At 69.8% G+C, this 109,249-nt stretch carries 113 protein-coding genes, 1 tRNA gene, 1 other RNA gene and 2 riboswitches (2 of these 117 running past the window's edge); of the genes, 45 read left to right on the top strand and 70 right to left on the bottom strand.

Going from position 1 to position 109,249, the window contains the following annotated elements:
- From PQI07_RS16365 to PQI07_RS16390, 6 genes are all read left to right on the top strand, one after another.
- Window positions 1-233 carry the final stretch of a YeiH family protein gene (locus tag PQI07_RS16365; protein WP_029358182.1) on the top strand. It extends 829 nt beyond the left edge of the window, so the window shows 233 of its 1,062 coding nt (coding positions 830-1,062); the start codon falls outside the window, past its left edge; the stop codon is at window positions 231-233.
- A gap of 101 nt (window positions 234-334) precedes the next feature.
- Window positions 335-1,474, top strand: coding sequence for an adenylate/guanylate cyclase domain-containing protein (locus PQI07_RS16370; RefSeq protein ID WP_012322163.1), 1,140 nt, complete (start codon window positions 335-337; stop codon window positions 1,472-1,474).
- Between the two features lie 196 nt (window positions 1,475-1,670).
- A complete protein-coding gene (locus tag PQI07_RS16375; RefSeq protein ID WP_012322162.1) occupies window positions 1,671-2,894 on the top strand; it encodes a molybdopterin-dependent oxidoreductase in 1,224 nt (407 codons plus the stop codon).
- Window positions 2,895-2,905: 11 nt separating this feature from the next.
- Window positions 2,906-3,244: a c-type cytochrome gene (locus tag PQI07_RS16380; RefSeq protein ID WP_012322161.1), complete on the top strand. Its 339-nt coding sequence runs from the start codon at window positions 2,906-2,908 to the stop codon at window positions 3,242-3,244.
- 184 nt (window positions 3,245-3,428) lie between these two features.
- Window positions 3,429-4,412 (top strand): beta-propeller fold lactonase family protein, encoded by a 984-nt coding sequence (locus PQI07_RS16385; protein ID WP_012322160.1) that lies wholly within the window; start codon window positions 3,429-3,431, stop codon window positions 4,410-4,412.
- A gap of 79 nt (window positions 4,413-4,491) precedes the next feature.
- On the top strand, window positions 4,492-5,577 hold the full coding sequence (locus tag PQI07_RS16390; RefSeq protein ID WP_274926992.1) for a molybdopterin-dependent oxidoreductase: 1,086 nt from the start codon (window positions 4,492-4,494) through the stop codon (window positions 5,575-5,577).
- A 6-nt stretch (window positions 5,578-5,583) separates the two neighbouring features.
- Here the strand turns inward: PQI07_RS16390 and PQI07_RS16395 are convergent, their stop codons facing one another.
- From PQI07_RS16395 to PQI07_RS16415, 5 genes are all read right to left on the bottom strand, one after another.
- Complete coding sequence (locus tag PQI07_RS16395) at window positions 5,584-5,784, bottom strand: hypothetical protein (RefSeq protein ID WP_274926993.1); 201 nt, start codon at window positions 5,782-5,784, stop codon at window positions 5,584-5,586.
- Between the two features lie 101 nt (window positions 5,785-5,885).
- Window positions 5,886-6,776 (bottom strand): LysR family transcriptional regulator, encoded by an 891-nt coding sequence (locus PQI07_RS16400; RefSeq protein ID WP_012322157.1) that lies wholly within the window; start codon window positions 6,774-6,776, stop codon window positions 5,886-5,888.
- Window positions 6,773-7,579 carry an anti-sigma factor family protein gene (locus PQI07_RS16405; protein ID WP_029358180.1) on the bottom strand — a complete coding sequence of 269 codons (807 nt, stop codon included), beginning with the start codon at window positions 7,577-7,579 and terminating at the stop codon, window positions 6,773-6,775. Before PQI07_RS16405 ends, PQI07_RS16400 begins: the two co-directional genes overlap by 4 nt.
- A complete protein-coding gene (locus PQI07_RS16410) occupies window positions 7,576-8,085 on the bottom strand; it encodes an RNA polymerase sigma factor (RefSeq protein WP_012322155.1) in 510 nt (169 codons plus the stop codon). The genes PQI07_RS16405 and PQI07_RS16410 overlap by 4 nt, the downstream gene beginning before the upstream one ends.
- 43 nt (window positions 8,086-8,128) lie before the next feature.
- On the bottom strand, window positions 8,129-8,512 hold the full coding sequence (locus tag PQI07_RS16415; RefSeq protein ID WP_012322154.1) for a COG4315 family predicted lipoprotein: 384 nt from the start codon (window positions 8,510-8,512) through the stop codon (window positions 8,129-8,131).
- A gap of 181 nt (window positions 8,513-8,693) precedes the next feature.
- Here PQI07_RS16415 and copM point away from each other — a divergent pair, with 181 nt between their 5' ends.
- Together copM and PQI07_RS16425 are read left to right on the top strand one after the other, a co-directional pair.
- Window positions 8,694-9,146, top strand: a complete 453-nt coding sequence (copM, locus tag PQI07_RS16420; protein WP_012322153.1) for a CopM family metallochaperone — start codon at window positions 8,694-8,696, stop codon at window positions 9,144-9,146.
- Window positions 9,143-10,579 carry a YncE family protein gene (locus PQI07_RS16425; RefSeq protein WP_274926994.1) on the top strand — a complete coding sequence of 479 codons (1,437 nt, stop codon included), beginning with the start codon at window positions 9,143-9,145 and terminating at the stop codon, window positions 10,577-10,579. The genes copM and PQI07_RS16425 overlap by 4 nt, the downstream gene beginning before the upstream one ends.
- 426 nt (window positions 10,580-11,005) lie before the next feature.
- Here the strand turns inward: PQI07_RS16425 and PQI07_RS16430 are convergent, their stop codons facing one another.
- Both PQI07_RS16430 and PQI07_RS16435 read right to left on the bottom strand, forming a co-directional pair.
- The gene (locus tag PQI07_RS16430) at window positions 11,006-11,704 is read right to left on the bottom strand and encodes a MarR family winged helix-turn-helix transcriptional regulator (RefSeq protein ID WP_274926995.1); all 699 of its coding nucleotides are present in this window, start codon (window positions 11,702-11,704) and stop codon (window positions 11,006-11,008) included.
- 603 nt (window positions 11,705-12,307) lie between these two features.
- Window positions 12,308-12,649 carry a hypothetical protein gene (locus tag PQI07_RS16435; protein WP_274926996.1) on the bottom strand — a complete coding sequence of 114 codons (342 nt, stop codon included), beginning with the start codon at window positions 12,647-12,649 and terminating at the stop codon, window positions 12,308-12,310.
- 486 nt (window positions 12,650-13,135) lie between these two features.
- On the opposite strand from PQI07_RS16435, the gene PQI07_RS16440 reads away from it, so the two are divergent.
- A complete protein-coding gene (locus tag PQI07_RS16440) occupies window positions 13,136-13,393 on the top strand; it encodes a hypothetical protein (RefSeq protein WP_274926997.1) in 258 nt (85 codons plus the stop codon).
- A gap of 168 nt (window positions 13,394-13,561) precedes the next feature.
- Here PQI07_RS16440 and PQI07_RS16445 read toward each other — a convergent pair whose 3' ends face one another.
- Complete coding sequence (locus PQI07_RS16445; protein WP_274926998.1) at window positions 13,562-15,784, bottom strand: helix-turn-helix domain-containing protein; 2,223 nt, start codon at window positions 15,782-15,784, stop codon at window positions 13,562-13,564.
- Between the two features lie 462 nt (window positions 15,785-16,246).
- Between PQI07_RS16445 and PQI07_RS16450 the strand changes: the two genes are divergently transcribed.
- Both PQI07_RS16450 and PQI07_RS16455 read left to right on the top strand, forming a co-directional pair.
- Window positions 16,247-16,441 (top strand): hypothetical protein, encoded by a 195-nt coding sequence (locus PQI07_RS16450; protein ID WP_274926999.1) that lies wholly within the window; start codon window positions 16,247-16,249, stop codon window positions 16,439-16,441.
- A 244-nt stretch (window positions 16,442-16,685) separates the two neighbouring features.
- Window positions 16,686-16,880, top strand: coding sequence for a hypothetical protein (locus tag PQI07_RS16455; protein ID WP_274927000.1), 195 nt, complete (start codon window positions 16,686-16,688; stop codon window positions 16,878-16,880).
- On the opposite strand, the gene PQI07_RS16460 is transcribed toward PQI07_RS16455, so the two are convergent.
- The 7 genes from PQI07_RS16460 to PQI07_RS16490 all read right to left on the bottom strand — a co-directional run bounded on the left by PQI07_RS16460 (window position 16,877) and on the right by PQI07_RS16490 (window position 20,976).
- Window positions 16,877-17,245 (bottom strand): hypothetical protein, encoded by a 369-nt coding sequence (locus tag PQI07_RS16460; protein ID WP_274927001.1) that lies wholly within the window; start codon window positions 17,243-17,245, stop codon window positions 16,877-16,879. The genes PQI07_RS16455 and PQI07_RS16460 overlap by 4 nt on opposite strands.
- 214 nt (window positions 17,246-17,459) lie before the next feature.
- Window positions 17,460-17,861: a DUF6634 family protein gene (locus tag PQI07_RS16465; protein ID WP_274927002.1), complete on the bottom strand. Its 402-nt coding sequence runs from the start codon at window positions 17,859-17,861 to the stop codon at window positions 17,460-17,462.
- Between the two features lie 11 nt (window positions 17,862-17,872).
- A complete protein-coding gene (locus PQI07_RS16470; protein ID WP_274927003.1) occupies window positions 17,873-18,178 on the bottom strand; it encodes a hypothetical protein in 306 nt (101 codons plus the stop codon).
- Window positions 18,169-18,543, bottom strand: a complete 375-nt coding sequence (locus tag PQI07_RS16475) for a hypothetical protein (protein WP_274927004.1) — start codon at window positions 18,541-18,543, stop codon at window positions 18,169-18,171. Before PQI07_RS16475 ends, PQI07_RS16470 begins: the two co-directional genes overlap by 10 nt.
- Window positions 18,540-18,791: a hypothetical protein gene (locus PQI07_RS16480; RefSeq protein ID WP_274927005.1), complete on the bottom strand. Its 252-nt coding sequence runs from the start codon at window positions 18,789-18,791 to the stop codon at window positions 18,540-18,542. Before PQI07_RS16480 ends, PQI07_RS16475 begins: the two co-directional genes overlap by 4 nt.
- 11 nt (window positions 18,792-18,802) lie before the next feature.
- On the bottom strand, window positions 18,803-20,395 hold the full coding sequence (locus tag PQI07_RS16485; RefSeq protein WP_274927006.1) for a hypothetical protein: 1,593 nt from the start codon (window positions 20,393-20,395) through the stop codon (window positions 18,803-18,805).
- An 80-nt stretch (window positions 20,396-20,475) separates the two neighbouring features.
- The gene (locus PQI07_RS16490) at window positions 20,476-20,976 is read right to left on the bottom strand and encodes a hypothetical protein (RefSeq protein WP_274927007.1); all 501 of its coding nucleotides are present in this window, start codon (window positions 20,974-20,976) and stop codon (window positions 20,476-20,478) included.
- A gap of 642 nt (window positions 20,977-21,618) precedes the next feature.
- On the opposite strand from PQI07_RS16490, the gene PQI07_RS16495 reads away from it, so the two are divergent.
- The 4 genes from PQI07_RS16495 to PQI07_RS16510 all read left to right on the top strand — a co-directional run bounded on the left by PQI07_RS16495 (window position 21,619) and on the right by PQI07_RS16510 (window position 23,994).
- Window positions 21,619-21,807, top strand: coding sequence for an RNA ligase (locus PQI07_RS16495; protein ID WP_274927736.1), 189 nt, complete (start codon window positions 21,619-21,621; stop codon window positions 21,805-21,807).
- A 33-nt stretch (window positions 21,808-21,840) separates the two neighbouring features.
- Window positions 21,841-22,560 carry a hypothetical protein gene (locus PQI07_RS16500; protein WP_274927008.1) on the top strand — a complete coding sequence of 240 codons (720 nt, stop codon included), beginning with the start codon at window positions 21,841-21,843 and terminating at the stop codon, window positions 22,558-22,560.
- 2 nt (window positions 22,561-22,562) lie between these two features.
- Window positions 22,563-22,775, top strand: coding sequence for a hypothetical protein (locus PQI07_RS16505; RefSeq protein WP_274927009.1), 213 nt, complete (start codon window positions 22,563-22,565; stop codon window positions 22,773-22,775).
- 184 nt (window positions 22,776-22,959) lie between these two features.
- A complete protein-coding gene (locus tag PQI07_RS16510) occupies window positions 22,960-23,994 on the top strand; it encodes a hypothetical protein (RefSeq protein ID WP_274927010.1) in 1,035 nt (344 codons plus the stop codon).
- Window positions 23,995-24,664: 670 nt separating this feature from the next.
- Here PQI07_RS16510 and PQI07_RS16515 read toward each other — a convergent pair.
- The 3 genes from PQI07_RS16515 to thiC form a co-directional block, all read right to left on the bottom strand.
- Window positions 24,665-24,739: transfer RNA gene (locus tag PQI07_RS16515), tRNA-Gly, on the bottom strand.
- A 529-nt stretch (window positions 24,740-25,268) separates the two neighbouring features.
- Window positions 25,269-25,607, bottom strand: coding sequence for a FlaG family protein (locus PQI07_RS16520; protein ID WP_111473804.1), 339 nt, complete (start codon window positions 25,605-25,607; stop codon window positions 25,269-25,271).
- Window positions 25,608-26,371: 764 nt separating this feature from the next.
- Window positions 26,372-28,258 carry a phosphomethylpyrimidine synthase ThiC gene (gene thiC, locus PQI07_RS16525; protein WP_043352437.1) on the bottom strand — a complete coding sequence of 629 codons (1,887 nt, stop codon included), beginning with the start codon at window positions 28,256-28,258 and terminating at the stop codon, window positions 26,372-26,374.
- A 71-nt stretch (window positions 28,259-28,329) separates the two neighbouring features.
- Window positions 28,330-28,435: riboswitch (TPP riboswitch) on the bottom strand.
- A 119-nt stretch (window positions 28,436-28,554) separates the two neighbouring features.
- Between thiC and PQI07_RS16530 the strand changes: the two genes are divergently transcribed.
- The 3 genes from PQI07_RS16530 (at window position 28,555) to PQI07_RS16540 (ending at window position 30,951) form a co-directional block, all read left to right on the top strand.
- Entirely contained in the window at window positions 28,555-29,385 is an 831-nt protein-coding gene (locus PQI07_RS16530; protein WP_274927011.1) for an alpha/beta hydrolase, read from the top strand.
- A 13-nt stretch (window positions 29,386-29,398) separates the two neighbouring features.
- Window positions 29,399-29,767: an HNH endonuclease family protein gene (locus PQI07_RS16535; protein WP_274927012.1), complete on the top strand. Its 369-nt coding sequence runs from the start codon at window positions 29,399-29,401 to the stop codon at window positions 29,765-29,767.
- Window positions 29,768-29,880: 113 nt separating this feature from the next.
- Entirely contained in the window at window positions 29,881-30,951 is a 1,071-nt protein-coding gene (locus PQI07_RS16540) for an acyltransferase family protein (RefSeq protein ID WP_274927013.1), read from the top strand.
- Between the two features lie 11 nt (window positions 30,952-30,962).
- On the opposite strand, the gene PQI07_RS16545 is transcribed toward PQI07_RS16540, so the two are convergent.
- Window positions 30,963-31,208 carry a hypothetical protein gene (locus PQI07_RS16545; protein ID WP_043352457.1) on the bottom strand — a complete coding sequence of 82 codons (246 nt, stop codon included), beginning with the start codon at window positions 31,206-31,208 and terminating at the stop codon, window positions 30,963-30,965.
- 115 nt (window positions 31,209-31,323) lie between these two features.
- A complete protein-coding gene (locus PQI07_RS16550) occupies window positions 31,324-31,788 on the bottom strand; it encodes a hypothetical protein (RefSeq protein ID WP_274927014.1) in 465 nt (154 codons plus the stop codon).
- Window positions 31,789-31,972: 184 nt separating this feature from the next.
- Between PQI07_RS16550 and PQI07_RS16555 the strand changes: the two genes are divergently transcribed.
- The 3 genes from PQI07_RS16555 (at window position 31,973) to PQI07_RS16565 (ending at window position 36,492) form a co-directional block, all read left to right on the top strand.
- Entirely contained in the window at window positions 31,973-32,356 is a 384-nt protein-coding gene (locus PQI07_RS16555) for a hypothetical protein (RefSeq protein WP_043378674.1), read from the top strand.
- A 140-nt stretch (window positions 32,357-32,496) separates the two neighbouring features.
- Window positions 32,497-34,689, top strand: coding sequence for a transglycosylase domain-containing protein (locus PQI07_RS16560; protein WP_043352424.1), 2,193 nt, complete (start codon window positions 32,497-32,499; stop codon window positions 34,687-34,689).
- A gap of 252 nt (window positions 34,690-34,941) precedes the next feature.
- Entirely contained in the window at window positions 34,942-36,492 is a 1,551-nt protein-coding gene (locus tag PQI07_RS16565; RefSeq protein WP_274927015.1) for a sensor domain-containing diguanylate cyclase, read from the top strand.
- A gap of 13 nt (window positions 36,493-36,505) precedes the next feature.
- Here PQI07_RS16565 and PQI07_RS16570 read toward each other — a convergent pair whose 3' ends face one another.
- Window positions 36,506-37,345, bottom strand: a complete 840-nt coding sequence (locus PQI07_RS16570; RefSeq protein ID WP_274927016.1) for an aldo/keto reductase — start codon at window positions 37,343-37,345, stop codon at window positions 36,506-36,508.
- A gap of 281 nt (window positions 37,346-37,626) precedes the next feature.
- Between PQI07_RS16570 and PQI07_RS16575 the strand changes: the two genes are divergently transcribed.
- The 3 genes from PQI07_RS16575 to PQI07_RS16585 are packed head-to-tail and all read left to right on the top strand — an operon-like array spanning window position 37,627 to window position 39,406.
- On the top strand, window positions 37,627-38,700 hold the full coding sequence (locus PQI07_RS16575) for an adenylate/guanylate cyclase domain-containing protein (RefSeq protein ID WP_043378663.1): 1,074 nt from the start codon (window positions 37,627-37,629) through the stop codon (window positions 38,698-38,700).
- Window positions 38,700-38,903 carry a hypothetical protein gene (locus PQI07_RS16580; protein ID WP_043378658.1) on the top strand — a complete coding sequence of 68 codons (204 nt, stop codon included), beginning with the start codon at window positions 38,700-38,702 and terminating at the stop codon, window positions 38,901-38,903. Before PQI07_RS16575 ends, PQI07_RS16580 begins: the two co-directional genes overlap by 1 nt.
- Complete coding sequence (locus PQI07_RS16585; protein ID WP_043354907.1) at window positions 38,900-39,406, top strand: YaiI/YqxD family protein; 507 nt, start codon at window positions 38,900-38,902, stop codon at window positions 39,404-39,406. Before PQI07_RS16580 ends, PQI07_RS16585 begins: the two co-directional genes overlap by 4 nt.
- Before the next feature lie 31 nt (window positions 39,407-39,437).
- Here the strand turns inward: PQI07_RS16585 and PQI07_RS16590 are convergent, their stop codons facing one another.
- The 7 genes from PQI07_RS16590 to PQI07_RS16620 form a co-directional block, all read right to left on the bottom strand.
- The gene (locus PQI07_RS16590; protein ID WP_043378655.1) at window positions 39,438-39,698 is read right to left on the bottom strand and encodes a BrnA antitoxin family protein; all 261 of its coding nucleotides are present in this window, start codon (window positions 39,696-39,698) and stop codon (window positions 39,438-39,440) included.
- A 6-nt stretch (window positions 39,699-39,704) separates the two neighbouring features.
- Window positions 39,705-40,034, bottom strand: a complete 330-nt coding sequence (locus PQI07_RS16595) for a hypothetical protein (protein ID WP_052083634.1) — start codon at window positions 40,032-40,034, stop codon at window positions 39,705-39,707.
- Between the two features lie 299 nt (window positions 40,035-40,333).
- Complete coding sequence (locus PQI07_RS16600; RefSeq protein ID WP_043354908.1) at window positions 40,334-41,329, bottom strand: energy transducer TonB family protein; 996 nt, start codon at window positions 41,327-41,329, stop codon at window positions 40,334-40,336.
- A gap of 4 nt (window positions 41,330-41,333) precedes the next feature.
- Entirely contained in the window at window positions 41,334-41,816 is a 483-nt protein-coding gene (locus PQI07_RS16605) for an ExbD/TolR family protein (RefSeq protein ID WP_043354910.1), read from the bottom strand.
- A gap of 53 nt (window positions 41,817-41,869) precedes the next feature.
- Window positions 41,870-42,559 carry a MotA/TolQ/ExbB proton channel family protein gene (locus PQI07_RS16610; protein WP_043354911.1) on the bottom strand — a complete coding sequence of 230 codons (690 nt, stop codon included), beginning with the start codon at window positions 42,557-42,559 and terminating at the stop codon, window positions 41,870-41,872.
- Between the two features lie 132 nt (window positions 42,560-42,691).
- Window positions 42,692-43,165, bottom strand: a complete 474-nt coding sequence (locus tag PQI07_RS16615; RefSeq protein WP_274927737.1) for a Tat pathway signal protein — start codon at window positions 43,163-43,165, stop codon at window positions 42,692-42,694.
- Between the two features lie 73 nt (window positions 43,166-43,238).
- Window positions 43,239-43,730: a hypothetical protein gene (locus tag PQI07_RS16620; RefSeq protein ID WP_170861845.1), complete on the bottom strand. Its 492-nt coding sequence runs from the start codon at window positions 43,728-43,730 to the stop codon at window positions 43,239-43,241.
- A gap of 407 nt (window positions 43,731-44,137) precedes the next feature.
- Between PQI07_RS16620 and PQI07_RS16625 the strand changes: the two genes are divergently transcribed.
- On the top strand, window positions 44,138-44,566 hold the full coding sequence (locus tag PQI07_RS16625; protein ID WP_012320108.1) for an Hsp20 family protein: 429 nt from the start codon (window positions 44,138-44,140) through the stop codon (window positions 44,564-44,566).
- A gap of 98 nt (window positions 44,567-44,664) precedes the next feature.
- Entirely contained in the window at window positions 44,665-44,949 is a 285-nt protein-coding gene (locus tag PQI07_RS16630) for a BQ00720 family protein (RefSeq protein ID WP_043354930.1), read from the top strand.
- Window positions 44,950-44,970: 21 nt separating this feature from the next.
- Here PQI07_RS16630 and PQI07_RS16635 read toward each other — a convergent pair whose 3' ends face one another.
- A complete protein-coding gene (locus tag PQI07_RS16635; RefSeq protein WP_274927017.1) occupies window positions 44,971-45,738 on the bottom strand; it encodes an alpha/beta hydrolase in 768 nt (255 codons plus the stop codon).
- A gap of 107 nt (window positions 45,739-45,845) precedes the next feature.
- On the opposite strand from PQI07_RS16635, the gene PQI07_RS16640 reads away from it, so the two are divergent.
- From PQI07_RS16640 to PQI07_RS16650, 3 genes are all read left to right on the top strand, one after another.
- Window positions 45,846-47,132, top strand: a complete 1,287-nt coding sequence (locus PQI07_RS16640; RefSeq protein ID WP_274927018.1) for a glycosyltransferase family 4 protein — start codon at window positions 45,846-45,848, stop codon at window positions 47,130-47,132.
- A gap of 208 nt (window positions 47,133-47,340) precedes the next feature.
- Window positions 47,341-47,862 carry a translation initiation factor IF-3 gene (infC, locus tag PQI07_RS16645; RefSeq protein ID WP_020092802.1) on the top strand — a complete coding sequence of 174 codons (522 nt, stop codon included), beginning with the start codon at window positions 47,341-47,343 and terminating at the stop codon, window positions 47,860-47,862.
- 103 nt (window positions 47,863-47,965) lie between these two features.
- The gene (locus PQI07_RS16650; protein ID WP_043356462.1) at window positions 47,966-48,751 is read left to right on the top strand and encodes a HesA/MoeB/ThiF family protein; all 786 of its coding nucleotides are present in this window, start codon (window positions 47,966-47,968) and stop codon (window positions 48,749-48,751) included.
- On the opposite strand, the gene PQI07_RS16655 is transcribed toward PQI07_RS16650, so the two are convergent.
- The 5 genes from PQI07_RS16655 to rpmI all read right to left on the bottom strand — a co-directional run bounded on the left by PQI07_RS16655 (window position 48,740) and on the right by rpmI (window position 54,021).
- Window positions 48,740-49,621, bottom strand: coding sequence for a DUF1186 domain-containing protein (locus PQI07_RS16655; protein WP_274927019.1), 882 nt, complete (start codon window positions 49,619-49,621; stop codon window positions 48,740-48,742). The two genes, PQI07_RS16650 and PQI07_RS16655, sit on opposite strands and share 12 nt — an antisense overlap.
- Before the next feature lie 9 nt (window positions 49,622-49,630).
- On the bottom strand, window positions 49,631-52,051 hold the full coding sequence (gene pheT / locus PQI07_RS16660; RefSeq protein WP_274927020.1) for a phenylalanine--tRNA ligase subunit beta: 2,421 nt from the start codon (window positions 52,049-52,051) through the stop codon (window positions 49,631-49,633).
- 98 nt (window positions 52,052-52,149) lie between these two features.
- Complete coding sequence (gene pheS / locus PQI07_RS16665) at window positions 52,150-53,232, bottom strand: phenylalanine--tRNA ligase subunit alpha (protein WP_043355813.1); 1,083 nt, start codon at window positions 53,230-53,232, stop codon at window positions 52,150-52,152.
- A gap of 156 nt (window positions 53,233-53,388) precedes the next feature.
- Window positions 53,389-53,766, bottom strand: a complete 378-nt coding sequence (rplT, locus tag PQI07_RS16670; protein WP_043355811.1) for a 50S ribosomal protein L20 — start codon at window positions 53,764-53,766, stop codon at window positions 53,389-53,391.
- A 51-nt stretch (window positions 53,767-53,817) separates the two neighbouring features.
- Window positions 53,818-54,021, bottom strand: coding sequence for a 50S ribosomal protein L35 (rpmI, locus tag PQI07_RS16675; protein WP_007561407.1), 204 nt, complete (start codon window positions 54,019-54,021; stop codon window positions 53,818-53,820).
- A gap of 647 nt (window positions 54,022-54,668) precedes the next feature.
- Between rpmI and PQI07_RS16680 the strand changes: the two genes are divergently transcribed.
- From PQI07_RS16680 to dapE, 3 genes are all read left to right on the top strand, one after another.
- Window positions 54,669-55,799, top strand: a complete 1,131-nt coding sequence (locus tag PQI07_RS16680) for a glycosyltransferase family 4 protein (protein WP_182591706.1) — start codon at window positions 54,669-54,671, stop codon at window positions 55,797-55,799.
- 148 nt (window positions 55,800-55,947) lie between these two features.
- Window positions 55,948-58,293 carry an amylo-alpha-1,6-glucosidase gene (locus PQI07_RS16685; protein WP_043378625.1) on the top strand — a complete coding sequence of 782 codons (2,346 nt, stop codon included), beginning with the start codon at window positions 55,948-55,950 and terminating at the stop codon, window positions 58,291-58,293.
- 82 nt (window positions 58,294-58,375) lie between these two features.
- Window positions 58,376-59,554: a succinyl-diaminopimelate desuccinylase gene (dapE, locus tag PQI07_RS16690; RefSeq protein ID WP_053611456.1), complete on the top strand. Its 1,179-nt coding sequence runs from the start codon at window positions 58,376-58,378 to the stop codon at window positions 59,552-59,554.
- On the opposite strand, the gene truA is transcribed toward dapE, so the two are convergent.
- From truA to recR, 4 genes are all read right to left on the bottom strand, one after another.
- Entirely contained in the window at window positions 59,536-60,297 is a 762-nt protein-coding gene (truA, locus tag PQI07_RS16695) for a tRNA pseudouridine(38-40) synthase TruA (protein WP_043758419.1), read from the bottom strand. The genes dapE and truA overlap by 19 nt on opposite strands.
- The gene (gene fmt, locus PQI07_RS16700; protein ID WP_274927021.1) at window positions 60,297-61,226 is read right to left on the bottom strand and encodes a methionyl-tRNA formyltransferase; all 930 of its coding nucleotides are present in this window, start codon (window positions 61,224-61,226) and stop codon (window positions 60,297-60,299) included. The genes truA and fmt overlap by 1 nt, the downstream gene beginning before the upstream one ends.
- 7 nt (window positions 61,227-61,233) lie before the next feature.
- Window positions 61,234-61,749 (bottom strand): peptide deformylase, encoded by a 516-nt coding sequence (gene def, locus PQI07_RS16705; RefSeq protein WP_043347596.1) that lies wholly within the window; start codon window positions 61,747-61,749, stop codon window positions 61,234-61,236.
- Between the two features lie 104 nt (window positions 61,750-61,853).
- The gene (gene recR, locus PQI07_RS16710; RefSeq protein ID WP_053611458.1) at window positions 61,854-62,459 is read right to left on the bottom strand and encodes a recombination mediator RecR; all 606 of its coding nucleotides are present in this window, start codon (window positions 62,457-62,459) and stop codon (window positions 61,854-61,856) included.
- A 403-nt stretch (window positions 62,460-62,862) separates the two neighbouring features.
- Here recR and PQI07_RS16715 point away from each other — a divergent pair, with 403 nt between their 5' ends.
- Window positions 62,863-64,482 (top strand): phosphoenolpyruvate carboxykinase, encoded by a 1,620-nt coding sequence (locus PQI07_RS16715; RefSeq protein ID WP_043758414.1) that lies wholly within the window; start codon window positions 62,863-62,865, stop codon window positions 64,480-64,482.
- 214 nt (window positions 64,483-64,696) lie between these two features.
- Here the strand turns inward: PQI07_RS16715 and PQI07_RS16720 are convergent, their stop codons facing one another.
- The 4 genes from PQI07_RS16720 to PQI07_RS16735 form a co-directional block, all read right to left on the bottom strand.
- The gene (locus tag PQI07_RS16720; protein ID WP_043347589.1) at window positions 64,697-65,020 is read right to left on the bottom strand and encodes a YbaB/EbfC family nucleoid-associated protein; all 324 of its coding nucleotides are present in this window, start codon (window positions 65,018-65,020) and stop codon (window positions 64,697-64,699) included.
- Window positions 65,021-65,093: 73 nt separating this feature from the next.
- Window positions 65,094-66,959: a DNA polymerase III subunit gamma/tau gene (locus PQI07_RS16725; RefSeq protein ID WP_053611459.1), complete on the bottom strand. Its 1,866-nt coding sequence runs from the start codon at window positions 66,957-66,959 to the stop codon at window positions 65,094-65,096.
- A 35-nt stretch (window positions 66,960-66,994) separates the two neighbouring features.
- Window positions 66,995-67,093, bottom strand: an RNA gene (gene ffs / locus PQI07_RS16730) — signal recognition particle sRNA small type.
- Between the two features lie 41 nt (window positions 67,094-67,134).
- Window positions 67,135-67,395, bottom strand: a complete 261-nt coding sequence (locus PQI07_RS16735; RefSeq protein WP_043347585.1) for a PepSY domain-containing protein — start codon at window positions 67,393-67,395, stop codon at window positions 67,135-67,137.
- Between the two features lie 146 nt (window positions 67,396-67,541).
- Here PQI07_RS16735 and PQI07_RS16740 point away from each other — a divergent pair, with 146 nt between their 5' ends.
- A complete protein-coding gene (locus PQI07_RS16740) occupies window positions 67,542-69,080 on the top strand; it encodes a YifB family Mg chelatase-like AAA ATPase (RefSeq protein ID WP_274927022.1) in 1,539 nt (512 codons plus the stop codon).
- Window positions 69,077-70,834 carry a bifunctional protein-serine/threonine kinase/phosphatase gene (locus tag PQI07_RS16745; RefSeq protein WP_274927023.1) on the top strand — a complete coding sequence of 586 codons (1,758 nt, stop codon included), beginning with the start codon at window positions 69,077-69,079 and terminating at the stop codon, window positions 70,832-70,834. The genes PQI07_RS16740 and PQI07_RS16745 overlap by 4 nt, the downstream gene beginning before the upstream one ends.
- Window positions 70,835-70,844: 10 nt before the next feature.
- Here PQI07_RS16745 and PQI07_RS16750 read toward each other — a convergent pair whose 3' ends face one another.
- The 5 genes from PQI07_RS16750 to PQI07_RS16770 all read right to left on the bottom strand — a co-directional run bounded on the left by PQI07_RS16750 (window position 70,845) and on the right by PQI07_RS16770 (window position 75,608).
- Window positions 70,845-71,564 carry a glutathione S-transferase gene (locus tag PQI07_RS16750; protein ID WP_274927024.1) on the bottom strand — a complete coding sequence of 240 codons (720 nt, stop codon included), beginning with the start codon at window positions 71,562-71,564 and terminating at the stop codon, window positions 70,845-70,847.
- A gap of 47 nt (window positions 71,565-71,611) precedes the next feature.
- On the bottom strand, window positions 71,612-72,061 hold the full coding sequence (locus tag PQI07_RS16755; protein ID WP_043347577.1) for a hypothetical protein: 450 nt from the start codon (window positions 72,059-72,061) through the stop codon (window positions 71,612-71,614).
- 135 nt (window positions 72,062-72,196) lie between these two features.
- Window positions 72,197-72,571, bottom strand: a complete 375-nt coding sequence (locus tag PQI07_RS16760) for a hypothetical protein (RefSeq protein ID WP_043378588.1) — start codon at window positions 72,569-72,571, stop codon at window positions 72,197-72,199.
- Window positions 72,572-72,611: 40 nt separating this feature from the next.
- The gene (locus PQI07_RS16765) at window positions 72,612-74,501 is read right to left on the bottom strand and encodes a methylmalonyl-CoA mutase family protein (protein WP_274927025.1); all 1,890 of its coding nucleotides are present in this window, start codon (window positions 74,499-74,501) and stop codon (window positions 72,612-72,614) included.
- Window positions 74,502-74,804: 303 nt separating this feature from the next.
- The gene (locus PQI07_RS16770; protein WP_274927026.1) at window positions 74,805-75,608 is read right to left on the bottom strand and encodes an undecaprenyl-diphosphate phosphatase; all 804 of its coding nucleotides are present in this window, start codon (window positions 75,606-75,608) and stop codon (window positions 74,805-74,807) included.
- Window positions 75,609-75,861: 253 nt separating this feature from the next.
- On the opposite strand from PQI07_RS16770, the gene PQI07_RS16775 reads away from it, so the two are divergent.
- Genes PQI07_RS16775 through PQI07_RS16785 form a run of 3 tightly spaced genes read left to right on the top strand, consistent with a single transcriptional unit; the run spans window position 75,862 to window position 78,589 of the window.
- On the top strand, window positions 75,862-76,554 hold the full coding sequence (locus tag PQI07_RS16775; protein ID WP_043347569.1) for a glutathione S-transferase family protein: 693 nt from the start codon (window positions 75,862-75,864) through the stop codon (window positions 76,552-76,554).
- Window positions 76,551-77,729 carry a tRNA epoxyqueuosine(34) reductase QueG gene (queG, locus tag PQI07_RS16780; RefSeq protein WP_078947412.1) on the top strand — a complete coding sequence of 393 codons (1,179 nt, stop codon included), beginning with the start codon at window positions 76,551-76,553 and terminating at the stop codon, window positions 77,727-77,729. Before PQI07_RS16775 ends, queG begins: the two co-directional genes overlap by 4 nt.
- On the top strand, window positions 77,726-78,589 hold the full coding sequence (locus tag PQI07_RS16785; protein ID WP_274927027.1) for an SDR family oxidoreductase: 864 nt from the start codon (window positions 77,726-77,728) through the stop codon (window positions 78,587-78,589). Before queG ends, PQI07_RS16785 begins: the two co-directional genes overlap by 4 nt.
- Here PQI07_RS16785 and PQI07_RS16790 read toward each other — a convergent pair whose 3' ends face one another.
- The 3 genes from PQI07_RS16790 to PQI07_RS16800 are packed head-to-tail and all read right to left on the bottom strand — an operon-like array spanning window position 78,590 to window position 80,393.
- The gene (locus tag PQI07_RS16790; protein ID WP_051044682.1) at window positions 78,590-79,414 is read right to left on the bottom strand and encodes a metal ABC transporter permease; all 825 of its coding nucleotides are present in this window, start codon (window positions 79,412-79,414) and stop codon (window positions 78,590-78,592) included.
- A 47-nt stretch (window positions 79,415-79,461) separates the two neighbouring features.
- Window positions 79,462-80,262 carry a metal ABC transporter ATP-binding protein gene (locus tag PQI07_RS16795; RefSeq protein WP_043378579.1) on the bottom strand — a complete coding sequence of 267 codons (801 nt, stop codon included), beginning with the start codon at window positions 80,260-80,262 and terminating at the stop codon, window positions 79,462-79,464.
- Complete coding sequence (locus tag PQI07_RS16800) at window positions 80,259-80,393, bottom strand: hypothetical protein (RefSeq protein WP_257787422.1); 135 nt, start codon at window positions 80,391-80,393, stop codon at window positions 80,259-80,261. The genes PQI07_RS16795 and PQI07_RS16800 overlap by 4 nt, the downstream gene beginning before the upstream one ends.
- Window positions 80,394-80,517: 124 nt before the next feature.
- Between PQI07_RS16800 and PQI07_RS16805 the strand changes: the two genes are divergently transcribed.
- Window positions 80,518-81,003 (top strand): Fur family transcriptional regulator, encoded by a 486-nt coding sequence (locus PQI07_RS16805; protein ID WP_043347562.1) that lies wholly within the window; start codon window positions 80,518-80,520, stop codon window positions 81,001-81,003.
- A 112-nt stretch (window positions 81,004-81,115) separates the two neighbouring features.
- Here PQI07_RS16805 and PQI07_RS16810 read toward each other — a convergent pair whose 3' ends face one another.
- Entirely contained in the window at window positions 81,116-82,621 is a 1,506-nt protein-coding gene (locus PQI07_RS16810; RefSeq protein ID WP_043378576.1) for an undecaprenyl-phosphate glucose phosphotransferase, read from the bottom strand.
- 334 nt (window positions 82,622-82,955) lie between these two features.
- The gene (gene hmuQ / locus PQI07_RS16815; protein ID WP_043758394.1) at window positions 82,956-83,294 is read right to left on the bottom strand and encodes a heme-degrading protein HmuQ; all 339 of its coding nucleotides are present in this window, start codon (window positions 83,292-83,294) and stop codon (window positions 82,956-82,958) included.
- Between the two features lie 356 nt (window positions 83,295-83,650).
- Between hmuQ and PQI07_RS16820 the strand changes: the two genes are divergently transcribed.
- Window positions 83,651-84,085, top strand: coding sequence for a helix-turn-helix domain-containing protein (locus PQI07_RS16820; RefSeq protein ID WP_078947404.1), 435 nt, complete (start codon window positions 83,651-83,653; stop codon window positions 84,083-84,085).
- A gap of 59 nt (window positions 84,086-84,144) precedes the next feature.
- Here PQI07_RS16820 and PQI07_RS16825 read toward each other — a convergent pair whose 3' ends face one another.
- The 4 genes from PQI07_RS16825 to cbiE are packed head-to-tail and all read right to left on the bottom strand — an operon-like array spanning window position 84,145 to window position 87,870.
- Window positions 84,145-85,464, bottom strand: a complete 1,320-nt coding sequence (locus PQI07_RS16825; protein ID WP_043758391.1) for a cobyrinic acid a,c-diamide synthase CobB — start codon at window positions 85,462-85,464, stop codon at window positions 84,145-84,147.
- Window positions 85,461-86,237, bottom strand: coding sequence for a precorrin-4 C(11)-methyltransferase (gene cobM, locus PQI07_RS16830; protein ID WP_043758388.1), 777 nt, complete (start codon window positions 86,235-86,237; stop codon window positions 85,461-85,463). Before cobM ends, PQI07_RS16825 begins: the two co-directional genes overlap by 4 nt.
- Window positions 86,234-86,656, bottom strand: coding sequence for a cobalamin biosynthesis protein (locus tag PQI07_RS16835; protein WP_043345283.1), 423 nt, complete (start codon window positions 86,654-86,656; stop codon window positions 86,234-86,236). The genes cobM and PQI07_RS16835 overlap by 4 nt, the downstream gene beginning before the upstream one ends.
- Window positions 86,635-87,870 carry a precorrin-6y C5,15-methyltransferase (decarboxylating) subunit CbiE gene (gene cbiE, locus PQI07_RS16840; protein WP_446720957.1) on the bottom strand — a complete coding sequence of 412 codons (1,236 nt, stop codon included), beginning with the start codon at window positions 87,868-87,870 and terminating at the stop codon, window positions 86,635-86,637. The genes PQI07_RS16835 and cbiE overlap by 22 nt, the downstream gene beginning before the upstream one ends.
- Between cbiE and PQI07_RS16845 the strand changes: the two genes are divergently transcribed.
- A complete protein-coding gene (locus PQI07_RS16845; RefSeq protein WP_274927028.1) occupies window positions 87,869-88,666 on the top strand; it encodes a cobalt-precorrin-6A reductase in 798 nt (265 codons plus the stop codon). The genes cbiE and PQI07_RS16845 overlap by 2 nt on opposite strands.
- Here PQI07_RS16845 and cobJ read toward each other — a convergent pair.
- From cobJ to PQI07_RS16890, 9 genes are all read right to left on the bottom strand, one after another.
- The gene (cobJ, locus tag PQI07_RS16850) at window positions 88,633-89,394 is read right to left on the bottom strand and encodes a precorrin-3B C(17)-methyltransferase (protein WP_043345289.1); all 762 of its coding nucleotides are present in this window, start codon (window positions 89,392-89,394) and stop codon (window positions 88,633-88,635) included. The genes PQI07_RS16845 and cobJ overlap by 34 nt on opposite strands.
- Window positions 89,391-90,170, bottom strand: coding sequence for a precorrin-2 C(20)-methyltransferase (locus PQI07_RS16855; RefSeq protein ID WP_179696901.1), 780 nt, complete (start codon window positions 90,168-90,170; stop codon window positions 89,391-89,393). Before PQI07_RS16855 ends, cobJ begins: the two co-directional genes overlap by 4 nt.
- Entirely contained in the window at window positions 90,170-90,862 is a 693-nt protein-coding gene (locus PQI07_RS16860; RefSeq protein ID WP_257787421.1) for a precorrin-8X methylmutase, read from the bottom strand. Before PQI07_RS16860 ends, PQI07_RS16855 begins: the two co-directional genes overlap by 1 nt.
- A complete protein-coding gene (cobG, locus tag PQI07_RS16865; protein ID WP_274927029.1) occupies window positions 90,859-92,199 on the bottom strand; it encodes a precorrin-3B synthase in 1,341 nt (446 codons plus the stop codon). Before cobG ends, PQI07_RS16860 begins: the two co-directional genes overlap by 4 nt.
- The gene (gene cobN, locus PQI07_RS16870) at window positions 92,196-95,588 is read right to left on the bottom strand and encodes a cobaltochelatase subunit CobN (protein ID WP_274927030.1); all 3,393 of its coding nucleotides are present in this window, start codon (window positions 95,586-95,588) and stop codon (window positions 92,196-92,198) included. Before cobN ends, cobG begins: the two co-directional genes overlap by 4 nt.
- A 71-nt stretch (window positions 95,589-95,659) precedes the next feature.
- The gene (gene cobW / locus PQI07_RS16875; protein ID WP_274927031.1) at window positions 95,660-96,694 is read right to left on the bottom strand and encodes a cobalamin biosynthesis protein CobW; all 1,035 of its coding nucleotides are present in this window, start codon (window positions 96,692-96,694) and stop codon (window positions 95,660-95,662) included.
- Window positions 96,691-97,092: a DUF1636 domain-containing protein gene (locus PQI07_RS16880; protein WP_043378550.1), complete on the bottom strand. Its 402-nt coding sequence runs from the start codon at window positions 97,090-97,092 to the stop codon at window positions 96,691-96,693. Before PQI07_RS16880 ends, cobW begins: the two co-directional genes overlap by 4 nt.
- Window positions 97,085-97,822 carry a CbtA family protein gene (locus PQI07_RS16885; protein ID WP_043378547.1) on the bottom strand — a complete coding sequence of 246 codons (738 nt, stop codon included), beginning with the start codon at window positions 97,820-97,822 and terminating at the stop codon, window positions 97,085-97,087. Before PQI07_RS16885 ends, PQI07_RS16880 begins: the two co-directional genes overlap by 8 nt.
- Window positions 97,823-97,838: 16 nt before the next feature.
- Window positions 97,839-98,021 (bottom strand): CbtB domain-containing protein, encoded by a 183-nt coding sequence (locus PQI07_RS16890; RefSeq protein ID WP_043348844.1) that lies wholly within the window; start codon window positions 98,019-98,021, stop codon window positions 97,839-97,841.
- Window positions 98,022-98,057: 36 nt separating this feature from the next.
- A riboswitch (cobalamin riboswitch) is annotated at window positions 98,058-98,250 on the bottom strand.
- Between the two features lie 166 nt (window positions 98,251-98,416).
- Between PQI07_RS16890 and PQI07_RS16895 the strand changes: the two genes are divergently transcribed.
- Window positions 98,417-99,775 (top strand): discoidin domain-containing protein, encoded by a 1,359-nt coding sequence (locus PQI07_RS16895; RefSeq protein WP_274927032.1) that lies wholly within the window; start codon window positions 98,417-98,419, stop codon window positions 99,773-99,775.
- A gap of 63 nt (window positions 99,776-99,838) precedes the next feature.
- Here the strand turns inward: PQI07_RS16895 and PQI07_RS16900 are convergent, their stop codons facing one another.
- The 4 genes from PQI07_RS16900 to secG form a co-directional block, all read right to left on the bottom strand.
- Window positions 99,839-101,434, bottom strand: coding sequence for a S10 family peptidase (locus PQI07_RS16900; protein ID WP_274927739.1), 1,596 nt, complete (start codon window positions 101,432-101,434; stop codon window positions 99,839-99,841).
- On the bottom strand, window positions 101,434-101,886 hold the full coding sequence (locus tag PQI07_RS16905; RefSeq protein WP_043348839.1) for a DNA polymerase III subunit chi: 453 nt from the start codon (window positions 101,884-101,886) through the stop codon (window positions 101,434-101,436). Before PQI07_RS16905 ends, PQI07_RS16900 begins: the two co-directional genes overlap by 1 nt.
- 57 nt (window positions 101,887-101,943) lie before the next feature.
- Window positions 101,944-103,572, bottom strand: coding sequence for a CTP synthase (gene pyrG, locus PQI07_RS16910; RefSeq protein WP_043348836.1), 1,629 nt, complete (start codon window positions 103,570-103,572; stop codon window positions 101,944-101,946).
- Between the two features lie 156 nt (window positions 103,573-103,728).
- A complete protein-coding gene (secG, locus tag PQI07_RS16915) occupies window positions 103,729-104,148 on the bottom strand; it encodes a preprotein translocase subunit SecG (RefSeq protein ID WP_043348833.1) in 420 nt (139 codons plus the stop codon).
- A 308-nt stretch (window positions 104,149-104,456) separates the two neighbouring features.
- Here secG and PQI07_RS16920 point away from each other — a divergent pair, with 308 nt between their 5' ends.
- Window positions 104,457-104,903 carry a nuclear transport factor 2 family protein gene (locus tag PQI07_RS16920; RefSeq protein ID WP_043378533.1) on the top strand — a complete coding sequence of 149 codons (447 nt, stop codon included), beginning with the start codon at window positions 104,457-104,459 and terminating at the stop codon, window positions 104,901-104,903.
- A gap of 144 nt (window positions 104,904-105,047) precedes the next feature.
- Here the strand turns inward: PQI07_RS16920 and tpiA are convergent, their stop codons facing one another.
- Complete coding sequence (gene tpiA / locus PQI07_RS16925) at window positions 105,048-105,809, bottom strand: triose-phosphate isomerase (RefSeq protein ID WP_043348827.1); 762 nt, start codon at window positions 105,807-105,809, stop codon at window positions 105,048-105,050.
- A gap of 187 nt (window positions 105,810-105,996) precedes the next feature.
- Between tpiA and PQI07_RS16930 the strand changes: the two genes are divergently transcribed.
- Complete coding sequence (locus tag PQI07_RS16930; protein ID WP_182591696.1) at window positions 105,997-107,898, top strand: peptidylprolyl isomerase; 1,902 nt, start codon at window positions 105,997-105,999, stop codon at window positions 107,896-107,898.
- A gap of 3 nt (window positions 107,899-107,901) precedes the next feature.
- Window positions 107,902-109,249 carry the 5' portion of an anthranilate synthase component I gene (gene trpE, locus PQI07_RS16935; protein WP_043351642.1) on the top strand. Its footprint extends 176 nt past the window's final position, so 1,348 of the gene's 1,524 nt are visible here — the first part of the coding sequence; it begins with the start codon at window positions 107,902-107,904; its stop codon lies off the right edge, out of view.

Raw genomic sequence — 109,249 nt, forward strand, 5'->3', positions numbered from 1 at the left:
TCCTGGCGCTCGCGGGACTTCGCTCGGCCGGGCTGATCCCGCAGATCGCCCTCGCGCCGATGTCGGAGACCGCCAACGTGCTGACCGTGGTCTCGATGGCGGCGCTCGGCCTCGGGGTCGACGTGCGCAGCGTCGCCAAGGCCGGGGCGCGGGTGACCCTCGCTGTAATCGCCTCGCTCCTTGCCCTCGGCGCCGTCAGCCTCGGCCTAATCCATGTGCTCGGCCTCGTCTGATCTGCGCTAAGGCATCGATCCCACCCCTTGATGGAAGAATTGCCGTGACACGTTCGTCCCAATCTTCATCCGAGGCAGTCGCGCAGGCAACGGGATGGTTGATGGGGCCGGGTCGCGAAGCGGTGGACGCGGCAGCCCTTCTCGATGGGTTCAGTGCGTGCCTCTCGGGGCTCGGCCTGCCGCTGGCCCGCGCCACCACCCACGCGCCGACCCTGCATCCGTCGTTCCGGTGGGTGATGCGCGTCTGGCATCCAGGAACGTCGAGCCTAGCCCTGCGTCGCCGCCACGGCATCGAGGGCACGCCGACCTTCCACGGCAACACCGTCGAGCACGTGGTCGAGACGCGGACCCCACTCCAATGCCGTCTCGACGGGGATGGGCCGCTGCCGTTTCCCGTGCTTGGCGAGCTTCGCAACGAGGGTCTGACCGACTACCTCATCGCGCCGCTGCGCGCCGCGCGTGGACGCATGGGTGCCGCCTCCTGGGCCACGGCGAGACCGGGCGGCTTCACGCCGATCGAGATCGAGACGTTGCTGGCGCTGGTCGAGCCGTTCTCGCTGCTGTTCGAAATCAAGGCGCTCGACGACATGCTTGGCGCGGTCCTGAGCGCCTATGTCGGGCGCGACCCAGCGCGGCAAATCCTGGCCGGCACAGTGCGGCGCGGCGACGTACGCCTCATGCGGGCCGCGATGATGCTGACCGATCTGCGCGGGTTCGGTGAACTGTCCGACCGGCAAAGCCCCGACCATGTCGTGGCCGCCCTCAACCGGATGTTCGATGCCATCGTGCCGGCCGTCGAGGCGGAAGGCGGCGAGGTGCTAAAGTATATTGGTGACGGGCTGCTGGCCGTGTTCGATGCCGATCGCGACGAGGCCGAGGCGCGCCGTGCCGCCTTGCGTGCCGCCGAGGCCGCACTCGATGCGCTTGCGACCCTGCGCGACGGTGACAGGGCTGCCTTTGAGGTCGGCGTCGCACTTCATGTTGGGGAGGTCGCCTACGGCAATATCGGCGGCGGCGACCGGGTCGACTTCACGGCGATCGGCCGCGATCTCAACGTGCTCGCTCGCGTCGAGCGCCTGTGCAAGACCTACGACACGCCGCTGATCGCCACCGACACCTTCCTCCACGGCCTGGCGCATGCCCTCGAACCGCTCGGCATTGTCGCCCTTCGCGGTTTCGCCGAGCGTCACGCCTTGTTCGGGTGTCGCAGGACCGCGCCTGTCGAAGCACCGGCGGTCTGACGTCGAGACGATATCTGGCACCACCGGCGCGGAGATCCAAAATTCTCAAATCATCGCGTTGGGAGATCGTTCGCATCGCGAAAGACCGTTGGTGGGAATAAAACGCATCCCGTAGCATCTCCCTAGTCGCAAGGAATCGCCACGGGTCCGGTGCCCTCGAACGCATCGACGCCGACGAACTTTGAAGGGAGAGACCATGCACGGATTGGACAGACCGATGAACCGCCGCCTCCTGTTGGGCGGGCTCGGGCTCGGCAGCCTTGCCGCCGCGATGCCGGCCTGGGCCGCGGGCTCGGTGAAGCTGCCGCTACCCGGCGGCCCGGATGTGCGGGATCTCACGACGGCCTTTCCCGGCAAGGGCGAGATGATCCTCCAGCGTACCCATCCGCCGCTGCTGGAGACGCCGTTTGCGGTGTTCGATGAGGGCGTGTTCACCCCCAACGACCGCTTCTACGTGCGCTGGCACTGGGCCTCGATCCCAACCGAGGTTGATGCCGGCACCTTCCGTCTCAAGGTCCACGGTCATGTCGAGAAGGAACTCTCGCTCTCCCTCGATGCCATCGCCGGCCTGCCGCGCTTCGAGATCGCCGCGGTCAACCAGTGCTCGGGCAACTCCCGCGGGCTGTTCGAGCCGCGGGTTCCCGGCGCGCAATGGGCCAACGGCTCGATGGGCAACGCCCGCTGGACCGGGGTACGGCTGAAGGACGTGCTCGAAAGGGCCGGGGTGAAGGCCGGTGCCGTGCAGGTGCGTTTCAGCGGCCTCGACGAGCCGGTGGTCGACGACGCGCCGGACTTCAAGAAGTCGCTCGATCTCGACCACGCCAACAATGGTGAGGTGATGATCGCGTACGCGATGAACGGCGAACAGCTGCCGTTGCTCAACGGCTTCCCGCTTCGTCTCGTGGTGCCGGGCTGGTACTCGACCTACTGGGTCAAGATGCTGTCCGACATCGAGGTGCTGGACAAGCCCGACGATCAGTACTGGATGAAGACCGCCTACCGTATCCCGGACGTGCCGGGCGCCAACATCAAGCCCGGCCAGACCGGCTTCAAGACGGTACCGATCAACAGGATGGTGCCGCGCTCCTTCGTCACCAACCTGACCGACGGCGCCAAGGTGGCGGCCGGAACGCCGGTGGCCATCCGCGGTATCGCCTTCGGCGGCGATTGTGGGGTGAAGGCGGTGGACTTCTCCGGAGACGGCGGGGCGACGTGGTTCCCGGCGCAACTCGGCAAGGACGAGGGCCCCTACAGCTTCCGCCGCTTCGAGGGCAGCCTGCCGGCACTGGCCTCCGGAACCCACACGGTCAGGGTCCGCTGCACCAACACCAACGGCGTGGCGCAGGGCATGGACCGGGTCTGGAACGCCAACGGATTCATGCAGAACGGCATCGAGACCGTGTCCTTCCAGGCCGCTTGAGGAGATTAGCCATGAACCCGATCCATCCGGCAGCCCTCATCGCCGCACTCGCCCTGTCTCCCCTGGTCGCGCTCGCCGCCCCGGCCCCCGAGCCGATGCGCTTCACCTCGCAATCGATCCAGATGCCGACCTCCGACCGGATCTTCCCCGACGGGCCGGGGGCCGAGGCGGTCAATAACAACTGCCTCGCCTGCCACTCGGCCGGGATGGTGCTGACCCAGCCCAAGCTCACGAAGGCGCAGTGGACCGAGACCGTGAACAAGATGGTCCACGTCTACAAGGCGCCGGTCGATCAGGCCGACGTGCAGACCATCGTCGACTACCTCACGGCGTTGAAGCCGACGCCCTGAACCCCCGAATCCCGAGGCCGCCGCGTTTTTTCGCCGGCCTCGGGGAATAGACCGCCCTCGCTGGCATCTCCTTGAGGCGATGCATGGCCGGACCGGTCCCGCACGACGCAATCCGATTTCGAACCCGCCCGCACGGCCGGCCCCAGGCCGCCGGACGAGGGCGCATGCCCGAGAGACACGCTTCATGACCCATGTCCGTTCCAGCCTGCGCGCCCTCCTCGCCGGAGCTGCCTTGCTCCTCGCCCAGGGCCAGCCCGGATCCGCCGCCGGTTTCGACGGCGCGATCAAGAACAACGCGCTGGCCCTGAACGCTGCCGGCACAGTCGCCGCGGTGTCGAACAGCGAGGAGAGCGCCGTCATCGTCTACGATGTCGCCAAGGGGACGGTGCTGCGCCGCCTCGACGGCTTCGTGACGCCGCGCAACATCGTGTTCGCACCGGACGGCACCCGCTTCTACGTCTCCGACAGCGGCACCGGCCGGATCACGATCTACGAGACCGCCACAGGCAAGGAGGTCGGCATTCTCGCCGCCGGGCCAGGGGCCTTCGGCACCGTGCTCTCGGCCGACGGGGGCAAGCTCTACGTCAACAACGAGGCCGCGAGCACGCTGACCGTGTTCGACACCAAGACCATGCTCGCGGAGGCCGTGATCCCCGGCTTCGCGCAGCCGCGCCAGGGCGTGAAGCTGTCGCCCGACGGCAAGACCGTGTTCGTGACGAACTTCCTCGGCGATAAGATCACGTTGGTCGACACCGCCACGAACAAGATCACCGGCGAGATCGCCGGGTTCGACAAGCTGCGCGCCATCTCGATCACCAAGGACGGCAAGACGCTGTTTGCCGCCAACAGCGGCCGCAACACCGTTGGCGTGGTCGATGTCGCCGCCCGCAAGGTCACGTCCGAAGTCACGGTGGGCAAAGACCCCTACGGCGCCGCGCTGACCCCGGACGGGCGCTTCGTCTATTCGGGCAACCTCAAGGACAATTCGCTCTCGGTGATCGACACCGGTACACTCACCGTCGTCGCCACGGTGACCGGCCTGAACGAGCCGCGCCAAGCCATCGCGTTCTCGACCGACAACGCCCGCGCCTACGTCCTCAACCGCGATCTCAGCGTCGCCGTGGTCGATCGCGCGAAGAACGCGGTGGTTTCGACGATGAAGCCGTGAAGCGTCGCGCGTCGGGTGCCTACTCGGCTCCCGGCGCGTTCCCGGTGTCGACCCGTCACGAACGCAGGACAAAGACCCCATGCTCGGCCTGTTCCAGCGCAAGGACCGCCTCATCGTGCACGGAAAGGCGCCCTACAACGCCGAGCCGCCGCTCGATCGCCTTCGGGCGGCGTTCCTCACCGACCAGGCCGACTTCTACGTCCGCAGCCACGGCGACATCCCGGACCTCGACGCCGACGGCTACCGCCTGACCGTAGACGGGATGGTCGCCGCGCCGCTCGACCTCTCCGTCGCCGATCTGAAGGCGCGCTTCGCGCCCGTCACCGTCACGGCGGTGATGCAATGCGCCGGCAATCGCCGGGCCGACATGCTGGCTGTGGCGCCGGTTTCCGGCGATCCGTGGGCGCCCGGTGCCATCGGCAACGCGGAATGGACCGGCGTGCGGCTCGCCGACGTGCTGCGCGCTGCCGGCATCGATGCGGATGATGGGCGCCACGTCGCCTTCGAGAGCCACGACCGGATCGCGGACACGGACACGCGCTTCGGCGCCTCAATCCCGCTCGCCAAGGCGCTGGCCCCCGAGACGCTGCTTGCCTTCGCGATGAACGGCGAGCCTCTCGCCCCCGAGCACGGCCATCCCTTGCGCGTGGTGGTGCCGGGATTTGCCGGCATCCGCAGCCCGAAATGGCTCGCCCGCATCACGGTGCAGGACCGGCCCTCCGACAACCCGATGCAGGCCGACGACTACAAGCTGTTTCCGCCCGACGTGACGGCCGAGACCGCCGAGCCGGCCCACGGCATCACCATCGAGGCGATGCCGCTCAACAGCGCGATCTGCGAGCCCGCCCGCGGCGCGGCGTTGAAGGCCGGCCGGCACGCGATCCGCGGCTACGCCATCGCCAGCGACCGCGCGGTCGCCCGGGTCGACGTCTCGACGGATGGCGGCCGCAGCTGGGCGCAGGCCCGGATCGAGCGCGATGCCGACGCGCCCTACGCCTGGACGTTCTGGGAGATCGAGCGCGAGCTGACCGCTGGCGAGCACGAACTCGCGGTGCGGGCCTGGGATTCCGCCGGCCAGACCCAGCCGGCCGCTCCCGACGACACTTGGAACTACAAGGGCTACCTCAGCGCCGCCTGGCACCGGGTGCGGGTGACCGTCGCCTGATGACCCTCACGCCCGGAGCAGGGCGGTGGCCGCGAGGACCGAGATCGCGATCGGCAGGGCCGCGATCCCGACGGTGAGGAGGCGCGGCATCATCGGGATCTCGGCATGGGCGAGTCGCGCCCGGATCGCCCGGTCCCGCCACACGGTGCCGGAGAATGAGGCGATCAGCGTCAGCGACAGCACCTTCGGCGGCCAGACCGCCAGCACCTCCCGCAGGAAGCGCTAAGCGGCCAGGCCGACGCCGAGTCCGGTCCTTGGCGAGCCTCACCCGCGGGTCGTCGGGGGGGGCACGGGTTTCGCAGGCTCGCTCATCCGGGATCCGACGTTGCGATGAGTTCGAGCAGCGCGTCGGCGGCCCGACTGCGGTAGCGCTCCTTGTGGCGCAGCACCCGGAAGGGTCGGCTTGGCAACTCGAACGCCGCCCGCACCAGGGTCCCGGCCCGAATCGCGGCGGCGACCACGGTCTCGGACAGGACGGTGGCCCCGCCCCCGGCCTCGACGGCGGCGCGCACCGCCTCGTTCGAGGGCAGTTCGAGCGTGACCCGGAGTTGGGCCGGGGCGAGGCCAGCCTCCGTGAGCGCCGCCTCGAAGGCCGAGCGGGTTCCCGATCCAGCCTCGCGCAGCACCCAATCGGCCCCGGCGAGGTCTTCGGGTGCGAGGGCGGTCGCCCCGGCGAAGTGATGGTTTGGGGCGACCACGAGAACGAGTTGGTCCCGCGCGATGGTGGTGCTCGCAAGCGTCGGGTCGTCCAACGCCCCCTCGACGAAGCCGAGTTCGGCCTGCCCGGCGCGCACCGCGTCGGCGGCGTCGGTGGTGTTGCCCACGGCCAAGCGCAGGGCGATCTCAGGGTAGGTGCGGCGGAAGGCGACGAGGTGGCGCGGCAACCAATCGCTCGCGATGGTCTGGCTGGCGTAGAGCGCCAGCGTCCCGCGTCGCATGCCGCTGAGGTCGGCGAGCACAAGTTCGGCGGCCTCGGCCCGGGCGAGCACGGCGCGGGCCTCGACGAGGAACACGCGCCCCGCTTCGGTCAGTTCGATCCCGCGGCCAACCCGGTGAAACAGCTTCGTCGCGTGCCGCCCCTCGATGTTGGCGATCGCCGTGCTGACCGCCGACTGGACGAGGTTCAGCGCCTCGGCGGCCCGCGTCACGTGCTGCCGCTCGGCCACCGCCACGAAGATGCGAAGCTGGTCGAGGGTCATGGCTGCCGACGATCCGGCGCGAGGCCGCGGACCTGCGCATCGACCGCCTGCGCGACGGTGAGCAGCCGGGCCTCGTCGGTGCGGCCGGTGACGACGTAGGACATGCCACCATCGACCCAGGAGAAGGCAGCGATGTCGCCCTCGCGGGCGAAGCGGAAGAGTGTGCGGCCGTCGCCGTCACCGACGCGGCTGTAGAGCGTCAGCCGGGTGCCGCGGTCGTCGTCGTACATCAACATCGCCGCGGGCTCGGTGCCAGCCGGCAACAGGCGCCCGCCCATCAGCCGGAAGCCCTGCGCCGAGAGGTCGGGGGCCGCGACCGCGTGACCGAGACGCTTCGAGAGCCACGTCACGAGGTGGGGCTTCTCGTCGGCGCGCACCTCCACCGGATGCACCGCCTCGACCACGAAGGTGCGGAAGGCTGCGACCGCGTCCTGCGTCGCCGGTGCCTCCGCCACCGCCACCGCGGGCACACCGTGCAGGGCATGGCCGACCCAGCCGCCGGCGCCGCCGAGCGCGAGGCAGAGCACGGCCGCAGCCGCCATGGGGAACCAGCTTGCGCCAGGGTACAGGTGTCGCGAGCGGATGTTGGCCACCCGCAGTCGCGCCGGGATCGCCTCCTCGGCGATCGGCGCGAGGCGGGCGCGCAGGCGCTCGCGCAGAACTCGGTCCGTCGAGACTTCAGCCGCACGCGCGGGGTTCCCCGCGAGCCACGCCTCGACCAGCGCCTGCCGCTCCGGTTCAAGGCGGCCGTCGATCAGGCCGTGCAGGTCGTCCTCGCCGACCGGGCGCGGATCCCCGCTCATTTAACCCTCCTCAGCAGGCCTGTCCGGCCCGTCTCCAGAAATCCGCGCATCCGCGTGCGCGCCCGGCTCAATCGCGACATCACCGTGCCGAGCGGCACCCCGAGCACCTGTGCCGCCTCGGCATAGGACAGGTCCTCCACCGCCACGAGGAGCAGCACCGAGCGCTGCTCCTCGGGCAGGGTGTCGAGCCCGGCGAGCACGTCGCGGGCTCCCAAAGCTGCCCCCGGGTCGGCGCTCGGATCCGGCACCTGCTCCAACGCTTCCGCGCCGAGATCGGCGCCGCGCCGGCCCCGGCGCCGGACGGCGGCCAGGAACAGGTTGCGCTCGATCGTGAACAACCACGCCCGCAGGTCGCCGTCGCGGCGACGCCCGGACCAAGCGGACAATGCCCGCTCCAGGGTGTCCTGGACGAGGTCGTCCGCCGCTTCGCGATCCCGAAGCAGCGCGACCGCGTAGCGCCGCAGGGCCGGGATCTGCGGTTCGATCAGGGCGGCGATCTCGTCCAACGACGTGTCCCAATCAGAAGGAGCCGATCCGGGCATTCACCGATCAGGGCTTGGCGATGTGCCACGCACCGTTGAGGAAGCCGTCACCGGTGGTGTCGCCCGGCTTGGTGTCCTTGGCGAAGGTGTAGAGCGGCTTGCCCTTGTAGGCCCACTGCATCGTGCCGTCGTCCCGGGTCACCGTCGTCCAATCGCCGGAGGCCGCCGATCCGGAGGCCGCCGTCAGGGCCGGCCAGTTGGCGGCGCAGGGGCCGTTGCACATCGACTTGCCGCCCATGTCCTTGTCGAAGGTGTAGAGGGTCATGTTCTTGGCATCCACGAGCGCCGGCCCCTTGGCGGTCTCGGCCGTCATGGCGGGCGCGGCGGCCTGGGCGGCCACGGCGGAGAAGGCGACAGCCGCGAAGGCGGTGCGGATCAGCAGATTGCGCATGGGTGAAGTCTCCCGCGGTCGAGCATGACCGCATCGGGAGGGATGCGGAACGGGCGCCTTTATTCCGCGGACACACGAAAAAAGGCGATCCCATCGGCGTGAACGCTTTTTCGGCCCCGCCGCGGAATAAAGCCGGTCCTCTGGCATCCCTTCCATCGACACCGGATCGGGAGGAGGCCGCATGCGCGGAGCATTGGGATTTGCCGTGACGGCGGCGCTGATGGCGAGCGGCCTCGTCGGCGGCCGGATGATGATGCGCCCGACGCTGGCCGCCAGCGAGCCGCCGGCCGCGTCGTCGACGTCGTTCGACGCGATGATGGCGCAGTCGATGACGCGGATGCACGCCGACATGATGGTTCCGCCCTCGGGCGATCCCGACCGCGATTTCGCCGCGATGATGATCCCCCACCACGAGGGCGCGATCGCGATGGCCAAGGCGGAGCTGCTCTACGGCAAGGATCCGGTCCTGCTTCGCCTCGCGCAGGGAATCGTCGTCGAGCAGGGCCAGGAGATCGATGTGATGCGCCGTGCGCTCGCCGGACTTCCCAAAGCGCCGCAGCCATCGACTGGTGCGGCCCATTCCCACGACCACGGTGCGGCCCCCGCCGCCATGCCCTCGGAGACCCGCCGATGAAGACCGCCCTGACGATCCTCGCCCTCGCGCTGCTCTCCGGCCCGGCGCTTGCCGGGCAGGCCCCGGGCGCAGCGTCCGCCCCGGACGTGCCGGTTAGCGGCAAGGATCGGTTCTACACTTCCGACCAGTTCTCCAACACGGTCTCGGTGGTCGATCCCGCCGCCAACACCCTGCTCGGAGTGATCCGGCTCGGCGACCCGACGCCGATGAACCTGAGCCCGCTCTATCGCGGGCAGCTTCTGGTTCACGGCATGGGCTTCTCGCCGGACCACAGGACCCTGCTCGCGGTCTCGATCGGTTCGAACTCCGTGAGCTTCATCGACACGGCGACCAACGCGGTCCGCCACACCGCCTATGTCGGCCGCTCGCCGCACGAAGCCTTCTTCACGCCGGACGGCCGAGAGGTCTGGGTGAGCGTGCGCGGCGAGGACCATATCGCGGTGCTCGATGCCGCCACCGCCAAGGAGACCCGCCGGATCACCGTACCGAACGGGCCCGGCATGACGATCTTCTCGCCGGACGGCACCTACGGCTACGTCTGCTCCAGCTTCAGCCCCGAGACCGTCGTCATCGACACCAAGACCCACACCATCGTCGGCCGCGTGAAGCAGGAGAGCCCGTTCTGCCCCGACATCGCCGCGACGCCGGACGGCAAGCAGGTGTGGTTCACCCTCAAGGATGTCGGCCGCACCCAGGTGTTTTCGGCGCGTCCGCCCTTCGCGCCGCTGAAGACGATCGAGACCGGGCCGATCACCAACCACGTCAACATCGTCTCGACCAAGGCCGGCCAGTTCGCCTACGTGACGATCGGCGGCCTGAACCAGGTCAAGGTGTTCCGCACCGACGACTTCTCTCAGGTCGCCACCATCGCGACCGGCGCCCTGCCGCACGGGCTCTGGCCCTCGGGCGACGGCAGCCGCGTCTATGTCGGCCTGGAGAACGCCGACACGGCGGCGGTGATCGACACCGCGTCGAACACGGTGATCGCTGAGGTGCCGGTCGGGCAGGGTCCGCAGGGCGTCGCCTACGTCCCGAACGCCGTGCCGGAGGGCGACGGAAAGCAGAACCTCCAGCCGCTGGGAGCCGCCGGCAAGACCAGCGCGCTGACGCTCGCCGGTTCCGATGGCAAGCCGGCGACGCAGGTCACCCTGTTCGACCAGGGCGTGCTGCAGACGCTGCAGGCCGCGGTCACGGGACTGCCCCCGAAGATGCCCTTCGTGCTGGCGCTCGCCGCCGATCCGAAGGGAGCGACCGGCCTGGAGCCGCTCGCCGCCTTCATGACCAACCCGGCCGGCGCGGCCATCGTCAACGCGATCGGTCCGATCCGACAGTTCACCCGCACGGATGCCGGCGCTAGCCGGCGCTACCTCGTGGTGGTCTCGGGCAAGCCCGGTGAACTCGGCAGTGTCGTCCAGATGCAGACTGTGGATTGATCGAGTGGGGGGCGCTAGTTCGGAAGGCGAACACTCATAAGAGTACCTTGGCGGCGCGAGCCCAGTTTCGATGTCTGCTTTCGAGAACGACGTCGGACTGCTTCTACGGCGCAGTTGGGTCGGTAGGAGATCGTCCGCTTTTTTGGCAGTTCTGCTCAGGAGCAGACCGGCGGCTTTCGGCCAGAAGGAGACCTAAAAGGACCGTCGTCTGGCAGGGGGGCATCCCGTTTCTGCCAAGCGACGGGCTCACCGGTGAAAAGCTGAACGTTCGCCAGGGCCAGCGCGTCCGCGATTGGGGCGTTGCCCTTAAAGATCAGCAACTAGTCGATCTCTGACAGTCCCGCCAAGCCGGGGAAAGGTCGGCCTACCGCTATTCGTTCTATTTTACTGGGTGAATTTCATTTTATGCAATTTACTATCGTGAAATCACCCTTTTTTTGTAATTCTAATCAGCCTCTCCAGCACGCTTGTTTGTTTTTCTATAAGAGTTATAGTCATATTATTTCGACCACGCTTGCGGCTTGTATGATCTTTGTCATCGCTGTAACCTTCCGGGCTGGATTTTTCTTCACCGGCCGAATTGTTATATTTTTCCTCAGTCTCTGTAAAATAATATCCTGGCTGATCTGCAACAAGTTCCTCTAATTGTTCCAATCTGCTCGTAATTCTTTTTACGTAATCAATAAGATTCGATAACTCTTCCGAATTAAGGACGCTAAAAGAATCGTCCATTAAGTATTTAACATAATCAATATGTTGTTTGATTTGGGACTTGCACGCATCGCTGATCGATAATGGCTCCGTTCCTCTCGAGCCGCTCTGCTTAACTATTACACCCAGCCGAACAAGATCGGCCACGACGTTACTGACAGTGCTTGGCGAGCTTCCTGTTTTCAGCGACAAATCTTTTGCAGTTGAAGAACCGTGCTCACTCAGGCGCCATATAATGTTTTGCGCAAGCCGGTTTTTCGAAAGCGCGAATGCTTTGTCTAACACTGAGTGATTTTTACGTCGCAATGCTCCAAGTAGTTGATCTAATTCTTGATAGATAGCCCCGCTCTTGCTTGAAATGGTTGACCCTACTCTTACCGGAACCGGAAGCGAAGCTTGATCGTCGTCTGACATGACATTGGTTCCTGTCACCAGCGGAAGAGGCCAATTTAAGGAGAAATGATTGCGAACCAATTCACGGTCGAACTGGTCAACTTGCGAACTGGTTCAGAAGGAAAATGAAGTCCTTGCTGGAGGTGCCGCCGTGCAGCCCTTCGCGCACGCGCGCACCTACCCGTCCGCCATCAGGCAGCACGGCCTGTCGGCCATCCTTAGGGTCTCGGACATCGGTGTCGTGGCTGGCGGGCAGGCGGACCCCGGCATCGGCGCGCCGGATCGATGGGCGGAAGGTTGGGCATGCTCAGAGCCGCGGCCCATCGCGCTCCATGGGCAGGCATGGGGATCCATGGGCATGGGACGGGGGGCATGGAGCGTGACCAGGGGGCTGCCGGTCCCATCCTCGGCCCATGAGGAGCCCATGGGGCCGTGGCCGGTCATGGCCTGATATCAATGGGTTAGGCCGTCCGCGTCGAGGGCGGCAGGCCCATGGCTGTCCCATGGCCTCCCCATGGGGCGCATGGGCCCTGGATAGTATCAGCGGCCAGACAGGCCCCGGTTGGCGAGGAACTTCCCGAGGCGCTGGCGCACGGCCTCGACGAACCGGATCGGCAGGTCCTCCTACGTCTTCCGCACGATGCCCTGGAAATCGAACCTCGACCGCCGGCACTTCTCCTGGCGGTAGGCGGCCACGAGCAGGCAGGGGGCGGAGAGGTTGTGGACCAGGCGCGCGCCACGCCGGCGCGGGCCGGTCGCCTTGGTCCTCTTCGGGCGCTCCCAGATCGCCTGCGTCCCGTACACGCTGGCGAAGAACACCGGGCGGCGCTTGGCGTCCCTTGCGCGGGTGGTGCGACGGACGGCCCCGCCCTTGCCCTTGGGGGCGGCGCGGCGGGAAAGGCCCCTCAGGACGTTCCGGCGCAGATCCCCGGAGGCAGGGTCGACCAGCTCCTCGGCCACGGGCATGAAAAGCCACTTTTCGCCGGGGCCGATGTTGCCCAGGACGCGGGTGCCCCCCCCGGATCTGGAAGGCGTAGTACGCCGACTGCCGGTCCAGGATGTAGATCCTGGCGGTCATGTCGCCGTTGAGCCTGGCCCGGGTGTAGCCGAAGGCGTTCCGGACCGTGAAGTCCACGGGACGGTCGAAGACCTTCTTAGCCTCGTCCCGCAGCGCGTCCCGGGCGGCGAAGACGACGCCGTTGAGAGAGTAGCTCGCCGCGAACGGAATCACGTCCTTGGCGAACCCCCCGAGCTGGCGGGCCCAGGACGTAGTGTTCACGCGGAACTGGAGGGCGACGAGGGGGCGGTCAGAGATGCCGGCATCGTGCCAGGGCGGCCGGGACCGGACGAGGGTGGGTCTTGAGCACCCACCCCCTCGGGTCAGTCCTGACGGGGCGCCAGCCTGTCCGCCACGGCCGCGTGGATGGCTTCGCGCCGGAGGGAGACTCCTCCATGCGATCTGCCCCTGAGGGCCCGCGCGGCGCCCCTCAGGACGTCGTGGAGGTCGACATGCCGGCGGACTGCTCCCTGGCCTGCCGGGGGGCGCAGGGCATCCCGCAGGGCGTCGACGATGGCCGCGTCGAGCTGGCGGGGGTCGGGGGCGCCGGCGTCCCTGAGGGCCTGCCTCTCCGCCCTCTTACGGGCGCGGTCGGCATCGCGACGCGCCGCTCGCGAGGACGGGGCCGGGACAAGGGAGGCCATGGACATTGAGGGCGACGGGGACGGGATCATGGGCCGATCCTGCCGCCGGGGCTGGCAAGGGACCAGGGGCCTGAAACGATGACACCCGCCGCGGTTTCCCGGCGGCGGGTGTGTTGTCCTGGCGGACAGTGTGCTGCACCGAGAGCCAGTCCCGGACGGCTCGCGCCGCCCATCGCCTCAATGTAGACGGTTCGCCGGCGATGGACAATGGCCCAGCATCCGAATGGGGTGACGGGGACGAGGGGCCGGGCGGGGCTTGAGCACCGGCTCCTGGGTTGGCAGGCGACCCACCAGCACGCCATCCTCGAGTTCGCCCTGCAGCATGAGGACCGCGAATTCGAGTGCATCCCGGCGGACCTGGAGACGCATGAGCCTGCCGTGCTCTGACCGCTGGTGATTGGCTAGGTCGTGCCAGAACAGGCGTTGGAGGCGCTGCGAGTGGTCCGAGTAGCGCTGCCCGGCAGGGAGAGGCCGTTCGGCGGTGAACTGGCCGTACAGGCGGGCCAGGTCGGTGTTCTCGTCGGCCTCGACCCAGGCCGGGATGTCGACGGGGGCGCGTTCGGGGGCATGGATCGGGGCGGCGCCGCTGGTCCGGCAGGGGGCATAAGGGGGGACCATTAGATGGCGTGACACATCTTGAACACGGGCGGAGGACTCGTCGGCCTGTTCGGTGGCGGTGGCGGCAGCCCTGGCGGGGATCTCCGGGTTCGCCGCGAGGGCCTTGTAGACCGTGCCCCGGGCGCAGCCGACGAGGCCGGCGATCTCGGCGAGCGGGATCCCGTCCGCGAGCATCTGGCGGGCGACGCGGGCGAGCAGGGCGCGGGTGTCGGACTGCTCCTCGCGCGTGACCCGACCCTCGCGCCGGCGCTGGGCGGCCTTGCGCTCCTTCGCCGCCACCGCCTGCCCGGCATCGTCGCCGGGGCGCAGGTACGTCATGCCGGCGGCGTCGGCGAGCTCCGGCGTCAGACCCAGGTCGTCGATCACCTTGGAGTTGGACGGGCTGTACAGGACGCTGACCTCCCGGCCGTCCCACATCGTTCTCTCGCCCGCCTCGTGCCGGCGCAGGCGCCGCTCGACGCCGGACAGGTAGCGGGCGAGCTCGTCCTCGGGCAGCCCGAGGAGAGGGGCCAGCCTGGCCGCCCAGGAGGCAGCGTTGCCGCCCTGGCCCATGTGCGACCAGGCGGTGGCCACGTGGTAGGCGATCAGGTCGCGGCGTCCCTCCAGGCCGGAGTGGCCGAGATGGCGGGCGAGCCGCGTCAGGTCGGCCACGATGGCGCCCCAGCGGGACATGCTCGGGCGGGGATTGGCGGCGGCCGCGGCCTTCGGGGCAGCGGCCCGGGATGCCTTGAACGCCCGTGCCGCGTCCCGGGCGAACGGCAGGACCGAGGTGGCCAGCTTCTCGAAATCGACGCGTTCGGCCTCGTCGAAGGAGGCGGGCCAGACGAGGCGGACGACGGTGCCCGACTTGGGATTGACCGAGCCGGAGAGCCGGTGGACGCGCGTCACGTCGCGCACCGCATGATCCAAGGCGAACCCGGCCCACACCCGCGCCGCGCGCTCCTCGCACGCGCGCACGCGATCATCATGCCTGGCGTGGCGCGAGTGGATCACCGTGCCGTCGGCGGCGACGCGGGGGCCGTTCAGATAGCTGATGACCGCCTTCACGCGTTGCCGGGCGCCGGGGCACATGCCTTCGAAAACCCATACCGGCCACAGGCCGCGGCCGCTGTCGAGGATGTAGCTCGGGAACGGAATGCCCTCGCTCTGGAGCCGGGCGAGCAGGATCTCGGCCACGACGCGGCGATCCATTGCCTCGAAGGGCGAGCCCTTGCGCAGCTCGGCGTCGGCCCACACGGCCCGGATGGAGGCCAAGTTGGCCCCGATCCGACGCTCCTCGAAGGTGTTCAAGGTGACAAAGCAGGCCTGATCGACGGCCTGCGTCCACCGGCGGAACGCGGCGGGGTGCATGGCCTTTGGGCTGCGGCAGTCCTTGTCGAGCAGGATGACGTCGGCGCCGGTACGGCCGCGCGGATGCAGGAAGTCGAGGTGCGCCAGCTTCAGGCCGCGCGCGTGATCCCGCTGGGCGTTGCGCCGGTTGTGCCGGTCCGGCGCCCACTGGCGACCGAGTTCCCATTCGTCGCGTTCGGCCTCGTCCATGTCGGCGCAGTACAGCGCCTCCATCTCCCCGGCCGGGAGGGGAGCGTAGACGTGCTCGATGAAATCGGGGGCGGGTTCGGGAGCCTGCTCGGCCGCTGAGACGGCATCCACGCTGGCGACAGCCGAAACCCTGGCGCGCCGCGCGGCTGCCACTGCAGAGCGCGCGCGAAGCTCGGCCGAGAGAGCGCTCTCAGCAAGGAGGAAGTCCGGGGTCTCGGGGGTGACGTACGCGGCGGGGTGCATTCTCGGTCCGGGACGGAAGCTCGTCGCCGGGGCAGCACACCCGTCGACCTGAATAGATTTGACCGTCCTCCCGCCTCGCACAAGTCCGCCGCGGCCGCCGTGAAGGCCCTCGGTTAACGCCGCCGAGGCCGCCGATCCGGCCTGCCCCGACGCCTTCGCGTACCGCCCGCCCGCGCCCCTGGAAGCCCACCGCGGCCCCGCCCCGAACTGATCTGGCGACTCCGCGCGCCCAGCCCCGAGACCCCCCGCCAGGCCAATCCTAGAGTCTCGGACCCCGTTAACGCGAAACAGCGTAGACGTCGCCCCGGGTGGGCGCAGGCCGGCCGCGGCGGGCGGGATCCGGGGCCTGAAGAACCGAATCGCCGGTGCTTCGCGACGAATCGAGCGGAGGTTCCACGCTCTTACCGTGCGCGGTCCCGCGCCGTCGCGATCATCGAGCCTGCATCCACCGCAGGCAGCCCGATGTCCGCCCCGTCCCCCGTCCCCCCTGACGTCCGTGTCGACCGCTCCGGCGGTCTGCGCGCCATCGCGACGAACCACGCGGTGCGCCGCTACGTCGAGCGCTCCCTCGGCATCGGCGAGGACGCCCTCGCCGGACTCGACGACGCCAAGGCGGTCGAGGCGCTCTACGCCGCCGGATACCACGTGAAGGCCTAGAGGGACCGGCTCGCCTACTTCGGCGGCGTTCGCGCCCCGCTTTCCGGGCATCTGATACGATGCAGGCAATCGGTAGCTAACCCGTCCTCGCTTCCCTCAGGGCCGGAGGCACGAGCCCCGGCCCGCCTCCCCGGACGCCTCCGAACTGCTCGGCGACGAGATCGTCGAGCCCCTCGCCGTATGGGAACAGCGTGGCCGCTCCTGCCGCCTCCTGCTCGCGTACGCACAGACTGACGAGCTGGCGGTGGAGCTCCGGGCGTGGCTCAAGGTCGACCCGGCCCGGGCGATCCATTGCGCCGTCTACCGGGTGCCGGGGGAACTCCACCCCCGCTACGCCGGGCGGACGCCGACGCCGGCGGATGTCGAGGCCGCCCGTGCCGACCCGGCCGGCGTGGCGCTGGGCCTGATCCGCGAGGACCTGGCGCGCCGGGCCGCCTAGTCCCCCGTCCCCACGTCGACGATCCCCTGCGCGCAGCCCGGCGAGGTCCCGAAGATCTCCTGGCTGCGCTCGTTGAACACGAGCCGCCCCAGCCCTCGCAGGTCGATGAGGATCAGGCCCATCGACCGCGCGGCCACCCCCGTCCCGGTCCGCGCGTGCCACTTCCCGGTGCGGGTGTCCCGGGTCTCGCAGCGCGCCGAGACCGCCCACTCGCCGGCGCCGGTCCGCCGGAACATCAGGTTCATCGTCAGCTCGTGGCTGCCCTTGCGCTCGACCGCGTCAGCCGACCATCGAGGCTGATCCATCGGGCCAGCCGTCGCCGGCCCGGCCACCGCGAGGGCGGCCAGGGTGAGGATTGTACGCATCACACTCTCCTGTTGACACTTACCGGGTGCGCCCGCCTGAGGCCGACATGCGGCCGACGCGGGGCTCACGCCTCGAATGCTAGGACCGCTCGCGGCTTCCGTTCCCATCGCGCGCGGTTTGTCATTTTGACTCCGGATCGCACGTGCTTTGTCCGGCGCGCACGCGGTTTGTCACTCGATGGCTTCGGAGAGCCATGCCCTCCGCGAATGCCGTCTACCGGGGTTCGCCGTACCAGGGGAGGCTGTCGAGGATCGCGTCTGCCTCCTCGTCCATTGGGGGCGTGTACGGCGCGGCCGGCGGCGCCGGCGGCGCCGGCGGCACGGGCTCGGGCACGTACTGCGTGCCGAGGCGGTAGAACCGCCCCTCGGTCCGGACCCACCCATCCCCGCGTGCGATCAGGGGCGACGTCCACGCGAACGTGCTGCCCAAGCGAGGATGCCCGGTGACGTACCCCTTGAGGCTCGGCAGGTCCGTGCCGGGGTACGTCGTCTCCTCCCACTTATCGATGAACGGGGCGTCGGCGAGATCCGCGGGCGACGGCGTCCAGCCGGAGGCCAGCAGATCGGCGTCGCGGGCGCGGTAGCGGTTGCGCTCCGCGATCTCCGCCAGGCTCATGCGGCGCTGTCTCATAACTGAACCCCCCTGCTGTAGTGGATGTCGATGCACCGCCCCAGTCTGAGGAGGCCGCTGGCATAGCACCATGCCCACCCTCGGATTTCGCCGCCCGGCTCGTCCTCGATCATCTGGACCGTGCTGGTCGTCACCCTGGCCCCGTCGGGGTAGCGGGGGTGCCCGGTGATGATGCCGGTGAGCACCGCGCCGTCCGCTGACCGGTCGTCGGGTTCGAGGAGCCACTCGTCGAGCAGCGGCGCCTCGGACAGGCGGTACAGGTCCGCAGGGAGGCGGCCGGGGTAGCGTTGCCTCAGCGACATTCGATCCCCCATGCCGAGCCGTCCGGATCGAAGTAGATCCTTCGGCAGCGCGTGACGTTCATGCCCCCGGCGGTCACGAAAGAGGTGTGTCGGTACGGGTCGAAGAAGAGGCGCTCGCCCGTGCCGATGCCGTGGGGGAGATACTGGCGATTGCCCCGGGCCCAGGCGCACACCTCCCTCTGACCCTTGGCACGGATGCGCTCGACAGCCGCGACGCTGACGACGAGCGTGACGTCGCTCAGGCAGGCCTGGGAGGCGTGGTACAGAACCCGGCCGTTCACGCGCACCGACCACTGGCGCTTGCGCGTGTGCCAGTAGACGTCGAACAGGTGCGGTCGGGTGTAGTACGCGTAACCGTCGATCACGACACGCCTCCCATCCTCTCGGGGTGGGTGAAACAGGCCGCCCTGCAGAGGACGCTGGCCTTCCGGACCGCGAGCTCGGGCTCGATCAGCCCGCGCAGGAGCTCGCGCTCCAATTGGTACGTGAATAGGACAGCCGCGGCGGCAGTGCCCTCGTCCACTTGCCGGAGCTCGATGCGGTTAGACACGAGCCGGCGGTTGATCAGGATCAGGCGCTCCGGGCGCACGGGCTCGATGAGGGAGATCGTCATGACGGCCTCCATCAATGGCGAGCGACGGGAGCCGAGTCCCTCGCCCGGAGGAGTCGGGCCACCATGCGCTGGAGCCGGCGGACCGACCCGCCCCGCCACGCGTCCTGCAGCACCGAGAGCTCCTCGCGGTCGAGGTCGCCCCAGCGCTCGTCGAGACCGAGCTCACGGCACGCCTGGCGGGCCAGCGCGGGGGCCAGCAGGCCGAGGTGCTCCGGTCCGGGCTCGTCGACGCGCACGACTGTCATGCGGTCGAGCAGGCTCGACGGGATCGGGTCCGTCGAGTTCGCCGTGAGCACGTGCACGACGTGCCCCAGGTTGAGGTCGTGGAGGTAGTACGGACTCCTCCACGCCGACGCCGTGGATCGCTCCAGCAGCCCGTGCAGGATGTCGTACGGGTGGCCGCCCGAGGTCCTCGAACCACCAGCCTTATCGGCCTCGTCGTAGCACGCGAGAGCCGTCGACAGGCCCGACGACGACAGCAGGCCTTCGACGAATCCGTGGTGCGACGACGACCAGCGGATGCTCGTCCCGCCCAAGGCATTGTCGGACGTCGTGTCCAGGGCGTAGCGCCCGAACGGCAGGCCAGACACGGCCGCGATCCGCCCCGCGTGACGGGACTTGCCGGCACCGGCGGGGCCAACGGTCAGGATCGCCGCATGCCCCCAATGGGACCTGCCGCCCTGGCTCGCGCGAAGGGCGCGCGTGACCGGCGCGAGCCAGGGCGCCTCGGCGTTGAGCTCGGCTTCCCAGGCGTTCCAGTCCTCGGGGACCGCGACGCCGGGCAGCAAGGCGCCCAGGCGCTTGCCCAGCGCGCGCTCGACTTCCTTCCGGTTCTCGCCCTTGCCGATCGAGTCGAGGATGCCCCGCGGGAACACGATGGCTCCGGCGGTTGCCGGGCGCTCCTCGTCGAGCAGGTCGGCCACAACGCGCTCGGCGCGGTCGAAGTCCTCGTCGCGGGGATCGTGGCTGGTGTCGTCGCGGACCGCGCCGAGCGGAGGGTTCGCGTCCACTCCGCGCATGAACTCGACGACCTCCGCCCTGGCGCACAGGTCGAGCCAGCCGGTGTCCCTCGCGTTCTTGCGGTGAACCGGGACGTCGGTCCGGTACAGGCCCAGGGCCTGCTGGTGCGCGTAGTAGGAGAACTCCGACGCCGTCACCGACAGCGCCCGCTTCTTGGCCTCGTCGGGCTCCGAGATCGAGGCGACGTCGCACGCATGCATGACGATGCATGACGATGCGTAGTCCCCGAGCCACGCGGCTATGAACCGGGCCCGCGCCGCGATCTCCTCGACGGCGTCGTAAACCTCGACCGCAAGGTCGCGGTCGTACACGTGGCGCTCGCAGGCCTGGACCAAGGTCAGGGCGGCGGGCAGCGTGACGCCGCCGTGCCGGATCGCGTCGAGGCACGCCCGCACGTCGGCGGGCAGCCCCTTGCGCTCCAGCGTGGCGACCCACTGGCCCGCGTCCATAAACGCGTTGTTCCAGACGAGCGGCCATCCGAGGCGAAGCTGGTCGACGGTCGCCGGGTAGAGAGTGTTGGCGGGGGGTGCGAGCGCTAGGTCGCTCGCGCGGGCGCGCTGCGCCCGACGATGGTCGTCGGTCATGGCCAGGGACTCCAATGCCCATGCCGGCCAATGCCAGCGGGGCAGGTGAAAGGGTCTACAGGATCCGCCTTGAGATCCGGTTAACGGTGGGTGGGATCCAGCGCCCTTAGCCCCCGGAGCTCCACCAGGGCGGTCGTGGCGTCGGTGAACAGGCTGTCTGCCCCGACGGCGCGCTGGGCGTCGAGATACCGTGCCGCGGCCCGCACAAGGGCGGCGAACTCGCGCGCGTCGTGGCGCCGGGCGATCCTGACGACGGCGGCGAGGGCGTTCGGGGGCAGCCCCTGTTTCCGGACGCGGTCGCGCGCCGTGGACCGCCGGTTCATGCCCGTGAGATCGGCGACCGCGGAGGACCAGTCGTCGCCCCAGACCCCGCCGGCGAGCGTGTCGAGGGCCTCGACGAGGGCGATGCCGTAGGCCTCCCTCGGGATCGGGATGCGGCCGTCGGGTCCGTCCAGGTGAGGCTCGCGGCCGACGTAGACGAGCTCGCCTTCGCGGCCGTCGACCCAGGCCCGGCCAAGGCGGATGTCGCCCGGCTCCGGCACCGACGGGGCGACGAGTTCCAGGCGGACGAGGGGGGTCATGGACGGTCTCCATGCGGGGGACGGCCCTGAGCCATCGCCCGCGCCCCCTCGTGCCCGGCGTGCCCCGCGTCGGTCAAGGCCGCCCTGGACGAATCCCCCGCCATCCCAGAGGATGCCGGCCTTCCTCCCGGGCCGGCCGGCCCGGGAGCCCGCGTCGGCCGGCGCGGGGGCCCAGCCCGGGGGCCTTGTCCGGGACGCAGGGGGTCCGCCGTGGCAGTGCGGGCCCCTTTCTCGTGGCTGGGGGGACTAGGCGAATCCGGAATTGGTGCTTCGATCGTGATGGCTTTGCGGACGCCCCGACTGGCGGGCGCGGCGGGGTGACGATCCAGCCTGACGGAGGCCGAGATGCGCTGAGCTCCCACGCTCCCAATCCCGGCCGTCGCCGGGAGGCTTTCAAGGGCTCTGTCCAGGTGGCGGAGCCCTCCCTGATTCCTGAGGGGGGAATGAAGTGATCGAGCAGCCCAAGCACCCGGCACGCCTGATGCTGTTCTACGACCTGGTGGCAGGCCTGGAGCGCGTCCGCGCCGCCGGCCACGTCAGCCGGAAGACCTGCCCGGAGACCGGGCTGCACCTCCACTGCTACACGCAGCGCTGCGTGTACGACCAGGGCTGGGACACCTCTCCCTGCTGGCCCGCGGCCTCATCGTCGACCCGGCCGCGCGCGCCGTCGTCGCGACGCCGTTCCCGAAATTCTTCAACCTTGGCGAGGGCGGCCGCACCGCCCCGGCCGGCCCGTTCGAGGCCTACGACAAGCTCGACGGCAGCCTCATCGTCGCCTTCTACTTCTCCGGCCGCTGGCGCGCCGCGAGCAAGGCCGCGTTCAACAGCTAGCAGGCGGCGTGGGCGCAGGCGCGCCTCGACGCGATGGACAAGCACTCCCTGATCCCGGGCGCCACTTACCTGTTCGAGGCGATCTACCCCGAGAACGTCATCGTGGTCCGGTACCCGGTCTCGGGGCTGTACCTGCTGGCCGCCTTGCATGAGGACGGCGTCGAGTTTGACTACGGTGAGCTGTCCCGGGCCTGCATCGCCACCGGCCTGCCGCTCGTCGCCAGCGAGGGGTTCGACAGCATCGCCGACATGGTCACGCGGGCCGCGACGCTGCCCGGCGACAAGGAAGGCTTCGTCGTTCGGTTCGAGGACGGCACGCGCCTCAAGATCAAGGGCGAAGAGTACAAGCGCCTCCACAGCCTGATCAGCCGGTGCACGCCCCTGGCCGTGTGGGAGATCCTCGCCGCCGGCGGCAACCCCGACGCGATGCGCCGCGAGCTACCCGAGGAGTTCTGGGCCGACTTCGACCAGATCTACGGGATCCTCACCGAGCGGTTCCTCGACCTGCTGGGGAACCTGCTGACCGTGGCCGGGGAGGTGAGCGACCTGTCGGCCCGCGAGCTCGGTCTGCGCCTGCAGGAGATGCCGGCGGACGTGCACCCGTTCCTGTTCGCCTTCCGGAAGGCCGACACGCCTGAGGCCGAGGCCAAGGTGATCCAGTCGATGCTCAAGACGATCCGGCCCACTGCGAACATGCTCAACGGCTACGTGCCGTCGTACGCGATGGCTCGCGCGCTGCACGAGGCTGCCTGACCATGGTGGTGCCCCAGGACGACGTCATCGCCTGGATCGATGAGAACGCACGCCTGCTGCCTGGGCGGCGGGACGAACCCCGCAATGGTCCGCTGCGCCTGTATCCGTTCCAGCAGGCCATCCTAAACGCCATGTCCGAGCCCGACGTAAAGCTCGTCGTCCGCAGACCTGGTCGGGACGCTGACCTACCGGCCGTGGGGACCTTCCATGGTTGAGCGACCCGCGAAACTGTTTGGGGTCGGCGAGTATCATGACGATCTTGGGACTATTCACGGGCGAATAATCCGCGCCACGAGCTCGCGATATCCACAGTTACGCGGGTTATTATTTGGGTTCTGGCAGTGGAAATTCGTTAACCACGTCACCATGTGCCCGGCTTCAATGGCTGGGAGATGCCAATTGGCGAACCTCGACGCGATTTTCGATAGATCCGGTGGCGGCTACTGGAAGTCCCGCTCCGATGACGAGTTGCTCCAGACGCAATTCACGACAGACGACCCCGAGAGCCTCGAAAACGTCTCGGATGATCCGCCGCCGGACGAGGAGGCAGCGGTCGAGTTAGCTTACAACGTTGCCGATCGGGACGCAGGACGAGCGCGGTGTGTGTTCTGTCGGTACCCCAATCACGACAAAGGTGTCGTGATGCTGTTCCGGTCCGGGCAGCGGCGCCTGGTCGGACGTGACTGCGCCCGCCGGCACTACGGCGTCGCCTTCGATGCCATGGCCCGGGATTTCGACGCCGCACAGGACAGGGCCAGCTACGTCGAGCGTCAGCGGCGGGCGGCGTCGGAGCGGCACGACCTCGTCGGACTCCTGCGGGCCATGCGAGCCGACCCGGGGATCCGTGAGTTCGCGGATACCAAGCGCCGCCTTCGCGAATTCATGGGTCCCAAGCTTTGGGAGAAGTTTGTCCGGATCGCAGACCGCGGTGAAATGCTGGACGGTGGCCCCCCTGTCGCTGAGAGACACGGCATGCTCACGGTGCTCGTCGCATCGAGCGATCCAGGAGCAATCTCCGGGGCGGACCTCGTGCGGTCTGGCCCTACGGTCGCTCAGCGGTTGGAAGACATCGAGGCCGAGCTAGAGGCGGTCATCGCGAGCCTGCGGGCCGCCGGCACAAACACTCGGGAGATCCGGACAGGCCTTGTCCGGCTCGTTGACCTCCTGAAGGCGGTCGAGGCCGAACGAGTGAGGATGCGCTCGGTCAGCGCGTTCTTTGAGGACGGGAACCTTGGTCGGATCGCGCACTGGATGCGTTTGAACGGACGACAAGGTATCGCCGTGGATGTCCTGCCGTACCGTTTGGTCGACGATCTGAACCGGACGGAAATCGGGCCGCCGAAGGACTACCTGATCCCGGGCAAGGCCCTGATCGCGGCGATGCGTGAGGCGGTTGTGTTGGCGCCCCAGACAAAGCGTCGGAAGGCATCCTGACGGGTTTGGGCAGCTTCGCGAGCCCCTCCCGCACGGCCGCCTCGACCGCCGCGCCGAGGCCGTCGGCCTCGTGCCCGTGCTCCCGGGTCTCGTACAGTGAGGCCGGCTCGCCCTGGCGCTCCACGAGGACCGTGCTTCGCTTCGGGCCGACCATCACCCGAACGACGACGTCCACGTACCGGCCAGCGCCGGGGCCATCCTCGACGGGGTAGAGGATCGACCGCGGGATGACGTCGGACGACAGGCACGCTTGCCGGAGCTCGGCCTCATCGGCGCAGCCGGTGAGCTCAAGCGCCCGGGCCGTCGTCAGCCGGCGGGCGGACCAGGCTTCGAGCATGTCGTGAACGGTCATCGGCATGCGCCGAGACTCGCATGCTTGGAGAATCCCCGTCGAGTGCTACATCTACTGATGGCCCCGGGCAGGGGCTCCCCGCTCCGGCGGGGGTCGACCCATAGGGCCCGCTGTTAACAGTCAGCATCCCCCGTCTCCCCGCTCACGCGGGGTTTTCGGTCCCACCCCTGCCCGGGCTCTTCCACAGCCTCGTCCACGCACGCCGGCGGCCCGCAGGGGCAGCGCCCTGGTTCGGGCGTTGCCGGCGGAAAAGTGGTATCGATGTGGTATCGCCGGGTTTGGCCCCCCGGCGGGGGAAGGCTAACTGCCTAAGAAGATTGGAGCGGGCGATCGGGATCGAACCGACGACATTCAGCTTGGGAAGCTGACGTTCTACCACTGAACTACGCCCGCCCACATGACTGGTCCGGATCCGGCGTTGACGACGGTCGATCCGCCCGGTCCCAGGCCTTCATGTGCGCCAACCGTCTAGCAGTTCGACGGTGATGGCGTCAAACGCATGGGAACCTCTCAGAGCGGCTCCGAGGCCCGAAAAATCTCACGCGAACTGTCCGCGGCACGTGAAAGGATCACGGTTCCGAGGGCGATCTTCCTTGTGCTGCCCGGCGAAGGCGCGATGGGTTCGGATACGCCTTGCGATCCGGTGGAGGCGCTGACCCAGATCTCCGACTTCGCGGCCCGGCATCCGACCACCTGCATGGCCGTGCGCGCGAATCAGCGCGATTTCTGGGTGCCCTGGACGGCCGAGAACTCGTCGTCATGGAGCCGGTCGATCGGAATCCCGGTCCCAAGCGCCGCCTGTCGAGAACAGCCTCCTCGTCGCGTGGCGGCTTGCTCTGGTGGCTCTCCTGGCCCCTTCGCGGTTCAGCCCGGGCCCCGCCCGCTGCGTCGGGCCGCTGGCTGCGCGTCTGACCGACGGTATTCAGGCGACGCGGGAGAGGCTGCCGGTCTGTGCCCCCTGCGTGCCGCGTGCGGAATCGTAGGCGCGATTGCGCAGAGCGGTTTCGCTGGGGAGTTGATCGATCACGTTGCCGGACGCGGGATCAACCACCTGGAAGACGATCGTGCTCGTGTCCGGGTCCTGAATGTAGCGCGCCTTACCGCCGTTTGCGCCGATGTCGAGCTTCACCGCGGGTTCGAGGGGCGCGGATGTGCTCTGGGGCACGGGGGCCTCCTGCGTCACGGCGGCGGCGGCCGTCGCGCCGAGGGCGTCGAGGCCCTGCGGCCCCGGCGTCGGGGGTGTCAGCGGACGGATCTCCATGGCCGGTCTCCTGCGATCCTGTGATCGAAGGATTGAGACGGGCGGCTGCCTAACCAGCGGTTAACAGCAGCAGGCGATCCACCGGATGGTGGCTCGCGGTCCGAGATGCGATGAACATCCCGTTAGCGTTGCGACACAAATCCGTGCGGCTTTCTCCCCGAGAGGCGGCTCGTCGGGCATCTGATCCATTCAGTCGCCACGGTACCGCGGGCCACCCCGTGTCGTCCGGAGTGCGGTTCAGGCAGGTATCTTCCGATGCTCGCCATCGCGAGGCGGGTGCTCGCCGTGCAGGCGACCGGAGACGATCGGGGAAGCGTGACCCGTTTGTCCGCAGGCCTCGCTACAAGATCGTTGCGCGGCTCAATGCCATCCTCGGGCGCGGACCGGTCGACGTCGGACGCGCCCGCATCATCCTGATCGCATGCACAGCCGCAGTGCTGCCTCCGGTGCCCATTTTCAGGATCGGGATACCCGCTTGCTCAGCAAGGCCGCGTCGGGCGCCTACGGGGCATCTGACAGGAAGCGCCTGCGACTGGAAGCGCTCCGCTCTGTCCAGGCGGATCAGAGAAAGATTTGCGCCCCGATCATCGAACTGGGCACCCCGCGCGCCGTCGGCATCGCCGCGGATCAGATGCGTGCGGCGATGCGCGGTACCAAGGGCGCCCGACCCGGAGCGGTCCTCGACATCGAGGCCCCGTGCGGTGGAACGCCGGGGCGGAACGGCGGCACGCCCGCATCCGGATCGGACCGGGCGTGCCTTGGCCTCACTCGGCGGCGTCGACGTAGAGCTTGCCGCCCTCGGCCAGGAACTCCTCCGACTTGGCCCGCATGCCGGCTTCGGCCTCGGCCTTGGACATCGCGGGCGACGCGCCCACGACTTCGCCGGCTTCCTCCATCGCCAGCACCTCGGCGCGCAGATCCTGGGTGATCTTCATCGAGCAGAATTTCGGCCCGCACATCGAGCAGAAATGCGCGACCTTGTGGGCGTCTTTCGGCAGGGTCTCGTCGTGGTAGCGGCGGGCCGTATCCGGATCGAGGCCCAGGTTGAACTGGTCCTCCCAGCGGAAGTCGAACCGGGCGCGGCTGAGCGCGTCGTCGCGCAGCTGCGCGGCCGGGTGGCCCTTGGCGAGGTCGGCGGCGTGGGCGGCGATCTTGTAGGTGATAACGCCGGTCTTCACGTCGTCCCGGTCGGGCAGGCCGAGATGCTCCTTCGGGGTGACGTAGCAGAGCATCGCGGTGCCGAACCAGCCGATCATCGCGGCGCCGATGCCCGAGGTGATATGGTCGTAGCCGGGGGCGATGTCGGTGGTCAGCGGGCCGAGGGTGTAGAACGGCGCCTCGCCGCACTCCTTCAGCTGCTTCTCCATGTTGACCTTGATCTTGTGCATCGGCACGTGGCCGGGGCCCTCGATCATCACCTGGCAGCCCTTGTCCCAGGCGACCTTGGTCAGCTCGCCCAGCGTCTCCAGCTCGCCGAACTGGGCGGCGTCGTTGGCGTCGGCGATCGAGCCCGGGCGCAGGCCGTCGCCCAGCGAGAACGACACGTCGTAGGCCCGCATGATGTCGCAGATCTCGTCGAACCGCTCGTAGAGGAACGATTCCCGGTGCCCGGCCAGGCACCAGCGCGCCATGATCGAGCCGCCGCGCGAGACGATGCCGGTGACGCGCCGGGCGGTCAGCGGCACGTGGGCGAGACGCACGCCCGCATGGATGGTGAAGTAGTCGATGCCCTGCTCGGCCTGCTCGATCAGCGTGTCCTTGAAGACCTCCCAGTCGAGCTTGAGCGGGTCGCCGCCGACCTTCTCCAGCGCCTGATAGATCGGCACCGTGCCGATCGGGACCGGGCTATTCCGGATGATCCACGAGCGGATGTTGTGGATGTTGCGGCCGGTGGACAGGTCCATGACCGTGTCGGCGCCCCAGCGGATCGACCAGACGAGCTTCTCGACCTCGTCGGCGGCCGAGGAGGTCACGGCCGAGTTGCCGATATTGGCGTTGATCTTGACCAAGAAGTTCCGGCCGATCGCCATCGGCTCCAGCTCGGTGTGGTTGATGTTGGCCGGGATGATCGCCCGGCCGCGGGCGATCTCGTCGCGCACGAATTCGGGGGTGATGAAGGGCGGGACCGAGGCCCCGAAGCTCTGGCCGTCGGCGAGTGCGGCCTCGGCGCCCGCGAGCATCTTCTCGCGGCAGACGTTCTCGCGATGGGCGACGTAGATCATCTCCTCGGTGATGATCCCCGCGCGGGCGAACTCGTACTGGGTCACCCTCTGGCCCGGGGCCGCCTTGCGGATGGTCCGCTCGGCGGGGCAGGGGGCCACGAGCTTGTCGCCCGCGAAGCCGTTATCCTCGGGCTTCACCGCCCGCGGGGCGACGGCCGCGTAGCCGCGAGCCGCGATCCAGGGCTCGCGCACGCCGGGGAGGCCGGCATTGAGGTCGATCCGCGCGTCGGTCTCGGTGTAGGGGCCCGACGGGTCGTAGACCCGCACCGGTTCCTCCTTCGGATCGGAGAGGACGATCTCGCGGTAGGGGACGCGGATGTCCGGCCGTCCGGCCGGGCTCGCATAGGCCTTGCGCGATCCGGTCACCGGACCCGTGGTCACGGTCTCCGGGCTGCCTTTCACATCCTTGGGGAGAACGGGTGCGTTCATCGTGGGCCTCTCCTCGTGCTGGAGCAGTCCGGTCCACGCGATGGCCGAGATGAGATGGGGCCGCGCGACATGCGACCGCAGGTTCCCGTCCCTCCGCCGGTATGAGCCGGATCAGGTTCAAGGGTCAGGGCAGCGTGCCCAATCTCAGCCCCCTGCGGGGCTCCCCTCGGAACGGTTCCAGACTCAGGCGCGCGGACGGCTTTGTCAATGCTGACCGGGCGCCCTAGAAAACACATCCCGAAAACCGTTCGATCGAACGCATCCGCTTCTCAACCCCACGGCCTCCCCCGCATCGCATGCGTCTCCTCGCCGGCCTCCTGCTCGCCGTGCTCCTGCTCTGCGGGTTGGCCTGCGCCGCGCTCGCCCTCGGACAGCGCCGCTTCCTCTATCCGGGCGCCTTCAGCGCGCCGACACCCTGGCCGGTGCCGCCCGGGGTCGCGACGATCACGGTCGCGACCTCGGATGGCGAGACCCTGCACGGACTGTGGCGGCCGCCGCGGCCGGGCTGCGGCGTCATCGTCAGTTTCCACGGCAATGGATCCCGCCCGGAACCGCACGCGGAGCGCTTCGCCGCGGAGCCGTGGCGGGCGCGCGGCTGGGGTCTGCTGACCGTGGCCTATCGCGGCTATCCCGGCTCGACCGGCAGCCCCAGCGAAGACGGCCTGATCCGCGACGGCCTGGCGGCCGTGAACGCCGCGCGGGCACAGGCGCCCGATGCGCCGATCCTGCTGCACGGCCATTCGCTGGGGGCGGCCGTCGCGGTCGCAGTCGCCGAACGGGTGCCGACGATCGGGCTTTACCTGGAGGCCCCGTTCGACTCGATGATCCACACCGTGCGGCTGCATGTCCCGCTAGTCCCCATCTGGCTCCTGCGCGACACATACCGCTCGGACACGCGCATCCGTGGCGGAACTGCGCCGGTTCTGATCGTGCAGGGACGTGACGACACGGTGGTGCCGCTCAAGTTGGCGCAAGGCCTCGCCGCAGCAGCCGGCCCGCGGGCGCGGATCGCCGTGATCCCGGGCGACCACACGTCCATCCTGGGGGGGCGGGACCGAGAGGCCGAGGCGATGTTCAGAGAGCGTGTCGGTCCGACCTGCCCGCAGCCGGCCGATCAGCAAGGATAGGAGCGGGGGGCGCGTGGTCGGACGGCGCTCGCAGCGCTGGAGCGCCGAGGATCCGGACGCACCGGGTGCGCAGGGCCGGCCCGAGCCGGTCTGCCCGCTCTGTGAGCGCCCGATTCCGCATCGCGCTCGCTCCAGCCTCCATCACCTCACCCCGAAGCTCAAGGGCGGAACCCATCGCGGTACCGTCCGCCTGCACCAGATCTGCCACTCGGCGATCCATGCACGCTACAGTGAGGCCGAGATCGCCAAGCGCCTGGCCGATCTCGAAGCCCTGCGGACCGATCCGGAGATAGCCCGCTTCCTCGCCTGGGTGCGCGGCCGGCCGGACGATTTTCACGCCGCGACGCGTATGACCCGCGCGCGGCGGTCGGCGCGGCGCTAGGTCTGACCGCCGGCGTTTACCGACCGTTCGTCACATCCGCAGGTTGCGGCGATCGCGTTCATCGCCGTCAACCCAAACCGGTCCAGGATCCCTCCGATCGCGAGGGTGGGACGATGGCCGGGGTCGGGGATACGGGTGATCGGCTCGCCTGGGTCGATATCGCCAAGGGGATCTGCATCCTCCTGGTGGTCATGATGCATTCCGTCACGGGCACCGGCGACGCCATGGGCGGGGAAGGTTTCCTCCATCCGGTCGTGGCCTTCGCGAAGCCGTTCCGGATTCCGGACTTCTTCCTTCTGTCCGGCCTGTTCATGGGGCGGGTGATCGACCGCGACTGGCGCCTGTTCTCCGACCGCCGGGTGGTCCATTTCGCCTATTTCTACCTGCTCTGGCTCGTGATCCAGTCGGCCGCCAGATACGGCAAGATCGTCGGCGATGACGGCCCCACGGCCTTCGCGGCGCATCTCGCCCATGCCCTGATCGAACCCTACTCGACGCTGTGGTTCATCTATCTGCTCGCGGTGTTCTCGGTCGTCACCAAGGCTCTGCGCCGCGTGCCCGACGCCGTGCTGCTCGCCGGTGCCGCCGTGCTGCAGATTGCCGACATCCGCAGCGAGTCGACCCTCATCGAGGAGTTCTGCGCCCGATATGTCTTCTTCGTCGCCGGCTATCTGTTCGCCGGCCGCATCTTCGCCCTCGCGGACGCGGCCCGGCACCGGGTCCGGCTCGCCCTGTGCGGCCTCGCCGCATGGGCGTTCGTGGAAGGTTGGCTCGCGCTGACTCCGTCGGGCCTTCCGAATCACCCGACCCTCGCCAGCCTGCCGCTGGTGAGCCTCGCCCTCGGCGCCGCCGGTGCGCTCGCGATCGTGGTGGCGGCGTCGCTCCTCGGCCGCGTCGGGGGCCCGATCGCCGAGGCGGTCCGAACCTGCGGGCAGCGCTCGATCGTGATCTATCTTGCCTTTTCGCTACCCATGGCGGCGACCCGGGAGATCCTCGTGCGCACCGGAGCCATCGCCGATATCGGACTTGCAAGCCTCATCGTCATGACCGTGGCGGTGCTGCTGCCGCTGGTCCTGGAGCGGCTGGTTCGCGGCACGGCGCTCGATCTGCTGTTCGTGCGGCCGCGCTGGTGCCGGCTCGTGGGGTCGGAGTCCCGGACCCGCCCGGTCCTGCAGGCGACCTGAGACGGGCGGCTTCAGCCCTCGAAGGCGATGCCGATCCGGCGGCTGCGGCGCCATGCAACGGCCGCCGCGCGCGGCTCGGCGCCGGCGCTCACGCGGAGCGGGAAGCGGTCCGGCACCACATGATCGCCGTCGACCTCGATCTGGGCGCCGACCTCGGTCGCGTCCCAGACCAGGCAACTGACTTCGCCGCCGTCGAGCAGGACCGCGCCGAAGGTGAAGGCGTTCTTCCGGAAGACGCCGCGGCGATTCTCCCTCATCGACTCCCCCATCCGCACCCGCGGGTCCGCGGAGACGATCTCCGCGGTCCGGGACGATGCCGGATGGGGGTTAACAGGGCAAATACGATCCCTTGCCTGCGCTCTCAGATCGAGATCAATAGTCGTCCGGATCCCCCCTGTAGCGGCGCGACCCAGGCTCATAGTCGTCGTACGGGCGGCGTGCGCGCGGCCGGTCGTAGTCGCGGCCATAGCGATAGGCGTCGCGCCGGTCGTCGTAATCGTCGCTCCGGTACCCGCCGCCGCCGAAGCCGCCACCGCCGGAGCCGCCCGCAGTGATGCGCGGTGCGTACCAGCAGCTCTTCGCCTGGCCCGGTGCGGGATCGCCGAAGGTCTGGCTGTTGCAGGGCACGGCGCCGCCCTGAGGAAACGGCCGACCGTTGGTCCGGCCGGGCACGCCGTAATAGACGTTGGTCGCGTAGGGCATCCGGCAGACGCCGCCTTCCTGGGCGCAGCCGACCAGATTCACCGTGTCGAGCTGATAGACCCGGGCCGGCGCGGGCATCACCGTGCCGCCTCCCAGCATGATGGCTCCGAAGGCCAGAGCGATCCGAATCTGCACGTCCCCGATTCCCCATTGCGTCGCGGTCCGCGTGCCGAATAATCCGGTCGGCGGCTTCCGGCCAGCGGCCGCGCTCGCTATGGCGTCGCGCACGGATCTGTGCGGGCTGTTTTGGCACCGCCATGACGATGATCGGGCGGAGCCACCCGTGGACGAACGGGATAGGGCGCCCCAGGAGGCCTTGATGAGGGATGCGTCCGCGCAGGAGCTTCTGTTGCTCAGCGCGCTGCAGGAATGCCGGATCCAGCTCGACGCGGCGCGCAAGGACGAGGCGGCCCGCGCCGCCGTCCGGGAGGAGCTGGAGGCTGCCCTTCGCCGCGAGGCGGCGCTCTCGGCGGTGGTCGCCGAGGAGCGCGAGCGGACGGAGGCCGTCCGTCTCGTGCTTCAGGCGCTGCTGATGAGCATCGGCTGGTTCGGCCTGCGCCGACGCCTGTTCCGGTCGCGCATCGCCCGGCTGGGCCGCGAGACGCCGGATTCAGGTCCGCAATCGGCCCGCCATTCCGTGCTGCTCGCGGAGGCCCGACGGGTGCTCGGCGCGCCGGTCGTCCAGCCCCCTGCCCAACGCTAGGGCGTATCGGCGCCCGGGATGGGGAACGGGCGCCGAACGCTTCGATAACGGCCCCTTAAACCGCCGCATTTAGCGTGCGGAAACCGTCCTGCGGCGCGCCCGACAGACGCGCTGCGGCGGAACATTCGTAGACGGGATGCATGGCCAAGGGTCGGGGCAGGATTGAGCCGAACTTCGACGTGCCCGAGGGGCGTGTCCGGGATCGCGGCGAACTCGATCTTCGCCTGTCCCGGGAGGACCGTCCCGGGGGGGCAGGAGACGGCGTGGCGAAGCGATCGGGCGGCGGAGGAGCGCGGCAGCCGAACAAGGCGCCGGCGCGGACCACCGGGCGGGCGAAGGCCTCGGGTCGCGGCCGACGCCGGCGGTCCTGGCTCGGCCGCATCGTCTACGGCACCGTCGTCCTCGGTCTCTGGGGGGTGATCGGGCTTGCCGGGCTCATCGCCTACCACGCGTCGCAATTGCCGCCGATCGACCAGCTCGCGGTGCCGAAGCGGCCGCCCAACATCGCCATCCTGGCGAGCGACGGCTCGCTGCTCGCCAATCGCGGCGAGACCGGCGGCCGGGTGGTCTCGATCAAGGAGCTGCCGCCCTACCTGCCGCGCGCCTTCGTGGCGATCGAGGATCGGCGCTTCTACCAGCATTTCGGCGTGGATCCGGTCGGCATCCTGCGCGCCATTGGTCAGAACCTGACCCGGCGCGGCGTCGCACAGGGCGGCTCGACCCTGACGCAGCAGCTCGCCAAGAATCTGTTCCTGACGCAGGAGCGGACCGCCTCGCGCAAGATCCAGGAGGCGATCCTCGCGCTTTGGCTGGAGCACAAGTACACCAAGGACGAGATCCTCGAGCTCTACCTGAACCGTGTCTATTTCGGCGCCGGCGCCTACGGCGTCGAGGCGGCCGCGCAGCGCTATTTCGGCAAGCCCGCCAAGGAGGTGAGCCTTGCGCAGGCCGCGATGCTCGGCGGCCTCGTTCAGGCGCCGTCGCGGCTCGCTCCGAACCGCAACCTTCCGGCCGCCCAGGCCCGCGCCGCCCAGGTGCTCGCCGCGATGCAGGAACTCGGCTTCGCCGCGCCGCAGGACGTGAAGGTGGCGCTCGCCCAGCCGGCGAAGCCCACCAATGCCCGCGGCGGCGGTTCGGCCAATTACGTCGCAGACCTCGTGATGGACGTGCTCGACGACTACGTCGGCAAGTTCGACACCGACATCACGGTCCAGACGACCGTCGATCCCGTCCTCCAGGCCGCCGCCGAGAAGGTGCTCACCGACGAGCTCAACGCCAAGGGCGCGCGCTTCAATGTCGGCCAGGGCGCGCTGGTCTCGATGCGGCCCGACGGCGCGATCCGGGCGCTGATCGGTGGGCGCGACTACGCCCAGAGCCAGTTCAACCGTGCCACGACCGCGAAGCGCCAGCCCGGCTCCTCGTTCAAGCCCTTCGTGTACCTCGCTGCCGTGGAGCACGGCGCCACGCCCGACACGGTCCGCGAGGACGCGCCGGTCCGGATCGGCAACTGGGCCCCGGAGAACTACTCGCACCGGTACGAGGGGCCTGTCACCCTGCGGACGGCGCTCGCCCATTCGCTCAATACCGTCGCGGTGCGGCTCGGCCAGGAGGTCGGCCCGAAGACCGTGGTGCAGACCGCCCAGCGGCTCGGCATCACCTCGCCGCTCCAGGCCAACGGCTCCATCGCCCTGGGCACGTCCGAAGTGACGCTGCTGGAGATGGTCGGCGCCTACGGGGCCTTCGCCAACGGCGGCACCGGCGTGATCCCCTACGTGGTGACCGCCGTGAAGAGCCAGGGCGGCAAGGTCCTGTACAAGCGCTCCGACAACGGTCTCGGCCGGGTCATCGATGCCAACGCCGACGGCATGATGAATGCCATGATGCACGAGGTCTTCGTCAGCGGCACCGGCAAGAAGGCGGACATCCCGGGCTGGGACCTGGCGGGCAAGAGCGGCACCACGCAGGACTACCGCGATGCTTGGTTTATCGGCTTCTCGGGCAGCCTCGTCACCGGGGTCTGGCTCGGCAACGACGACGGCGAGCTGACCAAGAAGGTCACCGGCGGCAATCTGCCGGCGGAGATCTGGAAGTCGTATATGACCCAGGCGCTGAAGGGGCAGACCCCGGTCCCGCTCCCCGGCCTCAACCGCTGGCGCAGGCAGCCGGAGACGACCGCCTCGGTGGCGAGTGCCGCGCCGCCTGCACCGGGCGGGCTCCTCGGGCAGATTCTGGGCGAACCGGAGGCACCCGCGCCGCGCCAGTCCGCCCCGGCACGGCGCGCTCAGAAGGATGACCGCAACTTCATCGAAAAGCTGTTCGGGATCGGCGACTGACGCCGCCGATCGGTGACGGTCCGGCGCTCGCCACCCCATCGCGGGCCTGATCGACGGTGCTCAAAATCCGGCTGACCGCTGACTTGAAGCGGCAGCACTTACAGACCTGGTACCGATTGATCTATATTGGCGCAAATCGGACGCTTCTTAATTCCTAAAATAACTCCTTTTTCAATATTCGGGACTCAGAGTTCGGGTCGATAGCAAGTCCGCTCTCCGGTTGCCGGGGCCGGCGGCAACCCGATCGAGCCCATGGTCCCGCGCGCGACTGCCACAGCGATCCGAGTCCACCTCGCCGATCGCGCCTCGCGTCTGATCGCGCTGGGGGGCACGTGCCTGCTGCTCTGCCTGACGCTGCTCGGGGTCTATCTCTGCCTCGATCTGCGCGATGTCGCTTGGCACAATGCCCGCCGCAACGCCGCGAACCTTCTGGCCGTGATCGAGGAGGGGGTCGGCCACAGCCTGCGGGTCTACGATCTCTCCCTGCAGAGTTCCGCACGCTTGGCGCACCGCGCGGATATCATAATTCTGGACCCGGAACTCAGACGCTTGGCCGTGTTCGACACCGCCGTCGCGGGCTCCGGTCTCGGCCCGATCACCGTCACGGATGCGGCGGGTGATGTCCAACTGACGAGCGATCCCAACCTGCAGAACCGGCCCAACCTGAGCACGCTGCCGGAATTCCAGATCCACAAGTCCAATCCCGATGCGGGTCTGATCCTCACTGGACCGACTCAGTCCCGTCTGACCGGGGAGCCCATTATCCGCATGACCCGGCGGATCCAGACGGCAGACGGCTCCTTCGCGGGGATCGTGTACGGATCGATCAGACTCGCGCATTTCCGGGCGCTCTTCGACCGGCTGCGCTTCGATGACGGTATCGCCCTGAACGTGTTCCATCGGGACGGGACGCTCCTGATCCGCGCGCCGGCCCGGCCGCAATTGCTCGGGCAGAGCATCCGTGCAAGTCCGGCCCATGCGTTCTATCAGGCGCATGCCCGCGGCGAGTTTCAGGGACGGTCGGCCTTGGACGGCGTAGACCGGGTCTACAGCTTCGCGAATCTCGACGACCTGCCGCTGATCGTGACGGTGGCTACGGATGTCGACAGCATCCGCGAGGTCTGGATCTATAAGGCGGCGATCGTCGGTATCCTGATCCTCAGTCTCTGCGTCCTCACCTTCGGGCTGACGATTCTGCTTCACCGGGAGGTGGGTCGCCGGGCGGCCGCGGAGGCCTCCACGCGCGAAGCGAATGCTGCACTCGCGGTGCTCGCCCGGACCGACGGCTTAACCGGGCTGCCGAACCGGCGCAGCTACGACGAACACTTCGCCGTGGAGTGGACCCGTGCCGCGCGACTGCGGACTCCGTTGGCCCTGATGATCGTCGATGCCGACCACTTCAAGCAGTTCAACGACCGCTTCGGCCACCAGCGCGGCGACGAGGTGCTCAAGGCGGTGGCGCTGTGTCTGCAGCAGACGCTCGATACCGGCGGGCTGAGCTTCCGGATCGGCGGCGAGGAATTCGTCGCGCTGCTGCCGGGACTCGATGCGACGGCGGCGGGGGCGGCGGCGGAGCGCATCCGGCGCGCGGTGGTGAGCCTCGGGATCCCCCATGCTCCGGACGTCGGCGGCAGCGCCACGGTCAGCATCGGCGTGGCCTCCGCCGATCCGGCCAGCGGGGATCCGCCCGATGACCTTTTCACGGCGGCGGACGCGGCCCTCTATGCCGCCAAGAAGGCCGGCCGCAATCGGGTGCGGGCCGCACCGGCGCCTGCCCCCCCGACCCTCGCGATGCGGGCCTGAGCCGGCCCGCGGCTCAGAGCATGGGCAGGATCCGGGGGCGTGGGCCCCGAGGGAAATGCGCGTCGATCAGGGCGATCTCGGCCGCACCGAGATGCAGGTCCGCCGCGCCGGCATTCTCGATGGCCCGGTCCGGGCGACCGGTCTTCGGAATCGTGAAGGTGCCGGGCAGCCGGGTCAGGAAGGCGAGGGCCACGGCGTAGGGCGTCGTCCCATGGTTCCGCGCGATGCCCGCCAGGACGCGGCCGCCAGCACTGGCCGGATCGGGAAAGTCGCCGCTGCCGAAGGGCGAGTAGCCGACCATCGCGACGCCGTGCTTCTCGCACCAGGGCAGCACAGCATGCTCGATGGCCCGCTCGTTCAGATGGTAGAGGACCTGATTGCAGGCGATCCGGTCCGGCCCCGCGATGGCGAGGGCGCGGTCGAGATCCTCGACGTCGAAATTGCTGACACCCCAGGACAGGATCTTGCCCGCCCGGCGCAGATCCTCGAAGCCCGCGATCGTCTCCTCGAGCGGGTGCTGGCCCGGCCAGTGCAGCAGATAGCTGTCCAGCCGATCCGTCCGCAGGCGTCGGAGCGAAGCCTCGCAGGCCCGCGCCACGCCGCGGCGCGTCGCATTGCCAGGGACCACCTTCGAAACGAGGAAGACCTCCTCGCGGCAATCCGCGATGGCGGCGGCGACGATCGCCTCGGCGTCGCCGTACATCTCCGCAGTGTCGATATGGGTCATGCCGGCGTCGATTCCGGCCCGCAACGCGCGGATCGCATCCGTCCGGTCCGAACTGTCGATGTGCCACGTGCCCTGGCCGATGACCGGGACCGAGACGCGCATCGCGCCGAAGCTCCTGGCATACATGGCAGCGCTCCCTTTTCGCTGTCACAGGGGTTGCTGACGGCGATCCGGTCGGGATCGGGCCGCCGACGTGTCATGGGTCCGCCGTTCAACTCCCCGGCACGCCTTACTCGCGCCATCTTGGGGCGTTGAGCAATGGCTGGCGGCCTTCCGCGACGCTAAACTTTAGGCCCAGGCTCGAGGTCAGGCGGCGCGGGTATGCCGAGCCTGCGCCTCCCGCAGGGCGCCGCCGCGCCCGGCCACACGACACCCGGTCCGTCAGTGGCCATGCTGGAGATGTGTCGATGCTGCCGGCCCATCGGATATTCTGGGGTCTGATCCTGCTGGCGGCTGCCGGCGCGGGGCTGCTCTACAACATCATCTTCGCGGCTGGCGCCTCTCCCCTCGCCGGATTCACCTACGGCCTCTGCATGGGTGCCACGGTGCTGGCTTTCGACCGCGGGCTGATTCTGGCCGGCCTGCAGACGCGGATCCGCCGCCTGCCGGCGTGGCTCTACGTGCTGGCCGCGGAACTCGCCTACGTCCTGATGATCATGGCGGGCAACGCCCTCGGCGGCTTGGTCGTCTGGGCCTTCGCCCTGACACCGGACGATCTGACGACCGCGACCCGGATGACCGCGCGGGTCCTCGCCTACGCCTTGGCCGTGTCCGGCCTCCTCGTCTTCGTGATCCGGATGCGCGATCTGATCGGCGGCGAGGTGTTCGTGAACTTCATGATCGGCCGCTACCACAAGCCGGTGGCGGAGGAGCGGATCTTCCTGTTCCTCGACGTCGTCGGCTCCACCGCCTTCGCGGAGGCGCACGGGGACCTGCGCGCCCAGGAGTATCTCGGGGCCGTGTTCGCGACGCTGGCCGAGCCGGTGCGGCGCAACGGCGGCTCCGTGGACGACTATGTCGGCGATCTCGCCATGGTGACCTGGCCGATGGCCCGCGGCCTCAAGGACGCGCGCTGCATCACCTGCCTGTTCGACGTGCTCGACCGGATCGAGGCGGATGCCGCGGCCTGGACCACCCGATTCGGGACGGTGCCGCGGCTGCGGGCGGCGCTACATGGCGGCTCGGTGGTCACGGCCGAAGTCGGAGTCGACCGCCACAAGATCGCGTATTTCGGCGACGCCGTGAACGTGACGTCGCGGATCGAGGCCTTGTGCCGCCCGCTCGGGGTCGGCATCCTGATCTCGCAGGATCTCCTCGGCCGTCTTCCGCGCCTGCCAGCCGGCGTCCGGGCGCGCTCTCTCGGCGCCCATGCCCTCCGCGGCCGCGGCGCGCCGTTGTCCGTGGCGACGCTGGAGCGTGGTCCTGCCGAGAGTGCCGCCGTGGCGGATCTGGCGCCGCGCCGCGCTGCGGTCGCCCGCTGATGGCCCGTGTCAGCGCCGCCCGCGCCAACACCCTGATCGCCGTCAAGATGGCGCTCCGTTTTGGCCTGCCGCTGATCGGGGTCGTGGTCTTCGGCCGCGCCATCGTGCTGTCGGTGGGCGGCGATATCGAGCGCTGGCAGTTCGGCCTGGGTGTGCTTCTGATTTTGGCGGGCTTCATCTCGAAGGTCGTGCCCCGGTCATGAGCGCTGCCACGAGCGACCCGACGCGTGCCACCCCGACCGGCCCGGCGATCTATCTCGACGCCGATGCATGCCCGGTGAAGGACGAGACCTACCGGGTGGCCGCACGCTACGGCCTCACCGTCCACGTCGTCGCCAACAGCGTGCTGAATCTCCCGCGCGAGCCCTGGATCGAGCGCGTGGTGGTCGGTTCGGAACTCGACGCCGCCGATGACTGGATCGCCGCGCGGGCGGGGCCCGGGAGCATCGTGCTCACCGCCGACGTTCCGCTGGCTGCGCGCTGCGTGAAAGCAGGCGCCACGGTTCTGGCCTTCACCGGTAAGCCGTTCAGCGAGTCCGGGATCGGCCTCGCGCTCGCCACACGCGACCTGATGCAATCGTTGCGCGAAGCCGGAACCATCACGGGCGGGCCGAAGCCGTTCTCGCGCGCAGACCGATCGGCCTTTCTGTCCGCCCTTGACCGGGCGGTGAACCGGATCCTGCGTGACCGGCCGAAGCCGGGCTGAGACCCGGCCGCCCTCCGATCAAATGGACGATTCAGGCGTCGTCCGCCGGTACGAGGCTTCTGAGCGCCTCGTTGATGCGGTCCTGCCAGCCCGGCCCGTCCTTCTGGAAATGCGCGAGCACGGCGCTGTCGAGACGCAAGCTCACCACCTCCCGCGAACCGGGGATCGTCGTCGGCCGTGCGGCCGGTTGCGGCGGCGGGGCAGCCGGCTTCGGGGTCGTGGCGGCCCGGAAAGCCGCCTCGGCGGTCGCGCGCGGATCGGTGAAGCGGCGGCGGTTGCGGTCCTCGGCCATCGACCCCTAATCCTTCGCGGTCGTCTTCTTCGGTGCCGCCTTCTTCACGGCCTTCTTCGCGGAGCCTTTGGCGGCCGCCTTGGCTTCCTTCTCGGCCGCCTTGGCCTGCGCGTCTGCGGCCTCCTTGGCGAGGCGCAGCGAGCGCAGCCGAAGCGTCCGCTCATCCACAGCCTTGATGGCCGCGTGATGCTCCGCCATGGCCTGGGCGCCTTCGCGCGCCATGCGCTCCGCACGTTCCGCACGCTCAGCGCGATTCTCGGCACGCGTCTTCGCTTCCGCTTCCGCGTCGCGGACGGCATTCACCTCGTCGAGGTCAAACTCAGTCTCGTCGCTCATCCTGTCCCTTTCACCCCGGCTCGACGGATCCGACCCGACGCATCCTGCGCGAGACGGTGTCTGAGCGGGTCCGGCCTGTTCGACGGGCGGAGGGCAAGGCCGGATCATTCGCCCTCCCGCACCGCCGTCAGGCGCGCAAGGAGAGCAGCTTCGCGAAGGCTTTAGCATGCCCGCGACGCCGATGGCGAATCCGGATCGACGGTCGGGACTGACCGCGCACACCCTTCGTCCGGGTCCACCTGTCCATGCGGCCCGGGTCCGCGTTCTGACGAAGGATTTCGGCCCCGATCGTCGTTCGATCAGCGCACGCCGAACCGAAGCGGGATGGAGACCGTCAGGTTCGACAGCGTGACACCGGGCGGCGCCGCCGGCATGCTGCCGCGCACCGCCGCGAGGGCGGCGCTGTCGATCTGGCCGATCCCGCTTGAGCGGGCCAGGCCCGCGCCCGTCACCTGGCCCGAGCGCATCACGGTGAAGCGCACCACCGCGGTCCCGCCCCCGGTTCCGACGGCCGCGTTCACGTTCATCCGGCTGTGGATCGCTGCGCTGATCGCGCCCTGCCATTGCCGCATGGCGCTCGGATCGTTGCCTGCGGCGGCCCGGCCGACCGCATTCTGACGCGAGGCCGAGGCCGAACTCCGCTCGGCGCCCGCCCGGGCCTTGGCCTCACGCGCCTTCGCCTCGCGCGCGGCCTTGGCTTTCGCCTCGCGGATCTCCTCCAGGCGCTCCTGACGCGCCTCTTCGCGCTTCTGCTCGCGGAGCTTCTCCTCGCGGATCTTCCGCAGCTTGGCCTCCCGTTCCGCCTTGAGCTTGGCGGGGTCCGGTGTGGGCTTCGGCGGTTCCTCGGTCTTGGCGACCTCGGTGGGCGGCGCCGCCAGCGGCTCGGCCGCCTCCGACGTGGAGGTGATCACTTGGTTCTGCGCCTCGACGGGCTGCGCCTCCGCCGGCGCTTCGACCGGCTGGGTGTCCTCCGGCTTGACCTCGGTCATCTCGGTCGGCGGCGGGGGCTGGACGGCCTCGTCGGGCGGCGCGTCCACCGGCTTCGTCTCCGGCGGGGCCTCCTGGCTCATCTGCTGCTCCGCCGGAGCTTCGGTGGTCGCATCCGTCATGAGCGGCGCGAGGTCGACGGTGATCTGCTGCTCGCCGGGCGGCGCGGGCGGGGCCAGCCGCAGGAACATCATCGCGGCCAACGCAAGCGCATGCAGCCCGAGGGCGACCAGGAAGGCGGCGACCAGCCCGGACGGGCGGCGCTCGCCGGCCCCGACCGGCAGATCCGTCGACGTGAAGGTGCTCATCGGTTCAGCGCGCGGTCCCTGCGGAGGCGGCCGGAGCGGCGGCCGCTGCCGGAGCGGCGCCGCCGGGCGACTGCGCGATCAGCGACACCTTGGTGAAGCCGGCCTGGCCGACAAGGCCCATCACCTCCATCACCTTGCCGTAGGGCACGTCGCGGTCGCCGCGCACGAGGATGACCTGATCCTTGTCGGCAGCCGCCATCTCGCGCAGGCGCGGCACGATGCTGTCCATCGTGAACACCTCCTTGGCGATGGACGGGTTGCCGTCCTTGTCGACCGTCACCTCCGCGGGCTTTTTCGACTGCGCGACTTTGGGGGCCGCCGTCTTCGGCAGCTGGACCGGCACGCCGGTGGTCATCAGCGGTGCGGCGACCATGAAGATGATCAGAAGCACGAGCATCACGTCGACCATCGGCGTGACGTTGATGTCGGACATCGGCATGTCGTCGAGGTCGTCGTCGTCGTTCGCGCGAAGGGATCCCATCGCCATGGGGCGTCTCCGGTACCGTTACGTTCGGTTCTGTGCGGGCGGGCGCGGCGGCTCTATTCGGCAGCCGCCCGATGGGCGCCGGCGCGGTCGCGCGCGAGACGATTGCCCAGAACCGAAATGTAGGACGAGAAGGTGCTCTGGATGCCGCTCACGTCGCTCGACAGCTTGTTGTAGGCCATCACCGCCGGGATCGCGACGACGAGACCGATCGCCGTGGCGAAGAGCGCCTCCGCGATGCCCGGGGCCACCACGGCCAGCGACGTGTCCTGGCTGCGGGCGATGGACGAGAACGAGTTCATGATGCCCCAGACGGTGCCGAACAGCCCGACGAACGGGGCCGTGGAGCCCGAAGTCGCCAGCAGCGACAGGCCGGTGCGCAGGCGCTTCACTTCTAGGGTGAGGGCGCCCTTCATAGCCCGCTCGATCCGGTCGCGGCGCTCGGCCCGGGTCTCGGAGGAATCCTGATCGCGCCACGCGTCGATGGCCGCCTTCACCACGTGGCCGGCGATGCCGCGATGCTCGCCGTCGAGGCTGCCCCCGGAGCGGACCAGCGTGGCGAAGGCCTTGGCCTGACGCCGGGCGGCGGCCAGCCGGATGATCTTCTCGAACACCACCGTCCAGCAGGCGATCGAGGCGATCACCAGCAAGATCATCACGCCCTTCACGATCGGGTCGGCCTGCAGGAACAGACCGAGGAAGGAGAAGTCGTGGGCCGCCTCGATCGGCGCTTGTGTCGGGTCCATCACGGGCTCCTGGCGTCTTGGTCTCACGCGGCCTTGCGCCGCCGTCATCTCGGGGTGCGGCGAAAGCCGCAGGCCGCCCGGCGACCCTCGCCGCCGGGCGGTTTGGTCTGATCGACCGTCAAACCATCCGCATCAGCGGTCGAACGGGAGGCCGGCCTTGCTGTCGGTCTCGGTCCGCTCGAGGCAGGCCTCGCGCGCGGAATCACCGCCGTCGCAGGCCAGAACGTCGTTCAACAGGACGCGCCCGACCTTGTTGCAGGCGATGCCGGGGAAGTCGAAGATCTTGACGGTGGTCTTCTTCGGCGGCAGCGAACCGAGTTCCACCGCGACACGCTTTTGCGCGACGCCCTCCGGGTCGAAGGCGAAGAGATCCACCTTGTAGGATTTCAGGCCGGGCCCCTTGTTGTCGATCACCATGGTGATCCGGCAGGCCTCGCCCGCAGTCTCGACCTTGTTGAGCTGCAGCTTGATCGGAGCGGACTTCTCGGCGGCATCCTGCGCCAGGGCCGATACAACGAGGAGCGCCAAGAGCGCGAAGCAGGCCGCCGTGTCGAGGGCGATACGCCCGATCCGCCGACGGTACAGGGGGGCGCGCAGGGCAATCACCGTGACCAAGTCCTTTTCAAGTGTCTGCCGGCCGGCGTTTCGCGCCGCGCCGGCCGGGCGGGTTGGGGCCGGATCAGTGAAGCACCGCGCCGGCGGGGCAGGAGGCCGGGGCGAGGCGTTGGGCCGCCGCATCCAGCGGCCCGACGGCCGCGCGGACCGCCGCCACGAGGCGGGGCGCCGCCTCCCGTCCGGTAATCTCGGCGGCGGCTGCCTCCAAGTCCGTCCAGAGGCGCTGACGCCCGCGGTTGATCAGCGTCACCAAGGCGCATTCGTGACCGGTCACGCGGCAGCAACTCGCCGGCATGAACGACCAGTCGCCGTCGCGCTCCGCCCGCAGCGCCCGGATGATCGCGACCACACAGGCGACGAAGCGGCAGCCTTCGGTCGGCCCGAGCAGCTGCTCGGCGCCGTCGAAGGCCGCGTTCCAGCAGGCGACGTCGCTGGTCATGTAGCCGGCGGCCACGAAACGGGCCACCGACAGGGCCAGGATATCAGCCTCATCGCCGCAGATATCGGCGACGCGCCGCATCGCCGCATGATCAGTCCGGGTCAGGGGCGCGCTCATGGACTGCGGTGCCTCGCGTCGCAGGACAACTTGCATAGACCGACCGTCATGGTCGGATCATCTTCTTTCGCGGCAGTATCCAGGCCGGCCGCCCGGATCAAGGCCCAGCGAGAAAATCAGAGCAGTTCCAAACTGTTAGAGGAAAGCGTGGCCGTTCACGTCTTTGCCTATGCATCCCGGTAATTTTTGCCTAATTATCCTGGATTGGATCGGACCACGCTGTCCGGACGAAACCCGCGGCCTCCCTTGATGGCCCGGACGGCCTTGGCCATATCTCGTTGTTGCCGGCGACGTCTCGTCCGGCGGAGCGCTACCTCGGTGGGCTCCCTGTCGACGAGGTGCTCAGGCATCCCGGGATTGCGGCGGATCCCGGGGTCGGAGGCCTCGCTTTCTGGATGATGGCCGCGATGACCCGATCCTCGCCCTTCGGGCACCCGTTCCTGCTCGGCTTCGACGAGATCGAACAGGCTCTCGACCGGGTCTCAAAGGCCGCCAATGACGGCTATCCACCCTACAACATCGAGCGGCTGCCCCGCACCGAGAGCGAGCCCGAGCGCCTGCGCATCACGCTGGCGGTCGCCGGCTTCACCCGCGACCAGTTGGACGTCATGCTGGAGGAGAGCCAGCTCGTCGTGCGCGGTCGCCAGGTCGACGAGCGCGAGAGGCACTTTCTTCACCGCGGCATTGCGGCGCGCCAGTTCCAGCGGGCCTTCCTCCTCGCCGACGGCATGGAGGTCCTCGGGGCTGACCTCGCCAACGGCCTGCTGTCGATCGATCTGGTCCGTCCGGAACCGGACCGCATCGTGCGCAAGATCGATATCGGCGCCCGCGGCTGAGACCGATTGATTGGACGGCGCGGATCCCCACATCAGTGGGGAGCCGCCGAAGCCTTCAGGATCGGCGGCGGACGCTCTGCCACCCCAGGAGGGCTTTGATGACCAATCTGAACCCGTCTCCGTTGACCCCGGCCGATCTCGACCCGGCCGATTTCGCGCCCGCCGATCTCGCGGCCTTGGGCGAGGGTCACATCGCCTATGTCCGGCCCATCCGGTCCGACGAGGTCCGCCGTTTCTTCCCACAGGCGCCCGAGCTGCTGCCCGGCCTCGATCTGTTTGCCCTCCTCTCGGCGAGTGGCGCTCCGATCATGCTCGCCGATTCGCGGGACGTCGTCCTGGCGAATGCGGTCGCGCAGGACCTGCAGCCGGTCAGCCTTCACTGACCGCTCCGGCCGAGGAACCGGTCAGGCGATCTCGTCCACTGCGGCGACCAGGCGCGCGATGTCCTGCGGCCGCGACAGGCGGTGATCCCCGTCGGCGATGAGCGTCAGCACGGTGCCCTCGGCCGGCAGCCGGCCGAGGATCTTCAGGGCGTGGGTGTAAGGCACATCGGTGTCCCGCATGCCCTGGAGGATGTGGACCGGGCAGGCCGGATCGACCGTGTCGCCGAGCATGCAATGGCGCCGCCCGTCGTCGATGAGGTTCAGGGTGATCGGGTCCGGTTCCGACCCGTAGTCGCTGGGCCTTCGCAGGATGCCGTCCCGGATCAGCATGGCGCGGGCCGCCTCGCCGAGGCGGTTCCAGATCAGCTCTTCGGTGAAATCCAGGGCCGGGGCGATGAGCACGAGACCGGCGGTCGCCTGACCTCCGTTCGCCCGGTCGCGAGCGGCCAGGCAGGCGATCCATCCCCCCATCGACGAGCCGACGAGAATCGGCGCCTCCGTGGCGTACGCGGCCAGGACGGCCTGCGCGTCCTCGAGCCAAGAAGAGATCGTGCATTCCGTGAAGGTGCCGCTCGAGGCCCCATGCGCGGCATAATCGAAGCGGATGAGCGTGCGGCCTCTCTGCGAGGCCCAGGCATCCAGCGCCGTCGCCTTGGTGGCCGTCATGTCGGAGCGGAATCCGCCGAGCCAGACGACCGGTGGACCGCCCCCCTGACGCACCCGCACGGCGATGCGCCGGGCGGCCTCGCCCGTGCCGACGGTGAGGAACTCGGGGGCCATATCCGACATCGTTCTCTCCGATATCCCTGTCTCGACGTGGAAGAAGTCCGGACCTGAACGGTTCGGCTTCAACTCTCGTTTACCGGACCGTAAAGCCCGGCGGCGATGCTGGATCAATGGTAGCGAGCATTTGGCAGATACCGGTCGGGGGCCTGCGCGTCCTCGCCGATGGACCGCGGACGGGCGAAGGTACACACGCCTTGTCGGGTTTTCCCGCGGAAGTCGGGGCCCTTGCGGGCGCTCGCGTCCTGCAGATCATTCCCGAACTCGACGCCGGGGGCGCCGAGCGCACCACCGTCGATGTCGCGGGCGGCCTCGCGGCCGTGGGCGCCCGCGCGCTGGTGGCGACGGAGGGGGGGCGGCTCGTCGGGGAATTGCAGGCCAAGGGCGGCCACTGGCTTCGCTTCCCGGCCGCCGCGAAGAATCCGGCGCTGATGGCCGTGAACGTCCTGCGGCTCATGGCCCTCTGCCGCCGCGAGCAGGTGCAGATCATCCATGCCCGCTCCCGTGCGCCCGCTTGGGTCGCCCTCGGAGCGGCGCGCCGGCTCGGCCTGCCGTTCGTCACCACCTATCACGGCAGCTATTCCGGCCGGACCAACGTCAAGGTGCTGTACAATTCGGTGATGGCCCGCGGCGACGTGGTCATCGCCAACTCGCATTACACCGCAGACCTGATCCACCGGTTGCATCCCGAACAAGCTGGCGACCGCGTGCGGGTCATCCACCGCGGCACGGATCTCGGCGTGTTCAACCCGGTCGCCGTCGGCGCCGTGCGGGTCGAGGCGCTGCGCCGGAGCTGGAACGTCGCGCCGCACGAGCGCGTGATCCTGCTGGCCGCCCGCCTCACCGCCTGGAAGGGCCATCGGGTGCTGATCGAGGCGGCCGCGCAGATGCGCGACCGCGGCGTTCCCGATCTGGCCGTGGTCCTGGCGGGAGACCCTCAAGGACGCGCCTCCTACGAGCGCGAACTCGATGCGCTGATCGCCGCGCGCGGGCTCGAGGGTATCGTCCGGCGGGTCGGTCACTGCACCGACATGCCGGCCGCCTTCCGGGCCGCCTCGGTGGTGGCGGTGCCGTCCGTTGAGCCGGAGGCCTTCGGCCGTTCGGCCGTGGAGGCGCAGGCGCTCGGTACGCCGGTGGTGGTGTCCGATCTCGGGGCCGTACCGGAAACCGTACTGGCGCCGCCGGAGACGCCAGCGGGCCAGCGCACCGGATGGCGCGTCCCGGCCGGCGACGCGGCCGCGCTCGCCGCATCCCTGACCGAGGCCCTTTCTCTCGGCGCCAGCGCCCGCGACGCCCTCGGACGGCGGAGCCGTGCGCATGTCGCGGCGCATTTCTCCCTCGAGCGCATGGTCGGCGACACGTTGGCGGTCTATGCGGGGCTGCTCGGCCGCTTGCCCTGAGCGGCCGGCTGACCCGGAAAGCGGACCGAGACGCCGCGGCCGATTATTTTCGGCACCGCGGCTTCAGGCGGTTGACTCTGGTCGCGGTTCCACCAACGTTGTACGTCCGGAAGAGACCGGGGCGGCAGGCGGCCAGGAGATCCTTCTGGGAACCGCCGTTTCGCCGTTGCAGCAGGAGACCTAAGCCATTCGTAGACCGATGAGAGCCATGCCGGCCCCGCAGAAGGACGGGCCGCGCGCCAACCGCGACATTCGCGGTGTGCGGGAAGTGCAGCTGATCGACGATACCGGGCAGAACCGCGGCGTCGTCCCCTTCTTCGACGCCCTCAATCTGGCTGAGGAAGCCGGTCTCGATCTCGTGGAGATCGCGCCGAACTCCGTGCCGCCCGTCTGCAAGCTGCTCGATTACGGGCGCTTCCGCTTCAACGAGCAGAAGAAGCAGAACGAGGCCCGCAAGCGCCAGAAGACCGTCGAGGTGAAGGAGATCAAGCTCCGCCCCGGCATCGACAAGCACGACTACGACACCAAGATGAAGTCGGTGCACCGCTTCTTCGAGGAAGGCGACAAGGTCAAGGTGACCCTGCGCTTCCGCGGTCGTGAGATGGCTCACCAAGATATCGGTCTGCGCCTCCTGGAGCGCGTGAAGAGCGAGACGGCGGAGATCGCCAAGGTCGAGAGCGAGCCGATGCTCGAAGGCCGCCAGATGATCATGATCCTGGCGCCGCGCTGAGCGGCACCGATCCCGAGACGCGAGACCCGCGCCGCCTCCTCACCGGGGCGGCGTTGTCTTTTCAGCGCTTCCGATTGGCGGCGCCGCGGATTAAGGGGCAGCCATGGCCCTCGCTCCCGATGAGATCGAACGCTACGCCCGCCACCTCGTCCTCGCCGAGGTCGGCGGCCCCGGCCAGGCCCGGATCAAGGCCGCCCGGATCCTGGTCGTCGGGGCCGGGGGGCTCGGCGCGCCGCTGATCCAGTATCTCGCCGCCGCCGGAATCGGGACGATCGGAATCGTCGACGACGACGCGGTTTCCCTCTCGAACCTCCAGCGGCAGGTGATCCACGGCACGCCGGATCTCGGCCGGCCGAAGGTCGAGAGCGCCGCCGACGCGGTGGCGCGGCTCAACCCGCACGTGACCGTCGTCCCGCATCCGGTCCGGATCGATCCGGACAACGCCGTCGACCTGATCGCCGGCTACGACCTCGTGGCCGACGGATCCGACAATTTCGCCACGCGCTACGCGGTATCGGATGCCTGTTTCCGCGCGCGCCGCCCGCTGGTGACGGCGGCGCTCGGCCGCTTCGACGGCACGCTGACCACGATCCGCGCCCACGAGACCGGGCCGGACGGGACGCCGAACCCGACCTATCGCTGCCTCTTCCCGAACCCGCCCCCGCCCGGCAGCGTGCCGGCCTGCGCGGAGGCCGGCGTACTGGGAGCCCTGGCCGGGGTGATGGGCTCGCTGATGGCCATGGAGTTGCTCCGCGCGGTGGCGGGCTTCGGAGAGCCCCTCGTCGGGCGCCTCCTGATGGTCGATGCCCGCGCCATGCGGTTCGAGACGCTGAGCTACGGCTGGGATCCCGACAACCCGCTCAGCGGCACCGGCGCCTCAGCGGCCTAGGGAACCCGGCGGCATCCACGGGCCCTCGACGGTCTCGGCGCCGAGGCAGCACTTCTTGAACTTCTTCCCGGAGCCGCAGGGACACGGATCGTTGCGGCCGACGTCCTTAAGCGGATTGCGCTGCGGCTCCCCCGCGCCCTCCTCGGCCCAGTCGAGGGCTTCCACCGGCTCGTCGAGGTAGCCGTACTGGTAGGGGCCGAGCCGGTCGCGGTCGTCCGGATTGGCCTCGGCCTTGCGCAGAGCGTCCTTGAACCACCCGGCGTCGCTGATCTCGTCGGTGAGGCGTCCGTCGGCACGGGCCGCAGCCGCCCGGGGCGCGAGGTCCCGGAAGCCGAGATGGGCGATCGTCTCCTCCCAACCGACCCAGGCCGGCGCCTCTTCCACGGCCGCCTGGGCGTCGTCGAACCGGACCAGCAGGTCGTGCATCGCGGCCCGGTCGATCCGACCCTCCAGGGTCAGGAAGGTGCAGGCGCTGAGCAGCGCCATGCGCACGTAATCGTCCACCGTGCTGTCCAGGATCAGGCGGAACAGCGGCTGCGGATCGCCGTCGAACAGGCTCGCCAGGATCTTGGCAAGGGTCGCCGTGACGGCATCGCCGAGGAGTGCGTCGAGGGTTTCCTCGTCGTGCCGGAGCAGCCTCAGCAGCGGTGCCAGGGCGCGCGTATCCCGGGCATGGGCCAGGACGTGCAGGCCCCAGAAGAGAAGGTTCGTCTCCTCCAGCGTCAGCTCACGTCCGTCGGCCGCGCCCTCCAGCAGCGGCAGCGCCGCCTCTGCGACGGCGGACGGGTGCTTGAGCGCTTCCCGCAACGCCGCCTTCGGCCGGTATTCGGCCGCCGCGAGGTCTTCGATCAGCAGGGCGATCCGGTCCATGGCGGCGCCTCAGGTCCGAAGGGTCGCGCCGGTTTTGCGGGACACCTCGGCGACGATCCTGGCGCTCACCGCCTCGATCTCCGCGTCGGTGAGGGTCCGCTCGACGGGCTGCAGGCGCACCGCGATCGCCACCGACTTCGCGCCGTCCGGCACGCCGGGTCCCTCGTACAGATCGAACACGTCGACGCCGGTGACGAGCTTGCGCTCGGCGTTCTGTGCGGCCTTCACGAGGTCACCCGCCGGCACGTCGCGGCCGACCACGAAGGCGAAGTCCCGCGACAGCGGCTGGAGCTCCGACAGCACCAGGGCGGCCTTGGCCTTGGTCGGCTTGTGCTTGGGCTGGGGCAGGGCGTCGAGGACGATCTCGAAGGCCACGAGGGTACCCTTCAGGTCGAGGGCCTGGAGCGTCCGCGGATGCACCTCGCCGAACCAGCCGATCTCGGTCTTCGGACCGAAGCGCAGGGTGCCCGAACGGCCGGGATGAAGCCAGGACGGGCCGCCGGCGGTGATCTGAAGGCCGCCGGTCGGAACGCCGAGGCTGCCCAGCAGGGCCAGGGCGTCGGCCTTGGCGTCGAAGGCGTCGACGGTCCCGGCCGTGCCGTGCCAGTGGCGTCCGGCGCCCGACAGACCGGCACTGCCGCGCCGGACCGCCGCCGCCCGGATGGTCTGGCCCTCCGGCGCATCGGAGGCGAAGCACTGGCCGACCTCGAACAGGGCCGCGTCCGGATAACCCCGGTCGGCATTGCGCTGCGCAGCCCGCAGGAGCCCCGGCAGCAGGCTCGGCCGCATGTCCGACAGTTCCGCGGCAATGGGATTGGCCAGGACCAGATCGGCACCGCCGCCGCCGAACAGTTCGGCATCGCCATGCGGGACGAACGACCACGTGACCGCCTCCATGAGGCCCCGGCTCGCCAGGGCCCGCTTCGCGGTGCGGGTCCGCTTCTGCATCACCGTCAGCAGCGGACGGCCGATTCCTTCGAGCGGGGGCAGGGGCTTGGCCTCGATCCGGTCCAGCCCGGCGATGCGCACGACCTCCTCGACGAGGTCGGCCTTGCCTTCGACATCGGGCCGCCAGGACGGCGTCAGCACCTTCACCCGGTCGCCGGTCCCCGAGATGTGGAAGCCCAAAGTCTCCAGGATCACCTTCATCTCGACACGCGGCACGTCGAGGCCGGCCAGGCGGCGGACCTCGCTCCACGGAAAGTCGATGATCCGCTCGGATTCGGGAGGCTCGCCGACGATATGCGCCTCGGTCGGCGTACCGCCGCACAGGTCCACCACCAAGCGCGTCGCGAGATCGAGGCCCGGCAGCGTGAAGGCCGGATCGACACCCCGCTCGAACCGGTAGCGCGCGTCGGTGATGAGGCCGAGTCGGCGGCCCGTCTGGGCGATGTTGGCCGGGTCCCAGAGCGCCGATTCGATCAGCACATCCGTGGTGCCGGCGTCGCAGCCGGAGTCCTGGCCGCCCATGATGCCGGCGATGGATTCGACGCCGTTCCGGTCTGCGATCACCACCATGTCGTCGGTGAGCGCGTGGGTCCGGCCGTCGAGGGCGAGCAGGCTCTCGCCCTCGCGCGCACGGCGCACGGTGAGCGGCCCGGCGACCTTGGCGGCATCGAAGACGTGGAGCGGGCGACCGCGATCGAAGGTCACGTAGTTGGTGATGTCGACGAGCGCATTGATCGGGCGCAGGCCGATGGCCCGCAGCCGGGCCTGCATCCAGCCCGGCGACGGCCCGTTCGTGACCCCGCGGACGAGCCGCAGGGCGAAGAGCGGGGCGAGGTGCCGGTCGGCCGGCTCGAAGGCCAGCTCCACCGCGACCGGGCAGGGGCCCTCGCCGCGCACGCCCGGCAGCGTCTCGCGCTTGAGCGTGCCGAGGCCGGCGGCCGCGAGATCGCGGGCGATGCCGTGGACCGAGGTGCAGTCCGACCGGTTCGGCGTCAGGTTGATCTCGATGACCGGATCGTCGAGCCCGGCATAGAGGGCGTAGGCCTGGCCGATCGGTGCGTCGGTCGGGAGCTCCATGATGCCGTCATGGTCGTCGCCGAGGCCGAGCTCGGCGCCCGAGCACAGCATGCCGCGGCTCTCCACCCCGCGGATCGTGCCCACCGACAGGGTGATGTTCTTGCCCGGAACGTAGGTGCCCGGCGGCGCGAAGACCGAGACGAGACCGGCCCGGGCGTTCGGCGCTCCGCAGACCACCTGCACGGGCGCGCCCGCGCCCGTCTCGACGGAGCAGACCCGCAGCCGGTCGGCGTTCGGGTGCTGCTCGGCCGTCAGGATCTTCGCGATCACGTAGGGCTTCAGCGCGGCGGCCTTGTCCTCGACGCCCTCTACCTCCAGGCCGATCCGCGTCAGCGTCTCGGCGACGGTGTCGAGGGTGGCCTCGGTGTCGAGGTGGTCCTTGAGCCAGGAGAGGGTGAATTTCATGATGGACCTTCGAGAGCCCGATATCGGCTCGACCGTCGGAGGAACAGGATGGCGGGGCCGTCACCGGAGCCGGAGGGCCCCGGTGAGGCCGGTGCGGCTCAGCCCGTGAGGCCGCCCACGAGGCTCGGAACGTCGAGCGGGCGGAAGCCGTAATGATCCAGCCAGCGGACGTCGGCCTCGAAGAACGGCCGCAGGTCCGGCATGCCGTATTTCAGCATGGCGATTCGGTCGATGCCGACACCGAAGGCGAAGCCCTGCACGGCATCCGGGTCGAGCCCGCAATTGCGCAGCACGTTCGGGTGCACCATCCCGCAGCCCAGGATCTCCAGCCAGTCGTCGCCCTCGCCGAAGCGGATCTCGCCGCCCTTGCGCGAGCACTGGATGTCGACCTCCGCGGAGGGCTCGGTGAAGGGGAAGAAGGACGGGCGGAAGCGCATCTTCACGCCCTCCACCTCGAAGAACGCTTTGCAGAACTCCTCCAGCACCCATTTCAGGTTGGCGATGTTGGCCGCCTTGTCGATCACCAGCCCTTCGACCTGATGGAACATCGGCGTGTGGGTCTGATCGGAATCGTGCCGGTAGGTCCGGCCCGGGATGATCACCCGGATCGGCGGGGTTTGCGCCCGCATGGTGCGGATCTGGACCGGCGAGGTGTGGGTGCGCAGCACCTTGCGCTTCCCGTCGCGGTCCGGCGCCAGGAAGAAGGTGTCGTGCATCTCGCGGGCCGGGTGCCCGGGCGGGAAGTTGAGGGCGGTGAAGTTCAACTCGTCCGTCTCGATGTCCGGACCCTCGGCTACCGCGAAGCCCATATCGGCAAAGATCGCGGTGATCTCGTCGATCACCTGGGAGATCGGATGGATCCGGCCGCGCACCTCGGGGGCCTCGCGGACCGGCAGGGTCACGTCGACCCGCTCGGAGGCGAGGCGGGCCTCCAGCGCGGCCTCGGCGAGGGCGGTCTTGCGCGCGGTGACGGCGCCCTGGACCCGGTCGCGCAGGCCGTTGATGAGCGGGCCGCGCTCCTTGCGCTCCTCCGGCGTCATCGCACCGAGGGTCTTCAGCAGATCCGAGACACTGCCCTTCTTGCCGAGCGCGGCGACGCGGACCGCGTCGAGGGCCGCCTCGTCGGACGCCGCGCTCACCTGGGCCAGGAGATCGCGTTCGAGGGTATCGAGATCGGTCATCGCTGTCTTCGAGCAGGGTTGGCGGAGTCGGCCGTCGGGCCGTGCTCTCGCGCGTTGTGCGCCCGCACGCAAGCGCGGGGCAGGGGACCTCGTAAACGACGAAGGCGCGGCTCCCCGGGGAACCGCGCCTTCCGTACGTCTCGCCTCAGGCCTGGATCAGGCGGCCTTGGCGGTGGTCTGCGGCAGTGCGGCCTTCGCCTTCTCGACGACGGCGGCGAAGCTCGCCGGCTCGTGGATCGCGAGCTCCGACAGGGCCTTGCGGTCGACGACGATGCCGGACTTCGCCAGACCGTCGATGAAGCGCGAGTAGGTCAGGCCGTGCTCGCGGACCGCCGCGTTGAGACGCTGGATCCAGAGGGCGCGGAACGTGCGCTTCTTGTTCTTGCGGTCGCGGTAGGCATACTGCATGCCCTTCTCGACCGCCTGCTTGGCGATCCGGATCGTATTCTTGCGCCGGCCGTAATAGCCCTTGGCGGCCTTCAGAACTTTCTTGTGCTTCGCGTGACTGGTCACGCCGCGCTTGACGCGGGCCATCGGTTATCTCCTGGATTCGACGAAAGACAGTGGCAACGGGTGTTGAAGGACTTACCGCGCGTTCGGCAGGAAATACTTCTTCACGTTGGCGGCATCGCCCTCGAACAGGGTCGTGGTGCCGCGCAGGTTGCGGATCTGCTTGGTCGTCCGCTTGATCATCCCGTGGCGCTTGCCGGCCTGGGCGTACATCACCTTGCCGGTGCCGGTGATCTTGAAGCGCTTCTTCGCGCCCGATTTCGTCTTCAACTTGGGCATTTGGCTCTCCGTTGCGCGAAATGATCCCGGACCGCCCCGCAAGGGTCGGATGGGGTTCGCGCGCTGATGCTTCTGGTGGAGCAGCACGAGCCGCCACGGCAGCCCTATCGGCCGGGCGGTTCGACGCGGTGCGGCTTATGACAGAAAGCTGACGCGGCGGCAACGCCCGTGAGGCGGGACGCGGGCCTGGGGGGCGGAGGGCCCTGGACATCCGCGTCGCCGGTCCGGGGCGCAGCGGGCGAGCCCGGGATCCAGAAGCGCCGACACCGCCGTTTCGGGCGCCCGGTCCGTATCCAGGTCCGGGATCTGCTGCGCCGTCCCGGAGTACGGGTTTGTCGGGTCCGGGCGCAACCTGATCCCGATAGCCGGCGTTCGTGACCCTGAGGCGCATGGAGGCGATGCGCGTGTCCGGACCGGAGACGGGCCGGCTCCGCGCAACTGCCCCGCGAGCAGCGGAAGGGGCGCCGGTGACCATGTCGCGGCCGCTGATTCGGAGGAATTCGGGGACAGCGAGCGCGCTGCACAAAACGGTGAGCGACAACGGGGGTCGCCAGGAACCATAACCTTGGCCGTCTGTTTCATTCATGTCCCGCTCAGGCCGGCAGGGTTAGACCCCCCGTCAAATTCGGCCAACCAGGAGACACTTCGTGCGCATTGCCCAGATCGCTCCGTTGTCGGAGGCCGTCCCTCCGAAGTTCTACGGCGGCACCGAGCGCGTCGTCAGCTGGATTACAGAGGAACTGGTCCGCCAGGGTCACGAAGTCACGCTGTTCGCCAGCGGTGACTCCGAGACGTCTGCCAAGCTCGCAGCCTGCACGCCCGAGGGCCTGCGCCTGCTCGGCTACCGGGATCACACCGCCAGCCACCTGGCGATGCTGCATCAAGTGCACCGCCGCGCGCACGAATTCGACATCCTGCACTTCCACATCGACCTGCTTCAGTATCCGATGTTCGAGGATCTGAACCACAAGTGCATCACCACGATGCACGGTCGCCTCGACGTGCCGGACTTCATGCCGGTCTACCGCACCTTCACGGGCATGCCGCTGGTCTCGATCTCCGACAACCAGCGCCTGCCCATGCCGCCGACCTCCAACTGGCTGGCGACCATCCATCACGGCCTGCCGGCCGAGAACTGCCCGTATTACCCGGACGCCAAGGGCGGCTACCTCGCCTTCCTCGGCCGCATCTCGCCGGAGAAGCGCCCCGACCGCGCGATCGAGATGGCGATCCGCTCCGGTACGCCCCTCAAGATCGCCGCCAAGGTCGACAAGGCGGACCAGGATTACTGGGACGAAGTCATCGAGCCGATGATCCATCACCCGCTTGTGGAGTATATCGGCGAGATCAACGAGGAGCAGAAGAAGGAATTCCTCGGCAACGCCCTGGCGCTCGCCTTCCCGATCGACTGGCCGGAGCCCTTCGGCCTCGTGATGATCGAGGCCATGTCGGCCGGCACCCCGGTGATCGCCTTCCGCAACGGCTCCGTGCCGGAGGTGATCAAGGACGGCGTCGGCGGCGTTCTCTGCGAGAACATGGACGATGCCGTCGCGGCCGTCGCCAAGGTCAAGACCATGAGCCGCGCTGGCGTGCGCCGCCACTTCGAGAGCGCCTTCACCGCCGAGTGCATGGTGAAGAAGTACGTCGCTGCCTACGAGGACCTGCTCGGCCGTGGCGCCGACGTGATCAAGCTGCCGAAGTCCGGCTACAAGGCGCAATACGGCGAGGTGAACGGCTCCGCACGGCCGGCGATCCCGGTCGCCGCCATGCCGGCCTGAAATCCGGCCCCGGGCTTGCGAGGCAGGTCCGGCTCGGCCTAGCGTCTTAAAGGCGACTCATCCGTAGGATGAACAGGGGCTGCCGCATCGAATGGATGCGGCAGCCCTCTCGATTCGCACCTCTCACTTGCACCCGGAGATGCCCTGCATGGCGGCGGACAACACGGCAGCGGCCCACGATGCGAAGGCCCGGACCGCGGAGAGCGCCGGAAGCGTGGCGCACGGTTTCCAGGACGCGGACGACGTCCTGCCGACCTATCACATCGAGGCGCACACCTCGCTTGTGGAGCGGCCCCTCCGCTCGCTGAAGTTCGGCGAGGCCTTCGGCGTTCTCGATTCCTACGGCGATATCGGCGTCCAGCCCGGCCCGGAGGGCCTGTATTTCCAGGACACGCGTTACCTGTCGCGTCTGGAAGTGACGGTGGAGGGTCAGCGCCCGCTGATGCTCTCCTCGGTGATGCAGGACGACAACGGCGCGCTCAGCGTCGACATGACGACGCCCGACATCCGTCTCGATGCCCATGACGAGACCTCGATCCCGCGCGAGACGATCGCCATCGAGCGCACCAAGTTCCTGTTCCGCGGGGCCTGCTACGACCGGATCGGTCTGCGCTCCTACGATTCGAAGCACCGCCGCCTGCGCATCGTCGTGACGTTCGACGCGGATTTCCGCGACCTGTTCGAAGTCCGCGGGACCGACCGCCAGGAGCGCGGCAAGCGCGGCGTCCTGGTGGCAAGCGATCGGGAGGTGCAGTTCCGCTATGTCGGCCTGGACGAGATCGTCCGGACGACGGCGCTGCATTTCGGCCCGAAGCCCAACTCGATCGAACCCGGCAAGGTGGTTTTCGATGTCTCGCTCCCGCCGGAGGGCCGGGCCTCGCTGTTCATCCGCGTCACCTTCGAGGCGCACCGGGCCTTCACCAAGCCGCCGACCGACACGATGGTCGGGGAGGACGCGGCCGCCAAACTGACCCTCGCGGCCAATGCCGGTGGCGCCCGGCGCGAGCCGAAGGATCTCGCCGAGGGCACGATCTTCGCCCGCGCCTACCGCGACTCGCGGCGCGATCTCCGGAGTCTAACCGCCGGCATCACCACGATCATCTCGTCGAACGACCAGTTCAACGAGGGCCTGTGCCGGGCCACGGCCGACCTCTACATGCTGGCGAGCCGCACCCCGGAGGGCATCTACCCCTTCGCCGGCATCCCCTGGTACTCCACGGTGTTCGGCCGCGACGGCATCATCACGGCGATGATGGCGCTCTGGATCGACCCGAAATTCGCCCGGGGCGTGCTCCGCTACCTCGCCTCGACGCAGGCCAAGGCGGTCGATCCGGCCGCCGACGCCCAGCCCGGCAAGGTGCTGCACGAGACCCGGCGCGGCGAGATGGCGATGCTCGGCGAGGTGCCGTTCCGGCACTATTACGGCACCATCGACGGCACCCCGCTCTTCGTGATGCTGGCCTGGGAGTACTACGCCGTCACGGGCGATCTCGACACCGTTCGGGCGATCTGGCCCGCGCTGGAACTCGCCCTGGAATGGATGGACCGTTACGGCGACCGGGACGGCGACGGCTTCGTCGAGTACGCCCGCGACACCGACAAGGGCCTGGAGAATCAGGGCTGGAAGGACAGCCACGATTCGATCTTCCACACCGACGGTCACCTGGCCAAGGGCCCGATCGCCCTTTGCGAGGTGCAGGGCTACGTCTACGCGGCCAAGAACGGAATGGCGAAGCTCTCGGCTCTGCTGGGGCACGACCCGATGGCCGAGCGTCTCACGCAGGAAGCCGTGGCGCTTCGCGAGAACTTCGACGCGGCGTTCTGGAACGAGGAGATCGGCACCTACGCCCTGGCCCTGGACGGCGCGAAGAAGCAATGCGCGGTGCGCTCGTCCAACGCGGGCCACGCCCTGTTCACCGGCATCGCCAAGCCGGAGAGGGCGTCACGGGTCGCCGAGACCCTGCTCGGCAAGGACGGCTTCAACGGCTGGGGGGTGCGCACCATCGCCAAGGGCGAGGCGCGCTACAATCCGATGTCCTACCACAACGGCTCGATCTGGCCGCACGACAACGCGCTGATCGCGATGGGTCTGGCGCGCTACGACCGCAAGCACGAGGCCGCCCGCATCTTCCAGGGCATGTTCGACACCTCGCTCTACCAGGACCAGAAGCGCCTGCCGGAACTGTTCTGCGGCTTCATGCGCCGCAAGCAGCGCGGGCCGGTCTCCTATCCGGTGGCCTGCAGCCCGCAGGCCTGGGCGGCGGCGGCGCCCTTCGCTTTCCTGGCGGCCTGCCTCGGTCTCGAACTCGACCACGAGCGCAACCGCGTCCGGCTCAAGAACCCGATCCTCCCGGCCTTCCTCGACGGTGTGACGCTCTACAACGTCAAGCTCGGCGGTTCGCGCCTGGATCTCCGCTTCCAGCGCTACGACGACGATGTCACCGTCTCGGTGCAGCGTCGCCACGGCGACGTGCAGGTGGTGGTGACCAAGTAGGGCCGGGCACACGGGAGTTCCGGTGCGGCCCGCTTCGGGGTAAGCGGGCCGCGCGGCATGTCACGCCGCCGAGGACGGGTTCATGCCGGCTGATCATCACGCCCCCGACGCGGCCCTGCGCCTCGCACAGGCCCTGATCCGGTGCCCGTCCGTGACCCCGGAGGATCGGGGCGCCCTCGACGTTGTCGCCGACGCGCTCCGGCCTGCCGGCTTCGCCGTCGAGCGGCCGGTCTTCTCGGAGCCCGGCTATCCCGACACGCCGAATCTCTACGCGCGCATCGGACGGGACGGTCCCTGTCTCGTCTTTGCCGGCCATACCGATGTCGTTCCGGAAGGCGAGGGCGCGTGGCGCCACGGACCCTACGCGGGTGAGGTGGCCGACGGGATGCTGTACGGCCGGGGCGCCGCCGACATGAAGGGCGGCGTCGCCTGCATGCTGGCGGCGACGCTCGCCTTCCTGGAGCGGCGGGGCGACGGCTTCGCCGGCTCCATCGCCTTCCTGATCACCGGCGACGAGGAGGGGCCTGCGGTCAACGGCACCGTGAAGCTGCTCGACTGGGCGCGCGCCCGGGGCGAGCGGTTCGACCATTGCGTGCTCGGGGAACCGACCAATCCTGGCCGGCTCGGAGAAATGATGAAGATCGGCCGGCGCGGGTCGCTGACCGGCAAGCTCACCGTGATGGGGCGGCAGGGCCACGTCGCCTACCCCCACAAGGCCGAGAACCCGATCCCGGGCCTGCTGCACCTCGCCTCGGCACTGGTCGCCGAGCCGCTGGATCGTGGGACCGCGCATTTCGATGCTTCGAACCTGGAATTCACCACGATCGACGTGGGCAACCCGGCCAGCAACGTGATCCCGGCGACCGCGCGGGCGACCTTCAACGTCCGCTTCAACGACGACTGGACGGCCGAAACGCTCGGGGCCGAGATCCGCCGGCGCCTGGAGCAGGCGGCCGGGAACGCGGTGCGCTTCAGCCTCGACCTTCAGCCTTCGAACGCCCCGGCCTTCCTCACCCGGCCGGACGCCTTCGTGGATCTCGTCTCCGAGGCGATCCGGGCGGAGACCGGCTTGACGCCCACGCTCTCGACCACGGGCGGCACCTCCGATGCGCGCTTCATCAAGGATGCCTGCCCGGTGATCGAGTTCGGGCTCGTCGGTGAGACCATGCACCAGATCGACGAATGCGTGGCCGTCGCCGATCTGGAGCGGCTCACGGCGATCTACGAGCGGGTGCTCGAGGCTTATTTCCCGAACGCGTAGTCGACACCCACGAAGGTCAGCCCCGCGGCTGGAGCGAGCGGTCCGCACCGGCGCTTCTCGCCCGAAGCGAGGATCTCGGCCACGTCGTCCGCCGAGAGGCGTCCACAGCCCGCGAGCATCAGCGTGCCCACCATCGCCCGCACCTGATGGTGCAGGAAGGAGCGCGCCGCGGTCGCCACCACGATCTCGTCGTGCAACGCCATCGGAGCCCGGGCGACGTCGAGCTGCTCCAGCGTGCGGATCGGGCTGTTCGCCTGGCACTCGGCGGCCCGGAAGGCCGAGAAGTCGTGGCGGCCGACGAGGCGCTGGGCGGCGGCGTGCATGAGACCGACATCGAGGGGCCACGGCACGTGCCAGACATGGGCCCGCGTCAGCGCGGCGGGGCTGCGCCGGTTGAGGATGCGGTAGCGGTAGTGCCGGCGGATCGCCGAGTGGCGGGCGTCGAAGCTCTCCGGCACGATCTCCGCGGACAGGACCGCCACCGGCTGTGGCCGGAGATGCGCGTTCAGCGCGTCCCGTACCGTGTCGGTCCGCCAGTCCTTGGCGAGGTCGAGATGGGCGACTTGATGAATGGCATGCACGCCGGCATCGGTCCGGCCCGCGCAGGTGAGCCGGACATGCTCTCCCGAGAAGCGCGTGACCGCCGTCTCGATCGCGCCCTGGACGGTGAGGTCGTCGGCCTGCCGCTGCCAGCCGCAGAACGGGCTGCCGTCGTACTCGATGACGAGCTTGTAGCGGGGCATCAGCCGAGGCGGGCGCCGGGCGTCAGGCGGGCGCCGCGGACGAACTCGGCCCCGCTCGCGCTGCCGCCCTTCCCGGCGCGTCGCAGCTCCATGAGCCGCACGGCGCCGTCGCCGCACGCGACGGTGCAATCGGTGTCGCACAGCGTGCCGGGTGTGCCCGCACCCTCTGCCGGGGCGGCTCGCAGCACCTTCACGCGCTCGGGTCCCTTGCCGAGATCGACCTCGATGAAGGCGCCGGGGAAGGGCGACAGCCCGTTGATCCGATTGGCGATTTCACCGGCCGACCGGGACCAGTCGATCCGCGCCTCGTCGTTGGTGATCTTGTGCGCGTAGACGACGCCGTCCTCCGGCTGGGGTGTGAACGTCAGCGTGCCCGCATCGAGCCGGACGAGAGCCTGCGCCATCAGGTCGGCGCCGAGGGGCATCAACGCGTCGTGCAGCTCGCCCGCAATCATGCCTGGCGCGATGGGTATTCTCGCCTCCAGGGCCACGGGGCCGGTGTCGAGGCCCGCCTCCATCCGCATCACGCCGACGCCGCTCTCGGCATCGCCCGCCATCACGGCGCGCTGGATCGGCGCCGCGCCGCGCCAGCGCGGCAGCAGGGAGCCGTGCAGATTCAGGCAGCCGTGCTTCGGTGCGTCGAGGATCGCCTGCGGCAGGAGCATCCCGTAGGCCACCACGACGGCGACGTCGGCCCGGTGCGCCGCGAAGGTCTCGGCCGCTTCGGGCGTGCGCAGCGTCGCGGGCGTCAGGACCGGCACGCCGAGGGTGTCGGCGAGGGCGTGGACCGGGGAGGGGCGCAGGCTCATGCCGCGGCCCGCCTTCGCTGGCGCACGGGTATAGACCGCCACGATGTCGTGCCCGTCCTGCGCGAGCCGCGCGAGCGTCGGCACAGCGAAGTCCGGCGTGCCCATGAAGACGACGCGCATGGCCGGGTCAGGCCGCGTCGCGCTTGGCCGCCTTGGTGAACTTCTTGATCACCCGGTCGCGCTTCAGCTTCGACAGATGGTCGATGAACAGCACGCCGTTCAGATGGTCGATCTCGTGCTGGATGCAGGTGGAGAGCAGGCCGTCGGCCTCGATCTCCTGCTCGTTGCCGTCGATGTCGCGGAACTTCACGCGCACCCGGTCCGGACGCTCGACTTCGGCGTAATAGTCCGGGATCGACAGGCAGCCCTCGTCGTAGACCCGCCTTTCCTCAGAGGACCAGACGATCTCGGGGTTGATGAAGACCCGGGCGTCGCGGACGCCCTCCTCCTTCGACGTGTCGATCGTGACCACGCGCTTGGCCACGCCGATCTGGATCGCGGCCAGCCCGACGCCGGGGGCATCGTACATCGTCTCGAACATGTCGGCGACGAGAGTGCGGATCTCGCCGGTGATCGGGCCGACCGGTTCGGAACCCAGGCGCAGGACGGGATCGGGGAGGATGACGAGCGGGCGGATGGTCATGGCGGAAACCGGCAGGGAAGGCGCCGGGACGGGTCCAGGCTCAGCGTCGAATAGGATGCGGCCGAAGACCGGTCAAATACCGGCTCGATCCGCGTGATCGCCCGTCAGAAGGCCGTGCGGCTGCGGATCGCCGCCGACAGGGTGCCCTCGTCGAGGTAGTCGAGTTCGCCGCCGACCGGTACGCCGTGCGCGAGGCGCGTGACCTTCACGTCGCAGTGCCGGATCGACTCGGTGACGTAGTGGGCGGTGGTCTGGCCGTCGACGGTGGCGTTGAGAGCCAGGATGACCTCCGTCACCTCGGGCCGGGCCACGCGCTCCACGAGGCTCGCGAGGTTCAGGTGCTCCGGCCGCACGCCGTCCAGCGCCGAGAGGACACCGCCGAGCACGTGGTAGCGCGCCTTCACGGCGCCCGAGCGCTCCAGGGCCCAGAGATCGGAGACATCTTCCACCACCACGAGCGTCGTCGGGTCGCGCTCCGCGTCGCGACAGATCGTGCAGGGGTCGGACGTATCGACGTTGCCGCAGCTCGAGCACACGATGATGCGGTCGGCCGCCACCCGCATGGCGTCGGCGAGGGGGCCGAGCAGCGTGTCGCGCTTCTTGATGAGCTGGAGGGCGGCCCGCCGCGCCGAGCGCGGTCCGAGGCCGGGCATGCGGGCCAGCAGCTGGATCAGGCGTTCGATCTCGGGGCCGGCGACGGCTTGGGGCATCGTGCCTCTTGATGAGGAAGGGGCTGTCAGGTCCGGATGGGCATAGACGCCGCCGGGCAGCGCGCAAGGGTGTACGCGTGCGTGTCCGGCATATGGGTATTCCAGAGCCGCTCCGCCGATAGCGTTACGCTGTGCGATGAACGGAACTGCTTACAGACTTGGGTTCCTGAGTCCACAACTGTGCTCTAATCTGTTTGTCCACGTTGCGGGCCCCTGGCGGAGCCCATAATGACAGCGAAGCTTCGCCGCCTACTCGATGGAGAGACGGGAAGCAGCCGGGAACGGAGATCCTGCGTGCGGCGGTCCTGTACGACCGCACGGACGTCTCCCGGGCAAACCCGGACGGCGGAGCCGTCCGGCACAATCGCGTCGACGGTCGAACAGGGGCCCGGGAGATACGATCTTGACCAACATCGGTGATCACAACGCGGCCCACGGCGCCGAGGCGACCGGCTTCCGCGACCTCAAGGCCGTCCACTGGAATTTCGAGGCGCCGCGTCTCTACGAAGAGGCGCTGGCCCGCAAGGAGGCCCAGCTCGCCCGCGGCGGCGCCCTCGTGGCGACCACCGGCAGCCACACCGGCCGCTCGCCCAAGGACAAGTTCGTGGTCCGGGACGCCGGGACCGAGAGCGAAGTCTGGTGGGACAACAACGGTGCCATCACGCCCGATCAGTTCGAGACCCTGCGCCAGGATTTCCTGAAGCACGCCGAGGGTAAGGAGCTGTTCGCCCAGGACCTCTACGGCGGCGCCGATCCGGCCTACCGGGTCAAGGCCCGGGTGTTCACCGAGTTCGCGTGGCACTCGCTGTTCATCCGTAACCTGCTGATCCGGCCGGACCGCTCCGAGATCGCGTCCTACGTGCCCGACATGACGATCATCGACCTGCCGAGCTTCCAGGCGGATCCCGCCCGGCACGGCTGCCGGTCGAAGACCGTGATCGCCATCGACTTCTCGAAGAAGCTCGTCCTGATCGGCGGCTCCGCCTACGCGGGCGAGATGAAGAAGTCGGTCTTCACCTATCTGAACTACATCCTGCCCGGCCAGGGCGTGATGCCGATGCATTGCTCGGCCAACGCGGCCCTCGACGCGGAGGGCGGCTCGGCGATCTTCTTCGGCCTCTCGGGCACCGGCAAGACGACGCTGTCGAACGATTCCTCCCGCCAGCTCCTGGGTGACGACGAGCACGGCTGGTCGAATTCCGGCATCTTCAACTTCGAAGGCGGCTGCTACGCCAAGACCATCCGCCTCTCGCGCAACGCCGAGCCGGAGATCTACGCCACCACCGAACGCTTCGGCACGGTGATGGAGAACGTCGTGATCGATCCCGCCACCCGCGCGCCGGATTTCGACGATTCCTCGCTCACCGAGAACACCCGCTGCGCCTATCCGCTCGATTTCATCGCGAATGCCAGCGCCACCGGCCGGGCCGGGCATCCCAAGAACATCGTGATGCTGACCTGCGACGCCTTCGGGGTGATGCCGCCGATCGCCAAGCTCACCGGCGCCGAGGCGATGTACCACTTCCTCTCGGGCTACACCGCCAAGGTGGCCGGCACCGAGCGCGGCCTGACCGGGCCGGAGGCGACCTTCTCGACCTGCTTCGGTGCGCCGTTCATGCCGCGGCACCCGAGCACCTACGGCAACCTGCTGCGCGACCTGATCGCCAAGCACAGTGTCGATTGCTGGCTCGTCAACACGGGCTGGACCGGTGGCGGCGTCGGTACCGGCCGGCGCATGCCGATCCGGGTCACGCGCCGTCTGCTGAGTGCGGCGCTGGACGGCTCCCTGGCCCAGGCCGAGTTCCGCCGCGACCCGTATTTCGGCTTCGCGGTGCCGGTCTCCGTGCCGGGCGTCGAGCCGCACATCCTGACCCCGGTGAAGACCTGGGCCAACAAGGGGGCCTTCGTCGAGACGGCGGCGCGTCTGGTGAAGATGTTCGACGACAACTTCAAGCGGTTCGAGACCCATGTCGATGCCGACGTACGTGCCGCCGGGCCGTCCGCTCAGGCGATCGCGGCCTGAAAACGCGATCGGGCGGCCCGAGGGGCCGCCCGCCTTTATCGGGCCGGAGCGACCCACGCATGTCCGAACCGCGCCGGCCTCGCGAGGTGCCGCAAGGTCGCGGAGGCCGCCGAAGAGACCTTCAGCCGGCCGCGCGAGCCCCGAAAGTCTCCGCGATGGCGCGGCCGCACCGCGGGATGCGGATCGGGGACGGGATGAACGGCAATAGACCGACCTAGAACGGCAGCTTCATCCCGGGCGGCAGGGGCAGATCCTTGGTCAGTTCCGCCATGCGCTGCTGCATGGTCGCCTCGGCCTTGCCGCGGGCGTCGTTGCAGGCCGCCACGATCAGATCCTCGAGAATCTCGCGCTCGTCCGCCACCATCAGGGATGGGTCGATGCTGACGCCCGTCATCTGGCCCTTGGCCGTCATCGTCACCCGGACAGATCCCCCGCCGGAGGCGCCGGTGACCTCGATCCCGTCCATCTCGGACTGCAGGTTGGCCATCTTCTCCTGCATGGCCTGAGCCTGCTTCATGATGCCCATCAGGTCGCGCATGCGGCTCTCTTTCCGTTTCCTCGTCTGATCTGGGTACGATGCGGCTCCGGCGCCACCGTCGGTCGGGCGCGCCTCAGGCGTCGTCGTCCTCGGCCTCGCCGACCGGCGCGGCATCGCCGTCCGCGAGAACGTCCGGCTCGGCGGAGGGCAGGGCCTCGGGCGCGGTCTCGCGCACATCGACGATCTCAGCCCCGGGGAAGCGTGTCAGCACCTCGCGCACGAAGGGGTCGGCGGCGGCGTTCTCGCGGCGCGTCTCGGTCGCCGCCCGGGCGGCTGCATCAAGGGTCGGCGCGCCCTCTTCCTTCGACAGGGCCACCGACCAGCGCCGCCCGGTCCATCGGTCGATGGCGGCGGCGATATCGGTGGCGAGGCTCGGGCGGCCGCCCGGGGCGAGGCGGAACTCGATCCGACCTTCCTCGAAGCGCACCAGATGCACGTCGCGCTCCAGCGCGGTGCGCAGCAGGATATCCCGATTGGCGTCGGCCAGAGCGATCAGGTCTTCGAATCGCCCAAGGCGCGGCGCCGGGGGGGCTGCGGGCACCGGTCTCGGAGACGGCACGCTCATGGCGGTGGGCGCTGTCATAGGCGCCGGCTCCGCCGTCGCCGTCCGGGGTGCGGCGGCCAGCGCCGCGGAGCCGCCGCCACGCAGGTCGGGGATCGGCGGCAGCGGCGGACGCGCCGGCACGGGAGGGGGCTCGTGCGCGGGCGCAGCGGCCGCCTCGGCCTTGAGCTGGCGCAAGGCCTCGTCGGGGGTGGGCAGGTCGGCCGCGTAGGCGAGGCGCACGATCGCCATCTCGGCCGCCGCGAGGGGCCGGGGTGCGGCCTGGACCTCGGGGATCGCCTTCAGCAGGATCTGCCACGCCCGCGACAGGGCGCGGATCGAGAGCTTCTCGGCGAATTCCGCCCCGCGGACGCGCTCCGTCTCGCTGAGCGTGGGGTCGGCGGCCGTCTCCGGAACCACCTTGAGCCGGGTGACGAGATGCGTGAACGCCGCGAGATCGGAGAGGACAACCGACGGGTCCGCGCCGGAATCGTACTGCGCCCGCAATTCCGCGAAGGCGGCCGGAACCGAGCCGCGCATCACCGCCTCGAACAGGTCGAGGATCCGGGCGCGATCGGCGAGGCCCAGCATGTCGCGCACGCTCTGCGCGGTGATCGTGCCGGCGCCGTGGGCGATCGCCTGGTCGAGGAGCGAGAGCGCGTCGCGCACGGAGCCTTCCGCGGCGCGGACGATGGCGCCGAGAGCCTCGTCCTCGACGGAGACGCCCTCGGCCGCGCAGACCTTCGCGAGATGCGCATGCAGGGTCGGCGCCTCGACCCGGCGCAGGTCGAACCGCTGGCAGCGGGACAGGATCGTCACCGGGACCTTGCGGATCTCCGTGGTGGCGAACACGAACTTGGCGTGGGGCGGCGGCTCCTCCAGCGTCTTCAGGAAGGCGTTGAACGCCTTCTCGGAGAGCATGTGGACCTCGTCGACGATGTAGACCTTGTAGCGCGCCGAGACCGGCCCGTAGCGGATGCCGTCGATGATCGCCCGGACGTCGTCGATGCCGGTATGCGAGGCGGCATCCATCTCCAGCACGTCCATGTGCCGGGATTCCATGATCGCCGCGCAGTGGAGGCCGAGTTCCGGCATCGACACGGTCGGGCCGGTGTCGGGCTGGCCGGCGCGGGCATAGTTGAGGCCGCGGGCCAAGATGCGGGCCGTGGTGGTCTTGCCGACGCCGCGGACGCCAGTGAGCATCCAGGCCTGCGGGATGCGGTTGGCCGCGAACCCGTTGGCGAGGGTGCGCACCATGGCATCCTGGCCGATCAGGTCGCCGAAATTGGTGGGGCGGTACTTGCGCGCGAGCACCCGGTAGGGCGTCGCCGCGACGGCGGGCGCTGGAAACCCGGGCAGGCCCGGCTCGTCGTCAGGCGTGCCGGTCGTAGCGTCCATGCCGTGTCGGGATCGAGCTTCCGCGCGCGGGAATGAGGTGGGAGGCTGGACGAAGACCCGCTCGGTCTCGTTAGGGCTGCTTCCTTCCGGACCTGACCCGGTTGGCGAGTGAAACGTCCCTCGCCAACCCCCCGACGGCTATATGGCCGTGCCGTTCGCCGAACGCAAGCGCCGCCTACTCGGCCTTGCGCTTCACGATGGCCAGGGTCTTCGGATCGAGATGCAGATCGAACTGCTTGCCGTTCGCGTCAATCGCATCGTCGACCTCGATCATGCCGTCGTCGAGCTCGATCTCCTTCCACTTGGTGAAGCCCTCCTGCTTCAGCATCGCCTCGACCTTGGCCTGCTGGTCGGGAGGAAGCTTCTCGTCGGCATGGGCTGCGAGGCCGGTGCCGGCGATCAGGGTCAGGGCGAGGAGGGGCGTGGTCAGACGCATGGCTTTCTCCAGTCCGTCGAGGGTTTCCGGCTTTGAACAGGAATGCGGCACCGGAGTTCCGTCGCGGCGGCGGTCCCCTTGAGCCGCTCCCGAATCTGCCGCACATCTTGGCCGCACCGGAATATGGCGGCGAGGGCAGTGCATCGATGGTCACCCGCGTCGCCACCGTCGCCTTCGAGGGCATCGAGGCGCGGGCGGTGGACGTGCAGGTCCAGATCATCCCGGGCTCGGTGGTGTTCACCATCGTGGGCCTGCCCGACAAGGCGGTGGCGGAGTCCCGCGAGCGGGTTCGCGGCGCGCTCATCGCCTCCGGACTGGCGCTGCCCGCCAAGCGCATCACCGTCAATCTCGCGCCCGCCGACCTGCCCAAGGAGGGCTCGCACTACGACCTGCCGATCGCGCTCGGCGTCATGGCGGCGATCGGCGCGATCCCGGCCGACGCGCTCGCCGGCTACTGCGTGCTCGGCGAACTCGCCCTCGACGGCAGCATCACGGCGGTCAGCGGCGTGCTGCCGGCCGCCATGGCGGCGGGGGAGCGGGGGCTCGGGCTGATCTGCCCGGCCTCCACCGGTCCGGAGGCGGCCTGGGCCGGAGGCGAGCTGGATGTGCTCGCGCCGCGCTCGCTCATCCAGCTCGCCAATCACTTCAAGGGCAGCCAGGTCATGGCCCGGCCGGAGCCTGCCGTCGCCGCGCTGGCGGGACCGCTCCCGGATCTTGCCGACATCAAGGGCCAGGAGGGCGCCAAGCGTGCCTTGGAGATCGCGGCGGCCGGCGGCCACAACCTCTTGATGAACGGGCCCCCCGGCTCGGGCAAATCCATGCTGGCGGCGCGCCTGCCCTCGATTCTGCCGCCGCTCAGTCCGCGCGAACTCCTCGACATCTCCATGATTCAGTCGGTGGCGGGCGAACTCAAGGATGGGGCCCTCTCGAATCGCCGGCCGTTCCGGCAGCCGCACCATTCCGCCTCGATGGCGGCGCTGGTGGGCGGCGGGCTCGGGGCGCGACCGGGGGAGGTATCCCTCGCCCATGGGGGAGTCCTGTTCCTGGACGAGCTGCCCGAATTCTCGCCCCAGGTTCTCGACAGCCTGCGTCAGCCGATGGAATCCGGCGCGGTCATGATCGCCCGCGCCAACCACCGGGTCACCTACCCGGCGCGCTTCCAACTCGTCGCCGCAATGAATCCCTGTCGCTGCGGCCAGGGCCTCGAGCCGGGCTACGCCTGCCGCCGCGGCCCGAACGAGCGCTGCATGGCGCAGTATCAGGCGCGGATCTCCGGCCCGTTGCTGGACCGCATCGACCTGCGCATCGAAGTGCCGGCGGTCACGGCCGCCGACCTGATCCTGCCGGCCCCGGCCGAGGGCTCCCGCGAGGCCGCGGCGCGGGTCTCGGCGGCCCGCGCGCTGCAGGGGAGCCGCTATGCCGCGCGGGGCCTGCCGGATTCCACCACCAACGCGACCTGTCCGGCCAACCTCATCGAAGAGGTCGCGAGCCCCGACGCGGACGGCACGGCGCTGATCCGGCAGGCGGCCGAGACCATGCGCCTCTCCGCACGCGGCTTTCACCGCACGCTGCGTGTCGCCCGGACCCTGGCCGATCTCGACGGCGAGACACAGGTGCGCCGGCTCCATCTCGCGGAGGCCCTCTCGTACCGCGGTCGCGGCGCGGGCGCGGCAGCCGCCGCTTGAGCACCGGATCGGACGTCTCCGGCGATCTGACGGTCACGATCGGCCAGTACAGCAGCGCCGGCCGCAAGGCGGCCAACCAGGACTTCAACGGCATATTGGTGCCGGTTCAACCCGCTCTGGGTCTGAAGGGGATCGCGGTGGCGCTCGCCGACGGGATCAGCAGCAGCGCGGTGGGCGCGGCGGCGAGCGAGACCGCGGTCAAGAGCTTCCTGAGCGACTATTACGCCACGCCGGACACGTGGTCGGTGAAGACCTCGGCCCAGCGCGTGATCGCGGCGGCGAATTCCTGGCTCTACGCCCAGACCCGGCGCGGCGCCGATCCGAATGATGCCGACCGGGGCTACGTCACCACCTTCGACGCCCTCGTCCTGAAATCGCGCATGGCCCACCTCTTCCACGTGGGCGATGCCCGGATCTGGCGCGTGTCCGGCCGGTCCCTCGAACAGCTCACCGAGGACCACCGCGTCGTCGTCTCCGCAGCGGAGTCCTATCTCGGCCGCGCCCTCGGGGCGAATGCCCGTGTGGAGATCGACTACCACGTCGTCGGCATCGAGGCGGGCGACACCTTCGTGCTGACGACGGATGGCGTCCACGAGCATGTCCGGCCCCGCGACGTGGTTGCGGCGATCGCGCGAGCCGCGACGCTCGACGCGGCGGCGCGGGCGATCGTCGAGGCAGCTCTGGCCGCCGGCAGTCAGGACAACCTGACGATCCAGATCGTGCGGGTCGAGACCGTACCGGCCGGCGCGCCGGCGGATCTCCTCGGGGAGGCCGAGGGGCTGGACCCCGCGCCCCTCCTCGACCCGCCCGCCGAACTCGACGGCTTCCGTCTGGTGCGGATCCTCCATTCCGGACCCCGCAGCCGCGTCTATCTCGCCGTCGAGGCGGAGACGGGTGCCCAGGCCGCCCTGAAGGTGCTGTCCCTGGACCTGCGGGACGACCCGGCCCAGCGGAAGCGGTTCGTGATGGAGGAGTGGATCGCGCGGCGGATCGACAATCCTCACGTGCTCAAGGCCCATCCCCGGGCCGGCCGCCGCAGCCACCTCTACACGGTCATGCGCTACGTGGAGGGCCAGACCCTGACCCAGTGGATGCGAGACCACGCGCCCCCCGATCTGGAAACGGTGCGCGGCCTCGTCGAGCAGCTCGCCCGGGGCGTGCAGGCGTTTCACCGGCGGGAGATGGTCCATCAGGATCTGCGGCCCGACAACGTCCTGATCGATACCGCAGGGACCGTCCAGATCATCGATTTCGGGGCCACGACGGTCGCGGGCGTCGTCGAGGGCGATCCGCGGATCGATCCTGCGGAGATCCTCGGCACGGTCCAGTACACGGCGCCCGAATGCTTCCTCGGCGCGCCGGCCAATGCCGGGTCCGACATCTTCGCGGTCGGCGTCATCACCTACCAGATGTTGACGGGACGGCTGCCGTACGGCGACGCCGTTCCGCGGGCGCGCACGCGCGCGGCGCAACGGCGGCTTCGCTACATGTCGGCTCTTACGGTGCGTCCGCTGCTTCCCGTCTGGGTCGACGGGGCGCTTCGCAAGGCCGTTCATCCCGATCCGCTGCGGCGCTACACGGCCTTGTCCGCCTTCGTCCACGACCTGCGGCATCCCAATCCGGCCTTCACGGACGGACGGCGGGCGTCTCTGCTGGAGCGCGATCCGCTGCTGTTCTGGCGCCTGCTGTCGCTGGTGCTGGGGCTCGTCGCGCTGACGCTCGCGGCGATCCTGATTGCCGGGCCGCGGCGGTGAGGCCTGCGCCTCAGGGATCGAGTTCGGGATAGCGGCGAAAGATGCCGTCCTCGTTGAACGGGATCCGGCGGTCGCTGGCGAGATAGGCGGCAATCCGCGGTCGCCGGGCCACGGTCTCGTGGAGCCGCGCCACGTTCGGGTTGGGGCGCAGGGCTGCGGCGGTGGCTTTGGGAAAGGCGTAGCGCAGCCCGTCGACGAGCTGGAACAGCGACAGGTCCGCGTAGGACAGATCCGCGCCGACGAGCCGACCGCCGCCATTCCCCGCCAGAACGCGCTCGAAATAGCCGAAGAATTTTGGGATGCGCTCGGTGCGGAATTCCGCGGCCCGGCGCAGGGCCTCGGGCTTCTGATCCGCGTAATACAGGCCGACACCTAAGGGATGGTGCGTGTCGTGCGCCTCGTCGACCGCGTCCGCGATGGTGAGCTGGAGCTGATGGGTCCAGATCCGGTCGCGCTCCGACGCGCCGACGAGGCCGAGCCGCGGCCCGAGATAGAGCAGGATCGCGGCACTCTGCCCGATGACGGTGTCACCATCGCGCAGGAAGGGCGGCGCCAGGGGCGGCCGCGGGTCGCCGGGATCGGACAGGCGGTCGAGCATGGGGCCGATCCCGCCATCCTCGTCATCCTGGCGGGTGACGTCGATGTAGTCGGCGCCGGCTTCCTCGAGGGCGAGGCGGACGAACTCGCCGCGCCCCTGGATCATCGGCCAGTAATGCAGTTCGTAAGGCATCGCCGTCTCCGCCTCGGGGAAGACACGGACGCCCGGACGGTTCCCGCTCAGTTGCCCTCGGCCGAGTCCTCTGCCGAGGCCTTTTCCACCGGCGGCTCGGCGCTGGCGACGGCCTTGCGGGCGAACATCGGCTGGAGCCGCTCGGCGAGTTGCTGGTCGAGATGCTTGACGTAGGCGCCCTTGAAATAACGCTCGCCCGTCTTCGCGCCGTACAGGCGGTCATGAGCCTGGATCATTGCGGCGACTTCCGGACGGCAGAGGAAGCCGGTGATGCCGACGGCCTCGTACCAGCGGCCCGCCCGCGCCTCGGCGGTGGCCTTCGGGTTCGACAGCACCGTGTCGGCGAAGCATTCGGTGGCGGCCTGCCGCAGCGGCGCCAGCACCTTCTCGGCCTCCGCCGTGTTCACTTTCGACGCAGCCGGAAGCCGGTGAGGACGCGCCTCGGCCCCCGAGACGAGAGCGAGGACAGCGAAGGTGGCGAGGATCGAAGTCTTCATGCGGGCGGCCTCGTCGGGTGTCCGAACGGTGTTCAGGTCTCGCTCATGATTGCGTCGGGATCGGGGCTTTCGGCACGGTCGAGCTGCCCGATTCAGGGCGAGATCCGGACTGTTTCGCGACGGCCACACGCGGCCTCAGCCGCGCCGCTCGGCGTTCCAGTGACCGCGGCAGGAGAGGGCGCCGGACGCGACCCAGGTGCCGGTTCCGAATCCGTTCCGGTCAAGCCGCCCCCGCACGTCGGCAGTGGCGGCCCCGTTCGAGATGGATCCCCGGATCGCCCCGTTCCGGGTCACCCCGCCCTCGACCACGAAGGCGGTCCCGATGAAGCGCGCCCGTCCGTTCTCGATCCGCACCGGATAGCGATAGGCGCGGTCGCAGCTCCCGGTCTCGGTGATGATCTCGACGCTCCAGGTGCCGTCGAACCGGTCGGGCGGGGCCGCTTGGCGCGGCGCGGCGGCGGCGGGACTCATGCCGGCGAGGAACAGGGCGAGAGCGAAGCGAGACGTCATCGGATCCGGGACGAGGCGGGTTCGCGAGGATTGGCGCCTTTCAGCGTGGGGTCTGCGGCGCAGGACCCCGCATGGCCGCGCGCAAGGCCGCGTTGAGGAGGGCGAGCAGGTCGCAGCCGACATGCAGGAAGGCGGCCACGCCCGCCTGCTTCAGCGGCTCGGCGAGGTCCGTCGGCTTGCCCGCGAGGTAGATCGGACCGGCGCCGGCCTTCGCCAGGGCTTCCGCCGTCGCGACGGCGTGCTCGGCGTAGATCGCGTCGGTGGAGCAGATGCAGGCCAAGCTGGCACCGGAATCCCGGAACGCCGCCGCCGCCGCCTCGGCGTCGGAAAAGCCCTCGTTCGACAGCGCCTCGATCCCGCCCGCCGCGAAGGCGTTGGCCGCGAAGGTCGCACGGGCGTTGAACGACGCTACAGGGCCGAGATTTGCGAGGAACACCGCTGGCCGGCGGCCCGTCTTGTCGAGACAGGCATCCGAGGCGTCCCGCAGGGCTTCGTAGGGCTCCGCGAGGCGCAGGGACGGCAGCGCGTCGCAGGCGACGGCCGAACCCGCGCCGAAATTGGACCCGCGCGGCCCGGCCACGGGCGGCACGTCGAGGACGGCCGCGGGCTTCTCGGAAAGGTTGGGGAATTCGCTCGCGCCCGTGAGCGGTTCACGGCGGTTCGCCACGGCCTTGGCCCGGGCCTCGCGGGTCAGCTCGATCCGCCGCTGCAGCTTGCCGACGCTGAGCGAGGCGACGATGCCGCCCTCCGCCTCGATCGCCTGGAACGCCGCCCAGCCCGCCTCAGCGAGTTCGGCGGTCAGGGCCTCGAAACCCCCGGCGCCGGCCGCGGGGTCGCTGACGCGCGCGAGATGCGATTCCTCGATGAGCACGATCTGGCTGTTGCGCGCGACGCGCCGGGCGAAGGCGTCGGGCAATCCCAGCGCCTGCGTGTAGGTCAGCACCGCGACGCTGTCCGCGCCGCCCATGCCAGCCGAGGCGGCCGCCATGCCGGTGCGGAGGATGTTCACGAAGGGATCGCGCTTGGTCATCATCCGCCACGCGGTCTCGGCATGGAGCCGCAGCGGCTTGGGATCGAGCCCGCAGGCCTGCTCGACCCGGGCCCAGAGGCGTCGCATCGCACGGAACTTCGCGACCGTGACGAACTCGTCGGCATCGGCCGTCAGAAGCATCGCGATGCGGTCACGGGCGGTGGAGAGGTCGTGACCGGCATCCTCCAGGGCGCGCAGATAGGCGACGGCGGTGGCGAGCACAGCACCGAGTTCCGCCGCCTCTCCGGCGCCGCCCTCGTGATAGGGCCGTCCGTCGGCCAGGAAGGCTCGGCCGGTGAAACCCGCCGCTTCCAGCTCCGCAACGGTCTCGGCGAGACCGGGGGCGATGTCCTTCCAGACCGCTCCGAGGCTTCCGGTCGCCGCCAGAACGCCGACCGGATCGATGCCGAGATCGAGGTCGTAGGTCGAGAGATCCTCGCCCCGGCGCTGCGCCAGCGCGCTCACCAGCCGGGCCACTTCCAGGCCGCGCCCGCCGGCGTCGATCCGCAGGGCGATCAGGGGCAGCATCACGCCCTTCAGCGCCGCGTCGAGGTCTTCGACGCTCGCGGCGGTCAGGCCGTAGCCGCGGGCGCCCGCCGCGCCCGCAAAGGCCAGGACGAGGGCGTCGGCCCCGCCTTCGAGGTCGATGAGCGCCTGGGCGTTGGCGGCGGCGAGATCGGGGTGATCGACCCGTTGCGCGATGCGCCAGGGGCCCGGCTCACGCACCGGCTGGGCCGCCGGGGCGGCGGGTCCGTAGAGGGGTTCGATCCGCAGGCCGTCGGCCGTGTGCGACACCAGCCGCTTCTCGAAATCGGCGCCCTTGAGGACGCCTTCGACGAGGCCGAGCCAGCGCGCCCGGTCTGCGGGCTCGAAGAGGTCGGCGAGCGGTGTGTCTTCCATCGGAACGTCCCAGAGCGCGGCGTCTTCTGCACCGCTTCCATGCGTTTGCCTCGCACGCCGCTCCGCCGCTGGCAATCGCCCGATGGTTGAGGAAAGCTGAAGCCGCCCATCACCGATTTTTGATGGTCCCGGCGGCGCGACGGGGAGCCCGGAAACCGGACATGCCGACCCGGCAGGCTTCGGCAAAGCCAGCATTTCCGGATTGCGGGCCCGTCTACGGCGCCCGGACCGACGACCGGACGGATCAAGCCGCCGAGGCGGATCCGCCGATCCGGTCGTCCGGGCCCGAGAGGGACCGGCCCGTCAGCCCAGGATGATCAGGCCGGCGAAGCCGAGGGCGCCGACGATGATCCGCCACCACGCGAACAGCCAGAAGCCGTGGCGGGAGACGTAGTCGAGAAGCACCCGCACCACGAACAGCGCGGAGACGAACGACACGACGAAGCCGATCACGATCAGGCCGACATCGTTGCTCGAAAGGTACTTGTAATTGTCGAGCAGGTCCTTGGCGAAGGCGCCCGCCATCGTCGGCATCGCCAGGTAGAACGAGAACTCGGTGGCCGAGCGCTTGTCGGCGCCCATCAGCATCGCGCCCACGATGGTGGCGCCCGAGCGCGACACGCCGGGGATCATGGCGAGGCACTGGAAGATGCCGATCTTCAGGTCCATCGGCAGGGTGAAGTCGTAGACGTCTTTCTTCTTCACCTCGAGGTCGGTGTCGTCGATGACGAGCAGCACCAGGCCGCCGGCCACCAGGGTCGCGCACACGATCCACGGATTGAACAGGTAGGCTTTGATCAGCTTGGAGAAGAGGCCGCCGATGATCGCCGCCGGCAGGAACGCCACCAGGATGCCGAGCACGAACCGGCGCGCCTTCGGATCGGACGGCACCGCCGTGGCGATCGCCAGCAGGCGGCGGAAATACACCAGCAGGATCGCCAGAATCGCGCCGAGCTGGATCAGCACCTCGAAGGTGTTGTTGGGCGAGTGGAAGCCGATGAAGTGGCCGACCAGCAACTGGTGGCCGGTCGACGAGACCGGGATGAATTCGGTCGCCCCCTCCACAAGGGCGAGCAGCACTGCCTTGCCGATGCTTGCCGGATCCATCGTGACGCCTTGTGCCGTGGGCGCTGCGGCCCCCGTCGAGCCGCCGCCTGCCACGCGAAATGGTTGAGCCCGAGGCTTCGCCCATTAGGGTTGACGAGCGGTTACCGGGCCGGGCCGGGCGTGTTAAGGGCTCGGAAACGGTCGGGCAATAACGCTCGGTCCGAAGTCCTGCGCGCCGAACACCTGCGCATCAGGGCCCTCGACGAGCGCGGGACAGGCCGCGTTGGCAGACCGAACGTCCTCCACGGCCTCGATGGCAACCCTCTACCACTTCCCCTTCTGCGCGAATTCCCGGTTCATCCGTCTCGTACTCGCCGAGATGGGCATGGAGCCGACGCTGTTCGAGGAACGGCCCTGGGAACGGCGCGACGACTTCCTGCTGATCAATCCGGCGGGCGTCACACCCGTGCTGCTGGAGCAGAACGGGCTCGTCGTCCCCGGCGCCGGCGTCATCGCCGAGTATCTCGACGAGACCCGCGGCCTCGGGCTCTCGGGGCGGCGCATGCTGCCGGAGGACACCGTCGAGCGCGTCGAGGTCCGGCGCCTGCTCGACTGGTTCCTGGTCAAGTTCGAGTCCGAGGTGACGGCCTACCTCGTGAACGAGAAGATCTCGAAGCGCTTCATGTCGGCCCATGAGGGCGGCGGCCCGCCCGACATGAACGCGATCCGCGCCGCGCGCTCCAACGTGCGCTACCACCTCAAGTACATCGGCTACCTGATCGCCAGGCGGCGATGGATCGCAGGCGACAACCTGACCTATGCCGATCTGGCGGCGGCCGCCCATCTCTCCTGCGTCGACTACCTGGGCGACGTGCCCTGGGACGAGGACGAGATGGCCCGGAACTGGTACGCACGGGTCAAGTCGCGGCCCTCGTTCCGCGCTTTGCTCGCCGACCGCGTGCCCGGCATGGCACCGGCCGCCCATTACGCGGATCTGGATTTCTGACCGCCCGACGAACCTATTTCGGCGCCGATCTCCGCCGCCTCGTCGAGACCCGGGCCCGGGCGCTCGGCTTCTGCGGCCTGCGCGTCACCCGTCCCGACAGGCTCCCGGACCTTCCGGGCCGCCTGTCGACCTGGCTCGCCGAGGGCGCGCACGGCACCATGGAGTGGATGGCGGAGCGGGCCGACCAGCGGGCGAGCCCGGTGGACTTGTGGCCCGGCCTGCGCAGCATCCTGGTGCTCGCGATGAGCTACCGGCCCGAGCACGATCCCCTGGACCTCGTGGCCCGGCCGGATCGCGGGGCCATCGCCGCTTATGCACAGCGGCGGGATTATCACGAGGTTTTGAAGGGTCGTCTGAAAGAGTTGGGGGGGTATCTCTCCGCCAAGGGCGACGTGCGCGTGAAGGTTTTCTGCGACACCGCCCCCGTCATGGAAAAGACCCTCGCCGAGGCGGCCGGCCTCGGCTGGCAGGGCAAGCACACGGTGCTGATCTCCCGCGGGCACGGCAACTGGCTGCTCCTCGGGGCGATCTACACGAGCGCGGAATTCGAGCCCGACCCGCCGGAGCGCGATCATTGCGGCTCCTGCCGCGCCTGCCTGGACATCTGCCCGACCGACGCCTTTCCGGCCCCCTACAGGCTCGATGCCCGCCGGTGCATCTCGTATCTCACGATCGAGCATGCCGGTCCGATCCCTGCCGCGTTCCGGCCGGCGATCGGAAACCGGGTCTTCGGTTGCGACGACTGCCTCGCCGTCTGTCCCTGGAACAAGTTCGCCCGTACGGCGGCGGAGAATCGGCTCGCCGCGCGCGCGGATCTGGCGGCCCCGGCGCTGGCGGATCTCGCCGGTCTCGACGATGCGGCGTTCCGGTCGTTCTTCGCCGGCACGCCGGTGAAGCGCACGGGGCGCGACCGCTTCCTGCGCAACGTCATGATCGCGATCGGCAATTCCGGCGAACCCGATCTGGCGGGCGCGGCCGTCGCGGCGCTCGATGACGCGTCTCCCCTGGTGCGCGGCATGGCGGTCTGGGCCTGCGGCCGGCTGCTCGCGCCGGATGCCCTGCACGCGCTCTGCCGCCTTCATGGCGACCGCGAGACCGACGCCCATGTCCGCGACGAGTGGACGGCCGCCGCCGCCTTGACGGAATCGCCCGTGGGCGAGACATCCGCCCCATGAATCTCTTCGTCTTCGGGCTCGGTTTCACCGGCCGCCGTTTCGCCGAACGGGCGCGAGCGCGTTTCGAGACCGTCCGCGCCAGCGTCACGGATCCCGCGGCTGCCGACCGCGTCGCGGCGGAGACCGGGTTCGCCATGCGCGCCTTCGGGCCGGAGGCCGACGATTCCCGGATCGCCGCGGATCTCGCCGACACGGACGTGCTGCTCGCCTCGGCCCCCCCCGGCGAGGCGGGCGACCCGGTTCTCGCCCGCTACGGGGACGCCATCGCGGCGAGCCGGATCGGCTGGATCGGCTATCTCTCGACGATCGGCGTCTACGGAGACCAAGGCGGCGCGTGGATCGACGAGGCGACACCCGCGGCGCCACGCAGCGCCCGGTCGAAGGTGCGCCTCGAGGCCGAGGCGGCGTGGCTCGCGCTCGGCGCCGAGACCGGGAAGGCCGTGCAGGTCTTCCGGCTCTCGGGCATCTACGGACCCGGGCGCAACCCGATCGTGAAACTGCGCGAGGGTCGTTCGCAGCGGATCGTAAAGACCGGGCAGGTCTTCAACCGCATCCATGTCGACGACATCGCCACGACGCTGCTGGCCTCCATCGACCGCCCGCGGCCGGGGGCGATCTACAACGTCACGGACGACGAGCCGACCGCGCCCCAGACGGTGACCGAGCACGCCGCCTCCCTCACCGGCCTGCCGCTGCCGCCCGAGATCGATTTCGAGACCGCCGACCTGTCTCCGATGGCGCGCAGCTTCTACGGCGAGAACAAGCGCGTGCGGAACCGGCTGATCCGCGAGGAGCTCGGCGTGGCCCTCGCTTATCCGACCTACCGCGAAGGTCTCGCGGCCCTGAAGGACCAGCCCTGATCAGGCTTCGAGGTGACGCGGCCGCACGAGGCGGCGCAGCAGGCCGCCGCGCGGCCCCACCATCATCGAGGCGACATAGAGGGCCCCAGCCGCGAGAACGATGGCCGGGCCGCTCGGCAGGTCGTACTGGTACGACAGGCTGAGCCCCGAGACGCTCGCGAGGGCGGCGATCAGCATCGAGACCGGGATCAGTCCGGCCAGGTCGCGGGCCCAGAACCGGGCCGCCACTGCGGGCAGCAGCATCAGGCCGACCGCCAGCAGGGTCCCGAGGGCCTGGAACCCGCCGACGAGGTTGACCACCACGAGCGCCAGGAACGCGAGGTGCACGGGACCGCCGCTGCGGCTGACACTCCGCAGGAACAGCGGATCGACGCATTCCATCACGAGCGGCCGGTAGATCACGGCGAGCGCCAGCAGGGTCAGCGTGCTGATGCCGCCGAGCAGCCAGAGGGCGGAATCGTCCAGGGCCAGGACCGAGCCGAACAGGAAGTGCATGAGGTCGATCTGCGATCCGCGCAGGGAGACCAGCAGCACGCCGGCGGCGAGCGAGATGAGGTAGAAGGCCGCGAGGTTGGCGTCCTCCCGGATCGTGGTCGCCCGGGTGACGGCGCCCGCGAGCAGGGCCACCGCGAGGCCGGCGACGAGGCCGCCCAGCGTCATCGCCGGCAGGGACAGGCCGGCGACCAGGAAGCCGACCGCAGCCCCTGGCAGGATCGCGTGGCTCATCGCGTCGCTCATGAGACTCATGCGGCGCAGCGTCAGGAAGACGCCGATGGGCGGTGCCGACACCGACAGGGCGAGGCAACCCGCCAGCGCCCGGCGCATGAAGCCGAATTCGACGAACGGCGCAAACAGAGACCCGAACGGATCGGTCACGCGGCGTCCTCGTGATGGTGATGCGCAGCCCGGCCGTGATCGTGCGCCGGCTCCGCGGGCTTCCGCGGTCCTTCACAGATCGCCGCGCCCTCGTCCCAGGCCTCGGACAGGTTGCGGGCGCGGGCCAGATTCTCGGCGGTCAGGACCCGCGCGGTCGGCCCCCAGGCCACGGGCTCCCGGGCGAGCAGCAGCGTCGTCGGGAAATGCGCGCGGACCTGCGCGAGGTCGTGCAGGGCGGCGATCACGGTCCGCCCCTCCTTGTGCCAGGTCGCAATCAGCACCAGCAGATCGTCGACCGTCCGCGCATCGATCCCGGTGAACGGCTCGTCGAGGAGCACGACGGGGCAATCCTGCAGGATCAGCCGGGCGAACAGCGCGCGCCGGAACTGACCACCCGACAGGGTGCCGATCGGCCGCGCCGCGAAGCCCTCGAGGCCGACCGCCGCCAGCGCGGCCTCGATGGCCGGCCGCCGCCGGACGAGGCTGCGCCACGCCCCCGCCTGCCGCCAGAGACCCATCCCGGCGAGATCCATGACGGTGAGCGGAAAGCTCCGGTCGATCTCGTCCGCCTGCGGCATGTAGGCCAGGGCGCCCGCACGTTCGATACGGCCGTCGAGGCAGCGTATCTCTCCGGCCATGCCCTTCAGCAGCGTCGACTTGCCGGCGCCGTTCGGTCCGACCAGCGCGAGCAGGTCGCCCGCTCGCACGGTCCCGTCGAGGTGGTGGACCGCTGGATGCCGGTCGTAACCGAGGGTGAGGCCGACGAGGCGGATCGGATCCGGATTCCGGCCGCTCATGCCGAAAGCGCCCAGGCGATAGTCAGCCAGACCAGCGCCGCGAGCGTCGCGGCGAGCGCCAGCCGCAGGCCGATCCCGCTCTGGAACAGCGATCGTCGGGCCGCGCGTCTCGGGCTGGGAATAGTCGGCAAGGAATCCTCGTCGCGCACTGACACCGGCGCGGGCACCACGCAGAGCTACTGGTGCGGTCCTGGGCCGCGGTGATACACTGTAACAAACCCGCGGGACAACCTGCGGATCATGTTTGGAGCAATCATGCACCGTCACGAGGGTCACGACGCGTGCCACGCCGGCACCGGTGACATTCTCGCGCGGGCCGAGGCCCTCTGTCGCGAGCGCGGTCTGCAGTTCACGCCCCTGCGCCGCGAGGTGCTGGAGGCCGTGGCCGAGGCCGGGAAGGCTCAGGGCGCCTACGACATCGCCGAGCGGCTGAGCGCGCCGGGCAAGCGTGTGGCCCCGGTCTCGGTCTACCGCGCCCTCGATTTCCTGATGGATCAGGGGCTGGTCCATCGGATCGCGAGCCGCAACGCCTTCATCCCCTGCGCGCACGGCCACGCGCCCGGGGAGGGGGTGATTTTTCTGATCTGCCGGACCTGCGGCGGCGTCGACGAGGCCTCGTCGGAGGAGGTCGAGGGCAGCCTCGGGCGCACTCTGGAGCGGGCCGGATTCACGCCAACCCACAGTATCCTGGAGGTCGAGGGCGATTGCGGCACCTGTCGTCAGCGGAAGCTGGCACCCTGAGCCGCGAGACCAGGTTGCCTGATCCATCCCGTCCGCGCTGACGGCGGGGAGCAATCCACGAGCGTGCCACGCCTGCGGGCATGGCGCCTCCCGACCGCCTCGCGCCCGCGCCTTAGAACGCGTTCTGGTATGCGCGGCGCGAAATGACCGTCTGGATCATGATCTGGATATCGAACCAGATCGACCAGTTGTCGATGTAGTGCAGATCGCAGGCGACGCGCTGCTCCATGGCGAGGTCGGTCTGGGTCTCCCCCCGGTAGCCGTTGACCTGAGCCCAACCCGTGATCCCAGGCTTCACGTTGTGGCGGCGTGCATAGAGGGCGATCCGCCGCTCGAAGCTCCGGTCGTGGGCCAGCGCATGCGGGCGGGGACCGACCAGCGACATCTCCCCGCGCAGGACGTTGATCAGCTGGGGCAGCTCGTCGAGATTGGTCCGGCGCAGGATCGCGCCGACCCGGGTGATCCGACTGTCGTTGCGGGTCGCCTGCCGGAAGGCGGCATTCGCATCCGTGCGCATCGACCGGAACTTGAAGACGCCGAACGGCTGCTGATTGAAACCGTAGCGCTTCTGCCGGAAGAAGACCGGGCCGGGGCTGTCGAGCTTGATCGCAACGGCGATGGCCGCCAGCAGCGGGGACAGCGACACCAGGGCGATGGTCGCCAAGGTCAGATCGAGGAGGCGCTTCAGCATCACCTCGCCCAGATTGAGCGGCCGACGACCGATATTGATCCCCGAGACTCCGCCGACCCGGGCGACCTGCAGATCGGGAAAGCGATCGAGGACGGCGCCGGGGCGCAGATGCAGGGCCGAGGGCACCCGCAGGAACGCGTCGATGCACCGCTCGACCTCCGCGGTGTCGGCCCACGGCACGAGCACGAAAACGTCGTCCGGCCGGAGGAATCGCACCACCGAGACCGCGAGGTCGAGATCCTCCTGCAGCTGGTCGTATCGGGTGGCCACGTCGGCGCCGGGATCGACCCGTCGAAGGTAGCTGGTCCCGATGATCCGCGAGCCGAGATGATCGGCTTCCTTGCCGGCGTAGAAGCGCGCGATGTCCTCCTCGTAGCCGACGAGGTGGATCCGGCTGGCCGTGGCCGAGCCGGCACTGAGCCGCGCCCGCACGAGGCGCCGCACCGATGCCCGGGCCGCGATCAGGACCGGAAGGCCCACGGCGAACGTCCCGAATGAGATCAGGCGCGAATAATCGTTGGTCGTCTTGGTCATGAAGCTCACGACCAGCACGGCGGCCCAGGCGACCAGCCAGAGGGAGGCCACCCGTTGAACGCCCGGCTTCTGCGCCATGACGTTCTCGAGGCTGTACTCCTCGCGCAGGACGTTCGCGGCGATGATCACCAGTCCCAGCAGCGCCGACAGGCGCAGGCCGCGAACGCTGCTCGCCCAGAATGCGCTGTCCTGGGCGAGGGCGTGGTAGGCGAACTCGACGCCCAGGGCCACCATCACGATCGCCACGAGATCGGTCGCGGCGAGCGTCGTCGACAGGGCGATCCGCGCCAGCGCACGACCGCGCCGGGGCAGCAGCGCCGACCATACGTTGCGTCGGCGCTCCGCCGAGGTGGGCAGCGCCTGAAACGTCTCCGGAAGCCGATCGTGAAACATCTGACCCGCAACGTCCCGTCTTAGTCGGACTCTGTACCAGTCTGAGACACGAAAGGTTTCGGCGCCGCCTGGTGACGGTGACGGAGCAAGCCGCGGGCCCGGCAGGGTCGCATTCGCTGTCACGGAGGGAGGCTGCGACCTAGAGCGCGCGCCCAGCCGTTGCAATACATGATTAATGCTGAGCGCCGGCATGACGCATGCGGCGGCCGCCAATGTTGGAGTTCGGCCGTCATCGAACGCGTCGTTTCAATTCAAGCGCGTTTCTTCGTCCGAAGTTTCAACCGGCCCTGCGCCCGCCCCGCATGCGGAACGGGCAAGGACTCTCGGTTGAGCTTTAAGACGTCGCCTCGGCGTCGGCGGGTCTGGCGACGGTCTGGATCGTCTCGAAACCCTCGAACTGGGGATGACCGAGATACAGGGGTTTGGTCGAAGGCACGCGACCGTGCGCCTTGCGGAACTGCTCGGATCGGGTCCAAGCTTCGAAATCCGCGTGCGACCGCCAGATCGTGTGCGAGGCGTACAGGACGTGGTCTTCGTGCTCGGGGCCGCGCAGGAGGTGGAATTCCACGAAGCCGGGCATCTCGCCGAGATGGCTGTCGCGGCCGAGCCAGACGGCCTCGAAGTCGGCCGTCGCGTCCTTGACGACCTTGAAGCGATTCATCGCGATGAACATGCGTCTCTCCTGCGCGCTACCAATCCTACAAGCATCGGCGGTCCTAAGGGGAACACCTGCGCGGCGACAAGGCGCACCACTTAAGCTGCCCAATCATCGCCATCGACATTTCCGCAACAATGTTGCAAAGATGTGTGTACTTAAACTAGAAGCTGTAACCTTTGACTTGCGAAGCTTGACAACTTGGTGTCCAACTGCGGTGCACGCCACCTGTGTCGGGATCAGGGCTATAGCCGCATGAGCGGCAGGGATGACCGGCCACACGGCGTGCACGACATGCGACTTAGGGGCGGGCGGTGAAGCGGCGCGATAGCGAGGCGAAAACACCGCATTCGCAGGAGGATGCATCCCACTCCATGGAGAAGGATTCCCCTGGGCAAACGATGCCGAAGCAGACCACCGACGTCGATCGTCTCGTCGGGATTCGCATCACAGCCCTGCGCAAGGCGCGGGGCATGAGCCAGACCGCTCTCGGCAATGCGGTTGGGGTGACCTTTCAGCAGGTCCAGAAATACGAGAAGGGTCAGAACCGGGTCGGCGCCGGCCGGTTGCGGGAGATCGCGCGCCTTCTCGAAGTTCCGGTTTCCGCGTTCTTCGAGGAGACCGAGCCCCGCGAGAACGCCCAGGAGGACGTGTTCGGCTTCCTCAGCGCCCACGGTGCCATCGAGCTTCTGCGCGCCTACGCCCAGATCGAGGATGAGCAGATGCGCCGCGATGTGCTGGCGCTGGTCCGCAGCGCCGCGCGCCTCGCGCAGAACCGCACGGCGGCGCCGGCGGCGGATCCGGCCTGACAGGCGGGCTGGCGGGCCTCGCCCGGCGCGCCCCGGAGGCGGCTGCATCCGGGACGGTTTCAGGGTGCGTCAGACGCGATCAGGTGGAAGAAGCTGCCGGTGACGGGGCCGACCCGATGTCCGGCAAACCCCAGGTCCACACCCTCCGCATCCGAAACGCGAGCGAGCGCTGATGCCTCCGGTGCGATCGGCGAGAGCTCGGTGGCGTAGTGGAACTCGTGGCCGATGAGGCGCGCCCCGTCTTCTCCGAGCATGCCGGATCCGCAGAGCCGCGCGACGCGATAGCCGAGATGCAACTTGCGGCGGTGATAGGATGTCGCCACCGGGAGGAGGCCCGCCATGGGATGGGTGGTGCCGTCGGCGTCCTGAAGCGTCTGCCCGAGGACCATGTAGCCGCCGCACTCTCCGTGGACGGGGCGTGTCCTGGCGAAGTCGCGCAGCCCGTCCAGGAAACGGACGGCGCCGGCGATCCGGCCCGCATGCAGTTCGGGATAGCCCCCCGGCAGCCAGCAGACGTCGCAATCCTCCGGTGGGCCTTCGTCGGCGAGGGGTGAGAAGGGGACGAGTTCGGCACCGGCCAACCGCCACCCGGTCGCAAGGTGTGGATAGAGGAAGCTGAACGCCGCGTCCCGAGCGACCGCCACGCGTTGTCCGGGCGGCCGCGGTAGCCGGCCGCCGGAGGCCGGCACGGTGCCGCCCGCACTGGCCGTGACGGCGTCGAGGTCGATACCGGCTTCCGCGAGGTCGGCCAGCCGGTCGAGGCGGGCGGTAAGATCCGCGGTCTCGCCGGCCTGGACGAGCCCGAGATGGCGTTCGGGCAGGACCAGCTGCGCGTCGCGCATCAGGGCGCCGAGCACCGGCAATCCAGCGCGTTCCATGCCGGCTTCGACGAGCCGGCGATGGCGGTCGCTCGCCACCTTGTTGAGGATGACCCCGGCGATCCGCACGCGGGGATCGTAGAGCGTGCAGCCCAGCGCTACTGCAGCCGCCGATTGCGCCGCGCCCGACACGTCCACCACGAGCACGACCGGCCAGCCGTAGCGCGCCGCGATGTCGGCATTCGCCCCGGTCCGGTTCTCGGCTGCCCGGACGCCGTCGAACAGGCCCATGGAGCCCTCGGCGATCACCAGATCCGCCGCCGCCGCCGTCTCGCCCGCGAGCGTGTCGAGGAGGGGCGTCGCCATGGCGAAGCTGTCGAGATTGAAGCTCGGATGGCCGGTGGCGGCTTGGTGAAAGGCCGGGTCGATGTAGTCTGGACCGCATTTCGCGCCGCGGACCCGCAGGCCGCGCCGGGTGAGGGCGCGCATCAGGGCGAGGGTCACGGTCGTCTTGCCGGAGCTGGAGCGCGGCGCCGCGACGAGGAGGCCGGGGGCGCTCACGACGGCTGGCCCACGGTGCCGCCGGGCCGGTATCGCCGGTCGTAATCGGGCGCGTAGAGCGCGCTCTCGCGGAAGCCCTCGGCGCCGAGGGCGGGCCCAACCAGGATCAGGGCGGTGCGCTCCAGGCCGGCCGCCGCGACGAGGCCGGGCAGCGTAGCGAGATCGCCGACCAGCGCCCGCTCGTCGGGCCAGGAGGCCCGGAACACAGCCGCCGCCGGGCAGGACGGTCCGTAGAACGGGATCAGTTCCGCGGCGACCGCCTCGACCACATGAATCGACAGGTGGATCGCCAGGGTCGCCCCGGTGGCCGCATAGGCCGACAGGGTTTCCCCCTCGGGCATTGCACTCGCGCGGCCTGAGGTCCGGGTCAGGACCACGGTCTGCGCCACGCCGGGGACCGTCAATTCGCGGCGCAGCAGGGCGGCTGCGGCGGCGAAGGCCGGGACGCCCGGCGTAACCGTATAGGGAATCGCCAGCGCGTCGAGGCGGCGCATCTGCTCGGCCAGCGCGCTCCAGATCGACAGGTCCCCGGAATGGAGGCGTGCCACGTCCTGTCCGGCCGTGTGCGCCGTCCGGATCTCCGCCATGATGGCGTCGAGGTCGAGGGGGGCCGTGTCGACGATCCGGGCGCCGGGCGGACACCAGCCCAGGATCTCGGGGGCCACGAGCGATCCGGCGTAGAGGCAGACGGGACAGGCCGCGATGCGGTCGCGCCCGCGCACCGTGATCAGGTCGGCCGCGCCGGGTCCGGCGCCGATGAAATGAACGGTCATGTGTCCCGTGTCGTGTCGCATCGGACGGCCAGGGCGCAAGTGGCGCCGGCGCTCGTGATCCGCGGCAGGGCGAGGCGGCTTTGCGGCCCGGCGCCGGCCAGGGCCGTCGCCTCGGCCAGCGAGCCGACGCCGCGCAGCTGTTCGATCCGCGCCGAGCGGGTGACGATCTCGGCGTCGCGCGCCTGCAGCGCGGCGGCTGCCACGGGCTGGGGCGACAGGCCGAACCGTGCCGTCGCCGCGCGGATCGCCGGCTCTGCGGCCCGGTCGGCCGCCGTGGCGACGGCCGTCAGGCTCGACCGGTCGGCACCGAGCGCCGCGAGCGCGCGCTCGATCAGCGCCGCGATCTCGTCGGCGTCGGTCCCCCGACGGAAGCCGATCCCGGCGACCAGCAATCCGGTCACGGCTTGGTCCAGGCCCATTGGGTCACCGGCATGGCGGTGCGCCAGCCATGCATCCCGCCGACCGGGCTCGCCCGCTCGACACCGTAGCGACGCAGGCTTCCGCCCTGCGCCGCGAAGGCCGCGAGCAGCGCGGCCTCGCCTTCGAGGGTGACGGCATTGGCCACGCAGCGACCACCGCTCCGGAGGGCCGCAAGCACCGCTGGCAGGACCCCGGGCTCGGAGACGCCGCCACCGATGAACACCGCATCCGGCGTCGGCAGGCCCTCGAGTGCCCCGGGGGCGGTGCCGACAACGACGCAGAGGTCCGGCGTCCCCAATGCGACGGCGTTGCGACGGATGCGCTCGGCCCGGTCCGGGCGTCCCTCGATCGCCGTGGCGCGCAGGCTCCAGTGACGGAGCATCCATTCGATCGCGATCGAGCCTGCGCCGGCGCCGACATCCCAGAGATGCAGGCCCGGATGCGGACGGAGCGCCGATAGGGTCAGAGCCCGGATCTCGGCCTTGGTGAGCTGGCCGTCATTCTCGAACAGGCCGTCGTCGAGGCCCGGGGCGAGGGGAAGGGCGTGACCGGGCCCCGCCACCGCGATCGCCACCGTGTTCAACGCGTCGATGTCGGCGCGGTCGAACGCGTCCGCGCGGGTCGTACCGACCCGTTCATTCGGGCCGCCCATCGCTTCCAGCACCGTCAGCGTCGACGCGCCGAAGCCCCGCGCGCAAAGCAATGCGGCGAGCGCGCCGGGGGTCGTGCCGTCCCAGGACAGCACGAGCACCCGCGCCCCCGGCTGGAGATGCGGCACGATCCGGGTCAGCGCGCGGCCATGGAGCGTGACCAGCGCGCATTCGGCCAGCGGCCAGCCGAGCCGCGCACAGGCGAGGCTGAAGGCCGAGGGCTGCGGGAAGGCGCGGATCTCGGCCGCCGGCACCATCCGGGCGATCTCGGCGCCGATGCCATAGTGGAAGGGGTCGCCGGTGGCGAGGAGGCAGGTCGGCTGCCCCCGCCGCGCAAGAATCTCGGGATAGGCCTCGTGGATCGGGCTCGGCCAGGGCCGCGTCTCCGCATCGAGCGGACCCGCGAGGGCGAGATGGCGTCGGCCGCCATAGACCACGCCGGCGGCATCGAGCGCGGCGGCGGCGGCCGGCGTCAATCCGGCCCGCCCGTCCTCGCCGATGCCGACGATCGACAGCCAGGGTAAGCTCGACAGCGCCTCAGGGCTCATGGACAAGGCGTCCATGGACACGGCGTTCCTGACGAGCGGCACGATGCGGATTCTGATCCTCGGCGGGACCGGCGAGGCGAGCACCCTGGTCCGGTCGCTCGCTGGTCGGGCGGATCTGTCCGTGACGCTCTCGCTGGCCGGCCGGACGGCCGCGCCGAAGCCCGAGCCCGTGCCGACCCGGATCGGCGGATTCGGCGGGATCGAGGGCCTCGCCGACTACCTGAAAGCCGACGCGATCGATTGCCTGATCGACGCGACCCATCCCTTCGCCGCGACGATGTCGCACCATGCGGCGTACGCAGCCGCCCTGACGGCGGTGCCGCTCCTCGCGATCCGCAGACCGGCCTGGATGCGCGAGCCCGGCGACCTCTGGATCGAGGTCGACACGATGGATGAGGCGGTCGCCGCCCTCGGATCCGCGCCGCGGCGCGTGTTCCTGACGATCGGCCGGCAGGAGGCCGGGGTCTTCGCGGCGGCCCCCCAACACACCTATCTGGCGCGCACGGTCGAGCCGTTGGGCGGGATCCTGCCGGTGCCGCACCTCACCGCCCTGGAAGCCCGCGGGCCCTTCGATGTCGCGTCGGAGGCTGCGCTCATGCGCACGAGCGGCATCGAGATTCTCGTCAGCAAGAATGCCGGCGGGGCGGCGACCTACGGCAAGATCGCGGCGGCGCGCACCCTCGGAATCCCCGTCGTCATGGTGCGCCGGCCGGGCAAGCCCGACGTGCCGAGCGTCCCGGACGCTGCGGGGGCCCTCCGCTGGCTGGAGGCGGGCGATCACGCCGGTTCCTCAACCTTGCGGGCGGTGTAGACGAAGGGCGTCCGGCCGGCGCGCGGGATCAGTCGCGTCGTCGAGGCGCCCAGGATGACCATCGTGGCCATGTCGGCCGGCACGTCGCGCGCCTCGGCGAGGGTCGCGACCCGGATCGCCTCGTCCGGCCGGCTGATGGCGCGGGCGAACATCACCGGCGTGTGGGGCGCGCGGATCCCGGACGCGATCTCCAGAGCCGCCCCGAGCTGCCAGGGCCTGGCGGCGGAGATCGGATTATAGAGCGCGATCACGAAGTCGGCGCGCAGCACCGCCTCCAGCCGCGCGGTCACCACCGGCCAGGGCTTCAGGTTGTCCGAGAGGGACAGCGCGCAGAAATCGCCGCCGAGGGGCGCGCCGAGCCGGGCAGCGGCGGCCAGCATGGCGGTGACGCCCGGCTCCACGGTGATCGCGAGGTCGCGCCAGTCAGGCTCGCCCTGCTCCACCGCCTCGAACACCGCCGCCGCCATGGCGAAGACCCCCGGATCGCCGCCGGAGACGACCGCGACCCGTCGTCCGGAGGCGGCGAGCTGCAACGCGTGGCGCGCCCGGTCGACCTCCACCCGATTGTCGCTGGCATGCCGGACCAGGCCGGGTCGCTCGGGCACACGGGCGACATAGGGGAAGTAGCCGACGACATCCTCCGCCGCATCCAGCGCCCGGCGGGCGGACTCGGTCAGCAGCGCGGCGTCGCCCGGGCCGAGGCCGACGACGGCAAGGCTTCCGCTCACGGCCGCCGTCCCTCTCCGGGCAGAAGGACCATGGAGAAGTAGGGTGCGTCGTCGTCGGCCTTGTCGGCCAGCATCACCACCCGCTCGCCCGCCATGGTGCCGCGCTCCACATAGACCGCACGGGCGAGCAGCCCGGCGGCCGACAGAGCGGCGCGCACTTTCGGCAGATGGCGCCCAAGCTTCATCACGACGGCGGCGTCGGTGCCGCGCAGGCGCTCCGTCAGGGCCTCGAGCGAGAGGGTCGCCGGCAGGACGGTGAGGACGTCGTCGCCCCAGGTGATCGGCGTGCCGGCCCGAGTCCAGCAACCCGACATCCCGGTGACGCCCGGAATCACCTCCACGGGGAAGCGGTCCTTCAGGCGCCGCCACAGGTGCATGAACGAGCCGTAGAAGAACGGGTCGCCCTCCGACAGGATCGCGACGTCGCGCCCGGCGCCGAGGTGGTCGGCGAGTTTACCGGCCGCCTCGTCGTAGAAGCCCGCGAGCGCGGTGACGTATTCCGGATGCTCGGGATGGATCTCGGTGGTGTAGGGATAGGCCAGTGCCATCTCGCGGTCCGGATCGCGCAGGATCGCGTCCGCGATGGTGCGGGCGTTGCCCCGCCGGCCGCGCTTGCAGAAATGCACCAGCACCGGCGCGCGCATCAGGATGCGCTGCGCCTTAACGGTCAGCAGATCCGGATCGCCCGGGCCCATGCCGACCCCGTAGAGCGTTCCCGTCATCGCGGCCGCGGACAGCTCCTCGGTCGGGCCGTCGAGGCGTTCGAAACCGTCCATCACTCGACCTCGCTGGCGAGCGCGTTGATAGCGGCGGCCGTCATGGCGCTGCCGCCGCGCCGCCCGTGCACGACCACGAACGGCACGCGGCCGTCCCGGGCCAGCGCCTCCTTCGATTCGGCCGCGCCGACGAAACCCACCGGGATACCGATCACCGCGGCCGGAGGCGCGACGCCGGCGTCGAGCAGCTCCAGAAGGCGGAACAGGGCGGTCGGCGCGTTGCCCACCGCCACGACGCTGCCCGGCAGGCGTTCGCGCCACAGCTCCATGGCGGCTGCGGACCGCGTTGTGCCGAGGCTCCGGGCGAGCTCCGGCACGCGCGGATCGCCGAGCGTGCAGACCACGTCGTTATCGGCGGGCAGCCGTGCCCGGGTGACGCCGTCGGCGACCATGCGGACATCGCACAGGATCGGCGCGCCGGCCTTCAGGGCCGCGACGCCCGCTTCGGCGAAGCCCGGCGACATCTCCACGTCGGTCGGCAGGTCGGTCATCCCGCAGGCGTGAATCATGCGCACGACGACGCGCTCGGCGGCGCCCGACCAGCGTCCGAGATCCGCCTCGGCGCGGATCATCGCGAAGGAGCGCGCGTAGATCGCGCCGCCGTCGCGGATATACTCATAGCGGGACGGGGATTCGTGGGCCGCGGCCGGCTCCGATCCTGTCTGGCGCAGGGCGTTCTGGCTCGCGCTCATGCCGGTCTCCTGGTCCTCCCGCTGCCCGTCCAGGTCGTCTCCGGCGCGAAGGCGGCGGATAGCCCGACGATCTTGGCTCTTCCTAACCGCTCCAGCACGGCCTCGATAGGGAGATGCATCGCCGGCTTATCGGCGGGGGCACCGCCGATCACCACGCCGTACAGACCATCGCGACCGACGAGGGTCAGGTCGGCCGGCCCCGGTCGGGCGCATCCCTTGGCGCATCCCGAGACGTGCGCGGCGCGGCCCGACGCCGCCAGGGGAGCGAACGCCGCCGCGAGGCGCGCCGCATCGGTGAGGGTCCGGGTCGACCCGGAGGCGCAGCCCGGGGCACCCGTGCAGGCATCGATCGCCCGCCGCGGGTCGTCGGCGGCAACGATGAAGTCTACCGACAGGGCCTCTCGCACCGCCGCTGCCGGGACGTCCGGGGCGGCCAGAAGCATGAAGCCGCGGGTCGGCGACAGTCGAAGCTCGTCCGCGCCGAGCGTGACCGCGGCATCCGCGAGCCGGTCGAGGGCGTCGGCCGTACACCGACCGAAGGGCGCATCGATGGCGAGGATCTGAAGGTCCTGTCCGCCTCGTGGATGCCGGGCTTGGTCGGGCCATACGCTTTCGCCTCCGCGCGCTGCGACGCGTGGTCGCTCTCCGGTCCGCAGCGCCTCCGACAGCGTCGCTCTTTCGTCTTCCGACAGATCGCGCATCCGGCGCCGGCCGGTCCGCGCGAAGGCGGTGAGCACGGCGGCCACCACGTCGGGCGCTTCCCGTTCCCCGCAGGTCAGAAGATCCTGCCGCCCCTCGCCGCAAGCGATCGTGATCGCAACGCGGCCGGGTGCGTCAGCGATCACGGCGCAATCGGCCTCCGCGGTCGCCCGATCGACGCGTCCCTCGATCACGACCAGGGTCTTGGCCGGCAGGCCGGGAATCGTCAGCCCCGCCGCTTCGACGGCACGGGCCAGTCCCGGCACGTCGATGGCCTCCTCCGGATCGCGGCCCGCCAGCGGGCTCGTGAGCGTCAAGCGCTGAGGCCCGCCATCGGCCCGCACGTCGCCGAGGCCCTGGGCCGAGAGCCACGCGGCAAGGGAAGCCTGCGTCGCCTCGGTGACGCCCCGGATCTGGAGATTCGCCCGCGCGGTGAGATCCAGGTGCCCGTTCCCGAAGCGCCGGGCGCCCTCCGCCACGGCGCGGGCCTGACCGAGCGTCAGGACGCCCAGGGGCGGGTGTACCCGCGCCAGCAAGCCGTCGCCCGTGGGCATCGGCCGGGTCAGGCCGGGGCACCAGCCCCGACGGCTGGCTGCCTCGGGCAGCGTACGTCCATGCGGGCGCGGAGCGACGCTCATTCGGCGGCCTCGTGCAGCAAGGCGTCGGCCGGAAGAGCGTTGCGCCGGCTGTGCCAGAGTCCCCGGTCCCGGGCGGCGTCGAACCGTTCCAGGATCGCCCGGGTGGCCGCGGGGTTGGCGGCCCGCAGGCGCTCGAACACTTCGGTATCGGCGATCCAGGCGGCGTACAGCGTCTCGAAGCCGGCATCGGACACCGCATCGCTGGCGGCGGCGAGGACGAAAACCGCGTCGAGCCCCTGAGCCAGCTCCTGCGCGCCGCGATAGCCGTGACGGAGCTGGGCGGCGATCCAGCGGGGATCGGCGAGGCGGCCTCGGATCAGGCGGGCCGCGTCCTCCCGGGCGGTTCGGGCTTTCGGTCGCTCCGGCTGCGAGACATCGAGGCTGTAGAGCGCGGGGCTCGCCCCCTCCAGGGCAGCGGCGGCCGCGAAGCCGCCCATCGCGTCCACAGCGGCATCCCCGTCGAACAGATCGCGCTCGGCCACGTCGAAGGCGTGGAGATAGGCGTCGGCTCCCGCCACCCGAGCGGAGAAATCCGCATCCGGCGCCTCGCGGTCGCCATAGGCGTGCGTGCTGGCCGCAAGATAGGCGCGACCGAGATCGGCGCGGCCATCCCACGTGCCATCGAGGGCCGTTGCGGCGGTACCGGCGCCGTAGCGGCCCGGCGCAGCGCCGTAGACCCGCACGGCCGTCTCGCCCCGTCGGCGGGCCGCCGCCAGCGGGTTCTCGTCGTCGGCCTCGTCCCTGTCGGCTACGGCGCGGGTCGCCCGGTCGAGCAGCGCCAGGGTCTCCGGGAATGTGTCGCGGAACGCCCCGGAGACCCGCACGGTGACGTCGATCCGGGGCCGGTCGAGCATCGCCAGCGGAAGGATCTCGAAACCGGTGACGCGAGTGCTGGCATGGTCCCAGACCGGCCGCACGCCCATGAGGGCGAGGGCATGCGCCACATCCTCGCCGCCGGTGCGCAAGGTCGGCGAGGCCCAGAGATCCATGACGATCCGGGCCGGATAGGCACCCTCGTCCTGAAGGTAGCGGGTCACCACGGCGGCGGCGGCCCTCTCACCGAGGAGCGCGGCGGCGCGGCTCGGGATGGCCCGTGGGTCCAGGGTCGCGAGGTTGCGTCCGGTGGGGAGCACGTCGCTGCGCCCGCGGGACGGCGAGCCGGAGGGCCCCGGCCGGACGAATCGGGCGTCGAGGGCCGCGAGCAGCCCGGTCCGCTCGGCGGCGGCGCTTGCCAGCACCGCCTCCGCGGCCTCGCCCGGGGCTCGGGCGAAGACGTGGAGACCGTCGCGGAAGACGGTCTCGCCGAGGTCGCAGAGGTGCGCGTCCAGCCGGGTCAGCGCCTCGTCCATCGGCGTGTCCGCGCCGATGCCGGCGCCGTCCAGCAATCCGGCGGCCTCGGCCTCCTCGATGATGGCGCGGGCCACCAGTTCGGCGCGGCGGGGATCGAGCACGCTCGCGGCGGCGTATTCCTCCACCAACTCGCGCAGGCGTGCGGCCTCCGGCTTCAGCGCGTGGACGGCGACGTCCGGCGTCAGGTGACCGAGCGCGACGCCGCCGAGGCGCCGCTTGACCGGCGCGGCCTCGCCCGGATCATCGACGATGAAGGGATAGACCACCGGCAGGCCGCCGACGCACAGCGCCGGCAAGCAGGTGGGAGACAGGGCCACGGCTTTGCCGGGCAGCCACTCGGTTGTCCCGTGCGTACCGAGCTGCACCAGAACGTCGAAGTGCTGCTGCAGGCCGAGATGGAATGCCAGATAGGCATGGGTCGGAGCCCGGTCGAGATCGTGGTAGCCGGCCTTGCGATCGGGATCGCGCCCGCGGTCCGGTTGAAGGAAGACGGCGAGCCGACCGCGGTCACGGATCGCCTCGTCCCCGGTGCGATCCGGAGCGGCGCTCCGATCGGTTGCGGCCGTGCCCGTCAGCATCCGGAACCGGAAGGCGCCGTCGACGCAGGCCGGATCGGATTCGGCCTCGCCCCAGACGGCGGTGATCGAGGCGCGGGTCTCTTCGGGAAGGGTGTTCCACCAGGCCTGGTAGGCGGGGAGGGGCACGCGGAACGCGGCCGGACCCTCCGTGAGATCCGCCATCAGCGTGCCGGCTTCCGGAAGCGCCCCCGTCGCGTAGCCCGCGGCGGCGAGGTCGGCGGCGATGGCGCGGGCGCTCTCGGGCGTATCGAGACCGACTGCGAAACCGGCCCGGCCGCCCCGGGCCGGATAGTCGGACAGGACCAGGGCCACGCGGCGCGCCGGCCGGGGCAGGGCGGCCAGCCGCAGCCATCCCGCGGCCCGGTCTGCCAGGGCGGCAATGCCTGCGGGGTAGGGCACCGCCCGCCGCTGGGTGAAGCCGGCGACCTCCGGGCTTTCCTCCTTGAAGGAGATCGGAAAGCCCGAGAGCCGGCCGTCGAATTCCGGCAGCGCGATCTGCATGGCGAGATCGGACGCGCCGAGGCCGCGGGCCGACGCCTCCCAGGCCGCGCGCGGCGATCCTACCGTGAAGGCCTGAATGACCGGGCAGCCGGCGCCGTCGAGAACGAAGTCGGTGCCGTCCTCACGCGCGGAGAACGCCGTGGCTGCGATGACGAGGTCGGGTCTGCGCGCCCGCACCGCATCGGCGACCGCGGCCGCGGCCTCGGGCTCCTTCAGGCTCGACACGACCATCGGCAGCGCCCCGATCCCGCGGGCGCGCAGGGCGGCTGAGAGTGCGACGAACGGCTCGGTGTCGCCGCCGAGCACGGCGGAGCGATAGATCAGCAGCAGGGCCAGCGGATGGGCGGGCGACGGCGCGCCGTCGAGCGGGGTCGCCGTTTCAGCCGCGGCAATGGCTGTTTCGAGGGGGAGAGCGCCGCAACCCGGACACCAGGGAAAGCCGCGGGGCAGGGGCTGCGGAGGCTCGACCGCCCCCTCGGCGCCTAGCCGGATGGCCAGGGATCGCAGCATGCGCCGGAGATTGCCGGGACCGCCGGCACGGAAATAGGCGTCGAGTTCCCCGGCGAGGGCGGGATCGGTGGAGAACGGCGCGAGACGGGGGTCCGGCCGGTCGTCGCCCGGCAGGACCGCGAGCACGACGCCGTGCGCCCGCGCGGTTTCGGCGCAGCGCTCGATCCCGTAGCGCCAGTAATCCAGTCCGCCCAGACAACGGATCACCACGACCTTGGCGTGCGCCACGACGCGTTCGACGTAGAGGTCGACCGACAGCGGATGCCGCAGTTTGGCGAGCTTCGCGAGCCGGAGACTCGGCAGACCGGGCTCTGCGGCGTGGGCCTGACCGACCGCCGCGAGGTCGCTGTCGGTGAACGACAGCACAACCAGATCGCCGGGCTCCTGCCCGAGATCCACCGCCGCCTCACCCTCGTCGAGCGAGACGGTATCGATGCGCACGAGATGCATCGACGGCCCCTAAACCGCGGCCGCGCGCACCGGCGCGCCGCCGTCAGCCGCGCAGGCGCGCGCGGCGGCCGTCATCCCGCGAGGGCCGCAGCGACGGCGCGCTGGTCGAACCCCTTGAGGCCGATCACCACGAGGTTGCCATCCCGTGCCTCCCCGGACTTCCACGGCCGGTCGAAATGGTGGGCCACGCGCCGGCCGACCCCCTGCACCACGAGGCGCATCGCCTTGCCCTCGACCTCGGCGAAACCCTTGATCCGCAGGACGCCCGGGATCTCGGCTGCCTTCTCGACCCGGGCCGCCAGATCGCCCGCCGTGATCGCAGGGCGGATGGGCAGCGCCACGGTCTCGAAGTCGTCGTGGTCGTGATCCTCGCCCTCGCCGTGATGCGACGGGCGGGAATCGAGATCGTCCTCGGCGGCCGCCGCGAGGCCGAGCAGCACCCGCGGGTCGATGACGCCGTTCTCGGTCTCCACCACCTTCACGGCCCGGGGCAGGTGGCCTTCCACCTCGGCACGCACCCGAGCGCGGGTCGGGGCATCGATGAGGTCGGCCTTGTTGAGGACCACGAGGTCGGCGCAGAGGAGTTGGTCCTCGAAGACCTCTTCCAGCGGATTGTCGTGATCGACCGATTGGTCCGCGGCCCGCTGGGCGGCCAGTGCCTCCGGATCGTCCGCGAAGACGCCGGCGGCGACGGCCGGGCCGTCGACCACTGCGACGACCCCGTCGACGGTGACCCGCGAGCGGATCGCCGGCCACTGGAACGCCTGAACCAACGGCTTCGGCAGCGCGAGGCCCGAGGTCTCGATCAGGATGTGCTCCGGCGGCTCGGCGCGGCCGAGAAGAGTCTCCAGCGCCGGAACGAAATCGTCCGCGACCGTGCAGCAGATGCAGCCATTCGGCAGCTCGACGATAGCCTCTTCGGTGCAGCCTTCGACCCCGCAGGCGGCGAGGAAGGACTTGTCGAAACCGACGTCGCCGAACTCGTTGACCAGGATGGCGAGGCGGCGCCCCCTGGCGTTCTCGACCACGTGGCGGACCAGTGTCGTCTTGCCGGCTCCGAGGAAGCCCGTGACGATGGTGCAGGGGATCTTGTTCACGATGGTCATTCCGCGGCCTCCAGGGTGCCGGCGGGGAGCGGGCGGGGTTCAGGGAACGGGGGGATGCGGGCGATCACGCCCTTGCGGAAGGCCTCCGGACGCTCGCGCCAGGGCACGATGCCGTCCGAGGTCGCCGCATAGGCCGCGAGCCCGGCGAGGATGGTCTCCGCCGAGGCGGCCGGATCCATGTCGCCGTAGACGTAGGTCCAGCGGTCGGCCGAGGCGACCGCCACGGTGCAGGGCCGCTTGCAGACCGACAGGCATTCCACCGCCTCGATCCGCAGGTCCGGCGTGCCGGCGCTCCGGGCCTGAAGCGCCTCCAGAAGGCGTGCTCCGGCGCGCGGTCCATCCGGATCGTCGTCCGGACGGCGGCAGGTCGTGCAGACGTACAGGACGGTCTCAGGCACGGGCCGTTCCCCGTTGCGTGTCGCGGGAAAACGCCTGCCACGCCCAGCCGAGCCCCAACCCGATCAAGATCCAGAAGACGAAGCTGATCGCCAGCGACCGGGCGGCGAACTGTGCGGCCAGCGCGGCCGGAAGCTCCGACGCGCCCTCCGGCGCCTGCGGGGCGCCGACGACGTGGGGGGTTATGATCAGGACGAGGCCACCCAGGATCGTGATCAGAGCACGGCGGATCGTGATCAGGTAGAGTCCCATTCCGGTCGCCGCCGCGGTCATCACCCACCAAGCCTGCCGCGCGGCCAGCGGTGCAGCGGCGCTGCCGGGCAGTTCCGGCGGCAGGCCGAGGCCCGGCGCGAGGGCGACGCTGGCGAAGCCCGCCACCGCGAAGGCGAGACCGACCTGCGGCGTCGGCTCGCGGCCGCAGGCGATCATCACCGCGCCGAGCAGCAGGGCGTAGCCGACGCCGCCGACGAGGGTCGCAAGACCGGTGAAGGCCATCCGCGGCAGTCCGGGGCCGGGCTGCCATTCCGGTGCCGCGGCGGGTGCGGCGTGGTCATGCCCGGCATGGGCGAGCACGATCGGAAGGGCCTTCGCGGCCTGATGCGAGGGTTCCTGCTGCTCGTAGCGCTCGGCCGCGACGATCAGCGGCGAGGTCAGCGTGAGTTCGAGGCCCGTCACAACGGCAGCCGCGAAGAAGCCGGCGGCCAGGGCCGCCGACAGAAGCCGAATGATCATCCCTGCGCCGAGGGCGTCAGTGACAGGGGAAGTTCTGGGTATGGCGGAAGTCGTGCGCCGCGTTGTGGAACGCGATCGCCGGCGAGAAACCCGCCATGAACAGCAGGCCGAGGCCCAGCATGGCCGCGAGCGCGACGGCGACCGGACGCTCCGACGAGCGGGTACCGGCGGCGACGGGGGCGAGGGTCTGAGCGGTCATCGTCGAGTGTCTCCAGCCGCCCCACCGGCGGCATTGCGGGATCCTGTTGCGACGGCAGGTCTCCTGGCTCGCGGCTCGGCGCGCCCACCGCCTTCCCGGATCGCTCCGGTGGCGCTTGGCAGGCGCTCGCCGCTCACAGTTGCGGGGGCAGCCGCGGAATCGGGGCGAAACCCCTCACCGCATTCCCTTTTCACCCCGTTGCCAGGGCACCGTCACCGGCACGTTGTAGACGCATGCCGGCGACGACACAACGGAGCGGCGCCAGATCCGTTCGGATTCCCGTGCGTCCCTTCGCGGGTGGCCGGGCTTGACGTCCACGCCCCGATGCGGGCACCGCCGCACCGGATGCCCGGCCGGCCCGGCATGGGCACCTCCGCTCAGTTCTCGGAGACCCGATGGCCCTCGCAGACGATCCGAGCCCGGTCCTCGTCGATCTCGCCACCGGCCGCGCCCCCCGGATCGTACAGGATGAAGACACCGCCTGGCTCGAGATCGATCTGGGCGGTCGCTTTCCGATCCGCGCGGTCGCGCTGCGACCCGTACAGGATGCTGTCGCGCCCGAGGTCGGCGATGTGGCCGTCGAGGTCTCGCAGGACGGCGTCACGTGGTCCGCGCCCGACATCGTCGGCTGGACCGCCAAGCCGGGCGCCCTCGTGGCCGCCATCGGCGCCGACGAGCGGGCCTGGGCGCGTCTCGTGCGGATCGCGGTGCCGGATCCTGCGCTCGTCGCAGGCGTCGACATCCGCGCCGATGAAGCCGCCATCGACCTCATCGCCCTGCGGGCGCTCCTCTGGCTCGACATCACGCTCCTGAACGAGAAGCCCGGCGCTAACGTCTACGTCACCTACAATCTCGAAGCCGCGCCTGGCCGGGCTAGCCGCAACCTCGTCGGCCTGTCGCTGTTCGAGAACGGCGCCTTCGGCAACTGCCTCGTGCAGTACATCATCGCGGTCTCGATCGCGAAGGCGCTCAACCTGAAATACATCAAGGTCCCGAAGGTCGACCGCAGCAAGGTGATCTTTCTGACCCAGAGGCTGACCTGCGACGGCATCACGTTCATTCCGCCGGACGAGCCGCTTCCGCCGGACGGCTACTTCCTGTCAGGGCTGTTTTTCGATCCGACGCAGTTCGAGCGGGTGACGGCGCTGCAGGGCCCGATCGACTCGCGCGCGATCGTTCAGGATGTGATCCGGCCCCTGTTCAACGGCCTGCCGCGGACATTTGCGGCCAAGCCCGACGATCAGCTCCTGATCCATATCCGGTCGGGCGACATCTTCAGCACCTGGGTCGACCCGCACTATCCGCAGCCGCCCTTCGCCTTCTACCGGATGGTCATCGACCGGCTGCAGGCCGAGGGCCGCATCCGTTCCGTCAAGCTCGTCTTCGAGAACCGGCTCAACCCGGTCATTGCAGAAGTGGAGGCCTATGCGGCGCAGCGCGGCCTGCCCGTAGAGATCCAGAGCGAATCGCTGATCTCCGACGTTGCCGCTCTGGTGAACGGCCGCTACCTCGTCTTCGGGCTCGGAACCTTCGGGCCGGCGATCTGCCACCTTTCGGAGCGCGTCGAGCAGGTGTTCTACTTCGCGTCCAATTGGCCGCAGGGCTTTCAGTCGATTCCCACGATCGGGAAAGTGGTCGAGGTTCGCGATCGCGAAGGCCGGTACATGAAGGTCGGCGAGTGGCAGAATACCGACGCTCAGCGCCGGAGCATGGTGGAGTACCCGGCCGAAGCTCTCGCCTTCGACGATGTCTGATCGGTCGCGCCGGTCACGATCCGACCGGCGACGACCTTGCCGCCTGCATCCCGGCCGAACACGTCACGGTGCGGTCCTGAGACGTTCCGCGGGTGCGCCGGCCGAACGCGCCGAGCCGCCATCGCGGACCTTCAGGGCGTCCAGGTACATCCGTTCGACATCCGCCTTGAAGGCGGCGCGGGAATCCGGACGCGTGTAGAACATGTGGCCGCCGGGATAGACTGCGAGGCTCAGGCGACCGGCACTGTAGGCCGGGACCTGCGCCAGCAGGAGCTTCGAGGCGAAATACGGGGTTACGAGATCGGTGAATCCGTGCGCCACGAGGACACGCAGGTGCCCGTCGAGGGCCAGGGTTCCCTGAAGGTTCGAGAGCACCTCCGGTGCCTGTCGTCCCGAGCCCCAGCTCCAGCCCCGATTGACCGCATTGTTCAGGAGCTCGTAGCGCATGTTGGCCACGGGCCATTTCAGCGTGCGCGCGTAGAGATCGAGCATCGCGCTGGTCAGCGGCGCCTGGAGCGCGGTGAGCTGCGGATCCTCGAAGCTCGATTGCGCGGCGGCCGGATTCGGGTCCCAGCCGGTGATGCCGGTATCGTAGGCGCTCGTCACGCGACCTTCGGCACGATCGATCTCCCGCTGGACGCTTCGGGTCGAGAGGCGCGCCGCCTGTGCGCGGACCAGGGCGGGATCGAGCCCGACCAGCGGGGCGACCTTCTCGGTCATCCGCGCAACCGCCGCGGAATCGCTCGGCCCCTTCAGGAGATCCGTCAGATAGGCACCGGATGCGTAAGCTTCGGCATCCCCCAGCAAGGCCGGCGTGGGTATCGTCCCGGCCCGCTCCAGCGCGCCGGCCGCCAGCGACGGCAACTTCAGCACGTAGCCCCAGGGATTGGCCCGCGGGGTCTCCAGCCACCCGAAGTCGAGCACCGGCGAGAGCAGCACCATGCCCGACAGGCCGACGCCGATCTCTTCCTGGAGCTTCTCCGTGATCAGCGGGCCGCGGAACCCGCCATAGCTCTCGCCGACGAAGAACTTCGGGCTCGCTAGACGATCGTTGTTGCGCAGGTAGCGGGCGATGGCTGCCGAGAGGGTCGCGGCGTCGGACTCGATCGACCAGTAGGCCTTGCCGTTGCCGTCCGCGGCCCGGCTGTAGCCGGTACCGACGGGGTCGATGAAGACGAGATCGGTGAAGCCGAGCCACGTCCCGTCGTTGGGCGTGAGCGTGACCGGCTGCGACGGGCTGATGCTGTCGCCGCCGACGGGCAGCCGCCAGGGGCCGATCGCCCCGATGTTGAGGTAGGCCGACGCGGCGCCCGGGCCGCCATTGACCGCGAAGGTCACCGGGCGCTCCTGGCCGTCCTTGGACGCCACCGTGTAGGCCACGAAGGCGATCTCGGCCTGCAGCTTGCCAGCCTCGTCGACGAGCGGCAGGCTGCCGGCCGTGGCGGTGAAGTCGAGGACCCTGCCATCAGGCAGCGTGACGCTCTGCTTCGTGACGGAATCCGGCGGCAGGCGTCGTCCGTCCGGCCCGCGCGGTGCCGGCTTGCTCTCCGCGGGCGGATGTCCGTGCGGCGCCTCCTCTGCCCAGCCGGCGGAGGGCAGGGCGATGAGCATGCCGAAGGCGAGCGCGGCGCGCGCGAGACGTCTGTTAAGGGCCACCATCACGCCTTCTTGTTCCAGCGTCCGGAATCGTCCTGCTGCCAGTAGGCGACCGTGTGGCCCGCCTCCTTGGCCTGCTTCCACTGCTCGCGCGCCCTCAGGAGGGCGTCCTGATCGGTCCCGTCGAACAGGATACAGATCCGCTCATACGTGCCGGCATCGGGCGGCAGGTCGGCGCCCTCGACGAGGAAGCGGATCGAGGCCGCGTTCGGGTTCACGTCCCGAAGTGTCAGCACCACCGGCTGGCTCGCCGCGTCGGGCTCGCGATCGGTCCCGTGCGGCAGGAAGCTCTCGTCGGAATAGGTCCAGAGGTGGTCGTCCAGCGCCTGCAGGCGCTCCTCGCTGGCGGCCTGGATCGCGGCCTGCCAGCCGCGGTCCAGCGAGCGCTCGACGAGGCTCGGCAGCACCCGTTCCAAGGGCTGCCGCTGCATATGGTAGAAGAGGATCTCGGTCACGATGCCGAGGATATAGGGCTCCGGCCCGCCGCGCGAGCAGCGGCGCGCCGCCGCGGCTCAGACCAGCCGGCTCTGTTCGATCGCGGCGCCGACGAAGCCCTTGAACAGCGGGTGCGGCTCGAAGGGGCGCGACTTCAGCTCCGGGTGGAACTGCACGCCGATGAACCACGGATGCCCGACATGCTCCACCGTCTCGGGCAGGAGGCCGTCGGGGGAGACGCCGGAGAAGCGCAGGCCCTTGGCCTCCAGCCGCTCGCGATAGGCCATGTTGACCTCGTAGCGGTGGCGGTGGCGCTCCGAGATCTGCTCGGACCCGTAGATCTGGGCGATCTTGGATGTGGGATCGAGCTTCGCCTCATAGGCACCGAGCCGCATCGTGCCGCCGAGATCGCCGGCCGCAGCCCGCCGCTCCAGCTCGTTACCGCGGAGCCACTCGGTGAGCAGGCCGACCACCGGCTCGGACGTCTCGCCGAACTCCGTGGAATTGGCGTCCGGCATTCCCGCGAGCGAGCGGGCTGCCTCGATGACGGCCATCTGCATCCCGAAGCAGATCCCGAGATAGGGGATGCGCTTCTCGCGAGCGTAGCGGGCCGCGCGGATCTTGCCCTCGGCGCCGCGCTGGCCGAACCCGCCCGGCACCAGGATCCCGTTCAGGCCCTCCAGGAACGGCGCGGGATCCTCGCGCTCGAAAACCTCGGCCTCGATCCATTCGAGGTTGACCTTGACCCGATGGCTGATGCCACCGTGGGTCAGCGCCTCGGTCAGCGACTTGTAGGCGTCCTTGAGCCCCGTGTACTTGCCAACGATGGCGATGGAGACCTCGCCCTCGGGGTTGCGCACGCGCTCGGAGATCGTCCGCCAGCGGCCGAGATCCGGCTCCTCGCCGTGCTCCAGGCCGAAATGGCCGAGCACCTCGCGATCGAGGCCGGCTGTCCGGTAGGAGAGCGGCACCTCGTAGATCGACGCCACGTCCCGCGCCTCGATCACCGCGGTCTCGCGGACGTTGCAGAACAGCGCGAGCTTGCGGCGCTCATCGACCGGGATGTCCCGGTCGCAGCGGCAGAGCAGGATGTCGGGCTGGATGCCGATGGAGCGCAGCTCCTTCACGGAATGCTGCGTCGGCTTGGTCTTCAGTTCGCCCGCGGACGGGATGTAGGGCAAGAGCGTCAGGTGGACGTAGCAGCAGGTGCCGCGGGGCAGTTCCTGGCCGAGCTGGCGGATCGCCTCGAAGAACGGCAGCCCTTCGATGTCGCCCACGGTGCCGCCGATCTCGACGAGCACGAAATCGAACGCGTCGTTGCCGTCGAGGACGAAGTCCTTGATCGCGTTGGTAACGTGCGGAATCACCTGGATCGTGGCGCCGAGATAGTCGCCGCGGCGTTCCTTGGCGATGATGTCCTGGTAGATCCGGCCCGTGGTGATGTTGTCGGCCCGGCTCGCCGGGACCCCGGTGAAACGCTCGTAATGCCCGAGGTCGAGATCGGTCTCGGCGCCGTCGTCGGTGACGAACACCTCGCCGTGCTGAGTCGGGCTCATCGTGCCCGGATCGACGTTCAGATAGGGGTCGAGCTTGCGCATCCGGACCCGGTAGCCGCGGGCCTGCAGCACCGCCGCCAGGGCTGCGGAGGCGAGCCCCTTGCCGAGGGAGGAGACCACGCCGCCGGTGATGAAAACGTACCGCGTCATGGGCCTCGGTCCATAAAGAAGCTGCTGCCGTTTGCCAAACGACCCGTGCCCCGGCCCGCGCATGGGCTGGGGATCATGGAACGCATGGCACGGACCGGCTGAGTGCCGGCCCGTCGGAGATGGAATGAGACGCTGCGCCGTTCCGGGCGCAGCCCGTCAGCGGGATTGCGGCGCGTCCGGGACAGCCGGCTGGGCGGGCGCGGCCGGCTGGGCCGGCGCCGTGGCGGGCACCCGGTCCTGTTGCTGGCGGAGCGTGTCGAGCAGGTTGTCGGCGCCGGTCGGCTGCTTGGCGGGCTGGCCCGACGTCTGCGGCGCGCCGGTATCGAGGATCGATTTCGGCGCCGCGGAGCGATGCGACAGGATGGCGAGCGCCAGGCTGGTGGTGAAGAACAGGGCCGCCAGGATCGCCGTGGCCCGGGTCAGGGCGTTGGCCTGGCCACGGCCGGTCATGAACCCCGCGACGCCGCCGCCGCCCCCGCCGCCGAGCCCGAGGCCGCCCTCGGAGCGCTGAAGCAGCACGACGCCGATCAGCGCGAGGACGATGATGAGGTGGACGACGATCAGGACGGTCTGCATCGGTGTTCCGGGATCTTCTTCAGCGCCGCGCGCCGGCAGCGGGCACCGGGAGACGAACGCACGAGGGCCGGAGCCCGCCGCCGCTTTTGGTGCTCCCCGGCACGCATGCGTGCAGCGGAAGCCTCGTGGGCGACTTTGCGGGCGGACCGGCCGGAATTGGGCGACGGCATACACCACCGGCCGCCCGCCGCCAACCTGACGCGCGCGGCCGGCTGTCGGCGGCGCCCCTCGCCTTCGGCCGCGCCGCGTGATTTCTGGACGGGAGAGAGCGGCCGATCGAACGCGCCGCCCCGTCCGGGAGGCCAACCATGTCCGTGTCACGCCGGGTGGCGCTCGTTGCCGCCATCGCCGCGCCCGTTCTGATCCGCGCCGTCCCCGGCACGGCCGCCGGGCCCGACGCCGCCGCCGTGGAGCAGGCCGTCGACGCTCTGACCCAAGCCCTGCTGGCCGCGGACGGGCCGGCCCTGGACGCCCTGGTCCTCGACGGTCTGAGCTACGGACATTCCAGCGGTCAGGTGCAGGACAAGACGGCGTTCGTCGAAACGCTCACCAGCAAGCGCTCGGCCTTCCCGAGCATCACCCTGTCGGACCGCTCCGTCTCGGTGGTCGGCGACGACGCCGTCGCCCGCCATGTCTTCACGGGCGAGGTCGTCTCGGGCGGCAAGACGGCGCCGGTGCATATCGGCGTGATGCAGGTCTGGCACCGGGATCAGGGCCGCTGGCGGCTGCTCGCGCGTCAGGCCTTCAAGATCTGACAGCGCCTCCGTGCGATCGCCGGTCCGCCCGCGCCGGCGGAGCAGTCTGGTGCCGCCCCATTAAGGCCTTGCAAGGACAGGGATCTCCCTGCGGCGCGTGACAACGGCAAGCGCCGCGAGCGCATCGAACCGTCAGAGGCGCGCTCAGGCGTAGGCGGCGCAGATCCCCAGGAAATCCGCGGCCACGAGACTTGCGCCGCCCACCAGGGCGCCGTCGACGTTGTCCACCGACAGAAGTTCGCGGGCATTTCCGGGCTTCACCGAGCCGCCATAGAGGATGCGGATCTTGTGCGCCTCGTCGCCCACGAGCTTGTCGAGCATCTCGCGCAGGGATGCGTGGACTTCAGCGATGTCGCGCGGCGTCGGTGTCCGGCCCGAGCCGATCGCCCAGACCGGCTCGTAGGCGATCACCGTGTCGGCCGCCGTGGCGCCCTTCGGCAGGCCGATGGCGAGCTGCGCCCGGACGATGTCGAGGGCGCGGCCCTGCTCGCGCTCCTCGATGGTCTCGCCGACGCAGATGATGCCGCACAAACCGGCACGCCGGGCACCCAGCGCCTTGGCGTGGACGCCGTCATCGGTCTCGTGGTGGTAGGCCCGACGCTCGGAATGACCGACGATCACGTATTGCGCGCCGAGATCGGCGAGCATCTCGGCCGAGATCGAGCCGGTGAAGGCGCCGCTGGGGCGGGCATGGAGGTTCTGGCCGCCGATGGCGATGGGCGAGCCGGCGGCCGCCGCCACGCAGGAGCCGATCAGCGTCGCGGGCGGGCAGATCAGCACGTCGATGCGGGCCGCGAGGTCGGGCGAGAGCCCGTCGCGAATCGCTTCGACCACCTGGATGGATGCCCGGGTCCCGTTCATCTTCCAGTTGCCGGCGACAAGCGGCCTGCGCCCCGATTGCGTCATTCCTGCCCTCGCTCCGCCGCGGCGTTTCCCGAAGTTGCCGGGGCCTACCAGAGCGAGCTTGAGCGCGCAAACGCGCCGAAGCGCCTGAGTCTTTGCCTGTGGACGCGAATGGTCTATCGCGGTCGGCTCTCAGGAACAGCGCCGGCCCGGCGACGGGACGGCTGCCGAAGGTACTCGATCACAGACCATGCTTCAGGGCATCCGCAACGCCAGCCAGCACTGGCTCGGCAAGATCGTCTTGACGATCATCTTCACGCTGCTGATCGCCGGCGTCGGGATCTTCGGCGTCGAGGAGTTCTTCCGCGGCGGCGCGAGCAACAAGGTGGCGACCGTTGGCAGCACGCCGATCACCGCCGAGCAGGTGCGCCAAGCCTATCAGAACCAGCTGCAGCGCTATCAGACGCAGTTGAAGCGTCCCCTCACGCCCGATCAGGCGCGGATGCTCGGCCTCGACCGGCAGGTCATGTCCCAGCTGATCACCGAGGCCGCCCTCGATCAGAAGACCCACGATCTCGGCCTCGTCGTGCCGGATTCCGCGGTGATCAAGGCGATCCACGAGGAGAAGAGCTTCCAGAACGCGCAGGGCCAGTTCGAGCCGCAGCTCTTCTACCAGACCTTGCAGCGGGCGGGTCTCAACGAGGGCATGTTCGTGCGCGAGCAGCGCTCCGTGATCGCCCGTCTGCAACTCGCCGAGGCGGTGTCGTCGGACCTGCATGTGCCGGTCGCCATGCGTGAGGCGGTCCATCGCTACACCACCGAGCGCCGTGCCGCCGCCTACCTGATGCTGACGCCCTCGGTCGCCGGGCAGATCCCCGAGCCGACCGACGACGAATTGAAGACCTGGTACGAGGCCAACAAGTCCGGTTTCCGGGCGCCGGAATTCCGCGCGGTCAACCTCCTCGTGGTCGAACCCGAGGCGATGGCGAAGCCGGACGCGATCACCGAGGCCGACGCCCGCGCCGCCTACGCGCTCAACAAGGATCGTTACGGCGCGCCCGAGAAACGCACCATCCAGCAGATCGTCTTCCCAGACCCGGCCGCCGCCGAGGCGGCCCGCAAGGCGATCACCGAGGGCGCCAAGACGTTCGAGGCGGTGGCGACGGAGCGCGGCACCGACGACAAGGATCTGACCCTCGGAACGCTGACGAAGAGCGAGCTGTTCGACAAGGCGGTGGCCGACGCGGCCTTCGCGCTGCCGGAGGGCGGTGTGAGCCAGCCCGTCCAGGGCCGCTTCGGCACGGTGTTGCTGCGTGTCACCAAGATCGAGCCCGGGACGGTGAAGCCCTTCGAGGCCGTGGAGGGTGAGATCCGCAAGGGCCTCGCCCTGGCCCGCGCCCGCGACGCGATGGAGACCACCCGCGACGCGATCGAGGATCAGCGGGCCGGTGCAAAGCCCCTCGCCGACATCGCGGCGGAGCGCGGCCTCAAGATCGTCAGCGTCAAGGCCGTGGACGTGAACGGCAAGGGACCGGACGGGCAGCGGGTCGCCGACATCCCCGATCCGGACACCACTGTGCCGGCCCTGTTCCGCGCCGAGATCGGCGGCGACAACGAGCCTCTGCGCACTAAGACCGGCGGCTATGTCTGGTACGACGTCACCGGAATCGATGCCGCCCACGACAAGCCCCTCGACGAGGTCAAGGACGGCGTGAAGGCCGGCTGGACCGCGACCGAGATCGCCAAGCGCCTTCAGGCCAAGGGCCGCGAGCTGGTCGAGAAGATCAACAAGGGCGAGACCATGGAGGCCGCAGCGCAGGAGGTCGGCGTCAACCTGCAGGAGGCCCAGGATCTCGCACGCAATCAAGCCAAGGACATGCTCAAGCCGGATGACGTGAACCTGATCTTCGCGACCCCGGTCGGCAAGGCCGGTACGGCGGCGGCCGGAGATTCGCGCGCGGTGTTCAAGGTCACGGCGGCGACGGTTCCGGCCTTCGTTGCCGACAGCCCCAGCGACAAGCAGATCACGCAGAGCTTCCAGGCCGCCCTCGCCGACGACGTCCTGTCTCAGTACATCAGCGAGGTTCAGAAGAACGCGGGCGTCAAGGTCGATCCGGCGGCCCTGCGCCGCGCCATCGGCGGCGAGTATTGAGGCATGGCCGAAGCGCCCGATTATGCGGCCTTCGCGGCGCGCTACGAGGCCAGGCAGCCGAGCCTCGTCGCGGTCAGCCTCGTCGCGGATCTGGAGACGCCGGTCGCGGCGTTCCTCAAGCTGCGCGCCGGCCATTCCGGTCCGGCCTTCCTCCTCGAATCGGTCGAGGGTGGTGCCGTGCGCGGCCGATACTCCATGATCGGCCTCGATCCGGACCTGATCTGGCGCTGCCGGGATGGCGCGCCCGCAATCGCGCGCGGCGCCGACCTTACCCGGTTTGAGCCGGATGACCGGGCACCGCTGGCGAGCCTGCGGGCGCTGATCGCCGAGAGCGCCATCGGCGACGAAGCCGGCGGCCAGGATCTGCCGCCGATGGCGGCCGGTCTATTCGGCTATCTCGGCTACGACATGGTCCGCGCCATGGAGCGGCTGCCGGAGCCGAACCCGGATCCCCTCGGCGTGCCGGACGCCATCCTGATGCGTCCGCGGGTCATGGTGGTTTTCGATTCCATCCGCGACCTGATCACCGTCGTGTCGCCGGTGAGGCCCACGGCCGGGACGACGGCCCGGGCCGCCTATGAGGAGGCGCTTCAGCGTCTCGACCGGGTCGCCGCTGCCCTGGAAGGTCCCTTGCCGATCGAGGCGCGGGTGGACCTGTCGGCGGTCGCCCATCCCGAGCCGGTCTCCAACACGTCGCCGGACGCGTTCGCCGCCATGGTGGCGCGCGCCAAGGAGTACATCGTCGCGGGCGACGTGTTCCAGGTGGTGCTGTCCCAGCGCTTCTCGGCGCCGTTCACCCTGCCGGCCTTCAGCCTGTACCGCTCCCTCCGGCGCACGAATCCGGCGCCGTTCCTGTGCTATCTCGATTTCGAGACGTTCCAGATCGTCTGCTCGTCGCCGGAGATCCTCGTCCGGGTGCGCGAGGGGACCGTCACGGTTCGCCCGATCGCCGGAACCCGCCGCCGCGGCGCAACCCCGGCCGAGGATGCCGCGCTCGCCGAGGAACTCCTTGCCGATCCGAAGGAGCGGGCCGAGCACCTCATGCTGCTCGATCTCGGCCGCAACGATGCCGGCCGGGTTTCGCGGATCGGCAGCGTCCGGGTAACCGACTCGTTCTTCATCGAGCGCTACAGCCAGGTCATGCACATCGTGTCGAATGTCGAGGGCGACCTCGATCCACGCCACGATCCCCTCGACGCGCTGGCGGCGGGCTTCCCGGCCGGGACGGTCTCGGGGGCGCCGAAGGTGCGGGCCATGGAAATCATCGACGAGCTGGAGCGCGAGAAGCGCGGGCCGTATGCGGGCTGCATCGGCTATTTCGGCGCCCGGGGCGAGATGGACACCTGCATCG

The sequence above is a fragment of the Methylobacterium sp. 092160098-2 genome (assembly GCF_028920805.1).
Taxonomy (GTDB): Bacteria; Pseudomonadota; Alphaproteobacteria; order Rhizobiales; family Beijerinckiaceae; genus Methylobacterium; species Methylobacterium fujisawaense.

What these genes read in the sequence shown, in the direction of transcription:
- PQI07_RS16370 (WP_012322163.1), top strand. Translation starts at nt 335, where the DNA reads ATGGGGCCGGGTCGCGAAGCGGTGGACGCGGCAGCCCTTCTCGATGGG.
- PQI07_RS16375 (WP_012322162.1), top strand. Translation starts at nt 1,671, where the DNA reads ATGCACGGATTGGACAGACCGATGAACCGCCGCCTCCTGTTGGGCGGG.
- PQI07_RS16380 (WP_012322161.1), top strand. Translation starts at nt 2,906, where the DNA reads ATGAACCCGATCCATCCGGCAGCCCTCATCGCCGCACTCGCCCTGTCT.
- PQI07_RS16385 (WP_012322160.1), top strand. Translation starts at nt 3,429, where the DNA reads ATGACCCATGTCCGTTCCAGCCTGCGCGCCCTCCTCGCCGGAGCTGCC.
- PQI07_RS16390 (WP_274926992.1), top strand. Translation starts at nt 4,492, where the DNA reads ATGCTCGGCCTGTTCCAGCGCAAGGACCGCCTCATCGTGCACGGAAAG.
- PQI07_RS16400 (WP_012322157.1), bottom strand. Translation starts at nt 6,776, where the DNA reads ATGACCCTCGACCAGCTTCGCATCTTCGTGGCGGTGGCCGAGCGGCAG.
- PQI07_RS16405 (WP_029358180.1), bottom strand. Translation starts at nt 7,579, where the DNA reads ATGAGCGGGGATCCGCGCCCGGTCGGCGAGGACGACCTGCACGGCCTG.
- PQI07_RS16415 (WP_012322154.1), bottom strand. Translation starts at nt 8,512, where the DNA reads ATGCGCAATCTGCTGATCCGCACCGCCTTCGCGGCTGTCGCCTTCTCC.
- copM (WP_012322153.1), top strand. Translation starts at nt 8,694, where the DNA reads ATGCGCGGAGCATTGGGATTTGCCGTGACGGCGGCGCTGATGGCGAGC.
- PQI07_RS16425 (WP_274926994.1), top strand. Translation starts at nt 9,143, where the DNA reads ATGAAGACCGCCCTGACGATCCTCGCCCTCGCGCTGCTCTCCGGCCCG.
- PQI07_RS16430 (WP_274926995.1), bottom strand. Translation starts at nt 11,704, where the DNA reads ATGTCAGACGACGATCAAGCTTCGCTTCCGGTTCCGGTAAGAGTAGGG.
- PQI07_RS16435 (WP_274926996.1), bottom strand. Translation starts at nt 12,649, where the DNA reads ATGCCCGTGGCCGAGGAGCTGGTCGACCCTGCCTCCGGGGATCTGCGC.
- PQI07_RS16440 (WP_274926997.1), top strand. Translation starts at nt 13,136, where the DNA reads ATGCGATCTGCCCCTGAGGGCCCGCGCGGCGCCCCTCAGGACGTCGTG.
- PQI07_RS16445 (WP_274926998.1), bottom strand. Translation starts at nt 15,784, where the DNA reads ATGCACCCCGCCGCGTACGTCACCCCCGAGACCCCGGACTTCCTCCTT.
- PQI07_RS16450 (WP_274926999.1), top strand. Translation starts at nt 16,247, where the DNA reads ATGTCCGCCCCGTCCCCCGTCCCCCCTGACGTCCGTGTCGACCGCTCC.
- PQI07_RS16460 (WP_274927001.1), bottom strand. Translation starts at nt 17,245, where the DNA reads ATGCGTACAATCCTCACCCTGGCCGCCCTCGCGGTGGCCGGGCCGGCG.
- PQI07_RS16465 (WP_274927002.1), bottom strand. Translation starts at nt 17,861, where the DNA reads ATGAGCCTGGCGGAGATCGCGGAGCGCAACCGCTACCGCGCCCGCGAC.
- PQI07_RS16470 (WP_274927003.1), bottom strand. Translation starts at nt 18,178, where the DNA reads ATGTCGCTGAGGCAACGCTACCCCGGCCGCCTCCCTGCGGACCTGTAC.
- PQI07_RS16480 (WP_274927005.1), bottom strand. Translation starts at nt 18,791, where the DNA reads ATGACGATCTCCCTCATCGAGCCCGTGCGCCCGGAGCGCCTGATCCTG.
- PQI07_RS16485 (WP_274927006.1), bottom strand. Translation starts at nt 20,395, where the DNA reads ATGACCGACGACCATCGTCGGGCGCAGCGCGCCCGCGCGAGCGACCTA.
- PQI07_RS16490 (WP_274927007.1), bottom strand. Translation starts at nt 20,976, where the DNA reads ATGACCCCCCTCGTCCGCCTGGAACTCGTCGCCCCGTCGGTGCCGGAG.
- PQI07_RS16500 (WP_274927008.1), top strand. Translation starts at nt 21,841, where the DNA reads ATGGACAAGCACTCCCTGATCCCGGGCGCCACTTACCTGTTCGAGGCG.
- PQI07_RS16505 (WP_274927009.1), top strand. Translation starts at nt 22,563, where the DNA reads ATGGTGGTGCCCCAGGACGACGTCATCGCCTGGATCGATGAGAACGCA.
- PQI07_RS16520 (WP_111473804.1), bottom strand. Translation starts at nt 25,607, where the DNA reads ATGGAGATCCGTCCGCTGACACCCCCGACGCCGGGGCCGCAGGGCCTC.
- thiC (WP_043352437.1), bottom strand. Translation starts at nt 28,258, where the DNA reads ATGAACGCACCCGTTCTCCCCAAGGATGTGAAAGGCAGCCCGGAGACC.
- PQI07_RS16530 (WP_274927011.1), top strand. Translation starts at nt 28,555, where the DNA reads ATGCGTCTCCTCGCCGGCCTCCTGCTCGCCGTGCTCCTGCTCTGCGGG.
- PQI07_RS16540 (WP_274927013.1), top strand. Translation starts at nt 29,881, where the DNA reads ATGGCCGGGGTCGGGGATACGGGTGATCGGCTCGCCTGGGTCGATATC.
- PQI07_RS16545 (WP_043352457.1), bottom strand. Translation starts at nt 31,208, where the DNA reads ATGAGGGAGAATCGCCGCGGCGTCTTCCGGAAGAACGCCTTCACCTTC.
- PQI07_RS16555 (WP_043378674.1), top strand. Translation starts at nt 31,973, where the DNA reads ATGAGGGATGCGTCCGCGCAGGAGCTTCTGTTGCTCAGCGCGCTGCAG.
- PQI07_RS16560 (WP_043352424.1), top strand. Translation starts at nt 32,497, where the DNA reads ATGGCCAAGGGTCGGGGCAGGATTGAGCCGAACTTCGACGTGCCCGAG.
- PQI07_RS16565 (WP_274927015.1), top strand. Translation starts at nt 34,942, where the DNA reads ATGGTCCCGCGCGCGACTGCCACAGCGATCCGAGTCCACCTCGCCGAT.
- PQI07_RS16570 (WP_274927016.1), bottom strand. Translation starts at nt 37,345, where the DNA reads ATGTATGCCAGGAGCTTCGGCGCGATGCGCGTCTCGGTCCCGGTCATC.
- PQI07_RS16575 (WP_043378663.1), top strand. Translation starts at nt 37,627, where the DNA reads ATGCTGCCGGCCCATCGGATATTCTGGGGTCTGATCCTGCTGGCGGCT.
- PQI07_RS16580 (WP_043378658.1), top strand. Translation starts at nt 38,700, where the DNA reads ATGGCCCGTGTCAGCGCCGCCCGCGCCAACACCCTGATCGCCGTCAAG.
- PQI07_RS16585 (WP_043354907.1), top strand. Translation starts at nt 38,900, where the DNA reads ATGAGCGCTGCCACGAGCGACCCGACGCGTGCCACCCCGACCGGCCCG.
- PQI07_RS16590 (WP_043378655.1), bottom strand. Translation starts at nt 39,698, where the DNA reads ATGGCCGAGGACCGCAACCGCCGCCGCTTCACCGATCCGCGCGCGACC.
- PQI07_RS16595 (WP_052083634.1), bottom strand. Translation starts at nt 40,034, where the DNA reads ATGAGCGACGAGACTGAGTTTGACCTCGACGAGGTGAATGCCGTCCGC.
- PQI07_RS16600 (WP_043354908.1), bottom strand. Translation starts at nt 41,329, where the DNA reads ATGAGCACCTTCACGTCGACGGATCTGCCGGTCGGGGCCGGCGAGCGC.
- PQI07_RS16605 (WP_043354910.1), bottom strand. Translation starts at nt 41,816, where the DNA reads ATGGCGATGGGATCCCTTCGCGCGAACGACGACGACGACCTCGACGAC.
- PQI07_RS16610 (WP_043354911.1), bottom strand. Translation starts at nt 42,559, where the DNA reads ATGGACCCGACACAAGCGCCGATCGAGGCGGCCCACGACTTCTCCTTC.
- PQI07_RS16620 (WP_170861845.1), bottom strand. Translation starts at nt 43,730, where the DNA reads ATGAGCGCGCCCCTGACCCGGACTGATCATGCGGCGATGCGGCGCGTC.
- PQI07_RS16625 (WP_012320108.1), top strand. Translation starts at nt 44,138, where the DNA reads ATGACCCGATCCTCGCCCTTCGGGCACCCGTTCCTGCTCGGCTTCGAC.
- PQI07_RS16630 (WP_043354930.1), top strand. Translation starts at nt 44,665, where the DNA reads ATGACCAATCTGAACCCGTCTCCGTTGACCCCGGCCGATCTCGACCCG.
- PQI07_RS16635 (WP_274927017.1), bottom strand. Translation starts at nt 45,738, where the DNA reads ATGTCGGATATGGCCCCCGAGTTCCTCACCGTCGGCACGGGCGAGGCC.
- PQI07_RS16640 (WP_274927018.1), top strand. Translation starts at nt 45,846, where the DNA reads ATGGTAGCGAGCATTTGGCAGATACCGGTCGGGGGCCTGCGCGTCCTC.
- infC (WP_020092802.1), top strand. Translation starts at nt 47,341, where the DNA reads ATGCCGGCCCCGCAGAAGGACGGGCCGCGCGCCAACCGCGACATTCGC.
- PQI07_RS16650 (WP_043356462.1), top strand. Translation starts at nt 47,966, where the DNA reads ATGGCCCTCGCTCCCGATGAGATCGAACGCTACGCCCGCCACCTCGTC.
- PQI07_RS16655 (WP_274927019.1), bottom strand. Translation starts at nt 49,621, where the DNA reads ATGGACCGGATCGCCCTGCTGATCGAAGACCTCGCGGCGGCCGAATAC.
- pheT (WP_274927020.1), bottom strand. Translation starts at nt 52,051, where the DNA reads ATGAAATTCACCCTCTCCTGGCTCAAGGACCACCTCGACACCGAGGCC.
- pheS (WP_043355813.1), bottom strand. Translation starts at nt 53,232, where the DNA reads ATGACCGATCTCGATACCCTCGAACGCGATCTCCTGGCCCAGGTGAGC.
- rplT (WP_043355811.1), bottom strand. Translation starts at nt 53,766, where the DNA reads ATGGCCCGCGTCAAGCGCGGCGTGACCAGTCACGCGAAGCACAAGAAA.
- rpmI (WP_007561407.1), bottom strand. Translation starts at nt 54,021, where the DNA reads ATGCCCAAGTTGAAGACGAAATCGGGCGCGAAGAAGCGCTTCAAGATC.
- PQI07_RS16685 (WP_043378625.1), top strand. Translation starts at nt 55,948, where the DNA reads ATGGCGGCGGACAACACGGCAGCGGCCCACGATGCGAAGGCCCGGACC.
- dapE (WP_053611456.1), top strand. Translation starts at nt 58,376, where the DNA reads ATGCCGGCTGATCATCACGCCCCCGACGCGGCCCTGCGCCTCGCACAG.
- truA (WP_043758419.1), bottom strand. Translation starts at nt 60,297, where the DNA reads ATGCCCCGCTACAAGCTCGTCATCGAGTACGACGGCAGCCCGTTCTGC.
- fmt (WP_274927021.1), bottom strand. Translation starts at nt 61,226, where the DNA reads ATGCGCGTCGTCTTCATGGGCACGCCGGACTTCGCTGTGCCGACGCTC.
- def (WP_043347596.1), bottom strand. Translation starts at nt 61,749, where the DNA reads ATGACCATCCGCCCGCTCGTCATCCTCCCCGATCCCGTCCTGCGCCTG.
- recR (WP_053611458.1), bottom strand. Translation starts at nt 62,459, where the DNA reads ATGCCCCAAGCCGTCGCCGGCCCCGAGATCGAACGCCTGATCCAGCTG.
- PQI07_RS16720 (WP_043347589.1), bottom strand. Translation starts at nt 65,020, where the DNA reads ATGCGCGACCTGATGGGCATCATGAAGCAGGCTCAGGCCATGCAGGAG.
- PQI07_RS16725 (WP_053611459.1), bottom strand. Translation starts at nt 66,959, where the DNA reads ATGGACGCTACGACCGGCACGCCTGACGACGAGCCGGGCCTGCCCGGG.
- PQI07_RS16735 (WP_043347585.1), bottom strand. Translation starts at nt 67,395, where the DNA reads ATGCGTCTGACCACGCCCCTCCTCGCCCTGACCCTGATCGCCGGCACC.
- PQI07_RS16740 (WP_274927022.1), top strand. Translation starts at nt 67,542, where the DNA reads ATGGTCACCCGCGTCGCCACCGTCGCCTTCGAGGGCATCGAGGCGCGG.
- PQI07_RS16750 (WP_274927024.1), bottom strand. Translation starts at nt 71,564, where the DNA reads ATGCCTTACGAACTGCATTACTGGCCGATGATCCAGGGGCGCGGCGAG.
- PQI07_RS16755 (WP_043347577.1), bottom strand. Translation starts at nt 72,061, where the DNA reads ATGAAGACTTCGATCCTCGCCACCTTCGCTGTCCTCGCTCTCGTCTCG.
- PQI07_RS16760 (WP_043378588.1), bottom strand. Translation starts at nt 72,571, where the DNA reads ATGACGTCTCGCTTCGCTCTCGCCCTGTTCCTCGCCGGCATGAGTCCC.
- PQI07_RS16765 (WP_274927025.1), bottom strand. Translation starts at nt 74,501, where the DNA reads ATGGAAGACACACCGCTCGCCGACCTCTTCGAGCCCGCAGACCGGGCG.
- PQI07_RS16770 (WP_274927026.1), bottom strand. Translation starts at nt 75,608, where the DNA reads ATGGATCCGGCAAGCATCGGCAAGGCAGTGCTGCTCGCCCTTGTGGAG.
- PQI07_RS16775 (WP_043347569.1), top strand. Translation starts at nt 75,862, where the DNA reads ATGGCAACCCTCTACCACTTCCCCTTCTGCGCGAATTCCCGGTTCATC.
- PQI07_RS16785 (WP_274927027.1), top strand. Translation starts at nt 77,726, where the DNA reads ATGAATCTCTTCGTCTTCGGGCTCGGTTTCACCGGCCGCCGTTTCGCC.
- PQI07_RS16790 (WP_051044682.1), bottom strand. Translation starts at nt 79,414, where the DNA reads ATGCGCCGGGCGCTGGCGGGTTGCCTCGCCCTGTCGGTGTCGGCACCG.
- PQI07_RS16795 (WP_043378579.1), bottom strand. Translation starts at nt 80,262, where the DNA reads ATGAGCGGCCGGAATCCGGATCCGATCCGCCTCGTCGGCCTCACCCTC.
- PQI07_RS16805 (WP_043347562.1), top strand. Translation starts at nt 80,518, where the DNA reads ATGCACCGTCACGAGGGTCACGACGCGTGCCACGCCGGCACCGGTGAC.
- PQI07_RS16810 (WP_043378576.1), bottom strand. Translation starts at nt 82,621, where the DNA reads ATGTTTCACGATCGGCTTCCGGAGACGTTTCAGGCGCTGCCCACCTCG.
- hmuQ (WP_043758394.1), bottom strand. Translation starts at nt 83,294, where the DNA reads ATGTTCATCGCGATGAATCGCTTCAAGGTCGTCAAGGACGCGACGGCC.
- PQI07_RS16820 (WP_078947404.1), top strand. Translation starts at nt 83,651, where the DNA reads ATGGAGAAGGATTCCCCTGGGCAAACGATGCCGAAGCAGACCACCGAC.
- cobM (WP_043758388.1), bottom strand. Translation starts at nt 86,237, where the DNA reads ATGACCGTTCATTTCATCGGCGCCGGACCCGGCGCGGCCGACCTGATC.
- PQI07_RS16835 (WP_043345283.1), bottom strand. Translation starts at nt 86,656, where the DNA reads ATGGGCCTGGACCAAGCCGTGACCGGATTGCTGGTCGCCGGGATCGGC.
- PQI07_RS16845 (WP_274927028.1), top strand. Translation starts at nt 87,869, where the DNA reads ATGGACACGGCGTTCCTGACGAGCGGCACGATGCGGATTCTGATCCTC.
- cbiE (WP_446720957.1), bottom strand. Translation starts at nt 87,870, where the DNA reads ATGGACGCCTTGTCCATGAGCCCTGAGGCGCTGTCGAGCTTACCCTGG.
- PQI07_RS16855 (WP_179696901.1), bottom strand. Translation starts at nt 90,170, where the DNA reads ATGGACGGTTTCGAACGCCTCGACGGCCCGACCGAGGAGCTGTCCGCG.
- PQI07_RS16860 (WP_257787421.1), bottom strand. Translation starts at nt 90,862, where the DNA reads ATGAGCGCGAGCCAGAACGCCCTGCGCCAGACAGGATCGGAGCCGGCC.
- cobG (WP_274927029.1), bottom strand. Translation starts at nt 92,199, where the DNA reads ATGAGCGTCGCTCCGCGCCCGCATGGACGTACGCTGCCCGAGGCAGCC.
- cobN (WP_274927030.1), bottom strand. Translation starts at nt 95,588, where the DNA reads ATGCATCTCGTGCGCATCGATACCGTCTCGCTCGACGAGGGTGAGGCG.
- cobW (WP_274927031.1), bottom strand. Translation starts at nt 96,694, where the DNA reads ATGACCATCGTGAACAAGATCCCCTGCACCATCGTCACGGGCTTCCTC.
- PQI07_RS16885 (WP_043378547.1), bottom strand. Translation starts at nt 97,822, where the DNA reads ATGATCATTCGGCTTCTGTCGGCGGCCCTGGCCGCCGGCTTCTTCGCG.
- PQI07_RS16890 (WP_043348844.1), bottom strand. Translation starts at nt 98,021, where the DNA reads ATGACCGCTCAGACCCTCGCCCCCGTCGCCGCCGGTACCCGCTCGTCG.
- PQI07_RS16895 (WP_274927032.1), top strand. Translation starts at nt 98,417, where the DNA reads ATGGCCCTCGCAGACGATCCGAGCCCGGTCCTCGTCGATCTCGCCACC.
- PQI07_RS16900 (WP_274927739.1), bottom strand. Translation starts at nt 101,434, where the DNA reads ATGGTGGCCCTTAACAGACGTCTCGCGCGCGCCGCGCTCGCCTTCGGC.
- pyrG (WP_043348836.1), bottom strand. Translation starts at nt 103,572, where the DNA reads ATGACGCGGTACGTTTTCATCACCGGCGGCGTGGTCTCCTCCCTCGGC.
- secG (WP_043348833.1), bottom strand. Translation starts at nt 104,148, where the DNA reads ATGCAGACCGTCCTGATCGTCGTCCACCTCATCATCGTCCTCGCGCTG.
- PQI07_RS16920 (WP_043378533.1), top strand. Translation starts at nt 104,457, where the DNA reads ATGTCCGTGTCACGCCGGGTGGCGCTCGTTGCCGCCATCGCCGCGCCC.
- tpiA (WP_043348827.1), bottom strand. Translation starts at nt 105,809, where the DNA reads ATGACGCAATCGGGGCGCAGGCCGCTTGTCGCCGGCAACTGGAAGATG.
- PQI07_RS16930 (WP_182591696.1), top strand. Translation starts at nt 105,997, where the DNA reads ATGCTTCAGGGCATCCGCAACGCCAGCCAGCACTGGCTCGGCAAGATC.